This window comes from Paraburkholderia youngii, from assembly GCF_013366925.1.
Classification (GTDB): Bacteria; Pseudomonadota; Gammaproteobacteria; order Burkholderiales; family Burkholderiaceae; genus Paraburkholderia; species Paraburkholderia youngii.
Genome location: NZ_JAALDK010000004.1, coordinates 111,328 through 223,874 on the forward strand (window position 1 = coordinate 111,328; position 112,547 = coordinate 223,874).

The window sequence follows — 112,547 nt, forward strand, 5'->3', positions numbered from 1 at the left end:
AGGTCCTGGAACGCCGTGAGATGCACGCCCGCCTGCGCGCACCGCACGCACCAGCGCAGCGTCGGGGACGCGATGCGGTCATTCAGGCAGAACGGCATGACGAATGCGGCGGCGACGTCGGCGAGCGACAAACGCAACAGTTCCATCATGCGCGGCAGGTCAAAGCGGCGCGCATCGCGCAGGTCAAGGTCGCGGGGCGGCGTCCGGCGCCCTCCCCGGCTCGCGAAGGAGTCCGTCAGCGCTGCGCAGGAAAGCGCATTCAGACGCTGGAATTTCGCGAGCAGGGCGAATGCCGATTCGCCCTCGACGCGCCAGTCGTCACGCCAGCACCATGGGTCGTGTACCGGCAGCGCTTCGTCTGGCAGGACGATGTCGAAGCGACGGGTCATGGCGCGGCCGGGTCGTCCACAAAGATGATCCGCAACGCCTCGAGAGCGGCAACGAAGCTCGATTCCTCAACGGCCTCGTCCCAGCACGCGCGACTCGGTTCGAAGTGCGGCCGGTCATGCTCCATGTTGCGGCTCAATGCAATCTCGACTGCGCGAGCCATGTACTCCATTGGGATCTCCATCGCGAAGTCGAACCGCGCGAGGCGATGCGCCGTCTCGAAGGCCTCCCAGAGAAGCGGTTGCTGAGTCCCGAGCCTGAAGCCGGTGTCGAACGCGCGCTGCAGAAAGTAGCGCGTATAGGTCCATCCGCTTCCCTCTGGAAAGACGGAACTGTCGTACGCCATCAGCGGCATCTTGAGGTCGCCTGCAGAGCGCAGACCCGCAAACTGCAATTCGTCGATCATGAAGCGCGAGACAATCTGCGAAGTGTCGACGCTCTGCCTGAATGCACTCTTGCGGTTCAGGAGGCCCGGCTGGCCGACGAGAAACACAAACATGCGAATGCCCCGCCTGCCAAGTTCATCCTGCACATCACGCAGCCATTCGTAGTGCTCAATTTCCATCCGCTGCGCTTCGTCGACGAACATGACCAGCGTGTTGCCCGACGCCCGTGTCACCAGCTCCGCTAGCTTGTGATACAGCCGCAGGCGCCGCTGCAGCGCTGAACCGCTGTCCGGCCGGGCGTGCTGGGCGACATCGAGCAGCATGCCAAAGAACAAGGCCTCCGAACGCGACGGATTCTGTGGCATGCCCAGGGTAAGGACGGCAACGCGCGGCAGTTCATGCCGCAAAAGCCGCACGCAGTAGCGCGCTGCATACGTCTTGCCCCAGCGGGTATGCCCATAGATCACCGCACCGCTCACGCCGCGGCGAATACACCTCCGAACGCGCGCGTACATGGCAGCGATCGCTGGCGTGGGCACAATATATGACTGGCTGAGCAGCGGATGCTCTGTCGGCTCAACCGGGCGTTTAAGGGCGTCGAGCATTGGCTGCTCAGTATGTGATGATTTTTGTGAGCCACGGCACCGGCTCCTCGCGCGCTGGAACCGGGGTCGGCAGACGGACTACGTTCGGCGCAGATGGCGGCGCCTCCATGGCGCCTGCCGTCCCCTGCGCCGTGGTATGCGCCTTGGCCCGGTCGGTAAGCATTCTCGCAAGATCGTTCGCATCGCGCGCGTGCTGCCGGGCCTGCTCCTTCTTCCATGCGAACCAGGCGCCGACCGGGTCCTCTCCTTCGCGCCAGGCGAGCTTGCGCTGGCGAATCAGCGAAAAGATCTCCTGACGGATACGCAACGAATGCGGCGTGAAGCACCACGGGCGCGCAGCCGTGAGCACACCGAGTTCGGCACCGTTCATGAAGAAGGCATGCAGGTGGCGCAAATCCTTAACGTTGAAATAGACGCGCAGTTGCTGGCCGATCAGCCCGGTCATGCCCGACAGCAATCCATTGTCGTATCTCACGTACTCAAAGTTGACGTGCGGCCGCACACCACGGGCAACGTTGCCGCGAATGGTCACGATCCGGGCTTCCTGCAGCAGACAGAGTGCGCTGCGCCGCGCTTCGGGCAATGTGCGCAGCAGTCCCTCGCGCTGGGCGAGACGGAAGTGCACTGCCTCGAGCGGCGTCCGTCCGCCGAGCCCCGTATGTGGCTCACCGTTGTAGTTGGCGAGCACGACGTCGATGACGTCTTCGAGCTCGTCCAGCGTCATCATCAGCGACGTGTCGCCACCAACCTCGCTCAGTGCCCTTTCAACCGAGCGCGGATCGCGGCCGGTGGTAGCAGGCAGACGATGCGCAAAGTGCGATGCGAGCTGATCGAAGAAGCGCTCGACAAACGCGCGCTCGTTTTTCTCGCCAAGCGGACCGTTATCGGTTGCACACCCAACAATGGTTGTGAGGCGCTCAAGCGTCGCGTTCGCGAAGTGCGCCCTGGCGGCGTCGAAGCGCAGCGTGCTCCAGCATGCCCACGCCGTCTCCGGAATGATTTCCGACGGGAATCCTCCGCCCTGCCTGACACGGAGCGCCGGAATCATCGTTTCGCGGGAGCGGTGTGGCATCAGCGCGGACCGCAGTGCCTGGGCGACGTCGTCCCTGTTGTACTCGCGCCCAGGCGAAATTGCATAGCCAATCACTGCCCGACTCGCCACATCGAGCAGAAGCAGGATCCAGATGCGGTGCAGCACCAGCAGGGTCTCGAACCCGAACGGGTCATCGATTCGCAGTGTCAGCCGCACGTCGAGCTTGTGGCCATCGAATTCCACGACTTCGTATGGGTACGTCGCAGGTTTGCGAACGTTGGCGAGGTCAGCCTGACACGCATGGTCGATCTGCTGCGCCCCGGCGGCACGAGCCGCGGCGGCGAACCGTCGGCCAGCGAGCCTCTTTACGTGACGTGCCAACGATCGCTCACCGAGGTGTTTCTGGTTGAACGGGTATTCGTGCGCCGGGATACCCGCCTGCCGGCACTGGGCAAGAAAACCAGCGTGCAGTCGCCAGATCTGGCGGGGAACCTCTTCCAGAGTCGCGTGAGGCCGGCTACGCGCGGCGACCTTCCGCTCGATCCACTGTGCAATATCCGGATAGCGCTGAAGCAACTGCGCAAATGCACCACTTGCGCCGCCGGCGCCGGAAGCCTTTACCGTGGCACTGCGTTCGTAAGGTTGGGTGTGCAGCCAGGGAAGGAGTGCCCGGCAGCCGTAGATGCGCCCGTCCTCGTGACGGGTGATGCAACGCTCGAACAGCCGGTACAGGTCATTGATACGCAGTCCGGTTTCACGTCCTATCGCTCGCAGCGAAGTACTGCCATCCACGAAAAGCGTCATCGCCTGAATGCGCCTCGCGAGCAGCGACCGCGCATCTGCATCCAGCCCGCTGTCGTCGGCCGTTGGCCACTGGCCGATATCCGATAGTTCCGCGGGGATAGAGCGGCGATCGAAGCGCAGCGTGCCGGACACGATCGCTCTCATCGCGTCACCAGACAGCTATGCGGTCCGAGCACTCGCTCTGCGATGGTCGGGCAACAGAGGGAGCCATTCAGGACCAGTGAGAACGCAGCGGCGCGCACGACCATCGGATCGAACGCGATGAATCGCTGCTCGAGTTCGGCCAGCGTCTCGCCAGACTCGCACGCCATCAGGATCGCAGGCAGAATCTCGCTCCCACGGGGCACCGCGCCCGCTGCCAGGTAATGCAGCATCGTGAGTCTGTTCTGGCACAGCATCTCTGAATCGTCGAGCTCGTGCGGCGCGACAGCGCGCAGCGTCATCGAATGCGCCCGGCTCCACGCCTCGAGTGCCGGGTGCAGGCAATGCCCCCGGGCGGCCAGCGTCACCTCCGACGGCCGCAGCAGGATATACAACAGTTCTGCGTGGTCCGCGCAAACCCAGAAGTCCGCGGCTCGATCGCCCCTCTGCTCGCGGAAAGACAGCGGGCGTTCGCAATAGGTAACCACCTGTGGGTCGGATTCGAGTCGCAACCAGAACTGTAGCGCGCGATGTCCAAACAACGTCAGCCGACGCCCCACTTTGGGACCGTACACGTCGAACCGGTGCGTGCCATAAGGCCTTGCGTCGGTCGCCGCCTTCCGGAAAGGTGGTGAACGCATCGTGCGCTCCCCTGCGGGCAATGCTCACGTTTTAGTACACGCCCGACGAAAGACGAAGCTCTCAGTTGTGTGCGTTTTGTGCCGAATCGGCAAAACTACAAATAACGTATTGTTCAATACGCTCAACCCGATAACTGCATTGCGACGCCGATAGGCGCGGCTTTGATGTCACTCGGTGGGGTCCGAAATCGCGTCTCGACCCTGAGTCTCGTGAAACATTTCACGCCAAGTTCATAAACACTCAATCGGCGCAATGGTTTAGCGCCAACACAGTTGTTCGCAAAGTGTTTCACGGCGTGTGGGCCGAAACGCGTCCCGCCGGCCCGAGATTTCGATCATTTGCGTCTCTGCGGCGCGATTTCGAACTTTCCCTTCCGACAGCGAAGAAGGAAAGCTTGTATCACCGCATTGGCAACGCACCTCTCTTCAAGGATCCGTGCTGCAGGCCTGATACAAATTTTCCTTCATCGGACGCAGGTCGAACCCACAAGGTAGTGAACGACACAATTTCCGTAACATAAGAACAGGACACGCGCATGGGAACGCTGGGAGAGTTTGGGGACGTCGAAGATGTCGAGTTCCGCGAAGTGTCCGCGTCGTCGGGCCGACCGAAGGCAGCGCCGCGAAGCCTGGAAGCGCGCTCGAAGGCCAACCGGCGACGCGCCAAGCGTGAACAGGCAGACGGGCGCCGTATCGGCCTCCAGCACCTGGCGTTTTTTCGCGGCTATCTCGAAGGCCTCGATCTCTCCGGCATGGCCGAGCAGTATCTGGAATTCGGCCGGGATGCGCGGAAGGCCGCGTCGACACGTGACTGGCTGGTGACGGCGTTCGTCGCGGCCGCCCGCAAGCGGCAGGATTTTGCGACGGCCCGGCTACTCGCCATCCGTCCTTCGGCGTTGCGAGCTGACGTCGCGCCGGCAGCAGCCGCGGCGGTCCCGGCGCTACCTTCGCTGGAAGAGTTCGCGGCCAACCATGATCCGGACGGCTTCTATACCGAAAAGGAGTTGCTGGACCTTTTCACGGTTCACCATGCCGGTCAGCAGTCGGGAAAAAGCGCGGAGCACGTCGCGACGCTGCGCCGCCAGCAGCGCAATGCCCGCCTCCGCGTCCGGCAACTGGCGGCGCTCGATGCGCTGGCCCGGCTCGTGGTCGAGGATCCGAAGCCAGACCATCATGTTCTCGGGTGGTTTGATGCAGCGGTGGCGTTGCGCCTGGCCGACGTCGGACTGACAACGATCGGCAGGTTGGTCGACGCAATCAACGCGGCTGGCTATCGCTGGTATCGCAATGTTCCCCGGCTCGGCGAGGTCGGCGCGCGGAGGATCGTGACATGGCTGGAGAACTACCGGGACGTCGACGGCCTCCGTATCGGTTCCAGTTCGCTCGTCCCTCCATCTGAACGCGGCCCTGGAGCCAGCCGGCTCGAACGTTCGCCGGCGACTGGCATCGTGCCGCTTGAGTATTTCCTGATCCCACGCGAGCTGGACGGCGCGAACGGCGCAAACCGGAATCTGGTCAAGAACAATAGCGGCGCCAGCAATGACCTAGAGGCGATCCGGTTCTGGCTGGCCGACTACGAAAATCCGAACACACACGACAAATACCGCGCAGAGGCCGAGCGACTGCTGCTTTGGGCGATATTCGCGAAGGGGAAACCGCTTTCGAGCCTCGACATTGACGACGCGCGCCAATACATCAATCAGTTTCTCGTTGATCCCCAACCGGTCTCGCAGTGGGTCATGAACCGGGCCGTGCCGCGAGGCGAACCTGGATGGCGGCCCTTTCGTGGACCGCTGTCGGTCAAGAGCCGCCAGGACGCTTTGGCGGCACTGAAGAAGTTCTTCGGCGACCTCGTCAATGCTCAGTACCTTGACCACAATGCGTTTGCGAAGGTTAAGGTGTTTCTGGGCACTGAGCTTGATGAGGTCGGCAATGTCAGGCGCGTCGCGGCCAAGCCTCGCATTCAGGCCGAGCGCAGCCTCACGAAAGAAGCGTGGACGTTCGCCATGAAGGTGCTTGACTCCCTGCCCGACTCCGACTCGGCGACCCGTATGCGGTTCGTACTGACGTTCGCCTACTGCACCGGGCTGCGGCGCGCGGAGCTTTGCGGCGCTTTCACGGACGATGTCATCGTGCGCTACGCTGGAGCGGAGCTTGGCTCTATACATCTGTTGCGCGTCGTCGGGAAAGGCGCCAAAGAGCGCTTCATACCGCTCGTGCCGGCCGTGCTGCAGGCGCTCGGCGACTATCTGGAAACACGCGGCTTTCCGCGCGATCCCCTCGCCTGCCCCGTGGGCACTGCGCTGATCCCAGCCCTGCCGGACAAGCAGGACATCGGCCGTGTGCGCCGAGAAGCTGGCCAGCGTGGTGAGGACTGTCGCGTCGCGCTTGCGGCGCTAGCGCGGCAGGCAGGACCGATTCATCAGGACCTGCTTTACCGGGCGGTGAAGCGATTTTTCGCTGCGGCCACGGCTGCGGCACTTCGCGAGGACTCCCCGCATGCCCGCGCCTTTAGCGCCGTGAGCCCGCATTGGCTCCGACACACCTTCGTATCCCACGCGATCGCCAACGGAATGAGCTTGGAAAGCGCCCGGAATTTTGCCGGACACGACTCGCTGGACACTACGTCGATATATGCGACGGCCGAAATCGCGCGTCAATATAGGGAGGCCGAGGAGTTCCTGAGCCGTGTCAACGAATGATGGCTGCGCTACGCGCTAAACCGCGGCGTCGGTTCTATTTTTGAAGCAGTAACAAACCCACTGGATACGCCGCGGAGCCGCTGTTTTTGCAAGCCAGTCTAACTGCGCTCCGCCGACATCACTCCCCGGACGTTTCGCCAAATTCAGTATATGTATTTTTTTGACGGATCCCCTTCCAATCGATGCCTTGGAAAGGGTTCGCGATCAAATAATCCTGCGCGACGAGATCGTCGAAACAACCCCTGAGTGTTAAAAGCGTCCTTCGCCGGCTCTCGTCTGAAAGCGGTCCGCGAAAAGGACGCCAGCTAGGATCTTCCCGCGAGCGCTGCCCTTTGCCGACCCAGATGGAACGCGGTTGAGGATTCGCTGCAAACCGGTTTATGTACTCGTCCGCATCGTCAGCATCAATGCTCGACAGCGGTTTTCGCTTTGCAATGATGGCCCACAACAGCAGACGCTCGACTTCCCTTTGATATCTATCCCTAGTCGTTGCGTTCTCAAACTTGGACAGCCAATGCTCCAGAGCGGATCGGTCGTCGCAGATGCCAACTGAAAGCATGGCGGCGCTCCGGTTCGACCCCTCCGACCCTGAGAGGTGCGGTGGAAGTGAAAGACGAGAGAGGGGAACAGGTCTGTTAAGACGATGCTGCTGCTCGGCGAGATATTGTTGACGCCGATCTTGCTGTGGTACCGCCTTGCGCTGGCTCACTTGTGCTACCCGGCCAGCGGTCGCCGAACGGCGTGCAAACTCTACGTTTAAAAGGCCAACGAGCGTCTCGAGTCGCGACTCACTGTCTGGGTCCGACGCGTCGAGGTGCAGCTCCACGAAGAGCCCACCCGGTCGGCCGCGGCTTTGAGGAGCCCGCTTGACCTTCGCAAGGAATTGGGACGCTTCAATTCCCATAAGTCGCGCCAACAAGCGTTGCGGGCTAACCAGAGGGTCCAACCTCCGGGCGACCACAGCCTGTTTGCGAATTGCTTCGACCCCGCGGATAGCTACTAAGTCTGCAATCGCGCGGCCCACTTCAAAAGTGAGGCTGTCCGACGGCAGCACACTCGTTATCTCAAGAGGCAAATCGGCCACAGCCGATGCCGCGACCAGCCGTGAGTGCGCAATATCCATCCTCTCGGCAGCTTCTCGCATCGTCGCCCAGGTTCCTAGTCGTAGCCCTTCGAGGTAACGCGCATGCAGCGCCAGAGGGCTCTCGCTCTTGTACGTTGGACGAAAATCCGTTTGGCAACGGGAACCGCATAGGTGAGCCAAAATCTCGGTGCGCGACTTCCCTGCTGGATCAACTATCGCCGCGCGACTTACCAAGTCGGCCATACCTATACTGTTCTTCGCTCGAACAAGCTCGCGGACTGTCTGGTGAACTAGGCCAACGTCGCGAAACAACGACAAAACCTCTCGAGGGAACGCCGACACCGCTAACGCTTGTTGGATTTGGTTCCGATGGATCCGGAGACCCAAGCTCGTTAGACGCGCTGCGGCTTCCGTTTTATTGTGCCACTTGGTTCCCAACCCCGCCCGATAAAGCGCCGCTAATGAAAGCGGGTCATCGCCTATCTTTTTGGCCCCTGCGATCTTCATGTTGCCCATTCGTCGTTTGATCTTTTGGTTGTCAGCTGCTGTACGCCGCGCCAGTTTCTGGACAAAGGCCAAAACGCTCCCCGCTCCCCTAGCGCCTTTCGTCCGTCGGTTTCGCTCATCCTACCGAGGATATTGCGCTAATCAAGGAAATGTCGCTGGCGAGCAGCATCCTACCGAGGTCCAAAGCGGGCCACCCGAATAAGCAAAGGGCCCAAGTAAGTGTCTCAATTGGTGCGCGAAAGCTCCGAGCAGAATCAACCGAACATGATGAGCGAGGTGCCCACTTCTTCGACTCCACCACCCGCGGCGCGCTTTCTCACAATTCTGTCATCAGTCGCGCTTCAGAAAGCTTCAACCAAAAGTGACCAAGTGAGCTACCGCGAGGCCGATGTGATACCGCCGGCGTTCTTTGGACGCCCGGTTTCTACGTAGAAACCAAACTCCGTCGCATCACTCCCAGGCAATAGTTTCGCGTGGCGGGTGACGCCGAATCAGCTCGCGCCGAGCACAGCGGTGAGGCGGACAGGGTCCCTCGGCCCCCTGACAGAATCGAAGGATGGGCCCACGAACGGTCCCTGGGCAACGCTAGCCTCGGTGTGAGCGCGGGCGATCGAAATCGTCGCCCGCGAAACCTTGGCAATTTTCGAAACCACGCGGGGCACCAAGTTTCTACGTAGAAAAAGGGGGCGCCCCCCTCTGCTTGGGTTCGGCAACGTTCTTCCAACTCAAAAGATCCGAGAGAAGTTGAATCACCTTGAAACTTTGATTTTCGGCAACTAAGATTCTGCGGGGCTCACGTCGCCGGTTTCTACGTAGAAACACTTCGATTCATCCGGCGAGCACGCAATAACGAAAAGGGGCACGCATGGCTGCAAAAATAATTACCGTCTTTAACCAGAAGGGTGGGTCAGGAAAGACCACAACGTCATGTAACTTAGCGGGTGTCCTTGGTCTGCGAGGCCATAAGACACTCCTTGTCGACTTGGACGATCAAGGTACAGCGACTCTTTCGGTGGGCGCCGCGCCAGACGATCGACCGTTCCCCGCAGCGTTGTCGAATCTCTCGAAAAGCCCGCGTCCAGACAGAGAGATTGCCAAATTCGTTGCCGACTTTGACTTCATCGTCATTGATTGCCCCCCTGCAATCCGCTCCAGCGCTCCCTCGGTGGCTCTGTTGATTTCCGACTTGGGCTTGATTCCAATCGGCGCGTCAGGGGGGAATCTGTGGGCGGTCCAGGAAGCAAAAAAACTCGGCATGTCCGCTCAGGTGACGAACCCGGATCTGAAGCTGCGCTCGCTCGCGAACATGGATCAAAAAGTGACGATTGTTCAGCAAATTTTCCAAGCAGCCGAGCAGGACGAGGAAATTCCGATGCTTAAGACCCGACTCGGCTTCCGCACCGCCTATAAAGAGGCAGAAGTCTCGGGAAGTACTGTCTTGCAAATTAGGGGCGCCAAGGCAGCTCACAAAGAAATCAACGCTTTTGTTGACGAAGTCCTGAAAGTCGTGGAGGAGTGACGATGGCAAAGAAAAATTTCACAGCTGCGTTGAGTGCCGGCGTGCAGCGCGACCAGGCGCTGCGGGAAAACAGCGTTACGTCACGGTTTGAGCGCGTTGAGGCGGCACTCGATGGTCGAACGACACTTCTCGAAAGCCCCGTCGTTGGGCAGGCAGTCGAACCCGACAATACGCGCTCCTATATAGAAACGTTGGAACGCGAAGGCCGCATCACTGCGACCTACGCACCTTGGCCCATCGACAAGATCGAAGACAACCCGCTGAACAGTCGGACGATCTATCAGGAAGAAAAGATCTCGGCACGCGCAGCATCGATGGCTAAAGACGGGCAGCTGGTCCCCGCCCTGGCGGCGAGACATCCGAGCGATCCAGACCGCGCGATCCTCATTGACGGTCACTACCGAAAGCAGGGTGCTCTTCGAAACCGAGCCACCACGTTGGACCTCAAACTCCTAGATGGGCTGAAGCCGATCGACTTCTACCGGCTCGCCCGCGCTGCAAATAACGAGCGTGAACAAGAAACGATTCTCGACGTCGCCTTAGGCTACAAGAAGTTACTCGACGAAGGTTATGCAAAGACCAACGACGAACTCGCTCACCTAGTCGAAGAAAGTAAGTCAAAGGTCAGCAAAACGCTGACGATCCTTGAACTGCCGGCTTCGGCTCAAGAATTCCTCTCGCTTTATCCCGAGCAGTTTGGAATCAACATCGCGTACGAACTCGCCCTGTACTTCAAAGCGACCGATGAAACCAAAACCCGCGATTTCGCACAGCGGATTGTGAGTGAAGGATTGTCCTTCCAGAAAGTGAAGGCAATTCGAGAGGCACTAGCTCAGCAGCGCGCACCGAGAAAGACCTTCTCACGTCAGTACAAAGTCTCCGATCGTAACGGCGCACCCATCGGTGCGATCAAAGAATGGGGCAACGGAAATATCCAAGTTAGCCTTGCTTTGGATAATCCTGAACGAGCCGAAGCCTATATCGACGCCCTCAAGAAGCTCCTTGAAGACGACGGGCACAAGGCTCAGTGAGCGCGCGGCGCGAGAGCCCGCGTCGAACGGCGCTTTCCGACGCAACGGTCACGGGTCTCAGAACGTTGCGACGAAGCGAGCCATCAGCCCGTCAAAAGGTGACATTTTCCGGGCCGAAAGGTCTGTTGGCACAATGTTTTTCGTCGGGTTACAGCCAAACAGCTAGCGCAGCCACAGCGTTAGCCCGGAAAACGTCACTTTTCGTACGGCTTTCCCGGCCGCAACATTCGAAGATAGGAAAAACCGACTAGCTTTCGGCTGGCGGGTCGGAATATGTCATCTTTCAACTGGGGCCGCAGGGAATAGAGTCGTCACCATTAGTCTCTCTGGGGACGGCAGATAGCAAACGGCCCTCCGTTGATAACGCCTATCGTTCGCCGTTGTGCAGGACAGTGTTCGCCTTTAGTCGCATCTACGGGGCGGCCGGCGCCCGTGAGGTCGGAATACGTCACTGTTAAAACCGAAAGAAGCCCGGGAAACGTCATCTTTTGAGTGTCTGGCAGATAGTGAAGCACCTTGGGAGGTGGCCCAGGTGAATCCGACCCGGCGACTCTTCGGGCTCGAAGGAGACTGAAGACCGATGGTCCGACAGCCCCTCGTCAAACGGGCTTTGCGAGTCAGCGGTTACGGGTTTCTGAAGTTGGCGAGGAGATAGTCGGCGCCCTGAGGTCGGAATACGTCACTTTTCAAACAGAAAGAAGCCCGGAAAACGTCACCTTTCCGACCGGCCAGCCCGCAAAATCGTGCAGGGCGTTCGCACGTCGGCCGAAATGAATCCGATCCGGCGATTCTTTGGCAGCCCGGAAAACGTCACCTTCCTCCGCTGAACAGAAGGTCGGAATATGTCACCTTTGAGCGGATACCCGCTCTTTTTTTACAAGCGATTCCTAGGTGGGTGGGATTTCCTCGACATGCGACGTAGGCGCATGCCATTGCACCTAAAGCCGCTCAGTCTAGTCTACCGGACCGGTGCTTAGACACTGTTGGCGTAAGGTCGCAATCCTCTCCCATGTTGCACACGCCATCAAAGATGACGCATTCCGACCTGGTCGCAGTTCTACCCACAGGCCTGTACCGTTGCGAGGGTTGGTTTTTTGCCGGGTAAATTTCTAAGATGCCTCTTTGTAATACAAATAGTAAAACCGTTTGTAAACCGGTTTGTAAAACCTTTTGTAAACGTTCTGGAGAGGCTCGCAGATAACTGATTCCTAAGCGTTTTCTCGGGGCTGGTCGGCTTTTGAAGTGACGTGTTCCGACCCAACGACGACAGATTCCGACCCCACGGTGACGGATTCCGACCTTCAGTGGACTTGTTCCGGGCTACTGTTGACGGATTCCGACCGTTATCCACAACGGTGACTTGATTAGTAGCGATGTCACCTTATAATTGTGACATCCATGGCGAGGAGTCACTTTTGTGCCCCGACGAAAAAAGCAAACCGACGAACAACCGCAGGTAGAGATTGTAGAGGTCGAACCGGTAACGATCGATGGATCGGATGAGCCAGCGACGGACGGGGACGGCCGGATCAGGGGCACAGTAGCTATGAGCCGCGCACTAGTGAACGCCCAACAGGGTCTCTCGCTCAACGAGAAGCGCGTGATGATGGCGGCGCTCCGCTGCGTTGACAGCAAGAAGTCGCCGTTTTTGCACAAGCGGTCTAGCGGCTACGTCTCGGTTCGAGTCCGGGCTGATGAATTTGCTGCTTTGGCAGCGCTGGCTCCTCGAACAGGTGAGAAGCAGGCAACAGCCGCGTACGAAGGCCTACGGGATGGTTGCGCGAGCCTTCAAAAAAGGACACTGACCTACATGGATGGCCCCAGGAAGGTTTCGCTTAACTGGGTCTGGAAAGCGGTCTATCACGAGGGCGAGGGTTGGGCAGAGATTTCCTTCTCGCCAGACCTGACGCCGCACATTTTCATGCTGCAGCGGCGTTTCGTGTCCTACCAGCTGGAGTTCGCACGGGGACTTCAATCTCTCTATTCTTGGCGTCTCCTCGAACTGCTGATGCGCGAGCGGGACCGGGGTCGTTTGTTAATTACGCTGGAAGATTTTCGTAATGTGCTCGAGATACCCGACACCTATCGATTTGCAGATATAAAGCGGCGCGTGATTGAGATGGCTGTGAACGAGCTGAATTCGAAAGCGGATCTTGTGATTAGTTGGAAGCCCGTCAAGCTTGGACGCGCTGTGAATTCTCTCGACTTCCAGTTCATCCAACATCCTCAGAGCCGCCTCGATCTCGGCGATGCGGCGTAAGGTGTAAAAGTCTGGACTTGGTCGGCCAGACGATGTCAGATCGTCCGGCTCTATGCTATCTACGGACATGATTAGCAGTTACTGCGAACTCCAACAGTAATATACGACGGTTGCGCTGCGGCAGAGAATCGACAATGGCGAAGAACGATCAGGAAGAGAGTTTCGAAAAGCTCATGTCCGCAAATTTGGCTCGTGTGGTGGACTTCATCAAGTTTGCCGAGACGAAAAATGCGGCGTTACTCACGTTCTGTTCAGCCTGGATTCTGGCGAGCATGAATCTGCTCTCGTCGGGGAAACCGCTTCCTGAATTTGTCGTCAGCGGGCTCAAGCTGGCGTTGCCGTTCTTTGCCATTGCAGCTTGCATATCCATTACCTCATTTATTCCGAAGCTGTCGATACGGGAGGTACTGAGGGCAAAGGAGCTGGGAAATAACATGCTGTACTTCGGCGATGTCGCCCGGACTTCAATCGACGATTTTCGAGGAAGAACCGAAGCGCGTTATGTCCCGAAGGCCGACAGATCTGTTACCGACGAATACATGGATGATCTTTCGGTTCAGATCGTCGTCAACAGCCGCATTGCGGCGCGCAAGATGCGACTGTTCAGCTATAGCGCCTATGCGGTGCTGTTCGCACTCTTCATGATGGCAGCGCCGGTAATCGGGCAATTTCTCTAGCTAGAAAGCAATGACACTAAAAGACCTCGGTGCCGATATCGCTGCAGAAGTTGAGACGATTCTGTCTGGTGAATTCAGGATTACAGTTACCAATACGAACACTGTTCCGCACTCCGATGATGGCGCAATAACATTCCCCAATCTCGATTCGAAAGAACAGGCTTGCAAGGTTGTTGAGACTTGCGTTGTGTTCATCGATATCCGGCGCTCGACTGAACTCAACCTCGCGCACCGGCCGCAGACGGTTGCGAAGCTCTACTCGTCGTTCGTGCGGGCGATGGTTCGATGCGCTGAGCAATTTAACGGACACGTAAGAGGGATCATCGGCGATCGTGTGATGATCATGTTCGATCGGAACAACTGCTTCTCCAATGCCGTCCATACTGCTGCTGCGATGAATACTGTCTCAGAACACATCATCAATCGCCATTTCAAACACGGTGAAGTTGCATGTGGCATCGGCATAGACTTTGGCCGGATGCTTGCCACGAAGACCGGCTTTCGCCGCCACGGCGTGCAACGTCACAGCTATCGTTCGTTGGTGTGGCTGGGCAGACCAGCAAACGTGGCATCGAAGCTCACGGACATCGCGAACAAGCCCGCAGTAACGCAATGGGAGACAAAAGCCCGCGTTGCTTACGATTATGGCTTCGGCACAGGATGGCACTGGAGTGACGAGTCACTCGAACAATTTGTATCGAAACTCCAGGCGCAATATGCACCGAGTCGTGTCGTGCACACGAGTCCTTTCTACGGCTCGTTCTTTACCTCCCCCGAGCTGATTACCCTGCGTCCAGCGACGCCACCAATTCTGATGACGAAGACGGTCTATGACGGATATTGCGGCGTCTATCCAAACGCAACTATCGTCCGTCAGGGCACACTCAAGCAATATTCGGTTCAGGTTCCGGGATACGACGGACAAATATACGGCGGTAATCTCGTCTACGAGGACATGAAACAGTAGCCGCCAACCATCGTCTGCGTGGCGGTCGCGACGCGCTCGGTCTGGTCGAGCATTGTGCCGCTCGCATACTGACCGGCGAGCCTCGCGGTCACACCGTGATTGCGGAACGCAAAACCTGCCTGCTGGGCGATGTCATCGATAATGCTCGTAACGTACGGTGTACCGAGCCATGAAATCGGCGCGGCCGTTGCAAAGCGTGTCCACAACCCGTGCGCTTGAACTAACGACCTGCTCCGTTTTCGATGAGCAATAGCTTGCGGTCGCGGTTGCCTACCGCGCGGTAAGACTCATCGAGATCGTCGGCGGTGTCATTTTCCGACCCGTCAATCCGCTGATCGCCCACCTTCGACCAGGGGACGATCCAACCAACGAACTTACGCCACACGCCCATGCGCCGAGCCCGAGAGGCCTCAAAGGGAGATCAAAGCTGCTCCGAAGGGTAAGACAGTTCTCGGCTGTGTACACGTAAAACGCGTTTTTCGCCGTGTGGCGCTAAGCCCCTGATTCTGCAAGCAACCGAAGTGCAACGTTTATGGACCACCGCGGTAAACGTTGCATTGTGTGTACACCTCTAGCACAACTCACTTCCCACGGGATTCGGAAAGACAATCAAAATTAAGCGTCTTTCCGACGTTTGGTCCGTAACGCGTTAAACCCCGGCCGATCTGCCCGGATCATATGCGAAGGAGCGGACATAAAAGGCCGCTAAAACTCTGTGCCTTTTGCCCCAAATTGCTTGCGAGAAATTGTTTCAATGGTAGCCATTCATCAAGGGTTGCCATGCGCATTTTCAGGAACAAGCGGCAGGCCGCGCTATCCACGGCCCCCGGCATGTATGCCGAGGAAGAAGATCCATCGAAAGTCATCTTCGAGACGAGCACGCGGCTCAAGGTCGAGAGCAACCGCTGGATGCTCATCGCTTTCGCCTGCGCTGCGGTCGCGGCCGGAGCGGTCTGGACGCGTCAGCCACCGCCTTCCGTTACTCGCGTGGTCGGCGTCTCGGCCGACGTCAGTGGTCATCCGGTGGTGACTGAACTTGTTGCCTACAAGCCCGACTCGCAGGCCTTGCGCATGAGCATGCGTGATATGGCCGTCCGCTGGTTCACGATTGAGCCGGTCCTGACCGACAGCCTTCAGACGTCGCGTATGTCGCTGAACATCAACTCGGTGAAGGCACAGATGATTGGCGCGGCCACCGACCAGTTCAAAAGCTGGCTGCGCGACGACGCTCCTTTCCAGCAGATCTCGGCCAATCCCAAGCTGATCCGTGAAGTGAACGTGCGCAACATCGCGCTGCTGGAGGACCAGACGGTGCTCGTTGAATTTACAACGACGACCTCTCAGGCGGGCGCTTCCGGCAAGCCAGACGTCAAATCGTATGCGCTGACCCTGCGCTATCAGATCGTCGCGCCAACGGCCGACGCAGCGCTCACCGCCAATCCCTTCGGCATCTATATTCCGTTCTTCCGCCTCGAGCGGACCGGTGGAGCTTGAACTGCATGACTTCCAGACTTCAACGGCCAGCGCTCGGCCTCCTTGTCCTGCTCGCGGCAACGGCGTTGCCCATGACTGCGGCGAACGCCAAAAAGCCTACAGACAACGGTTCGTTCAACGCCGCGATGATTGCCGGTGACCCAATGAGTCCGGTTAATCCATTCAACAGTGGAACAGACCCGCTTACGATGCCAGGCGACGCTCGCATCGGCGTCTTCCCATATAGCCGCGACCAGATTTTTCGCGTGCTCACCGCGCCGCTCAAACTCACGACCATCGAGCTCGAGCCGGGCGAGAAGCTGATTGCCGATCCCGCGATGGGCGACAGCATCCAGTGGGAAGTTGACGACGACAAGATGAACCACGTGTTCATCAAGCCGCACAAGGCGGACATCGTCAACACTCTGCACTTGACGACAAACCGGCGCGAGTACGACTTCACGCTGATCGCGTCGCCAGCCGGCGGGTTCTTCTATCAGACCGTGCGCTTCCAGTATGCGCGCGCACCGATGGTTCGGACGAGCGTGCGCGACGAAGGAAACGGGGCAGGGCCGGGCGCAACAGGTAGCGAGCGCGGTGGTGATTCGGGCGCGATCAGCGTCGCGCCCGACAAGCTGAACTGGGATTACTCGGTCGACGGGAATGCTGAATTCAAGCCCGAGGTCGTCTTCGATGATGGTCACTCGATCTGGATGCGTATGCCTGCAAAAGCGCAAACGTGGCCAGTGCCGATGTACAAGGATCACGGCGACCGGGTCGTCGGAAATTTCATCCGCCGTGGTGATTTCCTTGTGTTCCAGCGCCTCGCCGACGAGATCGTTCTCGTCTCGGGCAAGGATGAAGTGACGGTGATGCGTGGGCGCCGACGCGTGTTCGGAGTGTTCTGATCGTGGCCAAAAAAACCGAACAGGCGACGCCCAACGCCGAGCAGGCCGCGATCGTCAAAGGCAAGACGCCCCGCAACGCCATCATGAGCATTGGCCTGCTGGCAGCATTGATCATCGGCGCGCTTGGTTTCTACTATGAGCTGAAAGCCAGCGATCAGGCGGCAGAAGAAGCCAGGCTGAAAAAAGCGTCGGCCCTGAAAAGCAGCACGGAAGTACCGGCTGCAGGCACCTCTGACATCGACAAGGTGATCAGGCAGCAACAGGAGGCCGCTGCGGCAGAGGCGGCCGCGCGTGCGGCGTCGGATGCGGCGGCAGCGCAGCGTCCGACGGTGAAGCCGATGCTGACGGGCAATGATTTCCAGCGGGAGGTAGGGTCGGGCGGTGGCGACACAGCGGCCCTCGCCGCCAGCAACAAGCAGGACGCGATCTATACCTCGTCGGTGTTCAAGCAGTCGGGCGCCTCGCGTAATTCAAACCAGCCTGCAACCGCCACGCCTGCGGGCGTTCCCACTCTGGACGATTTTCGTGCGGCGCGCGCCGCAGCGGCTTCCGCTGCGCAGAACCCGGCAGACGCGATGGCGCTCGCGCTGGGCAAACAGGGCCAGGCACCGGAAGACCGCGACAAGGCGTTCCTGAAAGAAACGGCAGGGCAGGGCGGCATCGAGCGGACGACATTCAACGGACAGGCCGGCGGCTGCACGCTGACTCCTCCACACAACATTCACGTCAAGACCGTCGAAGGCCTGAACTCCGACAAACCGGGGCGCGTCGCGCTGATGGTGGACGAAGATGTGTACGACAGCGTGCGCGGCGATTGTCTGATGATCCCGAAGGGTGCCTTCATCAACGGCGCGTACAGCGCGGACATCAAGGTTGGTCAGGAGCGGCTGCTTGTCGCGTCGACCAGCCTGCGCCTGCCGAATGGCAAGAGCGTACCGATGAACGGCATGCAGGGGGCTGACCAGAACGGTTACGCGGGCTTTTCAGGCGATGTCAACAACCACTTCCTGGCGATTTTTGGAGCAGGCTTCATCACCGCAGTTCTGCTGAAAAGCTTCGACAATGGATCAACGACCTCCACGACGGCAAGCCCGATCGGCATAACGACCACTGGGAGCACTGCAGGGCAGGTCGCGGCCACGACTGCCCAGGCCGTGCTTCAACGCAACCAGAACATCCCGCCGACGATCACGGTCAAGCCCGGCGAAAAGTTCCTGGTGCAGGTCACGCAGGACATCGTGATGGAGCCGTACCATGACTAGGCGCGCGGTTGCCGCGCTGGTTCTGACAGCCGCGTGCTCGTCATCCGGCGCGGCAGTCATCGACACGGTCATAAGTCCAACCCGGTTCGTCGTTGAGGCGAACGGCGAGCGCTCCATGCTTGAGCTTCCCGGCACGCCGGTCTACGCGTGTGGCCTGCAGCGCTTTCTCACGTGGGCGCAACCCCTGAAAGGACAGAGCATTACGCCGGGATCGCGCGGCTTTGCGTCCGTCCTCGTTGATGGCGCGCCTGAAAGGCTGGAGGTGCTGCTGGCGAGGAATGGATGGCTGCAGCCAGCAGTGCTGGACGATGACGCACAGGCTGCGATAACCGAGCGCCGCGGTGGTTGGGCCTGTACGTCAGCGCAGACGCCGTTCGATGTAATGCATACGAGCGTCGACGCGAAGATTCTAGCGGGCGTCGCGCTGAATGAGTCGGCCTACAACGGTCGTGCGTGGCCTTGGACGCTCAACGTCGCCGGACGTGGCTTCTTCTTCCGCACGCGCGATGACGCTTACAGGGCAATTCGCTTCCTCATCTCCGATGGTCGCTGCGATTTCGACGTTGGCCTGATGCAGGTGAACTGGTGCTACCACCGGCAGCGCTTTGCGTCGCCGTGGGATGCGCTTGCGCCGGCAACGAACATCCACGTGGCCGAAGACATCCTGAACGAGAACTATCGCAAGACGAATTCGGCCGTGAAAGCCGTGGCGTACTACCACAGCGCCAATCCGCAGCCAGGCCGCGAGTACCTCGCGCGCTTCATCCAGCATCTTTCCCAAATCGACCGCGGTCTATGAAGCAAACGCTAACCCTTATTGCGCTGGCAGTTCTTTCATTGCCTGCCTCGGCCGCGAGCACCGATCCGCTCGACTTTGATTATCAGGTCAACGGCAATATGACCGAACGGCCTGCGCTGATCTTCAACGACGGAAACGACACGTACCTGCAGCCCGCGGGCAGGGCAGACCCTGAAGGTTGAAGGGGGCCACGCTGAAGGGCCTTACATCGTCGTGCCAGGCACCCCGGAAGTAGTTTCGTATTCGGTCGGCGGCTCTAGCGCCACAGCGCGATGGAAAAAGGCCAACACTTTTACGGCAGAGGCGAGCAATCGAAGTGGCGACATGCCGGTCGGCTTCGCAGGCTTCTCGAATCGCCTTGCCCTCATCGGCCCGCGCGCGCGGCTGGAGACGTCGCGCCCGATGAGCGCGACGCTGCCACTCGCGCAGATGGTCAAGTCGCTCGTGCCGCAGGGCTGGACAGGCTCCGCGCAGAAGGACGTCGATCTGACCGGTGCACAAAGCTTCGCCACGCGTGACGGCGAGAACTGGATGCAGTCGCTCGACCGTCTACTCGGTGCAGTCGATCTGTATGCCGACGTCGACTTCAATGCGCATCACATCACGCTGCGCCGCGCGGCCGTCAAATCAACCGGTGTGAACTATGTCGCGAGCGCGGCGCCGGCGGAAGCAGCAATCACTACGGCAGGTCAGGAGCCAGCGAGAGCAGCGACCGACAATGACAAGCCGCAAGCGCAGGACGGGGGTCTTGCAGCGAAGTTTGGCGCGCTCGCTATCCGGGATGGCGATGACACGCATATCCAGATCCGCTTTTCACAAAGGCCCGCAAAAGAGCTCGTCTTTCGGGACATGGATGGGCATTCGCTCAAGCCAAAATGGGACGACTCAAGCAACGTCGTGACTTTCAACCGCGCAGAACGCTTTGTGGTTTCCAACGGCTCGGACAGCGTCGAAGTCGCGCGCGTCGCGGGGCTCGTTTACACGTTCGAGCCGAAGAACAGCGCAGGCCTCGAAGCCGTCTTCGACCAGGAAGGATCGACGTTCTTCAAGTTTGCGGACACGGTCGGCAACGTAAAGGTGTCTGACGTGGCCCACATGGGGTCGGGCGAGCAGAAGGGCCGGTACTTCAAGTTCAACGGCACGGCAGACCAGTTCATCGTGAACGCCGACGGCAACGTGGTGAACGTGACGCGCAAGCATGACGTTCGTTTTTTTGATCGACCGAAGTCATGAGAGCGGGAGTGGTCGCCGCGTTCAGTGCGGCATTACTAGGCGTGCAGCCCGCGTTCGCTGATTGTCTCGATGACGCCGCGCAGTTCCATCACGTCAACGTTGTGCTGGTGCGCGCGATCGCGCAGCAGGAGTCGGGGATGCGCGCCGATGCGGTGAACCGCAATGCCGATGGCTCTGAGGACATCGGCCTGATGCAGATCAATTCTTCGTGGCTCCCGAAGCTCAGGCGCTACGGCGTCACGCGGGAGTCGCTGTTTAACGCATGCGTCAACGGATACGTCGGCACATGGATTCTGGCGTCGAACATCAAACAGTTCGGCCCGACGTGGAAGGCGGTAGGTGCGTACAACGCCGTCTCGACGAGCAAGCAACTCGTGTACGCGAATCACATTTATCGGCGCGTCGTGCGCGCGGCCCACTGACTCTCATGAAGCCAATGATCATTATGCCCATCCGTCGTCGCGCGTCGCTCATTGCGAAGGTATTTGTCGTTCTCACGCTGACGGATATCACTAACGCTTCGTTCTCGCAGTCGCATCTGTCGCCGCCGGCAGGCGACGGCTGGCAGATGCTTGCAGCTGGCACACCCGCTGCGCCCGCGCCGGCGGTAGCGCCCGTCGCTTCCCTCGCAATGGTGGCACCGACTTCGTCCGCGTCATCGACGTCCCACACCCCGACGCCAGCGGCGTCGCCGGCCGTCGCCTCGACCGCCGTCACCCCGGTCATCCTGCTAGGCACTGGCGCGCCAGCAGGGGCCAGTTCATTGACGCTCGCGATCACGCCGCAGGACATCAACCTGCGTAATGCGCTTGACCGCTGGCTGCAGCAACAGGGCTGGCAACTGGCCTGGAAGATCGACGATGACCTGCCGCTCGAATTCAACGCGACCTTCAGCGGCGACTTCGACTCGGTGCTGACGCAGGTCATGCGTGCAACAAACCACATGCGCACACCCACGCGGAGCTGTGTGCACACCAACAACGTCATTCGCGTGATTGCCCGCGCGGCCAACTGCCAGGATTAAATCAACAATGCGTCTCAACCATTTCCAGGCTGCTGTTTCCCTCCTGGTCGCGACGGCCCTGACCGGCTGCTCGATCTCGCAGTCCGACATCAATGGCGCCTATGACGCGGCGACGCGTGACGCGACGCACGCGATGGCAAACACTGGCGACTCCATGCCGCTCGTTGAGCATGTGCCGACTGCATTTCTCGGTGACCGTCTGGTGCCCGTCGCGTATGAGGCCACGCTGCCAGCCGTGTTCCGTGAGAAGACCATCACGCTGCCTGCAAACCTTCCGATCACGAAGATCGCCACACTGGTATCGGATGCGTCGGGATATCCCGTGCACCTGAGCCCGGACGTGTTCATCTCGCGTGACTCGCTTATCGACACGACGTCGGGCGCGGCGGGTGGGCAGGCGAGGAGCCAGTTGGGGTCAGCAAGTGGCAACATTGAACCCGTCTATCGGCAGCCGGGAACCGCGCGTATCGGCCAGTACCTGCACAGTGTGACAGAAGATCTTGGTCTTGCGTGGAGCTTCGATGGAGCGACGATCAACATCTCGCGCTTCGTAACCCGCACCTTCCAGATCGCGGCCGTACCGGGCGCGGTAAGCATCAAGTCGACAATTTCGAAGGGCACCGACACCTCGACCGGGGCGCAGTCGAACGGCACGGGTACCACCAACGCGAGTACCGGCTCGTTTTCCGCAGTCACGTCGACCGGACGCGACGGCACTTTCGACCAGATCGCGTCGATCACAAAGGAACTGGAGAGCCTGAAAACCCCGCTGGGCAGAATCACCGTCAATCCACAGACCCGGCTTGTCACCGTGCGCGATACGAAGGAAGCGGTAGACCGGATGAGCGATGTGCTCAGGCTCGAAAACGCCGTGTTTACGCGCCAGGTCTCGATTCGTGTGCGCACGTTGCAGGTTGCCCTTAACGACGGATCGCAGGCTGGCGTGAGTGCAGACATCGTCTTCAACCGCATCTCTGACGGCCTGAAGCAGTACTCGATCAGCGTCGTGTCGCCGACGTCACTCGCAACCGCCGCCGGCCAGGTCGGCCTTTCGATCCTGAAGCCCAACGCGCCGCTGACGGGTACGAACGCCGTCATCAGTGCGGTGAACACCTATGGCAAGACGATCTCGGACAACACGCAGACGAAGATGACGCTCAACGGTCTTCCTGTGTCGATCGGCTCTTTCGAGACGAAGGGCTACCTTGCAGCGACCACGCCATCGGCTGGCTCGATCAGCGGCACGACGGGCGGAGTCCCGGGCCTGACGCCCGGTTCTGTGACGGTCGGCGACTTCGTGAATATCCTGCCATCGGTGAACGACCACAACCAGATCATCCTGTCGTACTGGAGCGACAGCTCAAAACTGAACGGTCCTTTCACGACGATCGGAACCGGCTCAGGCCAGTCGGCCCAGCAGATCCAGTTGCCAGACGTTGTGGGCAGCAAGAATGACCAGACCATCGCACTCGCCGACGGCCAGACGGTCGTCATGTATGGCGCGGTCACGAACAACTACGACGGTTCCAGCAACAACGGCATCCTCGGCGCGAGTGGCGCGTGGAACAAGGCGAAGACGTTCCAGGTGATTATGCTGACCGCGACGGTCGTACCGTCAATGTGAGCAGCGCGATGCATTTCGAGACCATTCCCAACGAGAAAAAAGCGCGGCTTGTCTTCGGACTGGACTGGAGGGCCTATGCGACCAAGGGCGCAGCGGGCGAGCGCCGGCGTTATGCCGACGAACTCTACGCGACGCACTACGTTGAAATCAAGGGCAAGGAAGAAACGGTCGCCGGTTTCTGTGCGCCTGAACCCGCCGAACGTAAAGGTCTGAAGCTGTATTCGGCGGCCGCGCGTGTAGCCGGTCTCGACCGTGTCCGCTCGAAGCCCGCCGTGCTGGTGCTCGTGCAGGACGGCCAGCGGGTGCACGTGATTCTCATCGTTCGCGGCGCGGTACGCGTCGACCAGACGGTCGCGCTGAATGCGCTCGAGGACCGTCGTGATGCGCTCGAGGATGAGTGCGCTAAAGACCGGGTACGTCTCGTCACAATCGGCCATGGGGCAGATCTGACCGATCTGGACGAGCCGTTCACGCCCACGGAACTGCTGAGAGTCAAGAACACTGGACTGATCAGAAAGCTGCCGGTCAAGGTGCCGAAGATCATTCCACTGGCGGTCATCGCTGTCGCGCTGGTGTACGTGGGCAGTGAGGCGCTGTCCTATATCGATCCACCGCCACCGCCGCCCGCACCGCCGCCGACCTACATGCAGGACTATCAGGCCGCTGTGGCGCGGACCTTCAACGGGGCGGTCCCGCTCGCTTCTGCACTTGCACCAGCACTGATCGACACGTTTGCGAAGCAGGAAACGAACGTCGCCGGGTGGCAGTTCCGAAATGCGTCGTGCGGGGCCACCGGCTTCTGCTCGATCACCTTCAAGCGTGAGGGCGGCACCTACAAGGAATTCGACGCACGCGCTCCGGCCGAAATGCGTCCGGTCGTATTTGATCCCAACGGTTTGCTGTTGCAGGTCAAAGGCCCTGCGGTCCCGCACGTGCAGAAGCTTGCGCTCGCCGGGCAAAAGCAGTGGCCAACCGCACAGTCGCTGATCAAACAGCTTCAGACCGATCCTCAGCGGCTTTCGACGAAGCCCGACCAGCTGATGAGCCACGGCTACGTTGTCACGCTGCGGCCGCCCCAACGTCTGCTAGCCCGCCAGCCGAATCCTGGCGAGATCAGCGGTCAGCTTTTGCACGCGGGAGACTGGACCATCGAAGGCTACATGTGGCAGAGCCGCCTGCTCGAAAAGCTGCCCCAAAACATGGCGCTCGACTCGCTGGATCTTGACCTAAAGGACGATGGCAGTGGCGTTCACTTCACCGCGAAGGGTAAATACTATGTTCTCCAATAAGTCTGGCCGCTTCGCGGCGGCATCGCTTGTCGTGTTTTGCGCCGCCGGGTTTGCACACGCCGATGAAAGGCACCTGACGCTCGATGACATCGACAGTCTGGCGCGACAGAACCTCGTCAACTCGATGCGCAAAGCGGACGGTGCCCAGCCGCCCGCGGGCGGACTTGCACTCGGTTCTCCGATCATCGCTGCACCTCTCGCTGGTGCCTCTCCCGCAGCGACTGCACCGGTCGTCGTCAAGCCGAAGCGCTCTGACGCGCCAGTGAAGCAGGCGATACCGGTGTCGTTCGTTGGCGCGTATAGCGATGCGTCAGGCGCGCACGTGCTTTACGAGTATCAGGGCGGCGTCTATACAGCAGGTCGCGGCGAGAAGCTGCTGAACGGCTGGGTCGTGACGCACGTCGATGGCTATCGGGTTACCGTGGCTGAAGGGAAGCGCTCCTGGTCGGATGTGATTGCAGTGCCTGCAGGTGTTGCTTCGTCTGGGGACAACCCCGCCATTCGGGCGATCACGGATCTCGGCGGTCCGCTGCCGGTCGCCACCAACGTCGGCATATTTCCGGGAGCACACTGAGCATGGGCATTTTTTCAGGTGTTGAATCGGATGACGTCCAGTCGAGCGGCGGTTTCCTGAAACGGTTCCGTGCTGTCAGGCCCACCGCGTTCGTCGAGCCAGGGCAGGCGGCAGGGAATGCGACGGGTCAATCCGGTCAGGAACCGACCTTCAGGGAGCCGACGCGCGCTGTTAACCCATCAGTATCTTTTCTTGGGCGAAAACTGTCCGGCGACGATGTCGAGGACGTTGAGTCGTTCACCGAGCTCGACGCGAGCGTAGCGCCCGGCCGTCAGGCGGTCGCGGCGCCAGCACCCTGCGTGCCGACACGGCCGACAGCGCCCGTAAGCACGCCAGAAATTGATGCGGTTAGCGCTAGTCCGGTATCTCCCGAGCGGGACGCATCTACAACGTCTGCTCGCGCTGACATGGCCAGCACGCTGGGCGATGCGTACGCGGAAGGCGAAAAGGCGCTGCTCGAACTCGACGCGCTAATCGCTGCACAACGCGGGACCGCTGAGCGCGTTTCGCCTTCGGCCGCAGACGCCTTCGCTCTCGAGCCGCAGTCTGGTGCGCAACCGCAACCGCAACCGCAATCGCAACCGCAACCTCAGGATCGCCCGGACGGTGAAGACACGACGGGGCAGGAGGCCGTTCCGTCAGCCGCTTTACCGGCCGAGTCCGCTCTGCGAATGCAGGCCTTACCGCGCGCGACGGCGCCGGCTGAGGCTGAAGGAGATGACGGTGATGAGCCGACAGGCGAGCAGAACGGCAGACCGGTGCTGGTATCCGCTGACGCACTGCCCGATTTCAAGCGGGTCGTCACAGGCACCGATAGCGACGCCACCCTCAGACTGTCGCCTGCTGCGCGTAAAGAATTCGTGGCCGTCGAGATCCAGCCGGGCATTGCTATCGTCGCCGCGACCGCGCGCTTTAGCGAGCGCGCGCAATTCACCACGTTCGTGAAGGACCTTGCCGCACGGGACCTGCTTGTGCAGGAAGAGATGATCGCAACCGAGGAAGTGATCGCGGCAATCTACGAAGGAAAGAAGCGCGAGGTATCGGGCAACGTCGAGCGCGAGGCGTCGCGAGCTATTGGCAACTTCCGCGACGTCATTGAAGCCGCGCATTCGTACGGTGCAAGCGACATCGCGATTGAGCCGAGAGACTTTCGCGGTGAGGTGGAAGTCCGTTTCCGGGTCAACGGCGACGTGTACACCTATCGCCGTCTGCCGAAGAACATCATCCGCCGCGCGCTGTCTGCCGCGTATTCCGACCTGGTGCAGAAGAACACCAACTCGGGCAACTCCTTCCAGCCAAGCGCGCCGCAGTCCGCGATGATCCCGCTGGTCGTGGGACGCGACACTATCAACCTGCGCTGGCAGTCTGCCCCGACCGTCGGCGGCTACGACGTCGCCCTCCGTCTTCTCGACGGGAATTTCAAGAATTACTCGGTGCTGATGCCGCACCAGATGGGCCTCGCACCGAGCCAGCTTGCGCTGATCGACACGCTCAACTATGTGAGCGGGGGCATCACTGTTCTGACCGGCGAGACGGGATCGGGCAAGACAACACTGCTCCGCGCGCTGTCGTACATGCTGCCCGATCGCGAACTGAAGAAGCAGTTTGCCGTCAGCGAGCCGTCCGAATATCCATTGCCGTGGCTATCCGAAATTTCGATCATCCGCCGACCGGACGAATCCGACGACGAGGCGAATCGTAAATACGCGGAAGTGATCCGGACACTTATGCGGATGGACCCGGACGATGTAACGATCTCTGAAGTGCGGGATCGCGTGGTCATGGGACTCGTGTCGGAACTCGCGCTGACTGGGCACCCAGTGCGGTTCTCGCTGCACGCAGGCGACATCATTTCTGCCTTCATGCGGATGGCAGGCGGCCGCCTCATGTTGCCGATCGATGAGCTCGCTGCGGAAGGGTTTGTGAATGCGGTCGGTAACCAGAAGCTGATACCGACGCTCTGCCCGAACTGCAAGCTACCGGCCGAAGACGTCATGCAGCAATCCGAGCTCGAACTGCTGCGCGGGAAGTTCGGACTCGACACCTCGCGCATGGCGTGCCGCAATCATGACGGTTGCCAGCACTGCCGCCTCGATGGTCTGTTCTCGCGTGACGGCAAGGTTGCTGGCGGCACGAAGCGGCCCACGCTCGTTGCCGAGTTATACCGGCCGACCGAGGAGTTTCGCGAACGAATTGCGGCTCGCGATTGGGCGGGCGCACGTCAGGTTTGGCGAGGCGAAAGGCAAAGCACGTTCGACAACGAGGACATGACCGGAAAGACGGTATATGAACACGCTCTTTTCAAGGCTTCGCGCGGCGAAATAGACCCACAATTCATCAACCGTTCCATGCAGTCGTTCGCTCAGTACCGGGTGTTTCCCGGCGCGGACGGGAAACTTTAAGGGGTTGATGAGTCATGTTCAGTTCGTTGGTTGCTCTGCTCCCTGAAGCGACGCAGATGCGAATCGCACGCTGGCGCTTCCAGGGCGTGCGGGAGACGTTCTACAAGGAAACGCGCCTCGACATTGAAAAGAAGGGACTGCGTGACGTGGAAACGCTGCGCGAGCGGCTCGAGACGTACGAGAGCCGCAATCGCAAGCGTGGTCGTATCGAATGGAAAGTGTTCGCAAAGGTTCGCGAGCGTCTGGTGAAGGGCGATTCGTTTTCGGCTGCAATCAAGCCGTTTATCCCGGGCGACGAGTTCACGCTCTTCGACATTGCTGACGAGTCGACGCGGAAAGACGCGGTCGTGCGCGGCTTTGAGCTTGCCGAGATGGCCGCTTTCGCCAAGCGCACCCTGTCGTCGCAGACGGCGATGCAGGTGGCCTATCCGACGTTCCTGCTCATCTATCTGTACGGCTTTTGCATGATGTTCGGCGGAATGATCTATCCGCAGGTGGTCGAGATCCGGCCGCTCGAGCAGTGGCCGGACGCGGGCCGGCTGCTGTACCACATCGATACCTTCGCATACGAATACTGGTGGGTGTCGACGTCGCTGATCCTCGGGGCCATTGTTGCATATTTCTATAGCCTCAAGCGTTGGGTCGGACGGGTGCGAGCCCGGTTCGACAACTTCCCGCTGATGTGGCGTAACCGGCGCGACATGCGCGCGGCTTTGCTGATTGTTTCGCTCGCAGGCCTGTTCGACTCAAATCTGACGCTGCGCGCGGCCATCAACCGCGTCGCGCATACCGCCGACCCGTGGCTGCGCTGGCATCTGATGACGATGAGCAAGCGCCTGACGCAGCACCCCGACCAGCCGATGCGCGCCCTGGACACGGGCATCTTCTCGGAAATGATCGTAGACACGATCACCGATGCGGCTGGACGCGACCAGTTCGAAGCGGCGATCAAGTCGCTCGGTCGCGAATCGCTGGCGCGCGTCGTGGAAGCAGTCAAACGCAACGCAAGACTGACCCATTACGTCCTGCTCGCCTTCGCCGTTGTGCTTTTTCTGACGATCGGCGTTGGCTCATACATTGTCACCGGTGCCGTGAATATGACGGGCGGGATTCCGGTCGCTGGCGCTCAGTAGTCGCTCAACGCATCTTTCATCTAGCTGCCCCCTTACAGGGGCGACCTTCGGGAGAACCATATGCAACAAACCAAAATGACGTCTGTTCGTCGTCTCAACCTTCTGCGCGCTGGGCGGCGCCGTAAGCAGTCCGGCGAGCTGTCGTTGATTGAAGCGGGCGCGTATATGGCGGGCGCAGCGCTGCTCGCGATCGCGGTCATCAAGGGCAGCACGTACGTCTACACGCTGATCAAGTCGCAGGAGTTCACGAGCGAAGCGCAGATGTTCCATACGGGCATCCTGAACGCGACGCAGAACGATGCGGACTTCTCTTCGGAGACGCTGACCACGCTGGCGACGAATCGCGCTTTCGACTCCGCCGGCGCTCGCCTGTCGAGCGACAAATCTTCGCTCAAGGGCATCTTTAACCAGCCTGTGACGGTGACTGTGGGTACGCTGAGCACCGCGAACGACTCGTTGATCCTCAACTACCAGGTGCCCGCTGCGGTGTGCGCGATGAGCATCTCTGCATTGACCAACACGTTCTCGCAGGTGGGTGCAAACAGCACGACACTCGCTGGGCCAACGACGACTTTCAGCAGCACTACCGCGGGTACCGCGTGTGCGTCGGCGGGCGCCTACGCGACTCTCCAGCTTTACACGTCGCGCACGTAACAGGGCGAGCGCAACATGGGCAGCTTGCTCGAAATGATGTTCGTGCTTCTGGGCTCGGCGATTCTGACCGGTCAAGGTATCAAGCTGGACATCGAAAATAAACGCGCGACGATGCTGGCACTGGAAGGGCAGAACGAGGCAACGCTCGTTACGGCTTTCCAGGGCTGGATCTCGGACAACTTCGGCACGATCCTGACGCAGTACACCGCGTCAGGCAACAACCCGTCGATCACGCCTCCGACCATCGCGCAACTCGTGAGCGCGGGCAACCTGAAGCAGGCGCACAAGAACGGCCCGTACTGGGGCGGCTCTTACGTTACGACGATGACTATGGTCCCGTCCGGCTGCACGCAGAGCGCAGGGAACTGCCGCGTCGCTTTCACGATGTACCCCACGGCACAGCTACTCAAGGGCGGCAAGGCGGACGTTGCTGGCGCCGCCCAAATAGCGCAGGCCGGTTCCAGGCTCGCGGGCACAAGCCAGTTCGGTTATTCCAACGCGCAGAATCCTGCACAGATCGTTGGGATTAATGGATCGTTCACGGCGGTTAATCCACTCGGGTCTAAAGCCGCTTCGATCATGGCGACCAACGGCCCCGACACCGACGGCAGTTCGATCTACATCCGGCGCGACGGTAGCCTGACGTGGACCGGCGATCAGAACGTGAACGGCGTATCGCTGCATAACGTGAATAGCATCGACGCGACGGGCGCGATCAAAACGGGCGGTCGCGTGGCGACAAACGGGCTCGACCCGTCCGATTTTCCGGCTGGCTATGCCGGTGGCGTGCGAACCTGGGACATCTATGCGGGCGGAACCGTTGGCGTTGGGCCTGGCGCCGCATCTGGTCCGGGAAACCAGACTTTCGCCGCCGGCATGACCAGCAACGGCGATATGTGGGCCAACGGCAAGATCGATGCGCAAGGGCGGATTACATCGGCGTCAACGATTCAGGCAGGGGCCATAGGCGTACCCCGTGCGGCGTGTAGCCCATTGGGTGCCCAGGCTTCGAACAGTGACGGGCGAGGGCAAGCGCTTTCCTGCCAGAACCTGAATGATGGAGCGGGGCCTATATGGATGCCTGTTGGCGGTCCCACGCAAGTCTACAACTTCTATCAGGTTTCGAACGGTACAGTGGTGCCTGCCCCGCCATGCTTCGCCGGGGGATACCCGAAAATCAGATTGGTGCCGCAGGTTTTCCGGGTCGATACGACAGCGGTGGTGAATTTCGATGGCCCGGGTACTGGACCGTGGACGATTTCAATAACAAACGGCTCGGGTTCAAGTACATCAAATGTGGACGGGCAAGCTATCGGCACAGGGGAAGTTGAGACTTACTGCGCCTACTAATATAAATAAAACGATGAGAAAAATTTTAAGATATTTGATCCTCTGTGGGGGCCTCGTCGTCTGGACTCACGCATGGGCACAGCGCGCCCATTGCGCGTATGGCTATCAGGACTCATCTTGCGGGACCAGGATCGCAACTGCGGCGCAGACGGCGCCGCAGTGCTCTATTGCGCCAGGGTGGACGACCGGTGCGGCTGCGCAATGGCAGGGCTCGCATTTCTCGTCGCCGCAGTGTAATTTCCAAGCGCCGCCGAGTTGTCCTGCCGGTTATTCCACGGTGTCCGGCGCGTCATGGAACGGTTCATCGTGGGTTGGCCTCGCATGTGCAATACCGCCGCCACCGGGAAATGTCTGTCCCTACGGCTACGCGAGCGGACCCTCGTGGACCGGCAGTATGTGGTCGTATAGCTGCAATGCGAACCCGCCGACGCCTACCATAGTGTCGATTACGGGATTTTGGGTATGGGGGGCTTGCGAGACCTTCACCAATGGGAACAAATCTGGCTCGATGCCAACAGCGGTCTATCAGAATAACTGGTCCGATGGATCAACCACGTATTTCCAGTATTGGTTCGGTAACCAATACCCGGTTTTGATGGACGGTCAAGGGCGGCCTTACGTGACGTCCATTGGCGACAATTGGGACACGTACGCTGACGGGAACACGTGGCCACTTGCGTCGTTATACGCGGTGGCGGCCGGCTATCCGGGCGCTTCGATTCCACCGCAGCCCGCATACGCTTGTTCGGGTTTTAACCACTAGGAAGAAAAAAGCCCGTCGATGACGGGCCATTTTTCCCACTGAACGGGGTGGTGCGTCTTGTGGCGGCGGAAACTACACGCGACCAAGACAGGTTGTAGCAGAAAAACGGGTGCGGTCTTTGCGGGCTGCACCCTTTCTTTTTGGCGCATGAAAAAAACGATTTTCGGAAATAAAAAAACCGCCAATTTGTGCTGGCGGTTTTCGATCAAGGGCCGCGCGAGCCCTTTGCGATGACGTTAGCCGACGATATTCCCGGTCGTGAACGTGAATGGCCTCGTGAAAGCAGTGCCGTTCACCGTGCCAGACACGTTCACCGTGTACGTGGTGTTCGGAGCCAGCGGCGTCGCCGGGAAAGCCACCGCCGAATATGGCTGCGTCAGCTTGTTCGGATCGTTGGCCGAATCGACCAGTTGCAGGTTGATGACGTTGCCGGACGGGTCCGTCATCGTGCCCGAAGTCAGCACAACCGTGTCGGTCGCGTTGCCCATGACGATAACCGGCGTTCCCCACGGACCCGATGTGTTCGGCGGCATCGGATTTTCCGAAACAGCCTTGTACGGAACGCCGGTCACGCCTTGGCACGGGAACGTAATCGGGCCGCTCGTCGTGAGTTGTTGCATCGATGTATTTATGAGGCTCATCGAGCCCCACACCGCCGGGAAGCCATTCAACGACGTTTCATACTCGCCAATACCAATCGTCGTAACCGGCGTCAGGATGGCTTGCGAGTGATACACGGTCGCAATCCATTCGTTGACCAGCGTCTGGCCGTACTGCGTTTCCGAAAGTGCGGATGTGGTCCAGTAATTCGCGCTCACACCCCAGCCCATTGCACCGGTAGACGGAAATCCGAAATGCACAGCACGATCAAGGTAGCTCACGCCGGTAAAGCCTTGCTGTCCAGCCGTTTCGTTGTCGGCCACCTGATTATTCAAGCCTTCCCACATCGCGTGCGCTTGCGCAGCCTGATCGAGAACGGTGTTTTCCTGAACTGCCGGGAAACCGCATTCCTGGCGATATGCGTTCACCTGATTGAACATGGCCAGCTGAGCGCTATTCGCAGCGTATTGCGGAGTCGGCTGCGTGCCGGTAACGGGCGAGCTGGCCGAACTCGGCGAGCTTGCTGAACTCGGTGCGCTTGCTGAACTCGGTGCGCTTGCTGAACTCGGTGCGCTTGCCGGCGTCGCGGCGCCGGTAGAGCTGCTGCCCCCGCCACCGCCGCCACCGCACGCCGCGAGGCCGAGAGCGGCTGCTGCAAATGAAAGCGCCATCAGTGCTGAAAATTTCTTCTTCATTCTCTTGAACCTTCGATCGTTATTGGCCGTGCCCCTTGCACGACCTTGAGTCCATGTTAGCGAGCGCCGCACAAAGTCAAGTCGCTGCTGCGGCACTTGCCACCTCGATTTCGCATAAATGCTCAATTCCAGCGTGTAGGTACTTTAGAGATAACGGAAATTGTTCGTAAGTCTTGAGCGGTGCAACGAAAAAGCCGTCCTGTCTGCGACAGCGGCGATCGAAGGTCGAGGGTCCACGATGGCGTGGGTACGGCGCGTGATGCACCGGGCACCGGTGACGGCGCTCTCCAGCGAGCTAGTGCGCTTCGACATGCAGGCGCTCGAGACTCCGGAAATCAGCGGCGTCGAATACCAGCAGGGCAGGCATTGTAACGAGCGGTACCGGTTGCGAGCGCGTCGTTGTGTGGATGCAACCGTCTGCTACCGTTTTCCCGAGCCGTTCTTTCGACGGTTTATGCGAATTGCAACAAAAAGAGCGGCGGGCAGTGTGCCGGCGATCGCCGGTTGCTGTTTGCCGACCGTTGTAAGCAGCAGTGATCAGCGATCCGTGCTACTGATACATGTATCCGTACAGGCTGAGGTCGTATCCGCCTGTTTTCGGATCTGCCTGAACAACCAGATCACCCACTGAAAAGCTTTGGGTTGCGGCGGAAGTGGAATTCGTATTGACGAGCGAAAAGAGCATAGTACCAACGGGCGTGACTCCAAATTGCGACGCCTTGAGGTCGAAATTGACCTGGTACGGCGGTCCGCCCCGTGACGGCGCAGCGGTACCCACGATGCTGTACGTTCCCGGCTGAAGTTGTGAGCAAGCGAGTTGCAGTATCGGCAGATAGCCACCGCTTGCCACAACGTAGGTCGAAGAAACCGGTGTGCCGTTGAACGTCACGGTGTAGTTGACGTTGTTGTTCCCTGATCCTGCGTAGAGGCTAACCGGATACGAAGCGTTGGGGTCGGCCGATTGAGCGGGGGCAGCGTCGCTTGCCGCGAGGCCAACCAGTCGCATGACTTCGCCTTCCATGGTCGGATTGATTGGAAGAGCCTCGTTCGTGCTTAATGCTGGGTTCAGGTAGACAGAGAGGAATCCGTGCCCAGATAGGTCCGCGGAAATTCCGGGATTAACGTTGGCTGGTGCGGGCGCCAACTGCTGGGTAATCCAGGCCAACAGCGTCGCCAGTTTGTCAATGACGATATCCGACTGACTGGTGATGTATTTTCCGGTGTCAGGCTTGGCCGCAGGCGTGGCGACGTTCACAACCTGAAACGCATTGCCGATCGCTATACCGTACGGGTTGTACTTGCTCGGTCCCGACGTCTTAGCGGCCGCGTACATCTGCTGCGCGAACATGTTGCCCTCAGAGTGTGCGATGACCACGACCTTGTTGCCCTGTAACGCGGTCGGGACGACCTTGCTCATCACACTGTCGAGCACCTGCGCGGCCAGCGGATCGCTGAGCACATCCTGTATGACAGTGGCAGCACCGGTAGACAGAGCGCTCTGGGCCGCGGATGCGTCAGATCCGCTCAGGTCATTTTGCTGACCGTTCGAGGCAAGGATGACGTTTTCCGCATAATCCAGAAGGCTCGCGGTTGATGATGTCTCCTGGGCTTTCTGAAGCAGTAGCTTGCGGAAGACGTCGAGCACGTGGCCTTCGGTGGGGTTAAAGATCGACGTGACATGACCAGCGTCTACCTGTCCCGCAGCCGTCATAGCCTGCTGGATCGCATCGGCGGATGCCTGTTCAACGTCCTGCGATGAGCCCCAGATACCATTGATGTAGTAGACGCATGGATTAATCGCGCACAGCTTGGTCTGGTAGGAAAGCTGTCGGGTCATTGCTGCCTGGGTGCCCGCCGGCACAGCGGCGAGTAATCCGGGCAACAGTCCAAAAAGGGTAAGTGCGGCACGAAGGCGGCGTGAACGCATATCAGTTGACTCCCGTTGCGGTCGCGCATTTCGTCGGGTCATACGATAGCAGGCCGACCGAGGTTGCCTTTGCCAGATAGGACTGGCGTGCGGCCATCCGGGCATCCATATTGAATGTGCGCGCATACACAGCTTGGATGGCTGCCACATAGAGGGCCTTCTGACTGAACGGGACCGTACTGGCAGCGCACCCCGTGAGTTGCGAGCTCGCAAGCACCACCGGACTCGTATCGGTCATCGCGAGCGTCGAAGCCTTGATGCTGGTCTGAAAATTCCGGGCCGATACTTCGACCGCAGCGTGCACCACGGGATTAGAGGAATACTTGTCGTCGATGAGTTGCTGGACATCGTCTCGGTAGCCGCGATTGGCCGAATCGATACCTTCGACGCTCCCAGCGTTGCCCGCTGGGCTGTACGTGGTAGCGACCGTCGTGGGGCCGCTTGCGGGGGTACTACTCGCTGGAACTGCGCCGCTGGAACTCGTCGACTGCGCGGAGGCTGACCCTCCACCGCAAGCACTCAAGGCCATAGCTGTTGCAAGAGTAATCGCGGTCAGAGCGGAGAATTTCTTATTTTGCATTTGTTGGATTTGTCCTTGGCCGCGCCACTTACGCGACCTTGATTCCACGATTTGGCGCTGCGCGAAGTCAAGTTTTTGTGCTGCCGCATGCATTTCGCGTACATGCTCATTTCCTGCGCGTCGGTATTTTGGAGATAACGGTAATTGTGCGTAAGTCTGTAAGCGCCCGGTCATCCCATCTTGAGTCACGGTGAAAGTCTTGGGAGCATCGTGTTCACTTAAATAGGTGGACACGTGAACACTATTGAAGAAGCAGCGGCACCTAGCCGTCGACGACGCCGGCGCTACAGCGTCGAGTTCAAGGCTCAGGTAGTGGCAGCTTGCCAGGGGCCCGGGGTATCGCTCGCGGCCATCGCATTGCACCACAAGCTGAACGCGAATCTGCTTCGACGTTGGGTCGAGCAGGCCGAAACGAACGATTGTGTGCTGGTGGCGCGTAGCGACATGGCAGCGCCACTGGTAGCGACGCCAGCACCGGAATTTGTACCGTTGCCTCTTGAGACGCGAAACACGCGCACAGCTGAGATTCGCGTCGAGGTGCGTCGCGCGGACCTGTCGATAACGGTTAGCTGGCCAACCTCAGAGGCAGCGCAGTGCGCCGCCTGGCTGCGCGAGTGGCTCGCATGATCCGCATTGATCAGGTGTGGCTGGCAGTTGACCCGCTGGATATGCGGGCCGGCTTCGATACGGCACTGGGTCGGGTGATCACCGTGTTCGGCGCTGCGCATCCGCACCATGCTTACCTGTTTGCCAACCGGCGAGCCAACCGCCTGAAGGTGCTGGTTCACGATGGGATTGGCATCTGGCTGGCAGCGCGACGGCTGAATCAGGGGCAGTTCGCATGGCCGCGCGCGGGTAGCGAACCAAAGCAGCATGCGCTCACGCAGGAACAACTTGCCGGTCTGGTGGTGGGTTTGCCATGGCAGCGCATCGGCGCGGACGGTGTGATCCGTGTCGTTTGAGGACGTTCGGTACGTATACGGTCGCGCTTTCGCGCTCTCCGGGGTTCTGGCAGACTCGTCTGCATGGATCTGCCCGCCGACCTCAACACTCTTAGCCCCGAACAACTGCGTGCGCTCGCCACGCAACTGATTGCACGCGTCGAAGACCGGGACCGGGAGATTGAAGGTATGCGGTCCACCAAGGACGCCCTTGTCTGAAAATCGCTGCACTCTGATGCTACGTGTCCACGTGGACACGTAGACACTTGCACCGATGACAGAGAAAAAAGACTTGAGAAGCCGTCTGGTGATTGGCCAGAAACGCGATGGCCGACGCGAATACGATAATGAGGCACGCGATGAGCTTGTCCGTCTATGCTTGATGCCAGGCGTATCGATAGCTCGCACGGCAATCGAATACGACATCAACCCGAATCTGCTGCGTACCTGGGTGACCCAATATCAGCAGAGGCACGCCGACACCAAACAGCCTTCACCGAGCCTGGAGGGCGTGCTGATTGATGTTCCAGCCGCTGGCAATGAAGTGCTGCCACATGTGGCGAATGCTGCCGCCTTCGTCCCGGTTGTCCATGCGGCGACGGCGCCACCGGCCTCAGCGTCAGCCGGGTCAATGACACTCGCAGTGCATGTGCGCCTGTCCAACGGTGTCGAGCTCCAGTTCGGAAAGGCCATCGCGACGATCGACGAGCTGACGACGCTGATTCAGATCCTGGGGAGGATGCCGTGTTCCGGTTCGACGAAAAACTGAGCGTATATTTACATCGCGATCCGGTTGACTTCCGGTACGGCATGAACAGCCTGTCGATTCTCGTTGAACAGGCGATGCACCTGAATCCAATGGACTCCTCGCTTTACATCTTCGGGAACCGGCGTCGAGACAGAATCAAGATTCTTTGCTGGGATGGTAGCGGCTTCTGGCTTATGACGAAACGCCTTGAGGCAAGCCATTTTATCTGGCCCGACAACAAGGCCGAGGTCGTGACGATGACGACCAGCGTGTTGCATGCCCTGCTCGACGGCGATGACATCACGACGGTCCGTCGACATCCGAGGCAGCAATATCGGCGTGTGAGCTGAACAACCCGCCGGCATACATGGTCTAATCCAGCATGCCGGTCAACGTCACGATCACCGCCGAGGAACTGATAGCGCTACTCGCCGAGCGCGATGCGGCTCGGGCATTGCGGGAGGAGCAGGAAGCGTTACGCGGTGCCCTACGACTCGTGACAGCGGAACGCGACCTTGCCGAAGAGCGCCTGCGGGCTTACCGTCAGGAGTTGTTCGGCGTAAAGAGCGAAGCCCGAGGTTCCGATCAGCTCGGCTTGTTCAATGAAGCAGAAGTGCTCGGTGCCGGGCGCATGCCCGCCCAGGAAGACTCGCCGGAGTCGACGGTCTCAGCACACACGCGCAAGAAACGCGGCCATCGCAAGCCGCTCGATCCCAACCTGCCGCGCGACGTTGTGCGGCACGAATTGCCCGAAGCCGAGCGCTTCTGCATGAACGACGGACATGCGCTCGTCGAGTTCGGCGTGGAGATCAGCGAACAGCTCGACGTCATTCCGGAGCAGCTTCGCGTGATCCAGCACCAGCGCGTCAAGTATGCCTGCCCGTGCTGCGATCTCGGTATCAAGGTCACGCCGGCGCCGGCACGCATCATCCCTCGTGGGCTGTTGGGCGAATCGGCGCTCGCGTGGATCGCCACCGGCAAGTATCAGTTCGGCATGCCTCTGTATCGCCAGGCTGGCTTGCTGCGTCGATTCGGCGGCGACATCTCGTCGAACACGATCGCGGCCAGCATGGTCCGCGTCGGTCTCGCGTCGCAGCCCGTGATCAACCTGCTGCGCGACGCGCTGCTTGACGCCGGGCTGATCTATTGCGACGAGACGACGCTGCAGGTGCTGAAAGAAGAAGGCCGCCGGCCAAAAACGACGAGCTACCTGTGGGCGCAAATGACGGGTTCGGGTGTGCCGATCCGTTGCTTCACTTATACACCCGGGCGCGGTACAAAACTGGCCGACAGGCTGTTCACTGGAATCCGGTCAGGCGCGGTCATGATGACCGACGGCTACGAACCCTACAACGATATCGCCAGGCGCTACGAGCTCGTGCACCTTGGGTGTTGGGTTCACGTGAGACGGTACTTCGTCAAGGCAGAAGACAGCGTGCCCAAGGCGGCACGAACCCACGACCTTCTTGCGACGCGCTTCATCAAATTGATCGGCAGGCTGTTTGCCGCCGAAGTGCGTAGCGAGACGTGGTCTGCACAGCGACGGCAGCGGTTGCGACGGCGATACAGCGCACGTGTGCTCGACGCGATCCACGCGCTGATGCTCGAGCAGTCGCACGGTGTCGTACCGAAAAGCCTTCTTGGCAAAGGACTGACTTACCTACGTGCGCAGTGGCCAAAGCTGATCCGTTACATCGAGAACGGCGATTGGCCCGTTAGCAACAATGCTTGTGAAAATGCGATTCGCCCATTCTGCGTGGGACGCCGCTCTTGGCTGTTCAGCGACACTGTTGATGGCGCGAACGCAAGTGCCAATCTTTATACCTTGGTCGAAACGGCAAAGGCCAACGGTATCGATCCCTACCGCTACCTCACGTGGCTGTTCCAGCGTCTGCCTCTAGCGAAGACGGCAGATGACTACGAAGCGTTGCTGCCTTGGCGCATGCCCGTCGATCTCCGCTGATCCGTACCAATTCCCAGTACCCCGCGCCGTCAACTGCATCACTCTGAGGGGCGTCGTTCACGGACCGCATACGATCAAATGAAGGCGACACGCACAGTCAGCGAATCCGGCGGGCTGCCGACCCGTCACATTGATGCATTTCTCGATCGTCTACGGGCGGCACACTATTCCGAGGTAACGCTTCGCAAGAAACGGCGGGTCCTGTGTGCGTTCTCTCGGTGGATGAAGAACAGGAACATCGACCTGGTTGACCTCAATGAGTCTGCCGCGACTCGTTTCATGAAGCGCCTGAGCGACGCCCCACGAGACCGAGTCCAGTGCGAGCGTGCCGCATTACAGTCGTTCCTTGCCTATCTGCGTGGCGAAGCCATCGTGCGCTCGCCTCCGTTGGGCGACCAATCCGCGATCACGCGCATCTATGACCGGTACCTGGACTATCTGAGGCGGGATCGCGGACTGGCGAACAACTCGGTGCTCGTCTACGGGCCCTTCATTCGAGACTTCCTCCACAGTCAGGACGCTGGCGACGGCTGCATACTGCCCAACGCATTTGACGCGATAACGATCCGAAACCACCTTGTTGCCCGCAGCAAAGGCCGATCGGCGGAGTACACGCGGCTGATGGCGGTGTCCCTTCGCTCGTTTTGCCACTTCCTCTTTCTGCATGGAAGCACGCCGCGTGACCTTTATGAGTCGGTGCCTTCGGTTCGCAAGTGGCAACAGTCAGCGGTGCCGACATTCCTCACGCCTGAGCAGGAGGAAGCCCTCATTGCCACTGCGGACCGGTCCACTCCACGTGGGTGCCGCGACTATGCCGTCCTGCTGTTGTTGGCTCGGTTGGGGTTGCGTTCCGGAGAGATCGTCGCACTTGAACTAGGCGATATCCACTGGCGCTCCGGTGAACTTGTCGTTCATGGCAAGGGGCAAATGGTGGAGCATGTCCCGCTAACTTCCGAGGTCGGAGACGCGATCGCAACCTACCTTCGCGACGCTCGTGGAGTGAGCGCATCGCGACGGGTATTCCTCCGCATGTGGGCACCGCGCGTTGGTCTGGCAGGACCGGCGGCGATTGGCCACATCGTTCGTCTGGCCTTCGCGCGTGCCGGGTTTCGCCCCGCGTGTCGCGGCGCGGCACATCTGTTTCGTCACAGTCTGGCGACAACGATGATTCGTCATGGTGCGTCGATGGCGGAAATCGCCGAGGTGTTGCGGCACCGCTCACAAGTCAGTACCGCGATCTACGCAAAGGTTGCGTTTGAGGACCTGCGCGGGGTAGCGCGCGCATGGCCCACGGCAGGAGGTGCAATATGACTGCGATCCGTGACTCCCTTACTCGGTACGTGGCGGTCCGCCGGGCTCTGGGGGCGTCATTCTATGAACCTGCATTGGCACTCGGTCATTTCGTTGATCTTCTGGAACACGAAGGTGCCGAGTTCATTACCATCGATCTGGCTCTGCGCTGGGCGACGACGCCCGTATCCGTCGAACGCGCGACCTGGGGGCGGCGCCTCTCAGCGGTGAGAGGATTTGCCAGGTGGATGAACACCGTCGACGGCCGAAACGAGATTCCTCCGGCAGGACTCCTGAGTGCCCGTCGACGGCGCAACGCGCCGCATATTTACACGGAACAGGAAATCAACCTGCTCATGATCCGGGCTGCGCAGCTACGCTCGCGCACTGGCATGCGAGCACTGACCTATTCGACGCTTATCGGGCTTCTCGTAGCGACCGGCCTTAGGCCCGGTGAAGCGCTTCGACTCGACCGGTCCGACGTTGACCTCGTTAGCGGGATACTCTCCATCCGAGAATCGAAGTTCGGCAAATCGCGCTTTGTACCCGTAGAAGAGTCGACCCGCGCCGCACTCGAACGTTATGCTCAGAGTCGAGACCGACTCTGCCCACAGCGGTTGAGTGAGGCGTTCCTGGTTGGTGAGCGCGGTGTGAGGTTGAAGGCCGGCACTGTCCGAAGCATGTTCGTCAGAATGTCGCGCGCCGTCGGCCTGCGGCCAGCGACAGAGGATGGTCGCGATGGTTACGGCCCGCGGCTCCAGGACTTTCGACATAGTTTCGCGACTGGAAGGATGGTCGAATGGTATCGCGCTGAATCGGACGTGAACCGGCAGTTACCGAAACTTGCCGCCTATCTCGGGCATGTCAACATTGGTCTTACGTATTGGTACATCGAAGCGGTTCCGGAATTGCTTGAGCTTGCGGCAGGCTATCTCGGCAGAAACCCTCCGGGAGACCAGTCATGAGCGCCGCCGGCCTTCCATCCCTCGTCCAGCGTTTCTTTACCCAGCGCTTGCTCGAGCAGCAAGGGCTGAGTTCGCACACGGTGGCGAGTTACCGCGACACGTTCCGGTTGCTGCTGGCGTTCGCCACGAAGCATGTGGGACGCGTGCCTTCGAAACTGCGGATCGAAGACTTCGACGTGTCGTTGATCGAGGAATTCCTTCAGCACCTTGAACAAGCCAGGGGCAATTCGGTGCGGACACGCAACACACGCCTCGCAGCTGTACATGCCTTCTTCCGGTTCGTTGCGGTTAGCGAGCCTGCGCTGTTCCTGCAGTGTCAGCGCATCCTTGCAATTCCATCCAAACGCTGTGAACATGGTCCCGTCGAGTTCCTGACAGAGAGCGAGGCCGCAGCGCTAGTAGCGGCACCTGATGTGCGAACATGGATCGGCAACCGCGACCGAGCGCTGCTTCTTGTAGCGGTTCAAACGGGTCTGCGGAATAGCGAATTGACCTCTCTCAGGCGTCAGGATGTGGTGCTCGGTACAGGCGCCCACGTCCGTTGCCTCGGCAAAGGCCGAAAGATGCGATGCACTCCGCTTCGGCCGGACGTCGTCGCGGTGATGAAAGCATGGCTACGCTATCAACCTGGCGAGCCCGATGATCCGGTATTCCCCAGTTCACGCGGTGGCCGTCTTAGCGCTGACGCACTTCAGCGGCTTGTGTCACGCAACGTCGCAATCGCCTGTCACTCGTGCCCCTCGCTGAAGGACAAATCAGTAACTCCCCACACGCTTCGGCACGGAGCCGCGATGAGCCTGTTACATCACGGCGTAGACCTGTCCGTGATCGCGCTCTGGCTCGGCCACGAATCATCGGAGACGACCCAGATTTACTTGCACGCCGACATGCGGCTTAAGGAGCGCGCAATGGCGCGCGCCAATGCGAGCGGAGTCGCGCCGACGCGTTACAGACCTCCCGACCCCTTGCTGGCCTTCCTGGAGGGTCTTTGATAATGCCGACAATCCGAGCGACGCGGAACAGGGATCCGCCCAACTGCTGGGCCCGTGGAACCATGACGCGGCATAATCGGGGAGTCGGCATAACTGGGTCGAAAATCAGATACGTCCTTGGGCTATCGGCAGGTCTTATGTGCACTTGCGGATTATGCTGAGCGAGAGTAGCGGCCCCCGAATCGTCGGGGAGTCCGCCACGCACGACTGGACATAATCAAAGCGCCTCCAGGAACTTCAGCAGCGTATCCGGTGGCCGGTAGCGGGAGCGATGGGTTTTCAGTGGAGCGATGGCTGCCAGGGCGCGCTCTTTCATTGCCAGATCCGCTTCGACGTATCCGTGTGTTGTTGATGGACTCTCATGTCCAAGCCAAAGTGCAATGACCGTGATGTCGACGCCAGACTGCAGCAGGTGCATTGCGGTCGTATGTCGAAGCGTATGCGGCGAAACCGATCGTCCGAGCAACGACGGACAGCCTGTCGCTGCTGCGTTTGCAGCGATGGCGATCCTTTCTGCAACGTTAGACCGCGTCATCGGCCTTCCCCAGCGATTGGGTAGCAACGCTTGATCGGTGCGCAGACCTGCAAAATCGATCCAGCGTCGAACCTCAACGGCCGTATCTCTCCATAGCGGTACGGTCCGTTGTTTCCGGCCTTTCCCGTGCAAGCTCACGCTCGGAGTGACGTCAAGCTCTACATCATCGACACGGATACCAATCAGTTCTGAAACTCGCGCCCCAGTGTTGTAAAGCACTTTGAGTAGCGCTCTGTCGCGTCTGCCAGACCAGGTCTCACTATCGGGGGCGTCCAACAGAGCCTTTGCTTCGCCACGGGAGAGAAACCCCAGCATCGGCTTGTCGGATCGCTTCATCGGAATGGCCAGAATACGCTGAGCGATAAACAGGGCTGGAGGGCACTGGGACGCCACGTATTGCGCAAACCCGCGTATTGCAGCGAGCCTCGCATTGCGGCTTCGTATGGTGTTGTGGCGCTCTTGCTCGAGATAGGTCAGAAATCCGACGATGAGATCCGCGTCGATGTCGTGCAACGTGAGCTGCGCAACTGATTTACGGTATTGATCTTCTGCATAGCCAAGTAGAAGGCGGAATGCATCGCGATAGGCGGCGACAGTTCTAGGACTTGCAGCTTGTTGCTGCAGCAGACGCTCGGTGAAGAAGCGCTGGATCAACGCGGCAAATTCAGAAGGTTGAGTCAGGGTATTCATGCCGGGACTCCTTCGGCGTAACGTTCGAAGCGATCGGCCGCGATGGCCATCAGCTCAGGGATGCCTGTAAAGTACCAGTACGTATCGACTACCTTGGCATGCCCCACATAGATCGACAGTGCCGACAGACATCGCTCTATGTCCGCTTCCTCCCTGTAGAAGCGTAATGCGCTATGCACGATGAAGGTGTGCCGAAGATCGTGCAGCCGATGATGACGATAGTCGCCTCGAGGTTTCCAGCCGAGCCGCCGCTCGCAGATCGCGCGCAACGCGTATAACGCCTGTCGTTGAGTCACCCGTTGACCGTCGTCGCGCAGAAAGAAACGATCTGAACGGCGGCTGGAAATGATTTGGTCCCGCAGGTCGATATATTCGAGTAGCTGTCTTGAGACCGTTGCATGCATGGCAACATAGCGACGCTGATGGAATTTGCTGTCGCGGATGTCGAGTACACCGGCTTGAAGATCGACATCAGCGTCGGTCAGGTGGAGTGCTTCGGAGATTCGCAACCCTGTTGTCGCTAGCAAACCGAACAGCACACAGCACGTTGGCGCGCGCAAACCACCGGCTGGCCCAAGAAGTTTGGCTTCGGACAGCAACATCCGGATCTCCAGTTCGGTAAAGATGTGTGGCACGAGTCGACGGTGTCCACGACCCAGCAGATTCCTCGGCGGTATGACCGTATCGGGATCTGTACGCATGTGAAACCTAGCGAAGCCGCGCAGTGTTTCGATGCGGCGAGCCCAACCTATCTCAGAGGCGCGCGTTGAATCGCGGGCCCAGTCCGCTGCAAGACTAGGTGTCAGATGCCTTGCACCACGCTGATCAGCGAAACGTGCGAAAGATTCGAGCTGCTTGCCATCGATTGCAAGTTCGAACCCAAAACTGCGTCGATACTCAAGATACGCCACCACACGGGAGCCCCAGTCGTCAGTGACGTTCATGATGTGCTCCCCGGCCAGGACAGGGCAACCTCCCGCAGGCGCTCAATATCCACACGGGCGTAGACGCGGGCCGTGTTCAAGCTCCGATGCCTCAGCAGATCAGCGATTTCCTTGATCGAAACGTTCGCCCTTTGCAAGCGGGTAGCGGTTGACCTCCGAAGCACGTGCGTGTTGCAGAATTGGTCATCCAGGTTGCAGCGTGCGAATGCCCGGTTCATTGCATTGCGAATCGCGGCGACACTTAACGGAACGCCGAACGGAGCGCGGTGACGCACGAAAACAGACCGGCTGTCCGTCTGCGGGCGTCCCTCGCGCAAGTACCTGGCTAGAGCAGCACCAGCCTGCTCTGGCAACGGCATGCGTTGCGCACGGTGGCTCTTGGTGTGCTGTAACGTCACGATGCCACGTCGCCAGTCTATGGAGTCCAGCGTCAGGTGTGTGGCCTCATCTCCGCGCAGGCCAAGATCGAGAATGCAGCGAGCTATGGCGTAATCGCGCATGCCGGATGCGGTATTTATGTCGAACGCTTGAAGGAAGCGTTCGATCTGAATATCTGACAGCACCTTCGGCGGGTTTCGATGCGGCCAGTTGGCGATCAGCGGCATCGTCGAAAGAGCAAGGCGGGTATCGTCACCATGCAATGCCCGGAATCTCAGATAGCTACGCAAGCTCGTACAGATGACTCCGAGCGAACTGGGTTTCCAGTGGCGTCGGGCGAGGCCAGTCAAGAAAGCCTCGACCGCCGGTATCGTCAGGATTAAGGATTCGGCGGACTCGTTCAGCGTGCAGCTTGCAAAAAATGCCTCAAGATGGCGGACACGATAGACGCACGTCGAACGCGCCAAGCCGCACGTATCGCGCAAAAACTCATGAAATTTGTGCAGTTCACGAGCTATGGGATCTGGCGCAGTCGTGGGGACGGCATCAGCGAAGAATGGCAGCGCCAGAAGATGATGCAGTGCTGCACGCATCTCGGATATAACTGATCGGCAAGGTTCTGGACAGCGGCAGACTGGCAGGTGATCCCGTATGAAGTGCTCGACGAGAGCCTCATCAACATCCGAAGCAGAAATGCGCTTACGTCTCATCCAATAACTGAAATGGGCGAGGCACCGAAGGTATGCTCCAACAGTACCTCGTGCGTAACGTAAGCGCTCCAGCTTACATATGTACGAATCGATGAGCTGGCTCAGGGGGCCGTGAAACAGCCAATCTCGCCGGGCGAGACGATTCAGGCATGAATCGGTAAACATGATGATCTCCGCACTCGGGTTCGCGGAACACCATCAGATCACGATTTATTATGCTGAATTAGAGCCAACCGAAGCTCGCCCCACACACGTTGGCGCTTCGGAACGGAGCCGCGAGACGGATCGCACACCGCATAATCCGCAAGTGCACATAACGCCTGCCGAGAACCAGCGGCCTGATCGCGCGCTCCGCCGTATTGTTGTCCACCTCGACGCGCCCGTCTTCGCAATAGCGTGTGAGCGCATGCCAGTGCCCCAGCGAGTACTTAATCGCCTTCGCCAGCCCCGACTTCGCCGATACCTGTGACAGCGTGTGTTCGTACCAGGCCTTCAGATCAGCGAGCAATGGGGCCGAGCGCAGCTGACGCGCAGACAGGCGCACGTCCGGCGTCTGGCCTCGAACCTCGCGTTCAACGGCATACAGCGCCCCAATTCGGCGCAGTGCTTCCTCGGCAATTGGTGAGCTGTCCAGCTTGTACAGGTCATAGAACTTGCGCCGCGCATGCGCCCAGCACCCGGCCTCGATGACCGTGCCGTCACGATACAGCGCGTCGTACCCGCTGAAGGCATCTGCCTGCAGGATTCCCGTGTAGCCCGCCAGATGTTCCCGAGGTCGCTCACCTTTGCGGTCGGGTGAGTACCTGTACCAGACGGCTGGTGGCGCGTGGCTTCCTGCCGGGCGGTCATCGCGCACATAGGTCCACAGGCGCGCCGTGCGTGTCTTGCCACGCCCCGGCTCCAGCACCGGCACGGGCGTGTCGTCGGTATGGATCTTGTCTGCGGCGCGCACGTAACCACCGAGTGCGTCGGACAGGGGTTGCAGCAGGGCAGCCGCTTCACGCACCCACGAAGCCAGTGTTGCCCGGTCCAGTTCGATGCCCGCACGGCGATAGATGCCGGCCTGCCGATATAGCGGCATATGGTCAGCGTACTTCGCGACGACGACCTGTGCGAGCAGCCCCGCACCCGCCATCGAGCGTGCTATCGGCCGCGAAGGTGCCGGCTCCTGTACTACTGCGGCACAGCGCGGGCAGCTCAGCTTCGGACGTACGTGACGCAGTACCTTGAAGTAGCCGGGCACATAGTCGAGCACCTCCGAGACGTCTTCGCCCAGCGCACGCATCTGTTTGCCGCATTCCGGGCATCCGCAGTTTGACGGCGCATGCACAACTGTTTCGCGAGGAAGATGGGCAGGGAAGTGCCGTGACTTGCGGCGCAGTGGGACAAGGTTCGTAGTGGCCGACGTATCCGCAGTCGCGTCGGCATCAGGCGCCTTCGCCGGTGCGGCCATATCTGGTTCATGAACAGGCAGCTCACCGAGCGCGAGCTGCAGCTGGTCCATCAGTTCTGTCATGCGCTCAGATGAGCGGCCATACTGCCATCGCTTCAGTCGCGAGATCTCGGCCAGCAACTGCGCGATGGTCTCGTCGCGCGAGGCAACGATGCGCTTCAGAGCGGCGATGTCATCGGGCAGATGGCTGGCTGGCATGCATGACAGTGTAAATGAAGGCCACGCGCCTGTGGGCTCCCGCACCCTGCCTTATGCCGCGTGCGTCGGCTGCCACGTCCGCTCGGGATGCCGCCAGTCAATCCCTTCGAGCAGCATCGACAGTTGGGCGACTGACAGATGGACTGTTCCCGAGTCCGCCTGCGGCCACACGAAGCGTCCACGCTCGAGTCGTTTCGCGTACAGGTTCATGCCGTCGCCGCTCCACCATAAAATCTTGATGAGGTCACCACGACGCCCGCGAAACAGGAAGATGTGCCCCGAGAACGGATCACGACCGAGTGCTGACTGCACCAGCGCGGCAAGTCCATCCATGCCACGGCGCATATCGGTAACGCCCGCTGCCAGCCATACGCGGGTACCGCCTGGCGGCGCAATCATGCTGGCATCAGGCAGCGCAGCACGAGGCGCAACTGCACGGGGTCGACCATGCCCGTGACGCGTACACGGGCACCGTTCAGTTCGATCTCGATGCCCGACGCCGCCGGTACGCTCTCGCGATGTGGCTCGACAGGCTCTAGAGCGAGCGACGCCGGTTCTGCGGTCTCGCCGGTCGGTGCATCGGGTAACGCTACGGGCAGCAACACCGCTGTGCTGGGCGCCACCCCTTCAAACAGGCCCGCCCGCAGTTGCCGGCGCCACTTGAACACCATATTCGGATTCAGTCCGTGCGCCTGCGCGAGCTTGGCCACCGAAATACCCGGCTCGCACGCCGCGACGGCAACTTGCCGTCGGTACTCTGGTGTGTAATTCGGTCGGCCCTTGCGGTTCGATGATCGCGCATTCCGTGTGTCCAAAGTAGTCCCCATCACTTGAAGTAACGGGCATCACTTTGGACACCGGCATCAGCTCTGTCCATGCGGCCACGGAATGACGCTTACGCAAAAGCGAAAGCCCACCTGTTTTCTGAAGCTTTTCCGCCGCCCGGTCGGCTGGAGATGCGTAAAGTCACTCCTATCCCCGCGTCTTGGACGCATCGACTCGAGTTGGTTGGCCCTGTGACGTAATGCGGCCGCGCTCTATCCCCTGTTCGCTTCCGCCGATAGCTGCTTTTGTCACGTCTTAACCGAGCCGTGAGGAAAGCGTCTCTCCGCGCGCCCGATTTCCCTGCTCAATAGAGCATCGAAACGGTCCAGTGCCTTCCAGCCTGGACATCCCCTAGTGCGCTAGTTTTTCTGGAGAGAAAAATGCCGAAGCAGTTCTTGATGAAGGCGACTCGTTCGCCCATGTCGTTTTTCGCTGTGTGCTTTGCGCTTTGGCTCGCGGCACATTCATTTTTCGCCGCACTCTTTGTCGGCTACCTCGCGATTAAATGGATCAGATCAGCGATTCGTGACGCGTTGAAAGACGAGAAAGAGACGAGCGATACAACACCGGCAACGCCGACGACTGCCAAGCCGCAAGGCGAAGCGGTCCCGACGGCGGCTGTAACACCTATCAAACGACAGTACGCGAAATCGCCTGTCGTTGTTCCTCTTAAGACCGGCACCGACGAATAGTCGAGTCGCCTCAACAGCAAAGACGCCCCTCCAGGGCGTCTTTGCAATTCACCCCAACGGGAACCCTTCCCGTTGCGGGGCATGGGTTTCCCGCTTCTCGGAGAAATCCCATGGAAACAGAAATCGCGGCATGGCAGCTCGACATGTTCGGCGGCGAATTGCCGGTCGTTGTTAGATCGCCCGTCAAGCCTGATCCGTTGCCCGATCCACAGTTTTGGAGCGAAGCGGTGCGCGAGAAGATGGTCGATGCACTGGTAAGCCTTGCGAGGGACAGCCGTCGGGGCGATAACATGCCCGAGTCATTGGCGGACTGCTGTGCGCTGATCAGCGAGCGAATTCGAAACTGTAAAAAGATCGACTTGGAGGACTATCGCGCAACCCTCGGCTGGGTGATGGAATTCTGGGACGGCGCTCTGCCGTACCGTCACATATGTGAGATCAGTGGTTATCCTGCCGATACGCTGCAGGACATCATCATGGAAAATCCGCTGCTCAGGCGGGACATGGAAGAGGTTCGTCGTAGCTGCTTCGGCTCCTTGCTGTAGGAGAGCCGGAGATGACAGCAACGACATTCGGCAAAGTCCTGAGCGGACTCTTTGGCCTTCGCGAGCCAGTATCAGCGCCGGCGGCGTCGGCACCGGTGGTGGTAGGGCAAGGAGGCCACAATGAGCGTCAGGTCGTTATCGCAGGCGAGGCGCGGCTGTTCCGCGACGAAGGCGATGTAGTGGTTCAGTTTCGCCCGGCCTTCGATTACCAGTTGCGCGACACGCCTGTCGGCATGAAGCTCGTACCCTCACTCGAACCTCACTGGGCCGTCGTTGACGAACATCCCGGACCGCTGAGGGACGCGATCGCTGCGGCGATCAAGGCAGCGGCCTCGCCGGTCGCCCGGCAGCGCGAGGCCGCAGACGCAGAGCGTCCTCGTGCACCTGTGCAAGTCAAGCCGGCTACCACGCCCGTCGTGATCGAGAATGCGGCGCCAGCGTTGGCGTCGCCCACGAAAGCGTCGGGGCCGCATCGCACCGAGCGTTCGCACTACGGCGTCGTAACGGAGTGGGGCGAGCGCGAGTTCCCCGATGGAAAGCGTCCCGGCAAGACCTACGAGTCGTTCTGCCTGACGCTGGAGAACCGTGGACAGACCCGCCTGTTGCAGGGCGAAGGCCTGCGTGACGCAATCGCCGAGACACACTGCCGCATTGGTGATCGGGTCGAAGTCCGGCGACTCGGCAAGACGAAGGTGCCCGCAGTCAATTCGCGCGGGGAGCCCATTCTTGACGGAACGGGCGCTCAGGTCCTGTGGGACAAGTGGCTGTGGTCTATCAAAAAGAAGTCGTGATGAACATCCAGCACTTCTGATCCCGAACTCTCTCACCTTTGTTCCTGTATCTGCTCACCTTCGCTGCCTTGACCATCCCTCACGGGTGGCTGGGCGCGAAGTGTGGGTTTTTCTTCCTCGCATTTTTCAGCAGTTCCAACCGGCAGCGCCCGTCCTTACTGAGAAAAGCCGTTCCGCGTGACGTACGCGTAACGGACGGCTTTTCTGAGCAACGGTTTCACCGCCTGTAAAGGCATCGACCTCAACCACACCACTACTGGAGTGACATATGAATGTTAAGGACCTGAAGCTGTCCCCGGAACAGTGGGTAGCGTTGCTCCAGAAGTACGGAGTGCCCGCAACCTCATTGACCGGAAAAGGCGCGCCTTGTCCGATCTGCGGCGGTAACGACCGCTTCACATATGACAACAAGCGCGGCCGCGGCGACTGGGTGTGCCGCAAATGCAATGAAGGAAGCATGAAGGCCGGCGACGGCTTCGAGCTAATCTGCAAAGCAGCGGGAATCACTTTTCGAGAGCTGATGCTTGAGCTCGACGGCGGTCCGCTGCCGGCGCGCGACACACCGCCATTTTCTGGTACTGCGCCATCGCCCGGTCGAAAGGCCGATCCGGCATGGGCCCGAAAGCGGCTCGAGTCGATGTGGGACAGCGCGGTGGCTCACGGCCGCGACGATCTTATATCGGAATATCTACGTGCGCGAGTGCCCGGTCTCGATCTGCCGTCGTCGCCGGCGCTCCGTCTGGCAATGCTCGAATGTCGGCACGAAAAAAAGGTCATTGGAAAGTGGCCCGGCATTCTCGCCAGATTCACGTTGCCTGATGGACGCCTCGGCACACTTCACCGGACGTTCCTTGATCGGTCTAAGCCCGCGAAGGCAACGATCATCACTCACGATGGCGAAGTCCTGCCTTCAAAGATGAATGACGTGACGCTGCACAAACTCAACGGCGGCGCAGTCCGGCTGATGGATCCGGTCAACGGCGAGATCGGCGTGGGTGAAGGGCTGGAATCCGTGCTCGGCGCGCACATGCTTTTCGGCGTGCCGGTGTGGTACTGCCTCAACCGTGTGCTGCTTTCCGACTTCGTTGTTCCTGATGGCTTTGGAATTCGCGTAGTGCACATCTTCGCGGATTTTGATGCGGTTGAACCGAAGACGCGAAAGTCTCCTGGGATGGCTGATGCGCTGGCGCTTGCGAAACGGCTTCGCGCCGACGGCTATACCGCGATCGTTCACCGCCCGAAGGTTCGCGGGACTGACTTCGCGGACGAATGGATGACGTCATGTAACAAGCCTCGCGGTCCAGCCGTCCCTGTGCGGCGCGGCAGCACGCGCGAGGCGCTGCACATCTGATTGACAGCGGCTTTGTCCGCTCAGTAGTTGTTCTTAACCGCCCGGTGGGGATTCGTCCCCGCCGGGGCCGCAATCCATCTGGGCCTTTCTCATGGATAGAAGCATGTTCAAGATGATTGTTGGCCGGTTTGAGATTGTCGCTACTTCGGGTGTTAAAAACGGTTCGGTGCGGGTCGGCAAGTCGCAGGCGCAGGCTTACGATGTAATCGACCGGCGTCAGGCAGTGAATACGAAACCTGAAAAGGTCGGCCTGGATTTGGATGACGCGTGGACCTATTGCGTTCGCCATCAGGGTCGAGCTCACGCTGTCGCCTTGTTGCATTGACTTAACCCCATAAAGACAAACCCGGCCGATGGCCGGGTTTTTTTCGCCTGTACGGACCGCTCGTCCTTCTATCGCCACCACCACGGCCGCGTCTTGACTCGGATAACCGTCCGCAGAAGGCAGTACATCATGATAAGGAATGGGCGAAGAATTCCGATTGCCCAAAGAAACGCGGTGCCGCAGATGAAAAAGGCCCACACCGTGACATCGCAGGTCGGAAACAAAAGGTCGATAAACATCAACCCCACAAGGACGACGGCGATAACCGCGCGCCGTGCGAGCGGATCGAGAGCCCAGAATCTCTCAAGCATGGTCGCGATCCTTTCGATGCCACGAAAGCACCGCGCTGCGAAGGTGATACGCCGATTCCCACAGGGCAACACCGACTGCGACGAGGAGCCAAAAGCGCGCGGCCCGTGTCCAGTCCGCGTTAGTGAGTACGTGCAGGAGATCCATCGTTGCTACTCCGTTAGTGAAGCCCTTTATTGCGGGCGATGACCTATCTTCGCAAATGCCGCGCGAAGTCAAGGACACCGGCCGCGACTAGAAGTCGGCGAACTGGTCGGCGATAGCGTCCGTGTTAAAACGCCGTGTGCCGCTGATCGCGGGCTCGGCAGCGCGCGACTCGAGCGGTTGTGACGCCGTGGCCGCGGCGGCATCGACAGAGAAGATCGGTGTGGGATCGCTCTCAACCATATCCGCTACTTCTGTTTTCGGCTGGGGCGTCGCCGGTTCGGTCATGCGCATGACCGGCTCCACGGAAACGCCGGAAGCAACACGTTTCGCGGCCTCCCCCCCGTTGAGCGCCGCTCGCGCGAGGGCCCTGAGTGCGCCCGCGCGCATGCGCTCGTTGTCGAACTTTTTGATGAAGGCGAAAAGATCAGGGTCCGTCGCTTCATTGAGCGTGACTTTGACCACGGCCTTTCCAATCATGCAGCGACTCCGACCGCTTTGCGTTCGCGAGCAAGCGTTGCCTCACCAACGATCAGGAAGCCCTTTGCGTTGGCATAGCAGGGCGCGTCGAGCACGTCGAGTTGGACGCGGGGGAACGCGGCGCGTATCGAGGCTTCGTACAGAGCTGCGCCACCACCGGTGAGGACGATCGAGCGCAAATCCGCTGTCCGGCCGACACGGTTTTGCATTTCCTTGACCGTTGCATTGATGATGGCCTGCGACTGTTCCAGATAGGGGATGAGGTCAACATCCTTCCCGTAGAACAGGAGCGGCTTTTTCTCGCGCAGGCATTTGTCGATACGTTCGATATCGTCGACCGGTTCCTTCTCGCTCTTTGCGATCAACGACGCAATGCTCTTGTAGACCTGAGACGCACCGCCCGGAGCGCCGCCGCTGCGGCGGTCATTCATCGTGAAGCCGTGAGCGACCACCCAGTCAGTCGTGAAGTAGCCCACATCAATCACCAGATGGGCGTTTTCGCGATCGAAGCGGCTACCGCCGTACTCGGAAAACGATACGAGCGATCCTAGCAGGCTGTTGAAAAGCGCCCCGTCATGACGACCGAAGCTATGTTCAGGAGACTTGCGCGTGCGATATTGCGCTGAATTAACGGTTCACCGCGCGATCTGCGCGGGGCAGGCGCACGCATGCGGCTCGTCTGGCGCGCAGTCTTCGCGCATTGGCGGCTCATCGCGTCGCTCCTCGCGGCACCATCCCTGGCATTCGGGCCATGCGGGTCAGATTGCTCGCAACCATCGTCAGCTTGAAGTGCTGGTCGACGCGCTTGAGGCCGCGATAGACCGTCTGCCGGATCCGCCCGATGGTTTTGCCCCAGCCGAAATGCTCTTCGATTCGTTTGCGGATGATCTGGCTAGTCCGGTAGCCCGCATGCCGCGAAGTGCGACCGTCGATGGCGCTGCCGCCCCAACGCTCATCGTTGCGCGCGACATGCGGTGTCACGTTGCGAGCGCGGCAATCGTTCACGAAGTCACGGGTGTCATACGCCTTGTCGGCGCCAACTGTCTTCGCATGAGTACCTGGCACGCAATCGAGCAATTGCAATGCGCTGGCCCGCTCGGCAAAACCATCTGCGTGACTAACCACGGCGCCGACCACCAGCCCCGAGCGATTCTCCATCAGGATGTGCCCGTGGTAGCACAGGATGGCCGGGCTCTTGTGGCTCTTCTTGAACAATCGCGCCTCCGGATCAGTAGTCGACTCGTGCGTGGCATTGCTACGTCGCTCGCCTTTCCAGTCGGTGTCGGCGTTGCGGCCACCGCCGGCTGGCGGACCATCGTCCGGGCCGTCCTTGCGGCGGAAGCTTTTGTGACTGGCCCACGCCTGAATCAGCGTGCCGTCCACCGAGAAATGCTCTCTCGACAGCAAGCCCCGCTTGTCCGCCAGGCTCATGACTTCGGTGAAGAACGCTTCCACGACTTCATGCTCCAGAAGCCGGTCGCGGTTCTTCGAGAACACCGAGTGGTCCCACACGGCGTCCTCAATCGCCAGCCCGACAAACCAGCGGAACAGCAGGTTGTAGCGCATCTGCTCCATCAGCATGCGCTCGCTGCGTACGGAGTAGAACACCTGCAACAGCAGCGCCCGCATCAGCTTCTCAGGCGCAATCGAGGCACGACCGGTGTCCGCGTAGATGACGCTGAACAGCCCGTTGAGCCGTTTCAACGCATCATTCACCAGCAACCGGATCGGTCGCAACGGGTGATCTGCCGGGACGAAGTCCTCGAGCTTGACCGTCGTGAACAGGGGTTCCTGCATCTCGTCCATTCCGCGCATCGCATCCGCTGCCAAAGATCATGAACACGATATCCATAACGCCCGTCCTTCAAACCCCGTTTACACGGGATCCAAATTCAACAGCCTGCTAGGGGTTGCGGCACTACCTTTACGGAGTGAACACGGATATTGCCATGGCCGAAGTTGAGCGTTCTGGTGAACGCGTCGCGCAGATGCGCTGAATATTTGTTGATGGTGTGAACAGGGAGCCCCAGCACCATGCGTTCGACTTCGGTGACGCCCGCAAATTGGAGAGATCCCCCGAGTAGCGCTGCGTAGTTCGACGTGAGGCAGAAGTCTTCCGATAGCGTTCGACCTGCATTTCCGTATGCGGAGGACAGTTCAACGCCTGGGCCAATCTCGTATGTCGCGCCGTCCACTTCAATCGGCAACACCTTGCGCGCGTGCAGCACGCCTTGGCCATAGCTCGAAACTGCCTCGCTCACCGCAATCGGCGTCACCGAGGGAAACATTTGGGTGGCAATGTCGGACCCCATACGGAATGCGCTTTTCGTATTGCCGTAACCGACGTCGACTGCAAATACCGATACCTTCATTGGGCTCTCTCCAGAGTTGTTTATCAATGTTCACTGCGCGTTCGGCCCCAGCAGGGGCCAAGTACGGGCCAAAAGATCGTTGTCGCAATGACGGTTTTTGCTCTTGGTCCCTGCTGGGGCCAACTACGGGCCGAAGGGTCGCTGTCGCAATGACGTCTTCTGCTCTTGGGGCCAAGTAGGGGCCAACGTTGGCCCCACAACCGCGAGTGTCGTTCCAACTCTATCGGCTGTAGATCAAAGTCAAGGAAGCTAAAGCTCGCAACATTTAAGGAGCTTTAGGAATTTCACGAGCGACGGGCGCAGCTATTCTCTTCGTTACCCACCGCGCGATCAGCGCATCGACCTCCGAGTTTCACCATTGAAGGGATCGCTTTGCCTGGCGAAAACCCTTCCTGTCACAGGCCGCATTCTGACGCGGCCTTTTTCTGAATCAAATCAAGTGCACCATGATCCACACTGAGGACCACGGACACGCGATATCCATTGGGTTTGCGGGCGGTTTTGCCTAGATTTGCGCGATGAGGCGTCGTGTACGGTTGACAGTGTTGACAGTTCGACACTGCGGCGCGACGACTCAGACACGCATGGACACACCCTTTCAGCACACGAAGCTGAGACCGTTGCATGAAGCCCGACACACAGCGGCGGATTGAACGGACTTGGGGGTGGGGGTATGTGGTCGCAGTGAAAGCGAGCACATCCCTGTACGGAAGACGAACGGCAGGCGCGGCCGGACAAGGAAACGCGCAAAAAGTATTGCCGGGCAGTTGGCCGCAGTCGTGCGAGTCGAGAGACAGGCGCACACGGGCACGCGAAGCGTGTCATAGGCCGGTACGGCAGCCAGAGTAGTCTGCGGAGTCGGGATCGCGGAGCGAAAGAGCGCTGCGGCCCGACCTGCGAGACAGTGGACCCGATCAACGACGATGGACTCTGCAAAGGCAGATCCGGTGCGGTGATGGCAGGGAAAGCAAATATCGCAGGCAGGCATCGCGCGCAAGCGCGGCGTCTCGCAGCAGGCAGCAGTTGGACAGTCGATGCACGTTTCTTCCACGTGCGGGGCTGATCGAATGGAATCGCTAAAGGACGGGAAGGCAGTACCCGGCGGGGAACGCAACGCGCAGCGCGGACAGGTTGATGCAGGGGATAGGCTCCCGGCGTCCCGCCCGCAGTGCGAACGACGACGACCGTGAGAAGCGGTCAGGTTGATAACGTATCCGGCGCCGCGGCGTGCGGACAGGTGGCTGTGCAACGATGGCTGCACAGCGCGATATGCAGGGGGACATCAGGGTGTCAGCGATATTGAACGTGCGCGCGGTGCTGCGCGACTACTGGTTGGCTGCCGACTTCAAGGCTGCATTGGAACAGCTGCTTCTGGATAACGTGAATCGCGTCCATAGCCGGACGAGAATCAGCGCGAAGCCGCTTTCGATAAAAACGCAGGAGCGCCGGACATTGGCGATCTGCAAGTCGTTTGAAGAGTTGCGCAGGAATGGCTTCGCGCTGCAATCCCCATACTCGCTGAAGCACAAGCATGTCGAGTTTCTCGTCAAGTTCTGGGTCGATGCGAAACAGACCGGGGGGACAATCGAGAACAAGCTGACCTATCTGCGGGCCCTCTGCGAGTGGATGAAGAAGCCGAATCTGATCGGCACGTTAGCCGATTATGTCGACCGCGAGCAGCACAACCTCGTGCGCTCGTACGTCGCGCTGCAAGACAAATCGTGGGAAGGAAATGGAATCGACGCTGAAGCCAAGATCAACGAGATCGCCGTCACTCACCCGAACGTGGCGGTGCAACTGAAACTCCAGGCGGCGTTTGGTCTGCGCGTTGAAGAGAGCTTCCTTCTTCGGCCCGAGGAAGCTGTGCGTGACGATAGTTTGCTCAATGTCACCCGCGGCACGAAAGGCGGCCGGGAGCGCGTCGTGCCGATAGAACTCAAACTCGCCGTGCTAGAGGAAGCGGCGACGGTTGCAAACCCTTATACCGGGTCAACAATCCCGCAGGGATACACGAAAAAACAATGGCGTGAACACTACTATCACGTGCTCAAAAAGCACGGCGTCACGCAGGCAGGTATAGGCGTAACGAGCCACGGTCTCCGCCATCAGTACCTACAGCAAATGTACGAGCGGATCACTGGCGTTCAGGCTCCGATCAAGCAACCCACGGAACGGGTAGACCGTGAGGCGCACAAAGCTGCGATGCAGCGCATTGTCCAGGCAGCCGGACACAGCCGCGCGACGAAGGCGAACGCCTACCTGTCAACGCATGCGGCGATGGACGCTCGAAAGAGACGTTCGATTACTCGGGAAATGGCAGAGGAAGCGGTGACCCGTGCCGGCGGAATAAAGTCTCACGCGGCCATTGCGCTCGGAGTGTCACGTCAGACGCTTTACAAGCTATTGAGCTCGTGACGGCGGAGCGCTGACGGGTCATGCGGACCCTCAGCCAGGTGCTTGCTGTGATCGTGGAAATATGCTGCAACCGCGAAGGCCGGTCGAGGATACGTGTACACGCAACACAACGTTTTGCACGGTGGTCTGTAATCGTTGCACTCTAAGAGCTTTACAAGTCAGTACTTAGGCGTTTCGGCTGAAAAACGCGTTTTACGTGTACACCTATAGACCGGCTCTTTACTCACTGAAAAAGCCAGTTCAGCATCGGGCTCGGCAGTGCGTGGTAAGTGAGGATGACGGCAATCGCGAGAAGTGTGAGCAACTGAGGCATCAACTTCTCACGGTGGCGGTACGCGGCGCGGATGTATTCGACAGGTGACGTATCTTTTCAGGGAGGTTGTTCGCTCACCGATGCGGTGAGAGTTGATTCCAGTATGACGCCGCTCGCGCGAAGTCAAGTCACCAGCGGTTGCGATCCGGGAGATCGTCGACGGCTGCCGAGACTCGTGTCTCGAACGAGCACTCCTCGTCACCGCCGGTCGCCGGAATGCGCGGAAACTGGACGGACGCCACACCATCGATGTAGACGAAGCGCGCCATCTGCTGCAGCGTGCGGTAGCGCGCGGCATCTTCAAGCACTGGGTCTATCGGCCAGAAGTCGCGCGTTGTGATTTTCCCGTCGACGATCTTCTGGGCGAGCATCGAAAGGATCGGGCCGCGCTTCTCCCAGTCCTCCGTTGTGCGAGCGAGTAGGTCGAGCACGTACGGCGCGTCGATCGGCGAGATTTCCTTACGGACAAGGTCAAGCAAATCGCCTTCGCTAGCGGCCGGTCGATTCAGTCTCCTGTTCCAGATTTTCCCGGCCTCATCGAGCGCTGCGTGCTTGTTGTCGGTGAAGGGGATCCACGGCGTCTGCATCCCGCAGTCTTCGCACACGATGCAGCACAGTTTCTCGGTTGGCGGTTCCGACAGCGATCGCGCCTCCATATCGTTCATCACCGGGGCGGTGCTGGAGTTGATTTGCAGAAAATCCGTGGAAGGCCTGATGCGGCCCCCAATCACTCGTTGGGACCAGCCGAACGCCCAGTTGCCGCCACAGTGTGCGCAGGGGAAAAGTTCATCAGTCATGGAGCTTCCGCAGGTCAGTGTATGTTGTGTGAATTGTAATGTTCACTGACCAGCGTTAATTGCATGAGATGAGACGAAAAAACACCGATTGCGGCCGATCAGGCGCGCGGGGCGTCGGCGGCCCGGTTGTACGCTTCGTGGGACAGTAGACGGAGCGGGCGCAACGACTCACAGTCGAACATCAGCCGGTAGGCGTATCCGACCGGGACAGAGAGCAGTTGCCCATTCGAGCACCGGATCGGCTTTCCCTTCAGGGCATAGGGGTGCGTGCCGTCCCGCACCTTCGCCAAGATCACTCGAGCCTCGTTCTGAACCGAGGGAAGGTGCGCGACGCAAGACAGATCGATCGGATCGGCTGCGGCCAACTCCGCCTTGGCGCGACGCTTATGCTGCCGCTCGCGCGCCTGAGCCTCCTTCGCTTTCGCGATGGTGGCGCAGGTATGACAGTACTTGCCTTTGCCCGAGTGGCCGCAGGGGAAGTTGCGCTTCATGGTGATGTCGTCCTTGGGATAGCTGATACACCATTCGACCATGAAGGGTCTTGCAGTCAAGGGAAGGTTGGAGAGTGTTTTGACGGCTCTTTTGCCTGTTTGCCATCGAGCTCGGCCGACAGATCGAGAATGCGCGCGTCCGCACCCGCATGCCTTCTCTCCAGCCGCTCTATGTGAGCAAGAGCGACGGCGTACTGGTCGGCCAGCATGGTAAGCGCCCAAAAAGGCGTGAGCGCGGCCGAGCAATCGCGGCAGGTGACGATTCCGCCGCGCGGGTCCAGGCGGATGTTGTGATGGTCGCACTCACCGCGCCGGTGGGTGCGTTCGTCGGTGGTGACGCGCAGGCGCGCGAACGGGATGACACTGCTCATGCACGTCCGGTTGGTGAGGGTAGTGGTTTATGGGGCGGTGGGCCGCGACTGTTCCGCGGAAGCAGCGTCCGGTGGAAAAAGGGTACGGGAGATAGCCTCGTCGCGGCGGTAATGCTGCTCGATGATGTCGAGGTAACGACGGAATCCGTCCGTGTCCAGAGGAGCGACGCGCCCGTTGCTCGCTGCAAACCGCACGTCGGTCGGTGCGTTGGCTTGGCGCTCGATGCTGCCAAGTGCCGCCACATCCGGTAACCACCAGCGATTCCAGCGCGTCGTGAAGTTCAACCAGCCGCGCGTGGCCGCATCCAGTTCTACCCAGGAGGCCTGAAAGTCGAGAATGGCACCGAGTGAGCTGAAGAAGGCCATCCGCACGCCATTGTCGTCCGCGGCCGCGACTACGATCTGTTTGCGCCGTTCGTCGACGGGGTCCGTCGAGCTTGCCATGCAGAGTGCTGGGTAACTGACGTGCCAGTCGGCACCACGCGCAACTGCGCGTTGAAGAAAGAAAGAGTTGGTTTCCACTGTGACGGGTCCTGTTTTGAGCTATGTCTGCTCACCCTATCGACATTGCCAGCAAGTCAAGTCGGCGACGGCAGCGCGACCGAGGAGAGCGGCGACGGCGGTATCCATTCAACGCATGGCTCATTGCGTGAAGCGTACAGCGCCTGCTTCTGCAACTTGCGCGCACGGTAGGCATCGTTTGATTCCATACCGTAGACCTCGATGGCGGTTGGGCGCACCGTGTCCGTCAGGCGGAAGTCGGGCAGCATGTCGTCCGACTGGTCGCGGCGTAGTGGCTTGTCGAACCGCCGGCGTTCTCCGACGAGACGATTCGCCATCTCGACCTCGTAGCTCGAGTCGCAGGCGATGAATGAGCGGCTGCAAAGCTGCAGCGCGAGATCGATCGCCCGCAGATTGCCGTCCTTCGTGCGCTCAACGACGAGCACAGCGACGATGCGCGCTTCCGGCTTGCCGATCATCGGCCACGCATGCCGGAAAGACTGCGCCGCGTTCTCGATCAATGTCTTAGATGCGTAGAACGTTTCAAACGTCTGGCGCAGACGAATGACGAAACCGTATTTCGATGGGTCAATCGCCTTTATCTCCGCGATGATCACGCCGCGATCCGAGGTTGTGGGCGTCGCTTGAATGCGGCCAAGGAAGGCGTCGAACTCGGCCTTGATAGTCGGGAGCTCACTCTCTTCGTATCGACGCATGACGTGAACGACGTCCTGAACAGGTTTCCCGTTCATCATCCCCTCGCCGAGCACGGCAAGGATCTGCGCGCTGCACGTTCCCCAGTTGCGCTGCGCTTCACCGGACCACTGGTTCAGGCGTGCTTCGTGCCAGACGCGCTGCAGGAATCCGAGAAGGGGCGCCGATCGGCGCGTCGCGGAATGTGCGCTGTCGCTTGCCGCACGCTCGCGTCTTACCGTTCCTACAGTGCGAACGGTGAGTGAGATGTCGAGCCTCGCATTGATACCCATTGGGGTGCTGCGTATCGCGTCGAGCTCAGGCCCAGACGACGGTCCCAATTCTGCAGGCTCGGCGAAGAAGGAGCAGGTGTCGCGGTCGTGATGAACCCCTTTCTCCGGCCAGCGCGCCAGATGGAACAGTGCGCCATACCTGCGAACGACGAGCCGTAATGGCTGTCCGCCGGCGGCGCACCGGCATAGGCACTCGGCGTAGCCCGGCGACCGCTTCGCCCGTTCGAGGCGTGTCGCGAAGCGCGCGGGATTGTCCTGCACGTCTTCGAGCGACGTCACCAGGCCATCGAATCGGACGTTTGTTATCGTCAGTTCCGGAGGAAATCTGTTATCGAGATGCCGTTGCCAGCGCGAAAGGCGCGCGTACCGAGCAGCTTACTTACCTGACGAACGCTACAGGCAAACTGGTTAAGGTGATGTTCGGTCGGGAAGCGCGCCACGACGCGCCGCAGTATGCCGGGCGCGATGTAGTCGCGCTCCTCGACATGTCCGTCGCCAATCAGGGCGTCCATCCAGCAGTCCGGTAGGCCTGGCGCCGTGGCACCGCCGCTCCCTTGTTCGCGCGTTGTATCGAGAAACTCAAAGACGATCGTGGTCAAGGTTGAACCTCTGCGGTCCTGAGAGCGTCGCCGTGCCGGGCCATCCGCCCGAGCGGGATGATGCGCTCGATGGTCGAAACGTCGATAACGTGGCGCGCGCCTGTCGCGTTCTGGAATTCAAGGAACGTCACGCCATCAACGACATGCTTCTGGATGAAGGTGCGCTCAAGCACGAGGCCGGGAAAGTAGCCGTTAGATAGGGTGAGCGCGCGCGTCTCGATGGAATAGCCCGTGGCGGGTTCCAACTGATCTGTCGCCAGTCGCATTCCGGTCAGGGCCGCGCAGGCTTGTGCTTCGCCCGATACGCGTCGAGGAGCGAAATAGCACCGACCGCAGTAGCGAATGTATTAAACAGGGCGAGGGCGATCAGCCACGCTGCGCGCCGGTCGTGCGCCGCAATCTCCTGAGCGCGCTCCCGCTCGGCTACCGCAAGATAGGCGCGCTGCGCGGTCAGTGACTGGCTCAGCGCCTCTTCAGAGCGCACTTCGTGACGGGCCAGAACGCCCGGGCGAAGGTCAGGCGGCATGTCCTTGATCGCATCCGAGACACCCGTGAGTTCCGAGACGATTGCGGTGTCGATTACGACGCCGACGGCTGCGCGTTGTGGTTGCAACTGGATCCCAGCAAGTCCGGTCGTGACCGTCGACGTGAGCACGGCGATGGCGAGGATGGACAGCGTGGCGCGTTGACTAAATTTCATGATGAACGGTGTTGTTGGTGCCGCAAGGGCAGCGCTGCTCCCTATTTTCGAGCGAACACCTATCTCATGGGCGGACAAAGGGACCGGAAAAACCGGAGCATTCACCCCTTTCGGTGGCGATAGTTCGAAAGCGCTATGTAAATGCGTCGCCGGAAAGAGGTGGCAAAACCGCCACCATTCCCGGGACAGGTCCGTAACGCGTTAATGGGCGGCGGACCTGTCACCGCAGGGCGGTTGCTCCGCAGCGTCAGAGGAGTCGGCTTTATTCGAGCCCCCGGGTCGCAGTTATCCACAAGTTTGTCCCCCGAAAGTGGGGATAACTCTGAGCGGGCCGCGGAAAGAGGCGAGGCGAAATCGCCGTCATTCGACCGCGCCGAAAAGCCTACGCGTCGTATCGTTCAGACATCAACCGCGCATACGCGCATCGACCACGGCTATCCACTGCCAATCTTTTCAATCCCGTAGGGGCACAAGCTCCTATGGGCGCGTGCTCGTCCTACCCTTGGACATCATATGAGCCGCAAGAGCGCAGAGCGCAAACATGAGCAAACCGGTGACGCGCATCAGAAAAACCTCGTCGCCCTGATTAAACGTTTCAGCTATGGCCACCATACGCACACGGTGTTTTCGGACTTCGTGGAGATGTGCGCTCTTAGCATCAGCAACAGCGTTGATCAGAAGCAGTTCGAGCCGCGCGAGAAGCGCTATCTCGAAATTATCGCGAAGTATTCCCCAACGGAGCAGGCGCTCTTTCCTCAGATGCTCGGCGAGCTCACGCTCTCTTTCGAGCATCGGGTTGAGATGATGCGGAAAGCCGGTGGGGCAGGTGTCGGCTTTCCCGGGCTGACCGATGTGCTTGGTGAAACGTACATGATGCTGGAGCTTGGCAACTCTCGGGCAGGCCAGTTCTTCACGCGTCAGTCGCATGATGGCGATGATGACCATCGGAGACGGCGGTCCGGCAGTTCGGGAGCACGGTTTCATACGTGTTCAGGAGCCGGCCTGCGGCGCTGGTGGCATGGTCATCGCAGTGGCGGAATCGCTTCACGACGCTGGCCACAATTATCAGCAGGCGATGCATGCCACGTGCGTGGATATCGACCCCTGCTGTGTGCACATGGCTTACGTGCAGTTGGCCTTGCTACACATTCCTGCAGTAATTGTGCACGGCAATGCCTTGACCCTCGATGTCTGGGGGACGTGGTACACGCCCGCACACATTCTGGGAGGATGGAGCTGGAAGCTGCGCCGCCGCGAAGCTGAAGCTGCTGCGGCCGAGACCTCGAGAGCGGTGCCCTTGGAAGCTCAGGCGCCTGCATCCACTGAACCATCAGACGCGGCGGAAGCGGTTGAGCCGGCGATCGATATGGAAGGTGACGTAGCCGTCGCTGAAGAAGTCGAAGCTGCTCACGCCGCTTTTGATTTCGATGTTGTGCAGCCGGAACCTTCGGCAAAGCTGTTTGCAAAGATTGACCAGCTGGCGCTGTTCTAATTTCTACAACTCTTCGGGACCCGATCCCGGAGGGGGCGGGTTCCCGGCAATGGAGAATCCGTTATGGCATGCGCCTACCTTGATGTCCGCGTAGCTTTTGCGCTCGCAAGAATTGCAAGCCTCACCGACCCGAACACCGGTCTTCTCGGGCTCGCACTGGCCGACGCTCAGGCGTTGGGCTATCGCGACGCAGAGTCCTCGTCGCTCAGTGATCCGCCGATCCCGACATTCTTTGCGGACGAGCCGAGCCTTGCGCAGGCATGGCGGGACGGCTTTACCCAGTGGGAGTCGGACGGAGAGTACGGGGACATGTGCTCCTTCTGTTTCGATGACCACAATGTTTTTCAATGCCCACGCATCTGAAACTTTCACTTGCTCCACAACCCGGCTTCGTGCCGGGTTTTTTGTTTACGCGAAAGGCACGGCGTTTACGCGAGCTTTGTGCGCCGTTGGGGCTTTGTGCGGCGGTATCTTTGCGTTATCACCGCGTCCCTGACGCATCGACTCACCGGCTTTGGCCGGTCTATTGTTGTTCAACCCTTCGGGAACTCACTCCCGACGGGGCTGGGTTCCCTCCCCGGAGACCCGCAATGCAACAACAACCTACTCTTTCCCTCAAGCAGATCACCGTCACCACCAACCCCCGCAGGTTTTTCGACGCGGCAAAGATGGAAGAACTGACGGCCTCGGTTCGCGAAACTGGCGTGATTCAGCCGGTAGTCGTTCGACCTCTCGCCGACGGCGGCTTCGCGCTCGTCGCTGGCGGTCGCAGATACAAGGCGGCGATGGCGGCGCATGGCGAGGACTACGAGATACCCGTAGTCGTCAAGGAGATCGATGAGGCGCAGGCCAAACAGCTCGCGATCATCGAGAACATTCAGCGCGCCGATATGTCACCCGCCGAAGAAGCAATTGCTGCAGCCGAGCAGGTGGGGCTGAGCAGGGGCGATCGCGATGAGGTGGCCCGCATTTTCGGGTGGTCGCGCACCACGCTCGACAAGCGGCTTGCACTGATGAACTGCAGTGCGAACGTGCTCGAAGCGCTCACCACGCAGCAGATCCTTCTCGGCCACGCGGAACTGCTGGCCGCGCTTCCGAAGGAGACGCAGGACAAGCTGCTGCCCGTGATCGTCCAGGAAGGCAAGCCCGTCGCCGAGTTGAAGAAGAAGATCGAACAGGTTGCCTGTTCGTTGTCTGCCGCAATCTTCGACAAGACCGACTGCGCAAACTGTGCCCACAACTCGTCCACGCAGGGCGAGATGTTTGGCGAATCCATCGCCACGGGCAACTGTACGAACCGTACCTGTTTCAACGAGAAAACGGAGAAACAGCTTGAGACGGTCGCCGCTAATCTTCGCGATGATTTCCCCGTCGTGCGCATCGTGCGCGCGGGCGACAACCACACCCGGATACAGCTTGCTGTGGAGGGTGCAAAGGGAGTCGGCGAAGAACAGGCGAAAGCCTGCCACGCGTGCCAGAACTACGGCGCGGCGGTGAGCGGCCTGCCTGACTCGATCGGCAAGGTCTACAAGGGCCAGTGCTTCGATACCGTCATGCAACATGAAGATGGTTGCGAAGCGCCTGCAGGCTGAAAAAGCTGCTGCCGAGCCGAAGCCTGAAGCGAAGGGCGGCGGAACCGGTGCAGCGAAGCCTGCTGCCAAGGCTTCCGGCACCGCCCAGTCGACGACGAGCAATCCGCCGGCGACAGTCGTTGCCGAATCGGACCGCATCAAGACGTATCGCGTGGCGCTGTGGCGTAAAGCCCTGCGTCGTGAGGTTGGCCAGAATCCTGGGCTGGCCCAGCGATACCTCGTCTCGATCGCTCTCGCCGGACAGGCCCGCTGCGTCGATGACTCGACGTTGAAGGGCATCTGGGAAAAGCTGACCGAAGAAAAGATCGCGGTGTCGGACGTGGCCAAAGCTGCGACGTCTGTGGCCGCCGCTGATGAGGCGAAGCTTGCGCTTGCTGTCACCGGCGTCACGGTCGCGGCGATTCAGGGTCTGGACGTTCATCATCTGACCAGCCTGTGCCGTCATCATCGGCTCGACCTCAACCAGCACTGGAAGCTCTGCAAGGAGTTTCTGGAACTGATCACGAAGTCGGAAATGATGGTGGTGGCCGACGCGCTTGGCATTCGTGCCGCGCTCGGCGACGAGTTCAAGAAGGTGTTCAGCAAATCGAAGGCGGAAGTCATCGATGCGCTGCTCAACGTCAAAGGCTTCGACTACACCGGCAAGGTTCCGAAGGTTCTGAAGTATTAACGCGCGCTCTCGCGCATCGATCGAAGCGGACAGGTCCTGCCCGCTTCATTCCTTTCATGGACTGCCTCGGGCGGTCCTTTTTTATTTGTGGAGTTTTTATGTTTGTTGAACTTGAAGCGCTGTTGAAGTCGTGCGGTGGGCTGAAGCTGGCTCTGAAGATGAAGGGTGATGCGATGGTTGTGGTCATCATGCCGGAAGGCGAGGCGAAAGACACGGCGTTGCGTCAACCGCTCGTCATGACCGCGACGGCGGCGGAACTGGATGCCGGCTTTGCCGAACATCTGGCGACGTACACCGGCGCTCATGCGTCGCTGGCTGAGCAGGTGGCTGCGACGACGGCGATCCTCGGTGAGGCGCAAAAAGCCCAAGTCACCAAAGCGACCAAAGCTCTCTCGGGCAAGGCTGGCAGAAGTACGCCAGCCGCGGCCAGGACGTCACCCGACGAGGATGCAGAGGATGACGACAGTGAATCGTCGGAATCGGATGCGCCGGCCGCCGGGAACGAAGGCAAAGCGGACGCTCCAGCGGCTGCTGAGCCTGTTTCGAGCGGCACCGACCTCGCTTCGCTGTTCTAAGGAGGGACGGTCATGTCGATTTCGATCACCGCGCTCGTTCGCCAGTTCTCTTACAACGGCGTTGCATTTGCCGATCCCGGCCCGGCGTTCTCGCCCGAAGACGTTCGCGATCTCTACTCGGCGCAGTACCCCGAGCTGACGACTGCGTCCGTCGATGGTCCCGAGATCTCGGGAGATGTCGCGACCTACAAGTTTGTCCGCGCGGCCGGCGCCAAGGGTTCGTATGCGTAAGCAGACGCTTCTCAAGGCTCTTGCCGACCCGGCCAACGGGTTCAATCAGGAACCGCCCGAGAGGGCGGTTTTTTTATATGACGACGAGGTTCGCCAATGCTGTTCGATCCTTCATTCACTGATAGAGCGGTCGATGCGGGCGTCGGTGCGTCCTGGCAACCGCCAGTCACTGCCGTTGCCCAGTATCGACCTGCCGATTGTGTTCTGACGCTGCCGGATGTGTGTGAGGAAGTGCCCGCGAGTGCGTCGGTCAAATGGCGCAACGATGAGTCACTTGATGCGATCGTGCTCGAGCAGTTCCGGCACGGTCCGCTTCGGGCGGAAGATGTGGAAGCGCCAGTCAGCCCGGTCGACGCTTTCCGGCAGGCATTCTTTGCGTGGGTGCGCCGGCAGTTGCCTGCGCCGCTTCGCTTCCTGTCCTTCGGACTGGAGCTTTGTGACACCAACGCCGTCATCGATGCCATCCAGCATCAGTATGAGCACGATGATTTCAAGCCTCGCACGTCGTTGCATCTGGGCGTGAAGTCAACCGACGAGTGGGTGCACGAGGTGGGAGCCTTTGCAGAACCGCTGCGCCGTGCCCATCCGCTTTTGCTACACACGATTTCCAATATCGTCGATCGCGTTTCCGGCAAGACGGTCCTCGTCCGTACCCCCGGCTGGTTCCTTTGCGAGGCCTCGTGCCTGCACTGGGAGGGTAACGAAAGTGCGACAGACGAAGACGTGCGAGCGTGGCTGAATGACGTGTACGGCGACGACGCCGAGGTGGTTGATCGCTATCTCCCGTCCGAGTTGCGGCCGCTGCTTTGTCCCGACGAGATCCGTGTGCCGGGGAAAGTTGAAGGGCGCCGCGTTCGCTCGTCCGTCCTTTCAGACAACGAATTGCGGCAGTTGCGCGCGGACTCACCGGGCATGGTTGCACGGGTTTGTGATCACCTGCTGGTCCTGAAGCAGCTGTTGAGCAAGGCTGGGAAGTCCGACTGCCTGGCTGACGGCTATGACGCACAGCCCATTTACTCCGGTTGCACGTTCGTCCTCTCGCAAAACGAGCGGATGGGCGAACTGCTCGACGACCACATGAACAACGCGTTCTCGGCAGGCGAATCGTCCGAGTACAGCCGTTTCATTTCCTTTTCCGACACACGACGGGGCATCCGCGCGCAGTACGCGCAATGGGGCCTCGGATTACGCATGCTTCATCACCTCGATCGCCTGATGGCGCTGGTGGTGGACCCTAACTAGGAGCTTTCCCATGAATGGTGTTTCGATTGGCCAGACGGGTCACGACGTGACGTTGTCATCGGCCCTTTTGCTCTACACAGGTCCGAACGGCTCGCACTATGCAACGGCGCATCCCGTCACTGCAGAGCGCAAGACCGGACGCCCGATCATCGGTGCAGGCCGGCCGCTGGATCGCAAGGCGCTCATCGATGCGCTCGTGCAGCTCGATCGCAATGCCGCACCCAAAGCTGATTTCCTCCAGGCCACAGTGCTTGGTGTGACGTCGGCTGCGGTGACGTGGTGGTGCGCGCCGGCTTTGCGACGCGTGTTTTTCAAGTGCGAGGAGCTTGGCGAGCGCAGTGCGGTGGTGCCGCATCCGGGGCAGGTGTTTCAGGCCAGCACGAACGGCTTTCGGGTCTTCGCGCTGAAAGGCGACAGCAGACCCGAACCATCGACGGCGCTTTTCGAGCCTCCGTACTTCAACACGTGGGACCGGGGCAAGATCTGCATTGGTTCGGCCAATGTCCCGCGGCGCATCGAGGTTTCGGCGATCGCCGGATGGGAGGAAGCTTTCTTCGCGTCCGCGTTCACGCACCCGAATCACGGCGGCAAGCGTGTCGAGTACAAGAACGGCTTCTACGCGTTCTGGAAAGACATGCTGGACGGCAGCTTCGAGGCTTTCCCGGTCGATGTGCTGGTGCCGATGAAAGACGCCACGGCGGGCAAGCTCGTCGCCGGAGAGATTGGAGGTCAGGAATGAATCCAGTCGATCAGGTGTTACAGGCCTCGTTCCCGTCCGTCATGGTGCCGACGCGTGAGCCGGTTGTCCCGATGTCCGCATCGGGGGAGCGGCTGCTGATTGCGTCCAACGGCGTGTTTCTCGAAATCGACCGTCCGTGGATACGGCTGGTGCGCCATCTGGGCTCGTTCAGCTGGCATACGCCTGTTCCGTATGGCGAGGCAGCTGACTCGACGGAAGTGCGCTGCGGCGCGGTGCCGGCCGATCTGGTGGCCGGTTTCGCGCGTATGGCTCGCGCAGCGTTGCCCAATGAGGTCGGCGCGTGGATCACATGGAATGCGTCGACAGGCGCGTTCCGGCTGGTGCCGCTCCCTTCGTTGTCGCATAGTCCGACGCACCTTCATTACGAGCGTCCGCAACTTGGCGATGACGAATGGCTGGTGGTCGACTGTCATTCGCATGGTCGCGGCAGGGCGTACTTCTCATCGACCGATGATCGCGACGATCAACACGATGTGAAGCTGTCGCTGGTGCTCGGTCACTGCCATCAGGTGCCGTCTGTCGCGCTGCGGTTGTGCGCGAAGGGCCGTTTCGAGGTCCAGCGCGCTGTACCGGAGCGCTGGACGGCAGCGTTGGCTGCGTCGGCTGCGGAGGTCGTATGACGCTTTTGCATACGACACCGCCGCACATGCTGAGCGGACCGTGGAAGGTGGTGGTTGTGGGCGCTGGCGGTACCGGCAGCGCCTTGCTTCCCTCTCTCGCGCGATTGCATCACGCAATGATCGAGCTCGGGCACCCGGGCGGAATCGAGTGCCTAGTCTACGACGACGACACGGTCAGCGAGTTCAACGTTGGCAGGCAGGGCTTCTATCCCAACGACGTCGGCCAGTACAAGGCGACGTTGCTGGTGAATCGCCTGAACCTGCTGATGGGCACGAACTGGAAGGCCGAGCCGCGACGCGTCGATTCGAAGCTGAATCTATACGGTGACATGGTGATCGGCTGCGTCGATTCGCGGCGTGCGCGTCACGCGATCGCGCAGGCTGCGAAGCGCGGCAACGTTCGCTATTACCTCGACTGCGGCAACGAGACGGATCGTGGCCAGGTCATTCTCGGCGAGTTCGGCAAGGCGCGGCATGACAGGTTGCCCCATGTGGGCGACCTGTTCCCCGACCTGCTGAATCCGAAGAATGACAAGGGCGACGATGCGCCGTCCTGCTCGATGGCCGATGCACTGCGCAAGCAGTCGCTCGTCATCAATCAGGCGATCTCGGTGCAGGCGTTCAATCTGTTGTGGTCGCTGTTTCGCAACGGTGGCCTCAATTTCTCGGGCGTATTCGTGAACCTCGCAACGGGGCGAACGAATCCGATTCCCATCGACCCGGCGGCATGGGCGCGCTTTGGCTATGACGCGCCAAAGCTGCCTGTGAAAAAGGCCCGCAAGCCTGCAAAGGCCAGGGTCTCCGACTGAACCGCACCCGTTCAAGGCGCGGCGCTATACCTCTCTGATGTCCCCGCTTCGGCGGGGCATCAAATTCCCCATCTCAAACTCTGAAGTTTACCCACAAATTGTCGGAGCAATTCATTCGTTTTGTCGAAAAATACGGTACATCTCGGTGATCTCATGCAAGGCAAGGAAGCCACGCCAGGTAACGGTTGGCCCTGGCGGGCGATCATTCGAACGATCGAGATAGCCCCCAAGCCTGGCGATCCATAACATGACTTGAGCCAGCGATGGGACGTGCTCAGGTAACGCCGTAGTGCTGTGGACGCGGCAATAAAGCGCGCGCCACTCGACAGGCTGCAATAGCACTTCGCACGGCAGCTCGCCATCCAATCGTGAGAGCAATGTCGCGTAGAGAATGCGCCAGCTGACTACCGCAAATAGCGCTGTGGCGCGTACAAATCGTTCGAGAGTACCGAATTGCCTTGCTTCGATCCGGCAACCACTTTTGAGAACGCGATGCCACGATTCAATTGTCCAGCGTCGTGCGTACCATGCAATCCGTTCAAGCACTTCGTCGAGAGTGTGCGTTGGCACTGAACACAGCAACATCCATTCAATTGGTTGAATACCCTCGGGAGGATGGGTCTCCAGCGCCTGAATCGCAAATACTTCCACCGTTGGTAGTGCACCTGGCCGATTCCGGGGCGGCTTCAGTTCCACGCACGTACAGCGCAATGTCAGCCGCGCAGTACGCGTCGTATGCGTGCGGCTAGCCGGTACCTGAAGTTCAGTCTCGCCGAGTGGAGGAGAAGCCGCAACAGTCTCCCACAGGTACTTCTCGGGGTGGGCGACGCGCCGATTCCATGCAGCGCGTACGAGCCAGTCGACGCCTCTCGGTCGCGGCGCCACGAAGGTGTCGTAGACATCGCCCTCGCGATCACACACTCCGACAATACGAGTCTGTGGACAATGTTGGTGCAGGGCGGCGAGGTGCTCGATGCCCTCCATCCATTTCGCACTTTCCTTCTCTCGTATTGATCGCTTCTTGCGCTGACTTGCCTTACCAGCTTGTTCTGGTGGTCTCGACCATGTCTTCATTCCCAATATACCCAACGGCAAACCGTCGGGGCTGACGGCCAACATGCTGTGCATCAGGAATCCGCGCTCGTTGCCACCGGTGCAATAGCCTAGACCCTGCGTCGCAGGCAAATGCGTCAGATTGAACTCGGTAGTGTCCTGCACAGCCAGCACCACCGATACCGTCCGCATACGCGCGAGTGTCTGCGCAATATGATTGCCGAGCAAGCCATCAGTATCGACTTGATCGTTGTCGAAAAAGCGATACGCTGCTTTAAGCTCTGGCCCTGCAAGCGCTTGCGGCAACGAACATTGAGGGCTGTGCGCAAGTCGTCGCGCAAGCTGAACAAGGCGCTGTGTTAGGCGAGCATCGCCTAACTCCGCCATGCCAAACTCTCCTCGCTTGCCCAGTCCTCAAGGTCGCCAATATCAGGCAATGTTGTTCAGCGCTTGTTTGATGGTAAGCGAACGTTAACATTGCCTGAACTCGTTTACAACAGGCAGTTGACCAAAGATGTGGGTAAATCTCAGATCTCAAACTGGAGGAGTCCAATGACCCCACAAAAACCGTCGACTCCGGTCGGCAAGATGTTCATTCGCTGTGCCCAGTCCGCGGTGGCTGGCGCCGCAGCTTCGTATGCGGCCGACCACTACGTGGTCGTGTCGGTGCTTCAGTCGCTCGCACGGGCTGTACTTCATCACGAAGAGCTGGTCGGCCCTGAAGTCGGGAAGCGGCTGCTCATGGTGCTTGCAGTCGCTGCGTTGCTGTTCGCGGCGTCAGTTGCGAGTGAGCGACGTCGCAATGCATTTCTCGATGCTGTCGCTTCGCGCGGCAGGCGTCTCGCAGGCTGGCTGATGGCCGGTGCTGCGGCGAAGGTCTGTTTCCTTTCCGGTGCGCTGGCGGGTTTCAGGGGTCAAGGCTGGCTCGCTGGCCTGATGACGCTCGCGATGTACGGCGTTGCTCTCCTCTGCGCTAAGCATCTCCAACCTCGATGGTCGATGACGAAGGGTAGCAAACAAGGACACACGTCTACCTCGCGAACCCGAAAGTCGCTAACGCGATTCGAGACTATCTTGATGAGCGTCGAATAGTCGATGGCGTTGTGTTCAATCACGATGCGCCACTATTCCGGTCGCAGAAAGGCGGACAGTTCACACCGAACACATTGCAACGGTTGTTCCATCGCGTGTTTTCGAAGGCCCGAATACAGGGCGCATCGAGCCATTCGGGACGGCGCGCATTTGCGACGACTTTGATCGAGAAGGGCGTCGACAGCAAATCCGTTTCGACGGTGATGGGTCACGCGTCGATTGCGATGACGGCTCGCGACGTAGAAGATAAGCCGGTTAGGCTGAAGCAGATCAGCGCAGATATATTTTGGGTGCGATACGGTGCTCACGTCTAGGGCATCGTATCAGCCCCGATAGCTACTTCCGCCGACGGCGCGGATCCGGACGAACTTTCGACGATGAGGTAAGGCGAATTAGTAGAATCGAAAAGAACGCTGCATTGTGCGTTGCTGCGACCATCGATTCAAAGCAGAAATACAATTTTGCCGCACGACCAATTGGAACGTAATCGCCAAATCCAACAGTCGTGAATACTGTGGTGGAGAAGTAGAGGGCTTCAACTAAATCTGCTGTCGCCGGATAGAAGCCATTTTTCGAGTTCGGAAGGCCAAAGCCGCCGCCGAATCCCCACGCGAATGCGAATTGGGTTGTGAGTAAGGCGGTGTATACGACGTAGAGAGCTATGGCTAAGACGAAATTTCTTCCAATCTGCTCATTTTTGAATTCAAGTTCTGTCACTAACGACGACAGAAAAAGTAGATATGAAACCGTTGTCGTCGCGGAACAGATGATGAATACTCTCGCCGGAGACAGTGAAGCGAAAATGCCGATTCCAGCTACTATTGAGAGTTACGTAATTCATGACATCACCAAAGCTCGGCTTGCTTCCAGCAGGCAACGATGATCGATTTGCGCTTCTGGCCGCTCTTGAGCTTGTTTCGAGCGGTGTGCTTCAGTTCGGCCAGGTTATCAGGGCAGAAGTTCGCCAATGCGTGCCGCTTGAGCCAGGCCCAAAGGTATTCGACTGGATTCAGGTCCGGGGCGTAGCCGGGCAGCAGCGCCATCTGGATTGCGCCATCCGTGCTGTCAAGGTACTCGCGCACGACGCGGCTCTTGTGCTGCGCTGCGCCGTCCCACACGATCATCAGCTTGCGCCTGAGTTGCGCGCGCAGCGCTTTGAGGAATTCGATGATTTGCGCGCTTCTGATCGCGCCGTCGTGCAGTCGGAACACGAAGTTGGTACGGGTAAGACCGGCGATGGCCGAAACGTGCTTCCAGTTGAAGTGGTACTGAATGATCGGCGTGCAGCCCTTGGGCGCCCAGGTGCGCACTCGTGTGGGGCGCTCCGAGAGGCCGGATTCGTCAATGAAGACGATCAGTCTTCCTTCGGCGGTACTCTTTTTTTGAGCGCGGGCCAGGTCTTGCGCTTCCAGGTCAGTACCGCGTCCTCGTTGCGCTCGATCGCCCGGCGCTCCGGCTTTTGCGAGCTGAACCCCAAGGCGCCCAGCAACCGCCACACATGTACCTCGCTGAAGGTAACGCCGTACAGTCGCTCGATGAGCACCCGTACGCGCTTGAGCGTCCACAGTTCGGTACCGAATCCGTGTGTCAACGGGCTCTGCAGCAGCGCTGCGCGCAGACCTTCGAGTTGGGCCGCATCCAGTTGCGCCGGCCGCCCCGTGGCCATCACGCGGAGCGCATCGATGCCACCTTCGTCGAGTCGGGCCTTCCATGTGTATGCAGTCTGCCGCGCCACTCCGACCATCTTTGCCGCTTCGGCGGGCGTCTTGCCCGCCAACATCAAGCGACCGGCACGCACCCGCTTGCGCGTAGCGTCGTCCATTTTGGCCATCAACCCCGTCTCCCTTCAACGTGATGACCGTATAACGCACCAGCAGAGAATCGGTTGTCGTGAATTTAGTAAATCTCAATAGTAGTGTTCCGAGGATGATAAGCCCGATTGAACAATAGAACTGTTTGTTGTTAGTCAGGCTGCGCAATATGGGATGTGGTGCGACGACGCTCTTCGTGAGTGAATTGTCTGTGCTCATGGTGGATATGTTGGTTTCAACGAACTGGATATCGTCATGTCTTCTGTGAACTTGAGACAGCGGTCACGAAGGAGGCTGCGATGAGGGGCAGGGCGAAGTCGTCCAGAAACCGCCAGGCTGCGAAAGCAATCACCGCCGAGAACAGGATCGGTACCGCCGCGGTGAACACCGATGAGAAGCTGGCTCCGAGACAACGCGAGATCCAGAACAGACCACCAAGGATGGCGAGAACAATCAGGACGATGAATGAAGCGATTGCGTCGTTGCGCATGAGAGGTTTCCTTGTGAAAGTTGAAACCCGAGGGCGCTGCTTTCGCCGCCTCGGAGTCCTTTAATCTTTGCAGGTAGGGCGTAAAGTCAAGGCATCGCCGTTGGTGGGCATGACTAAAGACGAATCGAGCCGTAATGACGTGCCTTTTCGGGGGATTGGCTCTGTGGCGCGTCGATACAATGAAATCTCTCTCAAGTTCGTAGTGACCACCCTCGGAAAAACGAACTTTATTCGCCAGCCTGCGGGCTGGCTTTTTTTTGTGCGTTGTTCTTGCTGCCGGTGAGAGAGGGGCTGAAAACCGAAGCATTGTGGGCATGACCGCGGCCCGGCGCGGATAAACTGCTTTCATTCCCTGCGCTACTGCGCATCGACCTCCAGACGATCCTCCAGAGGACCGTCCATTTTTTCTCTCCAGCCATTCACTCGCTGAATGGATCACTGAAAGGCTGACGTTCGCGTCAGCGTTTTCCTTTTTTGTCCCGATGGGAGCCTTCCCATCAGGGTTCGCGCTCCCGAATTTTTCAGGAGTTGCTCATGTCTTCGACCCTCAAGCACGCTTTCCGCAGCCTCGCCTGGTACGCCAGTCAGGACGCCGAAGCGTGGAAGATGTTGTCGTTTCTCACATCCGTCGTGCTTGTAGCCATCGGTGTCGCTTCATACAGCGGTGTCCCGCTGGCTCAATGACGGATCGCCATCGCCGGCCGCAAGCCGACAGTGCTTAACCCACGCGGGGAGACTTTCCCCACAGGGAAACTCCCCCGTTCTCCGGAGTTTTCCCATGTTCGAAGTTCTTCTTTCCGCCCTTGTCCTCTCGATCCTGACCGGTTGCGCAAGTGCTGATTTCGGCTCGCCGAACACGTATCAGCGATACGACGTCCAGCGCATCGGCCAGATGGAGCAGGCGACAATCATTCGGGTTCGTCAGATCACCATCGAATCGAGTTCCGATTCGTCCGGGCTGACCTCGTTCGTGAGTGCGGCAGCAAGCGCGTTTCTCGGCTCCCAGGTTATCGGGAACGGGCGCGGCCGTTATATCTCGGGCGCGCTGTCGGGCGCTGCTGGTGGATTCATCTCTCAGCACGTCAGCGCTGCGATGTCGCGTCACAGCGGCGTCGAAGTTTTCTTGCGCCGCGCCAACGGGCAGACCGTTGTGGTGACGCAGGTCGACGATCAGCAGTTCGCTCCCGGCGAACACGTCTATCTGATTTCCAGCGGGTCCGGTTACCGGATTACGCATTGAAGTCCGTATCTGTCAGTTCAATCCCCTTTTCTCTAAAACTCCGAGGAGTTGTTATGAATAGCTATGAATTGATTACGCACGATCGTACTTCGGGTTGGAACCCTCAGAGCGACGCCGTCAACGCTGTGAACCTCTACGGGATGCGTCCGGCGGAAGTTGCCGCACAGGCCGGCGATGTTCGCGAGTTCGCCGCTATCGTCGCGCATCCTGACTTTGATCCGTCCGGTGCCCGCCCGCTGTTTTTTGCGGAAGTGGGGCGTCTGAGTGATGGTTATGGCGATGCGAGATTCGCTCGCCTCAGGCCGGAGCTCGACGCATACAAGGCGCGTTTTCTCAGCAACTTAAGTTAGCCCGACGAGGTAGGTCGGACTTATTCGCGCGTCAGAGCTTGACGCGCTTCCCTTGCGGGGCAACTCCCCGCAAGGGGGTTGCCTCGTCTTTTCGAGGTACCACATGAAATTTCCCAAGCTGTTCTATGCGGATCGCCGATCCGCTGGCGCCGGCGCTGCCGCTGCTCTTCAGCAGCAGGCCACGCGCGTTCTTCGCCGCGTGGCGCAAGACCTGCGCCTTCGTTCCCATGAAATCGTCGTCGAGCCGTCGCGCCGGGATTTCCCGGGGCGTGTCTCCCTTCGCACGGAGACGCTATTTGTCGACGTGCTTGACCGGCCTTGCCAAACGGCGGTCGCCCTTAGCTTCCGCACACGCCGCGGCCGCTCGGACTTCACGGGTGGCGGCGAAAACTACGTGCCGCTCGAGCAGATCGAGACGACGCGTGGCTATCAGTCGTTCCTCAACGGGCTTCGACTTGCAGGCGGTATCGACACATCTTCGGGAGGTCGTCGATGAAACTTGCGAAGGTCAAAGTCGAGTATTCGTGCGGTACGACGAGTAACGATAGGGTGACTCTCGATGAAGAAACGGGACGCGTGCATTTGCCCCCGCGTCTTCAGGCGCTGCTGCATCTGATGGAGGAAACCGAATGCTCCCCGTCATTTGTGCTGGAATACAACGGTTCAACGTTGCCAGTGACAGTGGATGCCGGGGGACTGCGCAAGATCGGTGTCCCAGTCCAACCCAAGTCAGGCGTTGAACAACTCTTTAATCCGACGAAAGACCAGCGGCAGCAGAACGCGCGGTACCTGCATACGCTCTCGGCTGCGTCCGTGGGCGGCTTTATCGGATACCTTCATGCGGCGTCCACGCTGGATTTGACAACGGTGGTAGGCGCAGCGATCTTGGCCTCAGTTGCGATAATATTGTGGTATGTTGGTTTTATCGGAATGAAAGGAGAACGAAATGGTTGTGAACATTGTCACTCTCGTTGTGGGCGTGTCCATTGCAGCGTTTTTTCTCTGGACCAACAACAACGGTATCAAGCGCGATCGTGAGCGCGCGTGGGGCAAACATGACTGACGACACGGCGTGACGCCGCGTTGAATCTATAGGGCTGCACCCTTCGGGGGAGCGGCTTTTTTTTCGTCCCTTCCGACCATTGAACGCGCCTTCGGGCGCGTTTTCTTTTTGCGAGATCGAAATGAACCATGCATTCGTAAAGCCTGCGGGCTACCAGCAGTCGGTTGCCGTAGCCTCGGCGACCGGGAACGGAAGCGTCGTCGCCGCGATCGCCGGCGGACGCGCTGACGCGTCGCCATGCCATCAGCGGCTGGACGTCGAAGGCAAGACCGTCGGCGAAGTCTGCTCAATGCTCTGCAAAGTTGTGCGGGGTACGGAACTTGAGCCCGAATGGCTTGTAGCTGCAAACATGCTCGACGATCCAAACGAGGCTACCAGCGGCGCGCGCATGGACCGGGTCTGGCCCGCGGACAGCGTCTGGAACCGCGTCGCTGTCTCGGTTGACATTGGCAGATCCGAAGGCTGGATCGTCCACGTCGACTGGATAACGCGCACCGAAATACCGGATGTCGTTGGCCGCGGATATGCCGTGATGCCGCTTCTGCGTGCAAAGGTGTTCGTCGCAGATCAGGCATGGCAACTGGCGCGCTTTATCGCCAACGCGCTCGACGTCGCTTAACCCGTTCCCTCGCGTCGCAAGGCGCAACCATCATTTCAACCCTCCGCGGGCACTCGGCCCGACAAGGGAACGATTGCCCGCTTTTTCTTTTCCCGGAGCAATCGTGTATCAACTGTCCTTCGCAGGTCTTTCCCTCTCTATCGGCACGCTGCTTGAAGTCCTCGCTGTATTCAGGACCGACGCCCGCGTCTTGGCGCTTGAATCGTCGGAAATCGTGCTGGAGCATGGCGGTCAGCCCGTTCGGGTAATCCGGCACAACGGCGCGCTCACAGTGCGTCGACCGGGCACGGCCCAGGACGTTTTCCTTTCGCTTCTCGATGAGATCGACGGCGCCTACTTCCGGCCGAATGGCGTTCTGCAGACTGCGTGGCAGATCCGACGCTCGCACTGGAAGCTGTTGTACGACGCGTTCGACCTGACATCGACTCCCCGCCTGATTTTCTCGTCGGAGCAGGTAGAGGCAGCGGCTGATGCGCGAGGCCGTCTGGACCTGTTCGAACTGCTGCAGTCCGAGTGCGAGCGCCGGTTCGGGTTCCGCTATGCAGGGCCGGAATACGGTCGCACGCGGCATCGGAACGGGCGGCATGAGGTCCATGTCGCGTACGCACTCGCGGAAGGCTGGGCTGTTCCTGAGGCGGTGCTCGACGAGTATCGCCAGTTGCCCGACAGGTTCACGTTGGATGTGAGCTGGGGCCGGGCGCTGATCGACGTGCCAGAGCTGCGCGGCGCGATGTCGCCAGACAAGGTTCGTGTGCTCGCCAGCGTGATGCGGCGGGAGCAGGGCGGAATCAGTTCGGGCAACGCTGCGCTGCTCGCGATGGCGATGCGGCTGGCATCGAACGTTCCGAGCTATGAGGAGGTCGACGACCTGCTGTTTCGTCACGGGCTGGTGCAGGCGCACAACCTGCCTGACTGCTACACGACTCCCCAGCCGCTCGGAACTCCTGTGTCGAAGTTCGCCGAGGTGTACCGGCAGAACATGGCGGACAAGCGGCGCGATACAACGGTGGCACGGCTGCGCAAGGAACGCACGGCCGGGCAGATGTCTCAACGGACGTTCGATCTCCAGATGCAGATCGCGGTGCTGGAGCATGGGCGCGAGACTTTCGCGCTCGGAAATGAGATCTCGGAAGCGATCGACAGCGGCGACGTGCATTACCTGCTGAACATCATGGACTGTCCTGACGAGCGCAACCGCGTCGCGAAGCAGACGGCGCGGGAGGTGTTCGGCATCAAGCTTCTGGGTGTGCGTGCGGCCGCGCGCCGTCGCGGCATCTTTGCGCTCGCGGGCTATGACGAAGCCTGTCAGGCTGAGTGGGAATCCGCCGATTCTGCGCAGGCGCGCCAGCGTGTTATCGAAATACATCAGGCTACGCGTGTCGCCGGCAGCGTCCGTCCGGTGGTGTTCGCCAGGACGCAGGTGGCTCACCACGCCTGATCTGTTTCATGCAGTCTCTTTCAACCAACCCGGCCGCGCGCCGGTTTTTTTTTCGCTTGTTCCATGAGGCTGCAGGCGTAAGGCCATACGAAAAAGCGACGATTCGGGCATTGCGCGCGCCCGGCGCTCCCTAAACTGGGTGTCATCTCCCGCGTCATAGACGCATCGACCTCGCCGACTCGTCGGCATTCTTTTATCGCCCCACAGGGACCACGTCCCTACGGGCGTGGTCCTTTCGGGGCTTTCTCTTTTCAGGAAAGCCATCATGAAAGTTACGCCCGCACAACTGACCGAACTGCTCTCGCTGTACGTCCCGAAGCGTCTGCCGGTGCTCATCACCGGTCGGCCAGGCATCGGCAAGAGCGACATCGTCGAGCAGACCGCTCGCGACACCGATCACGATCTGCTCATCAGTCATCCCGTCGTTGAGGATCCGACCGACTCGAAAGGGTTGCCGTTTCCTGCTTCCGACGGCACGACTGCGAAGTTCCTGCCGTTTGGCGATCTGGAGCGCGCGATGAAGGCAAGACGCCCTCTCATCTGGTTCCTCGACGATCTGGGGCAGGCCTCGCCCGCGGTTCAGGCAGCGAAAATGCAACTGCTACTGGCGCGCCGCATCGGGGAAAACGCTCTTCCGCCGCACGTCACTTTCCTCGCGGCCACCAACCGCCGCACCGACAACGCCGGCGTGACGGGGATTCTCGATCCCGTCATCTCGCGCTTTGCGACGGTCGTTGAGCTCGAGCCGACGATCGACGACTGGTCGGCATGGGCGAATCGCTCAGGCGTTCCTATTGAACTGGTTGCCTTCCTGCGATTCCGTCAGGATCTGCTGTCCGTGCAGAAAACGTCGCGCGACATCGAAAACGTGCCGAGTCCCCGAAGCTGGGGGTTCGTCGCGAAGACGATGGGCGTGGTGCCGAAGCATCTGGAACACATCTCGTACGCGGGGTCGGTCGGCGAAGGCGCTGCAACGGAGCTTGTCAGCTTCCTGCAGATCTTCCGCGAACTGCCGAATCCGGACGAGATTCTCGCGACGCCGGACACGGCGCCGATTCCCGAGAAGACGTCCGCGCTTTACGCCGTGACCGCCGCACTTGCGGGCCGCGCGACCGAGGCGAATTTCGAGCGCGTGGTGACGTACACCGAGCGACTGATCGAAGCGGGACACCGCGAGTTCGCCGCGCTGCTCGTGCGCGATTCGCTGCAACGCTCGCCGGCCGTCGCCAACTCCTACGCCTTCATCCGGGCGCAGGGCGGTGAGATCGGCAAGATCATCAAAGGCGAATAAGCCACCTCTTTCCTCAGCAGTTCAACCCCTTGGCCCCGAGGCGTCAACCGACGCCCGGGGCTTTTTCTTTGCCTCATCCATAACCTTTCTCTACGGAGTTTTCTCATGAACATCTCTAACATCCAGTCGAAAGTCATGCTGTGCTCGGTCACGATCTCCACGTGGGTCGCCCGTCGATTCGACGGCAAGGCCACCGAAGAGGTCGAGAACCGTCACCACGCGAAAGGCATCGGCAGATTCAACAAGCGCCTGTTGCCCGAGCACGCCCCCAGCTACAAGGAGGTGCTGACGATCGCCAGCCGCATCCGCAGCTACTTCTACGATCACTCGCTGAAGTATGACCAGCTTGGGGTCCGCCTGCTTCCGACGATGGTGTACATGGAGTTCGCCGACAAGGTGCGATCGTTGAAAGACGAGTTCGATCTTGCGGTATCCGTGTTCCTCACCGACTACCTGAACCTGAAGGAGTTGGCTCGCGCGGAACTCAATGGGCTGTTCAACGAGGCGGATTACCCGACCCTCGCGGAACTGCACACAAAGTTTGGCGTGAAGATGGCCGTGCTGCCGTTCCCGGACGCGAGCCAGTTTGGCGTCGATCTGCCGGAAAACGTGTTGACGACGTTGAAAAGCGAACTCGACCAGCATGTGCTCGCATCGATCGCCACGGCGAACGAGGATCTGGTTCAGCGCCTGTACGAGGCGGTCTCGCAGATGGCTTCCCGCCTGTATGCGACCGGCAACGTGCGCCTCGATGTGGCCAACAACGTGCGGGATCTGTGCGCGTTGCTGCCGAAGCTGAACTTCGCCAACGATCCGAAGCTCAACCACATCCTTGAACAGGCGAAGACGCATCTTGCCGGTCACACGGGCGCGGAGCTGAAAGAGTCGCACGTTCTGCGTTCGCAGGTGGCCAGCAAGGCACAGGAGATCGAAGAGCTCATGGCGGCTTTCATGGGGATCGCGCCGGAAACGGAGATCGAGCGGACCGGGACGGGCGACCAGTTGCGCCTCGTCGCTTAAGGGGGCTGTATGGATCGCACTGTGACGTTACAGGGCAATGGCGCGGTCCATCCGCGCATTTCCAGACAGCGGACGGAGCTTGTCCTGTCGCAGCCTTTCTTTGGTGCGCTGGCGCTGCGCCTGCGGATGGTCGAAGACCGTTCGGCGAAGACATGCTGGGTGGACGGGGAGTCGTTCGGTTACAACCCCGACTACATTGACACGTTGACTGACCTCGAACTGCGCGGCGTACTGGCGCATGAGGTGCTACATGTGGCCAATGGTCACTGCTGGCGCCGCGGGGCGCGCGAGGATCGTCGCTGGAATGAGGCCTGCGACTACGCGATCAACCCGATCGTCCTGTCGTCTGGCTTCGTCCTGCCGAAAGATGTGCTTAACGCTGCGCGCTTTGCTGGAAAGTCCGCCGAGGAGATTTACGGCGTGCTGAACCAGGAGGCGAAGCAGAAGCAGCCGAAGCCTGATCCGCAGTCGCAACCGCAGCCGTCGCCGAAGCCACAATCTGATGGCCAGTCGTCGGGGCCAGCAGGAAAGGGCCGGGGTGACAGGCAAGGTGGAACGCCGGATGCGAAGCAAGGGCCGGGGCCGGGTGGCAAAGGAAGTGGCGCACAACCACCGTCACCACCAGGTGGCTCCGGCGATGCCGCAACAGAGCCTGGCTCGTCGTGCGGCGAAGTCCGCCAGTATCAGGGCTCGGACAAGCCTGTGAAGGAAGCCGAGTGGAAGGTAGCTGTCGTGCAGGCCGCAAAAGCGGCGCAGATGCGCGGCAAGCTGCCGGGCGACCTGCAGGCGGTGGCTGGCGAGGCAGTACGGCCCGTTGTTGACTGGCGCGCGGTGCTTCATCGCTTCGCGCAACAGTCATCGCCGACGGACTACAGCTTCGCCCAGCCGAATCGCCGATACCTGCATCTGGGGTTCTACCTGCCCTCGTTGAACACGCCGGCCGTTGGTGATGCGGTGTTCGTGCGGGACTCCAGCGGCTCGGTGTTTGACGAGACGCAGGCCCAGTTCGATGCGGAGATCCTGTCGGTGTTTCACACGCTCAAGCCCGCCCGGTTGATCGTGATGGACTGCGATACGCGGGTTACACAGGTGCAGGTTTTCGAGCGGGGCGACTCGCCGGAGATCAAGCCCGTGCGCGGTGGCGGCGGAACGGCGTTCACCGATCCGTTCAACCGTGTGGCGGCCGATGGCATCAATCCCGCATTTCTGGTCTATCTGACAGACATGGTCGGTTCGTTTCCGGCCACTGCGCCGCACTACCCGGTCCTGTGGGCGTCGACCACACCGCTCACGCGGGCACGGAAGGCGTCATTCGGCGAGACCGTCGAAGTCATCTGCTGACGTCTCCAGCTTCTTTAACCCAACCCGGCCTCGTGCCGGGTTTTTTTCGTCCGTGAGTCTTCCTGGAACCATCGAATACCGCGCCGGTGCGCCGGAAAGCTATACGTTTTTGGGGGTCTTTCCGGGTTTCCATCTGTAACGCGTTAAACGGCGACGTCCCGCATGGGCGTCTGGCGGGACAGGCCAGCGATGAAGATCATGGCCGACTTTCGCCACCGCACAACGGGAAAGCCGCGCGATTTCGTGCCCCTTTTGAAGCCTGCCCGGCAATGCCAACGAGAACAATAGTCGCATGTTAGATCGCCCACAAAGCCGCGCATGCACGACCTTGACGACAATCCTTTGCTGAAGCTTCAGCCGCTAAAAGCGGAGGCTGTCGCGATGTTCTTCGAGGCGCTCAACCCGCTCAAGGAACTGCTCGACGCACCCGACCTCGCGGAAATCATGGTCAACGACCATCGCAATGTGTGGATCGAGCACCGCGGCGTGATGTCTCGCGTGAATGTTGGCCTGCGCCCGGAGCACCTCGAGGGCGCGATCCATTCCCTCGCGTCATCGGTGGACAAGTCCGCACACGCTGGCAGTGACAGGGGAATCATCAACGCCGGTCACAAGAACCTGCGTATTGCTGCAGTCATGAGCCCAACCGCGATCGACGGTCACGCGCTCAGCATCCGCAAGCACCGCGAGTCGAAGATGACGCTCGACGACTACGTCCGCATGGGCGCGTTCTCGGCGGCAAACGCGCGCCCCGCGGAAGCGGAAGCCATTCATTTCGAGGAAGGCATCGAGAACGAAGCGCTCATGCGCGCGCTCAAGGCGCTCGTGCAGTCGCGGAAAAACATACTAGTCGCCGGCGGGACGTCAGCAGGCAAGACCACGTTTCTCAATGCAATGGTGGGCGTCATTCCTCAAGACCAGCGCGTGATCACCATCGAGGACACGATGGAACTGAAAGTTCAGGTTCCGAACCGCGTGCGCCTTTTATCCAACGCAGATATGAACGTCACAACGCAACTGCTTGTCGCGCTGTGTCTCCGGTTCAGGCCGGATCGGATCATCGTCGGTGAAGTCCGGGGCGGCGAAGCCTACGACACGTTGCAGGCACTGAACACTGGCCACGACGGCGGCCTCGCCTCAATTCACTCGAACAATGGCCGCACAGCACTGAGCCGGCTTGAAAGTCTGGCGATGCTCGGCATCCCTCCGGGATCGCGCTGGGAACTCGACGACATGCGGAAAAACATCGCCGACTGTTTCAACTACGTGGTGCATTTCAAACGCACGGGCGAGATGCGGCACGTCTCCGAAATCCTCGAAATCCGGGGCTTTCGAAACAACGACTATGACCTACGACGGGTTTTTTAACGGGAGCACCACATGAAGCAAAGGAAATTCTTCAGTACAGCCGCAGCAGTCGCCAGAAAGCTGCGCCCAGGCAAGCCGATGATTGTCGGGGCACTGCTGAGCGTTGCCTCTGCAGCGGCGATGGCCGCCGGCGACTACTCGTCGTTGACAGGCCTGACCGACATCATCTGCACAATCAGTAACCTTATCAGCGGTCCGTACCTGTACGGCATCGGCATCATCTTGATCGTGATTGGCGGCGTTGCCGTTGCAAATTCGGAAAGCAACATCGCCAAGACGTTCTCGGTCGTGCTGGTCGGTCTGGGTATTGCCTCGGTCGCGGTGCCGATCATGCGCGACCATTTCCACATGGCAGTCGCCTGCTGATATGCGCCAGCACAAGGTCAGCCGCGGGCTCTCGTTGCCGCGCCAGATGGGTGGGGCAGACCGGATGCTGGCGATCCTGAACGGCACGCTCACGGCGCTGCTTACCTACACGAGCTGGACGCCGTCGTTCCTGGTGCTGGGCGTCGTTGTGCACTTCTACCTTCGCTGGCGCAGTTCCAAAGATCCCTGGTGGCGGCTGGTCATGGTTATCTACAACCGCTACCCGGACGTCTACGCACCCGAGCCGCACGGCAAGTTCAGTGCACGTTTCAAGCGCCCCTACGGGTTCGATCAGGATCTTCCATGCTGAAAATGCCATTCGCGAAGCGCGCGGTGCAGGAAATTGCGCCGTGGATGACGCTCGTCACGCCCGAGCTCGTACTCGACAAGGATGGCTCCCTTGTCACCGTGTTCGAGTTCGACGGCATCGACGCCGATACGCCGAACCCGGGCGACATTACAGCCGCGCGTGACAACCTTGATCACGCATGCCGGAACTTCGATCACCGGGTCACCGCGTGGTGGCGAGTCTCGCACCGGCGCGTGAAGGGCGGTGTCGATGGCGACTTCGCCAGCGAGGCGGACGCGCGCATCGACGCCATCAACCAGGCAAACATCGGTAGCGGGAAGTATTTCCGCAACACCCATTCGCTCGCGCTCGCGTTCACGCCGGAGACCGGCCTGTCGCGCATCTTCGATAAGATCGGCTATCACATGACGGTCGGCGGCAAAAACATCTTCGTCGCGCTCTTTGAGGCCGCGAAGGACATGGTACTTGCCCGCAGCGCCTTCGTTTTCGATCTGACGAAACTTCAGAACGAGATCAAGCGGTTCGAGGCCGTCATCGACGGGTTCACCGGCGGCGTCACCCGGCTGAAGATGAAGCGGCTGCAACTTCAGAACGCGCTGTCGTTCCTGCATCAGCGTGCAAATCCGAGCACGCCCAAGCGCCGCGTGCGCTACCCAGTCACGATGCTCGACACGCATCTGACCGAAACACAGGTCACGATTGGCGCCGAGCAACTGATGTTTGAGTCGGCCCACGGCAAGGTGTACGCGCGAATCATTGGCGTGAAGGAGTGGATGGGCTTCCAGGAGGCGGCGCTCGATGTGCTCGCGCAGGTCGATGCCGAGCTGGACGTCTGCGTCATGTTCCGCTTTCTGGACACCTCGCGCGCGAGTGCCTATATCCGCAAGATCCGCGGCTTCTACAAGGCGGCCGCGTTTAACCCGGTTGCGATTCTCAAGCAGTGGGCGACGAAGGAAGAGCAGAAGAACGACGAAGGCCGCGAGCAGCTTGCGAAAGAGGCCAGCGAGGCGCTTGCGAAGCTGGAGGCCGAAGGCCAGCAGTACGGTTTTGCGAACATCTCGGTCATCGTCTACGGCAACACGCCCGAGGAATGCGAAGACGCCACACGGCAGGTGGTTGGCGTCATTGGCAATGCCGGATTCGGCGTCATCGTGGAAAAAGACAATCTGTTTGCTGCATGGTGTTCGACTCTGCCCGGGCGCTGGGATCAGCAGAAGCGCCTGCAATTCGTTGAGACCCCGGCCGTCTCCGACATCGCGCCGCTGTGCAGCGTCGGCGAGGGATCGACCGTCAACGAGTGGCTGACGCAGCAGTCCGGCAAAAAGACCGGCCCGCTTACCTGCCTGCCAACCCGCCATCGCACGCTGCAGAACGTCGATCTGCACCACCCGGGAGGCAAAGCGCACACCCTCGTTGTCGGCCCGATCGGCGCCGGCAAGTCGGTGATTCTCAACTACCTGATGTCGCAGACGGGGCGACATGGCGCGCGTCGTATCCGCTTTGACAAGGACCGATCGACGCGTATCCCGACGCTGCTGGGCGGCGGGAAGTTTATCGATGCAACCGGGCGCTTCGAGGCGGCGACGTCGGTCAACCCGTTGTCACTGATCGGCGACGAGAAGCACTGGCCTTATGTGGCCGAGTGGGTAAAGCTCGTCATTGAGGGCGAGGACTACACTTGCACTCCGCAGCAGGAATCGATCATCTTCGAGCGCATCCGTACGCTCGCAAAGGCCTATGGGCGCGACAAGTGGCGGTTGACTGGCTTGTTTACGCTGTTGCCCGATGACCTTCGCGAACGGCTGGCTGGATGGACAGAGGGACAGAAGAACGGCCGCTTCTTCGATCACGTCGAGGATGGTTTTTCGCTCTCCGATGACCTCTCGATCGAGATGGGCGACCTCTTCCAGAATTTTCCGGTGGCCGCCGCCCTGTTCATGGATTACGCGTTCTACCGGATCGCGCAGATTCTCGACGGCAAGCGCTACACCGTGATCGAAATCGAGGAGGCCGGGTTCTTTTTCACCTACCCGAAGTTCTACGCGCGGCTTGAAATCTGGGCAGTGACCATCCGGAAGCTGAATGCGACCCTGCTGATGGCGACGCAATCGCTTGGTCAGCTGGCCCGCGTGGCGAACTTCGAGATCATGAAGGAGAACATCCCGAACATCATCTATCTGCCCAACAGCGACGCTATCAACAACCAGGCGTTGTACCGGGACATTTTCGGCCTGACCGAACACCAGATCCGGATGATTTCGAACGCAGTGCCCAACCGCGACTACCTGTGGGTGACGTCGACACAGACTCGCATGCTGCAGGCGAGCTTCCCGAAGGAGTCGCTTGCGTACCTCCGTTCCGATGGGCGAGCACAGGCAATTCTCGACAAGCACGTGAAGTCCGGCGTCGATAACTGGCAGGACGAATACGTGCGCGACGTGCTCGCGAATGCATAACGTCAGTCTTACTCCTGGAAACTCTCACCATGACAAAAAAACTGCTCCGCTACGCGACGGCGACGGCCGCGCTAACCCTAGGCTTCGCCCAGCACAGTCATGCGACGTTGCCGGTTATTGACCCGACCAATCTGGTCCAGAACATGCTCACTGCCGTCGGCGCGGTCAAGGGCGAGGTCTACCAGGACACCAACCTGATTTATCAGTATCAGATGATGCTCAACCAGTTGAAGCAGGCGACCAACCTCGATCCGTCCGCGATGCTGGCTCAGGCGACCTCGATCACCAACGACATCACCAGCCTGACGAAGTACACCGATACGCTGAAGTCACTGTACGGTGGATTGCAGTCGAACGCGGAGTACGCGACGAAGGTTCAGGCACTGATCACGCAGTCCGGCAAGACGCCGGCGCAGTGGTTTTCCGACCAGAGCACGCTCATCAGCAATAACGACAAGACGGCCAAGCAACTGTTCCAGATGGGTAACGATGTGACCTCGCACGTGAGCGCGCTCGCCAAGCGCCGTCAGGAGATTCAGGACCAGCTGAACATGTCGCCGACTGCCGAAGCGACGGCTCAGCTCACCACGCACCTGCTGGACATCGTCGCGAGCCAGAACAGCGACATGCTGCAGATGATGGCCGCGAAACAGCAGAGCGACGCCGTCGCCAAATCGACCCAAACCGCAGACGATCAATCGCGCAATACCGCGAAGGCCGCGCTGCAGGTTCAGCTGGACAAGGAGCGGGCGGCCTATAACTCAACGCTGGGCACATCGAACGTACTGGGGCAATAAGTCGTGAGCCACTTCTCTCTCAGGCGTCTGAGTGGCATGTTGCTTTTGCTCTGCTTTCTGGTTGGCGTGGCAACGGTTACACCTGCTGCTTTTGCAGACGACAACATGACACTGCCCGATGGCTCAACGTTTGGCTCGGGTACCAGCACTTCGGGCACGTCTGGTTCGTCAACGACAGCGCCGCTCTCAGGCCAGGACGGTGACTGGGCCAAGGGTGCGGGCGATGCGCAGCGACAGATCTCGGGGCTGGTTGGAAACCTGATCCCGACCGCTGTCACGGTCAGCAACAGGATTCTCAACGAGGCCAACAAGTTCGCGTGGGGACTCGGCGTGATTACGCTCGTGCTGGCAGGCCTCCGTTTCTCCGGAACGCACAATCCCATCACGGCGTGGGTGAGTCTGTTCGAAGAAGTTGCGGTTCTAGGCATCTTCGTTGCGCTGTACCTCGGCTATACCACTTCCGCGCCCGGCTTCTGGACCTGGTTTCAGGACTTGGCGACGAGTATAGGAGGCGGGGCAAACAACAACATATCGACGCAACTATCGACGCTCGGCGGTAGTTTCCTTGATGCCGTAAAAGCGAAGGTCTTGAACATCAAGTTGCTGACCGATTTCAACGGTACATTAACGGACGTCGTCGCGCTCTTTCTTGCCTTTCTGGCGATGTGTGTGGCCTCGATCGTCTTCATGTATTACTCGGCAATCGGCCAGATTCACGCGGCGATCGGAATCGTGCTGGGCCCGATCGCAATGGCGGCTGGCTTTTCGAGCTACACCCGCAGCTACTTCCAGCGCTGGCTGGACTGGATGATCAATGCGAGCATGTATGTGGTTATGGTGGCAGTGCTGTATGCGCTGATGGGTGGCGCCATCTCGGGGGCGGTCGCCACTGCAATAGGGAACGGTACCGCGACCCAGCTGAGCGCCGGTTTCGCCTTCGACCTCGCGCTCTTTCTGTTGATGTTGTCGTTCGAGATTCCAAAACTCGCGGGGATGTTTGGCAGCGGTTCGGGGGCGACTGGCACGAGCGCACTGAAGACCGCGATGAGGTTTATCCCATGAGCGTCGTTCACCGTCCAATGAAGGCGAGTGACCTGCTGGCAACGCATGAGAAGCGCATCGAACTGGTGCGGCAGTGCGCGAACGAAAGCACCGAAGCGGAGTTTGAGCGCAAATGGCTGTCGGTGCTGCGCCGGTGCGCGACGTGGTTCTCGTCGATGCCGCTCACGCCTGAACTGCATGCCGAGCCGGGCGGCGCATTCCGCGCGACCATCGAATCGACGTTTTATGCGATGCGGCTCGCCGGCGGTCAGAAGTTTGCCGCCGATATGACGTCCGACAAGCGGAGGCGTCTGGAGCCGCAGTACATCTACGCTGTGTTTCTTGCCGCCGCCTGTTCGTCGCTTGACGAGCCCTGCAGGCACTTCGAGATCGTGCGGGTAGTCGATCAGCTGGCCTGGAGTCCGGCTGCACATGGAGCGTTCGGCAACTGGGTGGGCGAGGGTGACTATCGCGTACAGCGACGCGCGACGCCGCTCAAAACTGAACGGATGCGCACTGCGATGTTCGCGCAAACCGTCATCACGCCCGAACTGCTGTCAGGACTGGACAACGCAGTACTTGCCGATCTTTTTGGCGCGATCAACCCGGAGAAGAGTCCGCAGGGATTTGAGGCGCTCGTGCACAAGGTGGTGCGCCAGGCGATGGACGTTTCGGTGGAATTCGAGCGTAAGGCGCAGCGCGGTGTATTCGCGCCAGTGAAATTCGACGTGCCGTCCGCGGTGCATGTGGCGCTCGAACTGCAGCCGCAGGTCGTCGCGGCCACACCGGTTCCGCCCGCCCCAACGGAAGCAGTACCGCTCGCACCGTCCGCGGAGACCGCCAGTGAGGCGGCGGTGGCACCTTTGCCGTCCGGCAGCGCGGCCCAGCCGACCTCCGGTTCTGCCTCGGGTGGCCCACAGCTTTCCCAGTCGTTGCTCGATGCGTTGGAGCGCAGCGAAGCTCAGGCCGCCACGGCGGCCGCGACTGGCCCCGTTGACCTATCAGCCGTGCGGCCCACGCCGGCGGCCGCCGTCGATCCGTCGCAGATGACAGCGGGCGCACCCGCTCCAGCGCGGCCAACCGGTACCGGCCCAACGGACGAAGAACTAACCGAAGTTCTCGGCCCGGGCTCCGCGATGATGCGGGAATTCTTCCGGGCGCTCGCTGGCGATGTCGCAGCAGGGAAGGCAAAGGTGACGTGGGAAGAGAAGGGGCTGGCCGTGCAGAAGCGTCTGATCGGCGGTTACGGCATTACGAGCGATACGCTCGTTGAGCAACTCAGGAAGCGCAGCCTGCTGCTGCGCGCGGCTGGTAACGACATCTGCATCGTAGAGCGTGCCGGTCGTCTGATCATGGAGCGCCCGGCGGCATGAACTACATTAACCACTTTCGCCCCATCTACGAGTTCCGGCCGCTGCTCGTCTGGCCGGTCGTAATCGTAGGTATCTTCGCATCGGGCATGCCCTATGGTTGGGCGTTCGCGCTCGTAGGTGTCGCGTTGCTGGTCATCCGCGGAATTCAGGTATGGCGGGCGCTCAGCTTCCGTATGGCGATCTCGACCAAGTGGCTGAGCAAGATCCATATCGGCAAGCTGCTTGAGACGCAGCGCAAGATGCGTGAGCGCGAAGACTCGATGTATCTCGGCACCGGCTTTGAATGGACTCAGAAGCACACCCAGATCGCGCATGACATTCTCCGCATGCCCGTTACCGACATTCCGTCGCTGCCGAAGTGGCTGAACAAGACGGAGATGGGTCGCAAAACCGAAGCGCGCATTGAGCGGCTTTTCGCGCCTCGCGACAGCGTTCGGGACCGCATGCCGCAAGGCTCGTCGTGGATTCACGGCATGGAGCCAAAAAAGGTCCGCGTGCCGTTTCACTACAAGGCGATGGGCGGCCACACACTCGTTGGTGGTACGACCGGCGCGGGCAAGACCCGCACGTACGAGGTGATCTCGACGCAGGTCATCCATAACCCGAAAGACGTGCTGATCATCGTCGACCCCAAGAACGATGATGACTGGAAAAAGCGCGTGGAAAAGGAGTGCGCGCGCGCCGGCCGCAAATTCCTCTACTTCAATCAGGCGAAGCCGCACGAGTCGATCCGCCTCAATCCGCTAGAGAACTGGTCGCAGCCCTCCGAAATTCCGTCGCGGATCGCACAGTTAATGGAAGAAGGGCCATTCCGGGATTTCGCCTTCCTGTTCATCGATCGTGCTGTAAAGGGCGAACTGTACGTCGGCGACAAGCCGAACCTTCGCTCGATCCTGAAGTACGCGCAATCCGGTATTGGCACGTTGCTCGAGCGTGGCCTGCGGCGCTTCTTCCTCGAAAACGGGATGTCGAACTGGGAGGAGCTAACGGTCGCGCAGACCGTAAAGGATAGCGTTCGCAAAAACGATATTTCGCTCGTCGACGGGATGGCCAAGCTTTACATGGATCGTTTCGCTGCGCACGATCGTGGGCACGAAACGATCGACGGGCTTATCGCCACGCACACGCACGATCGCGAGCACTACATGCGAATCATCGCGTCGGCGCTGCCACTCCTGCAGATGCTGGCTACCGGCGAGACGGGCCTCATGCTCGCGCCGAAGGCCGACGACTTCGAGGACGAGCGCGAGATCTGGGACATCGACAAGATCATCAAACAGAAAGCCGTGCTGTACATGGGCCTTGATTCGCTGTCGAACAACATTGTGCAGAAGGCGATCGCGTCGATGGCGCTGTCGGACGTGGCGGCGGTCTGCGGCTCGATCTACAACTTCTACGCCGAAAAGCCCGACGTCGTTCTGATCATCGACGAGATCGCCGAGGCAATCAATGAGCAGGTTATCCAGATCCTTAACAAGGGCCGGGGCGCCGGCTTCAAGGCGTTCGTTGCTTTCCAGGCGCGCGCCGACCTCGAAGCGAAGCTTGGAAACGCCGCGAAAATGCTGCAGGTTTTGGGCAACCTCAACAACCAGGTGATCCTTAGACTGGAGGATAGCGATACCGCCAAGTGGTTCTCGGACAAGGTGGGGGAGACAGCGATTCGGGTGGTCAACATCTCGAATAGCACGAACACCACGACCGAAGCGCATGCGATGGAGTTCAGCGGATCACAGTCACGCACCCTTCAGCTTGAGAAGGTGCCACTGATTCCGATGCCTCTGATCCATCGGTTGCCGAACCTGCAGTACTTCATGCGCATCTCCGGCGGTGCCGTCTACCAGGGCCGAATCCCCATTATCGAAGGCTGAACCACACCCTATGTCCGCTGTTTTCAAAAACATCATTCGCGATCACAAGCTTTCGCACAAGCTGGTCCCCGTTTTCAACATTGCGCCGGATCTGGAACTCGCGTGCTCACGCGTTGCCGATTTCGTCGGCGAGCGCTTCGTTGGAGACAGGGGGCCGCTGGCCGCAGAGATGATCGAATCGGCGCTGGCGAGCTTCAAGCGAGCCAAGCGTACCGGCGACCAGCACGTCGCATTCATGCAGGGGCTGTTTGAGCCAGCGAAGTCCCTTTACGCGCGCCGCTATGTTGCGCGCCGGGGTGACAAGATCAGTGTCTGGTCGCCCATGCTGGAGCCGATTCCCGCTTTCGAGGAGCGGCATCAGAACAGCGAGCTGGAGATGGTCGACGAGCGTTGCCCGGAACACATTACCGAGCGCACCGCAGCTTTTCAACTGGCGTCGCGCGTCCTGCAAGGCGAAGCGTTCCGTCGTTACTTCGAGGAATACGATGTCGCTCACCGCTACGATAATAGCGAAGTTGTCCCGGGCTGATTACGACACGGCCCGGCGCGCGCTCGACACGGCGAGCGCTTTCGACGAACCGGACGCGACGCCGCCCGAAGGGTTCACATGGGGCGCGGGCGCGCGGGCCTACGCGCTGGCGTCGGTCGCCGTCAACCGACCTTTCCTGTTCTGGGGCGGATTGCTGGCGGTTGCCGCAATCCCTCTTCTCGTCGTGGTGAGGCTGATCCATGGCTAGCCGGTTTGGTTCGCATCTGAAGGTCTGGTTCCTCCTCGTTCCCGTCCTGTCGATTGCAGTCATGCCTGCGATTCCCGACCGCAAGCTTTTCGAGGTGCCAGACGCCGAAACCGAATCACTCGTTGCGTCGGTCGGGCAGGAAAGGGCGGACTCGGCCGTCCGCTCGGCGAACGAGCTGTTCAAGCGCTCATTTGTGGATAACGGACTTCTGCACCGGACGCTGGCAGCGTCGGGCAACCTCAACGGGTTCAATGACGGCGGCATATCGAGCTTCTCGGCTACGTGGACGGAAAATTTCTGGCTGCTCGCTTACCGGGCAATGTTCCGCGCGATGGTCATGAAAATGTGGATCGTGGGCACGCTGTGCTTCGCGCTCGGCATGTTTATCGACGGCACGGCGCGCAGAAAGATCAAGGCGGCCGCGGCCGGCTATGTCAGCCCGCTCTCCTTTCATCTCGCGGGCCACGGCCTGATGATCGTCACGGGCACGCTGTTTGGCGTGCTCGTCGCACCGGTGCCGGTGCTTGCTGCTTACTGGCTGGTTGTCGCCGTACTTCTTGGCGCGCTGCTATGGAAGGCCGCTGAGTCGTTCCAGTCGGCTCGGTAAGATCTATAAAAGCGGATCGGCTTTTTACGGTCCGCTTTCCCTCTGCTTCTCTCCCATTTCACTTCTCGTCCTGCCGGACTGCTGCTCCGCTGTCCGGCAGTGGCTTCTTTTTTCCCGGCCGCCGATGACGCGCAAGCGCGCCCTTTCGCCTTTAAAGACTTGTGAAATAACGCGTGTTTCGGGCGCTCTGCGCCCGGTGACGACGCAACAATTGCATTGGTGGGGACGCGTTGTGCGTGCCCGATTACCAACGATGAAACGACACAGGTCCACCAAGGAGAAACGGGCATGAGTACCACCACTGTGGCAGATACCGAACTGGAAAGCCCCGTGACGGCAGCCGTGAAGGCGTCCGCTGCATCTGCCGCTGCTGCTGCGGCCGATTTGAATACGCTGGACCAGACATCACACGCGGCTGGCGATGCCGGCGGTCACGACGGCACCGAAGAGGGCGCGCGTGAGATCGAGAGCGAGCTGACGCAGATGGAGGCCGACGCGGACCGCCTGCAGAGCGAAGGTGTCATCACACCCGATGACGCGAACATGAAGCGCGCCGAGGTTGAAAAGACCCGCAAGCTGTTCCGGGATCTTCCGGCCAGCGAGCGTATCGCCATCATCAAGCGCCGCCGTGAGCTTGGCCGACAGTTGATGGAGCGGCAGCTTTCCGGCGCGGCAGTCGTGCCCGCTAACGTCCGCCTGAACCACACGCGGCTGAAGCCTTTGTTCGAGCAATGGTGGCCGTACCTGAACCGCATGAGCGTGAACATGCAACGCTTCGGCGACTCGACATTCGGCGAGGGCGACAAGACCGCAGTGAACAGCTTTTTCGAGAAGCAGATCAAGTCGATCGAAGAATATGTGGATGAGGCGCTGCGCGTCGCAACGGGCTTCCGCGAGAAGAAGGAGGCGGAACTGCGCGAAGCGGGCGAGTTCGTGTTCGAGCCGTCGATCCCGATGCCCGCGCTGGACCTGACCGTCGAGGTGTATTCGCGGTTTTCGATGCGCGTGCTCGCGGCGATCATGAAATTCGACAAGGTGATGGATCAGTTTGACTTCATGGTCTGGAACGGCATTCGTGACCAGTCGGACGTCGATGACGAAACGGTGCACTTCCTGAAGAAGGTGAATCCGCTCGGCGTTCGTGGTTACATGACACACCTGCGCCTCATGACCACCGTCCGCGGCCTGTAAGGGGGCGTCATGCTGGACGAACTCAATCCGCAGCAGAGGGAAGTCGCCCAGTTGCGCCAGAATTGCGTGGCGATTGCCTGCCCTGGCGCGGGCAAGACGAAAACGATCGCCACCAAGGCCGCACTGCTGCTCCAGGACAGCGCGGCTGTCGTGGGCGCGGTGACGTTCTCGAAAGACGCTGCGATCGAGCTGCGTGAGCGCATCCTTCACGTGGCGGGCAAGGCGGTGAAAAAGCGCCTTGTCGCGGGCACGTTCCATTCGCTCGCCTACAAACAGCTTCAGCGTCCCGGTGGGCGGTCGCCTGACATTGCAAGCGACGGTGACCGCCTCGGGCTGCTTATCCGCGTCATGCAGGATCTCGGGCTCGAGGGAAAGGCCGAAGACGTCATCCCGACGATCGAAAAGATCAAAACGAATTTCGGCCGTTGCGACGTCAACAGCGCCGACGGGCAGTTGTACAGCGCGTATCAGGAGGCGCTGGCGCGCAACGGCAAGATAGATTTTCAGGACATGCTTCGGCTCGCCGTTGAGGGCATGCAGAACGGCACCATCCTGCCGTACCCGTTCACTTACCTGCTGGTCGACGAGTTTCAGGACACTGATCCGCTGCAGTACCGGTGGATCGAGCTTCACGCAAAAGCAGGCTCGGTCGTAACGGTGGTAGGCGACGACGATCAGAGCATCTACGCTTTCCGCGAGGCACTTGGCTATCGCGGCATGGAGTCCTTCATCAAGGAATTCGAGGCCAAACCAGTCGTGCTCGGGAGCAACTATCGGTGCCGCGCCGAAATCCTTGCGGCCGCCGATCGGGTGATCCGCAACAATCCTGACCGCATTCCGAAGGTACTGCGCGCGGAGAAAGGCGCCGGCGGCCGGGTCGAGGCATCCCGGCACGCCGACGAATACATGGAAGCCGAGGCTGCCATTGAGGCGCTGGCGCCCTTGCTGCGCAACGGCAAGACGTGCGCGGTCCTCGCCCGGACTAACCGCATCCTTGATCCGCTCGAGGCCGTCTGCCGTTCGTATGGCGTGAAGTATCACCGCGCGTCGGGGGCATCGGTTCTCAATCGTCCTGAGGGTGCGTTGCTCTGCAATCTGCTGGAGATCATTGAAGGCGTGAAGGCGACGGGGCTTGACGCCGTGCTGGCGCATTCGGGACTGCATGCCGACCATCTGCGTGCGCTGCACGCCAACATGGGCGCGGAGCTTGTTCAGAAGCCGCGGGCGGAGCTGGTTGAACTCGGCATGCCCGAAGACGTAGCGACGAACTATCGCGAATTCATGAAGCGGCTCGCCGAATGGCGGGGGCTCTGCGAGCGGAAGTTCTATTCGTTGGTTCTGTCAGGCGTCAACGAGTGGATGCTCAAGTACACGAAGAAGGAGAATGGCGTCCGCACCATCCAGGCGACGTATGACGTGCTGTCGCGTCTGTCCGGATCGTTCGCCGAGCGGCTGCTGTTCCTCCGGCAGGACAACAACGAGCCCGCTCCGGACGCGCTTGTCCTGACGACGATGCATAGTTCGAAAGGGCTCGAGTGGGATCACGTCTGGATCGCGCGATCCGAAGACACCATAGTCCCCGATGCCAAATCAACCGAGCCAGAAGAGCGGCGACTGTTTTACGTGGCGATGACGCGCGCGCGCGAAACGCTGATGATTTCCGGGACGTCGAAGAACTTCGCGTCGCGGTTCGTTGCTGAAGCCCAGATCGAGCAGCCTGCTCAAGCTGCCTAACTTCCGTGTTCTATTCGAGCGCTGGTTGCAATCGCGCCCCGCCCGAGTCCATATCAAATCTGACGACCGGAAACCTGCTGGGAGTCGTCAGAGCGAGCGAGGCCGGTGCGAGAAAAGACACACCAAACTTCGCGGTAACAAGGTGTTCGCCTTTCGGCAGGTACAGCGGGAGCGCTTCTCCTGTCGCCATCTCGGCTGTGGCTTTACCGTCCACACTGATCGTGAGGCCTGAGAGAGATCCAGATGCCGCGCCAGCGTTTCTGATGATCGTGATCCGCTGCGCGTCATCGTGCGGGGTCGTGTACGTCGTATCTACGATGCGAGTGGCCGGCACTTGAGCAGCCTGCTCCACTGGGACGATGTGCGTCGCGCAGCCGGCGAGAGTAGCGGATGCGAGCAAAAGGGAGATGCGGCGCATTTCAAACCTTTCGGAAGAGGAAAGGCTGCAAGTATGCCCGCATTAGCAATCTGGGAAGTGGTAGCCGTCCTCTTCTTGGCGGGACAGCCGGAAAAAATGGAGGCCCGTGGCTCCCTTTTACCGCTTCTGTCGCCGCGTAAGAGCGCTCCGCGGTGCAGGCTCAGCACAGGCCTGTACTGCGCGTGCACCTCGACCGTCTGGCCATCAACGAGTTCGACCGGAATGTCCGAGGCGGTATAGCCGTGGACATCGACTACTTCCGACGCAGATCAGTCGGTGACCGTCAGGTCCGCGAGGCATGCAGCGAGGGTGCTCAAGAACTCAGCCGGCGGATCGAAGCGGCATCGGCGCGGCGTGTCGGCAGGCATCGCCTGCCGGTTGATGAAACGGCCGTCGCTGAGCATGCAGAAACAGAGCCCATCGAAAGCGGCTTCCTGTGCTGCGGCTTCCCAATCGACGGCGTGGTAAGTCACGTCGGTTCTGAGGCGGTCAGTTACGCTGCGGCGGCGAAGCCGTCTGGGCGTTTGTGCGGCAGCACGTTAGCCAGGGTCACAGCGAGCCAGCTGGTGATCGCTACGCAAAAAAACCCAATTGCCGTGTTGCGCCAGACGCGGCGCGATGTGTTTTCCACGTCGGCACGCGTTTGCGCAAAGCTGGCTTGTGCGACCTCTATCTTCGTCTGAAGTGCTTCGGGTGAGTTCAGGCCGTGTCTGGCCAGAAGCGCCGATGCATCCGCTGGTGGGAGAATGCGTATGTCGCCGGCGAGCTGGGCGAGCCGCAAAACATCGTTTTGAACGAGTGCGGCTCGGGCCATAGCTGAGCCGTTATCGACATAGGCCGAGACCATGTTGACCACGGTCAAAGGCATTGCAATGGAAACGGCTACCGCGGCCCATTTGGTTACTTTCCTTATCTTCATCTTTTCGTACCCTGGCGATCTTCTGAACTTGTCGGTTGTGGCGACTGTGCTGGGAGTTGAGGCAGCGGCCGTCAGACAACTTTTGCCCTGATTGTCAGTGACAAGCCGTTATGCGAGATTGTCATTTCCTGACCACGAACCATGAAGAAATTGCTGGTGGTGCTGAAGTCATCGGCGTGAAGCGTTGTTGATACGTCGATCTTGCAGGCAGTCAGAATGGAGCCGTCGGCTCCGACTCGTGGCGTGAGAGCCAAAGTGACACTCGAGCGCAACTCGGCGGTCGAGCAACCAGTAGCGGCATCACAGGAAGCGAGATAGGGGGTGATTTCTTCGCTAGCAGCGGTTCCTTGTTTGCCGTTGTCCGTCAGAACGTTGTACGACTTTAGTAATTTCCCGTCCCGCGACAGGGTCACCTCATAGAGGACCTTGAACGGGACGGACGCCGTTGATGGCGCGATAGCACGATCCGGGTCGGACAGATGGACTTCCCAGCCGTTTTCCACTGCGAGCGATAAGGCGCGCGCGTCATGGATTGCTGGACATTGCGCGCCGTTGAATTGCGGATTGCCTTCAGCGATTGCGCTCGTGGCAAAAAGGGCTAGGACGATAACAAGGGTCTTTTTCATTCGATTAAACCGCCGTGGATGTTGGTGACGGGTTCGCTGGACTGGTAGCTGCCAGCAGTCGGTTTGATTTAGGCCTTGGCGCGCGATAACTCGGTCACGTTCGACTCGGTACGCTCCTGCGTGGCCGCAGCGGTGGACGTGGCTGCAAGCTCGGGAGCTACGCTCTCGCTGGTTGCCGGTTCGACCGTCAGCATGCGGGCCACGCGCTTAAGCGTGCCGTTAAGCGCGGCGCGCGGACCCAGGCGGATCGTGCCGCAGTACATGATGTCGCCCGAGACGTGCCCGTTGATTTCAAGAGTGCCGCGTGCATGGACGTTGCCGTCGACGCGACCGTCGATACGCACATGGTCGCCCTGGACGCTACCCTTGATTAGACCTCCGTCGCCGACGTGCAAGAGGCCTTGCGTCGAGATAAGGCCCCCGTCGAGCAGGCCGAAATAGCTGATGCCGTGATCAACGATCATGTCGCCGCTGATGGTACAGCCGGCGGAAACAAGCGTGATCGAAAGTTCGTTTTTCATGTCGGGGCTTCCTAGAACATCTTCACTTCGGCAGCCCCGGCACGGTTTTCGGGCGAGGGTCTGGCGTCTGTATTGGACTCTGCGCTCTGCTCCGCGCGAGGGCGCGAGATGTGATGGCGAGCGGGGCGCGCCGGTTTGGCTGCATCGGCGGGTTTCTGCGCCGGCTGCAACGCGGGTGCCGTCTGAGCAGCGACGGCTGGCGCTTCTGCCGTTGTGGTCACCGCCTGCGCTGGCTGCGTCGCGCTCTGCACGGGTGCGCCTGGCCTCCCGACCGCTACGGACTGGGCAGGTGCGGCCGGTGAAGGAGTCGGTTGCTGCGCGGCCGCAGTTGCCTCTCTGCTCGACCCCACATGATGGATCGGCGAGACGGCTGCGAGCTGTGCTTCGCTCGTCAGCGCGGGCGCGGTGCCTGCCGTGGCGGCCTGCGCGCTGTGCGCCGGTGCTTTCAGCGAATCGCGGAACTGGTCGGCTGTCAGGCCAAGGGAGCGTGCTGAGGCAAAGTCGCTCGCGCTCAATGCGGGCGCAGCTGTAACAGGGTGAGGGGGTGTCGCATCGACCTCGCGGTAAGCCGGGGCTTCCTGATTCGCCGGAGCCGCGTTCAGTGCATCGCCTTCTCGGCTGGCGGCCTCCGATGGCGTCGGAGCTGTCGTTGCCGTGCCGTGGCTCGCCTCCAGGTTTTTGTAGAGCGACGCTGCGCCCATGCCAGCCATCGCGACCATAGCGGCAATGGCCAGGGCGATCGTGGCCTGCCGTGCGCGCGGCGCGATCCCCGCAAGACGTTGGTGCAGTGCGCGGGACGACTCGGGTGCTGATACGTCGCCAGCGCCGGGCAAGGCGGCAATCTGGCGGGGAAGGTCGATGACCATCGAGTCCGGGGCGAACTGAGCGTGCAGTCGCTGGATTTCACGAATGTCCATGAAGATGCCTCTTCTCGTTGTCTGGAGTCTGGATTACAGCCTGCCCGACGCTGCGCAATGTCAAGGAAACCTGACCGGCAGTCCCGGAGCCAGCTGGTTCAGCGGCTGTCGTCGGAGTCGGGAAGCAGGACGCCTTCGGGGGCATACCGGTCGTTGTCCGGAATACACAACTGGGGAATCTGCTTGAGGCGTGCCGCGGCAGCGTCCAGCGCCGCCTTGCGGTCGTGAGCCATGATCGAGCGGCCAACGAGGGCTTCCATTGTCTTGAGGAAAAGCTGGTCGTAGATCGTGAGCAGACGCACGAGGCGCCCGGACATCGGGTGCTTGATTTCGAGCGTCACGCGCTCCGGCTCAAGGCCGGTACTGCGACCGTGCAGCCGCCTGGCCCAGGCGAGCGCCTTGCGCAAGAACGCTTCGGCGGTATGGAATTCCGCTTCCAGCGCGAGAAGCTTTCCGCCGCGGGCAACTGTCATCTTTGCTGCGCAGAAGTTGTAGTCGGAGCGGACGAACGTGCGGGCAAAGTCCGAGTAATAAAACAACTCGGTTTTTGCCAGCGTTTCGGGATGGATGCGCGCAAGGCGGTCATCGCTGGTGAGGCGCTTGATGGGGCGCAGTCCGCCCGCGACCGGCTCGGTCGCAGTGGAAGGGGGAATCAGCCGTTCAGGGTCAGCCAGCTCGGGCCTTTCCGTATCGAAGCCAGACATAACGTGTTCTCGGTGTATGTGTTCTCTCTCACATAAATTCTCACTGAACACTGAATAGTCAAGCGGGCAAAAGCTATATCAATTTCGCGAGCTTTCAGACGCCTACACCTGCCATTTGCCCGGATACTTCAATCCATTCCCCGCGTCTCTGACGCATCGACCTCGACTCCAAGCCCGGAGTCCATCTTCTTTCTCCAAGTCGTGCCTTTGGGCATGCTCCGACCGGATAGCTACCGGTGTGGACATCTTCTTGTGCTGAATCTGCCCGCTACAGATTCCCCTATTTCAGCTGTGATACTCGTACCCTGGCCTGCATTCATTTGCGCCGGTACATCGTTCGAGCCCAGGTTTTCGGGTGTTCTCTCTCCAGAGCCTGATCTGGGTAGAACGATCGAAGTAGGCTGATCCGTGATTCCTGCGGCGGAATGTATTTTCCGAAAATGGGCTGTTGCGCGGCGTGACCATGCTGCGCGAGGACGACTTTACGTCCTCTGACAGAGCGCTCCGGTTTTCCGGTGCCGCTCCCTGCACGCCACGTCCCCGGAAGGGACGTGGCGCGTAGGTCACATCTATCCCCGATTCACGAAGCTCGCTCCCTGACCGGAGCGGGCTTTTTTTTCGTCCGTCCATTCCGGATGGGCCTTTCTCAACTGGAGGTGTTTATGTTGTTGCCCGACCGCCTCAACGAGCGTATTGCCGAGGCTATCAAGCATCAGATCGATAACGAGCGTGCCGCTTCGGATACGTCCTCCGATGCCTGGCGCAGCCGCTGTGAAATTGCGCAGGTTGCGATGTACAGCGACGCCCAGCGCTCTGTCTGTATCCACCATGTCAGCGAACGACGCGGTAGCGCCGCAGCCCGGGAGATCGAATCCCAGGCCAGCACGCTACGCACGAACGCCATCTTTTTTCTCGCAAGGAAACCATCATGAATGCAGTCGTCCAGATGTTCGACAACGCGCCTCGTAGTCTGGTCGAAGAGCGCGCAATCCGCCCGCCGATCATTGGCAAGATCCGGCCCGGTATCAAGGTGCTCACACGCAACGCACAGGGCAATCCGGCTGCGGTCAAGATGTACAACGAGATGGTGGCCGCCGGCGATTCGTTCGAGACGATCGGAAAGGTGATCGAGACGAAGCTGAATCTGCGCAATGCACTTATTCCCAGAAACGTCCCGCATTTCACCTGCAGACGGTCGGACTTCTCGAATCCGGACACCGCCGATGAAATCCTGAAGCTCTACGGCGAGGATCGTGGCGACGGCATCAAGCTGCATCGCTTCCCGGTGATGTTCGCCTTCGATGACTGGCTGCGCAACGTGCCCAACCAGATGGCCGCTTACACGACCACGGGACGGCAGTATTTCTCAGAGTATGGCCGTGACGGCAAGCGCTACTGCAAGACGTATGCACCGGTCGAGCGCGATGAGCGTGCGAAGCGGGCGCGGCGGACTTTCGGTGGTCGCCTTATCATCCAGCGTCAGGATGACGACATTCCCGACGGAATCTGCGATCCGCACGTGTGTCCACAGTATCAGGAGCGCAAGTGCAACCTGAGCGCGAACTTCGTATTCGCAATTCCCGACGTGAAAGGCCTTGGGCTGATCGAACTTCCAACGAATTCGATTTATGTCCTGCAGAAAGCGTATTCCGCCATGCAGACTGTCTCGCTCGCGCGAGGCAGGCTGACCGGCACGCGCTTCTGGCTATCAAAGAAGGAATTTGACATCACGCGGATCGACGACAACGGGCAAGCGGTGCGTCAGAAGCAGATGCTCACAGTGCTCGATGCGGATATCGATCTTGGGGCATTGCTGGATGCGGGCGATGAACCGCAGCCGGCGCTGGAAGCCGCGAGCCGGGCAGTTGCCCTGATCGAGGCGGGTGGCAACGTCGAAGTGCTGCCGCAGGCATTGACAGATGCAGGCTCAGCAACCATTGCGCAGATGCAGGACGAAACTGTTGGCGGTAACGGTTCAGATGCCGACGGCGATGGCGAGCCCGAAGAGGGTGAGTCGCTCGAAGACAAGCGTCACCGCATGTCTGATCTGCTCAACCGGCTTGGACTTAACCAGCTGGATCGTCGGGAGGACTTTCGCAAGTTCGCGCACCTGAAGTTCGGGCGTGGCTGGGCGGAGAGACCGGCAGACGTCGATCAGATGAACGCACGCCTCACGGCAGCGCTCGACGATCGCGCTGCGCTCGACGACGAGATCATGCAGGCAAAGACCTACGTCTAACCTCAGACCGGCCCCTTCGGGGCTGGTCGCTCCTTTCTTCTCTTTTCGCGTACCGAGAACCCTTTAGCAAGCGGCACTTGCTCAAGCGTTTTCGACCGCGCATCCCTGCGCATCGAACCCTTCCGCCTGACGGCGGATCATTTCCCTGTCTTGATGGAGTATCAACGTTATGTCGAACGATCTGAGCGCCCTGACGGGTCTGCAGGAGATGCGTTGCGGTGGCTGTGGTGGTGACCTGTTCAAGGTCTTCACCGCGGATCGAACGCAGCGGATCGTTGTCCAATGTCAGCAGTGCATGAGCACGTCGTTTATCGAACCCGTACCTGCGAAGCTGCAGATCAACTGGGGAGAGGGTGACGGCTGCATCACAGTCTTCTAGGAGCATTCAGCGATGCGCAAGGTAGACAACTTCACGCTGTTTTTCGGCGCTGATGACGCGCTGAGCAACTGGCATCCGTGCCGGTTCAGTTATCACGGCGTGGACTTCACCTCGGTAGAACAGTTCATGATGTTTTCCAAAGCCAAGCTATTTGGCGATGAGAATGCAGCGGCAGCAATTCTCGCGGCGCGTCATCCCAAAGATCAGAAGGCGATCGGACGGGGCATGAAAGGTTTCGACCTTGCGACGTGGGAAGGCAAGCGCGAGTCGATCGTTTATGTCGGGTGCCGGGAGAAGTTTTCCCAGAACCCGGGATTGCGCTCGCTGCTTCTGGCGACGGCACCGACCGAACTCGTCGAAGCCAGTCCTTACGACCGTATCTGGGGCGTGGGACTGGGCGAGCGCGACCCGCCGATTCTCGACAAGGCGAACTGGCGTGGAACGAACCTGCTCGGCATCACGCTGATGAAGGTGCGCGACACCCTGTCCCGCTGACGTTTTCAACTGCGCCACCTGGCGCACCACCCATTGAGGCTGCCCACGGGCGGCCTTTTTCTTTTTCAGGAGGCGACATGAGAATCGCTCATATGTCTGACCTGCATTACTCACCGGAAAACCTCGATGAGGCCGACCGGTGCTTCTCGTACGCGGTCGATGATGCGCTCAATCGCTGCATGGATGTCGCAGTGATCTCCGGCGACTCGACAGACCACAGGCTCGATGCACATGCGCCGGCGCTAAACCGGCTGGCGACAAACATCAACCGTCTGTCGCTCGGTATGCCGGTTCTTATGCTGCAAGGCACGTTTTCGCATGAGCCGCCCGGCACGCTGCGTAACTTCGCGCTGATGGGAACCACTCACCCGGTTTTCATTGCGGAGCGCGTGCAGCAGGTCAGCCTGTTCGAGGGGCGTTTCTTCGAATCCGCAGGCCCTGTCTTCAACGACGAAGAGCTTGCGAGCGTGCTGAAGCTTGGCGCCGACGTTGTGTTCACCTGTTTGCCCTCCATCAACAAGGGGCAACTGGCGGCCGCGGTCGGCGCGAAGAATGCAGCAACCGGGCTTGAGGCGGTGCTGGGTGACTATCTGACAGCGGCTGGGCGCATCAATGCACGGCTTCGGGCAGCAGGCATTCGAACGGTCGGTGTATCGCACGGCACGGTCAACGGTTGCACGACTGAGCATGGCGTCACGATGGCGGGCTTCGATCACGAGTTTTCACTCGGTGCATTGTTCGAGGCCGAATGCGATGCCTTCATGCTGGGCCACATTCACAAGTCGCAGCAGTGGGAGCGCGGTGGCCGTGTTATTGCCTATGCGGGTTCCCCTGGCCGGTTTCACTACGGCGAAGAAGGTGACAAAGGCTATCTGGCGTGGGACGTTGAGACGGGGAACGCGAGAGCGTGGCTTGTTCCAACGCCGGCGCGGGAGACGGTCTGCGTTGACTTCGACGGCCCTCCGGACATGGAGCGACTCGCTGCCATTGCTGCTGAGGCAGGCGACAAGTTCGTTCGTGTTCGTTGGCAGGTGGACGAGGAGCATCGTCAATCGGTAGACCGGGACGCAATCGAAGCGCTGTTCGCTGGCGCGTCGGCTCTCAAGCTCGAGCCGCGCATCCTGCCGGTCGTTCGCTCGCGATCCCAGGGCATCAGTATCGAGCCGACGGTCGAACGCAAGATCGAACGGTGGGCCGAGCATGCGAACGTTGAAGCTGCGCCGATCGTTGAGCGGTTCCGGTTGCTCGATTCCGGGTATCCGGAGGCGATTGCTGCCGCGGTGCTGGCCGGCCTTACCGATGAAATGGTAGGCAATGCTGCCGATGGCGACGCTGCGGCAGCATTGCTGCCTGAGCCAGTCTCCTCGTCAGAAAGCGACACGGTGCCTGACGCGACGGTCGAGGTCGTGACCGCCGCGCAAAAGTCGTGGCTCGAAGATGATCTGTTTGCAGCGTAGTTTGCTGCCCGAATGCGGGAGAGGCCGGTATGGCTCTCCTGCAGTGGAACTGTAGCCCTGTTCCGATAGCTATCGCAGCTATCGAAACGAGGTTTCACCGCGTCTTACGACGCATCGATGTAGTCGTTGCTTCACCTTTCTCAGCAGTTTCATTTTCTTTTACCCTGGCGGGGAGCGATCCCTACCGGGCGCACTCCGCCTGACAACAATGGAGTGCAATCATGTTTGGTCTTTATCCTGCCGGTTCTGACTGGGTTCGCGTGTTCGCCCTGGACGATCAGGACGTGCGCGACATCCAGAAGTCACTCGTCGACCATGCTGGCTTTACGCCCGCAATTCTTCACCAACCCTTCGGTAAGGATCGCGGGGCGGTGCTGGTGCAGTCCGGCCCGATGCTCGTCCTGCGTGCAACGACGCCTGGTGCGAATCAGGTCGCTGTCACGGCTGCCGTTGAAATGCAGCACCTGCTCTGGTCGTATCACACGGGCATGGCGACGCAGTGGTCCCCGTTGGAGATTCGTACCCTGACCGGCTATGCCGGGTGGGACGAACTCCTCACGTGTGGCCGCCGCGAATTTGCCCGGGCCTGTGAAAAAGTCGAGGCAGCTATCGCAGGCAAGCTTCATGCGCCTGTGGCGGTTGCAGAGAGAGTCGACCCGATGGTCGAGCCTTTTCCCGACGATGACGATGTCGCCTTCTATTCGCGTATGGCAGCAATGTCCGAATCGATGGAGGTGTCGTCATGCGGCCTCTGAAACTGACGCTCGAAGGCTTTTACGGCGTTCGTGACGGGATGAGGCGCGAGAGCGTCACACTCGATCTGGAGTCGTTGCCGGAAGGCCTGATCGCGCTTGTCGGCCCTAACGGGGCGGGCAAGACAACGATCATGGATAACCTGCATCCGTATCCGATCATGCCTTCGCATGCCTCGATGCTTTCGGTCGATGCCTTTTCGTATTGGGACCACATCTGTGGCACCAGTGCGCTGAAGGAACTTGAGTGGGAGCACGACGGTATCCGTTACCGCTCGACGTTTTCGTTCAGGAAGCCCGGCAAGACAGGCAAGGCGGAGTATTACCTTGCATGGCGTGGATCGGACGGCGCGTGGCATCCCGTTACTTTGCCCGACGGCACAGTGTCGGACGGCAAGGCGGCGACGTATAACCGCTGTGTCGAAGCCATCAACGGCTCGCTTCAAAGCTTTTTCACCAGTGTCTTCTCCGCGCAGAACCGCCGGCCGCTCGCGTCGTATGGCGCGGGAGAGATCAAGACGCTGCTCGCGGAGATGCTCGGCATAGAACATCTGAAGGCGCTGTCGGCGAAAGTCGGCGACGTCGCGAAGATTCTTGGCCGTGCGCTCGATGAAATCCAGACGGACCTGACTGCACTTGCGGGCAAGCGGCAGCGTAAGGCGGATGTCGAACGCTCCGTGCTTGCACAGGGCGAACTTCTACGCGATACGCGTGCACAACGCGATCTGAAGCTTGAGGAAGCTGCGAAGCTGACTCAGGAGCGTGCGACGCTGGCCGCGAAGGCGGGCGAATCGGCAACTGCCGAAGCTCGTCTGCGCGAACTATCGGTCCGCGCGCAAGAACTGGTCAAGGGCGTGAAAACGCTCGATGGCGATGATCGGGCAGCAGCCGCTCGGAGCCAGCAGCGCGTGAATGTCCTGAAGCAGACGGTGACGACTCATCAGGCGACGCTTGCCCGCAGGGAAGCGATTCTGGGTGCGGCGGCGAAGCGCGATGCAGCGCAACTGCTGATCGGTCGCGAGGAGGCGAAGCTGGAGCCTCTGCAGCGTGTAATCGCCGATCTGGAAGCGAAGCAGGTCAGTCATGCGACGCTTCAGACCGCGCTTTCGGGCCTCATGACGCAGGGGCAGACGAAAGCCGCCCACTTCGAGACGTTGACGAAGCAGGCTGCAGTCGTAGACCAGGTGCCGTGCGTGGGGCATGCGATGCATGCCACGTGTCCGTTGCTGAGTCAGGCGCTGCAGGCTAGATCGCAGGCAGAAGAGCAACGTGTGTCGGTGGCCGAACTTCGCGCGCAGTATCGCGAAAAGAAAGCGCAGGCCGACCTGCTGGCTCCGGTTGTCGCGGAGCTTGCGGCAAAACGCGGCGAACTTGCTGTGTTGACCCGCACCCTGAGCGACGCTCGACGTGATCTGCAGGCGGCGACTGAACTCGCTGCCAGCAAGCCACTCCTTGATGCTGCTGCGACGGGCCTTGAATCTGCCAACGCGGAGCTTAGGGACGTCGCGGAAGAAGCGGCTGCGCGAGCTGCCCGATACGAGTCTGAAAAGGCACGTATGACGGCGGAGATGCTCAGAATCCAGCAGGAGTCTAAGCAGCTTGCAGCCGTCGATGTGACGGCCGCAATTGCAGAGACCGACCGGAAACTGGCCGAAAATCGCGAAGCAGTCGCCGCGCTCGAGGGCAGGATCGAAGGTGCGATCCGCGCCCAGACAGTGCTACAGGCTGAGGCAAACGGACTGGATGTAGACCTGAACGGGTTCTCTGCTACGCAACGGCGCGCCGACCGGCTCTCCGATGAAATTGCGCAGTGGAAGCTGCTTGCGAAAGGGCTCGGCAACGACGGCGTCATTGCGTTGACGATCGACGATGCCGGTCCCGCACTGGCTGACACCGTCAACAGGCTGCTGCTTGCCTGTTACGGCACACGCTTCACGGTCGAGATCCGCACGCAGCGCGCGCTGGCAAATGGCGAACTGCGGGAGGGTTTCGAGATCCTTGTGCATGACGCCGAAGCCGATAGCACCAAGTCGGTGTCGGTGATGTCCGGTGGCCAGAAGGTCTGGATCAACGAGTGTCTGACACGTGGCATTGCGCTTTATCAGGCGCAGAACACTGGTCAGCCCTACCAGACGCTTTTCAGTGACGAGTCCGATGGTCCGCTCGATCCGCAGCGCAAGCTGCAGTTCATGCGGATGAAGCGGGAGGTGCTGAGGCAGGGTGGGTATGAGCGGGAGTTTTTTATCTCGCAAACGCCCGACCTTGTCAGCGAAGCCGACGCCGTGATTGACGTCCAGGCGCTGGCCGCGTGACGCAACTTTCTTAACCCGGTGGGGAACGCCCCCCACAGGGCGTTTCTCGCTTTACCTTCCCCTTCTTCGAGAAACCACTATGGAAAATCTTTTGATGCTGCTTGTCGCGGCAGGCTCGTCGTCGCTTTGCGCCTGCACTGCGCAGCCACAGGCGCACGCCGTAAGCGCCGGTCCCCCTATCGTCGTCCAGGCCCCGCGAGGTGAGCCCGGCGACTTTCGCGTTTGCCCGGGGCAGGCTGATCACGTATCCGCGCAGTCATCCGAAGACCTGCACCTGAGCAGGAATTGCAACGCCCCGGCGCCCTCTCAGGGCCGGGGCTTTTTCCGGTAAACCACGGAGCTTCCCATGAAAAAACAGATTGTCATTGCGGCGGTGGCCGGCGCGCTGGTAGCGGGCGCTGGCCTGCTATGGACGCAACCTGCTTTCAGCGCGACAAATGATGTACAGGTCGCCTTTTCGCCGGACGGCGGTGCGGAGCAGCTTGTGCTGCAAACCATCCACAGCGCGCGGCAGTCGATACGAATGATGGCCTACTCGTTCACTGCGCCGCCAGTCGTTAGAGCATTGCTCGATGCGAAGCGGCGCGGTGTGGACGTGGCAGTCACTGTCGATTACCGCAGCAACGTCGACGAAGACCGTAGCGGAAAAGCTGCGGCCGCAATGGGCGCACTCGCATATGCAGGTGTGCCGGTCATTGTCGTTCGCGCATTCCCCATCCAGCACAGCAAGTTCCTGGTAGTGGACAACGCGACCGTCGAGACCGGTTCGTATAACTACAGCCAGGCGGCCGCGCGCGTGAATTCGGAAAACGTGCTGGTGCTGTCGAACCATCCTGAGATTGCAAAAGCATATCTGGATGACTGGAAGGCAGTGACGTCCCAGGGCGAGCCGTACCGGGCCCGCTAACGGCGACACAGCCTCGCTATTTTTCTATGACCTCGCGGGAAGCGATCCCGCCGGGGTCGCTCCGCATTCACTTGTGGAGTTTGTATGGTTGATGCAGCACTACCGTCCGCGGCGGCCGCTATACCTCGCTGGCTGGCGCCGTACGCAAGTGGCGAGAAGCAGGCTGGTCGCAAGCGGTAATGGCGTACGCCGATTACTACTGCGTCGATGGCAGCGCTGACGATGATCCCGAGGTTGAGGAGCGTTTGATCATGCACCGCCCACCGATGGTGGGCTATGCGAGTCGTACTGGCACGCGCCGCAACCTCGATGCGCTGGCGCTTGCCGGCTGGCGTCTCCTCGTTTCGGCGAAGGGCGAGCACCGTACCGAAGGGATGCGCTACGCGATTGACAACGGCGCGTGGACGGCTTACCAGCGAGGCGAGCCGTTTGACGAGTCCGCGTTTCTCGCGGTCGTCGACAAACTCGGCGAGCGCGCTGACTGGATCGTCCTTCCCGATGTCGTTCAGGGCGGCCTCGCGTCGCTCGACTTCTCATTGCGGTGGATGGAGCGTCTGCGAGGCATGCCCTCGCAACTGCTCATTGCCGTGCAAAACGAAATGCAACTGGAGGACGTCGCGCCATATCTCTCGCCCGTCGTTGGAATCTTCATCGGCGGATCAACCGAGTGGAAGGAATCGACAGCCGAAGCGTGGGGGCTACTCGCGCGTCGACGCAATTGCCATTTGCATGTCGGTCGGGTCAACTCGGCGCGCCGCATTCACATCTGTGCGGCCGCCGGTGCGGACAGCTTCGACGGTAGCGGGCCGAGCCGCTATTCCAACGCGTTGCCACGGCTAGACCGGGCGACTCGGCAGCCTGATCTTTTCGCAGCGGCCGACCAGTCGCTCGAAGAGGCACAGGCAGCAAGTCTGGGTCTGACCTTGTAACGAACACATGATTTTTTAACCCTTTCGGGAGCCGATCCCGAAAGGGCAGCTCCCATTTTTATCCTGGAGCGAACGATGGACCATGACATTCAAACTCTGATGGAAAACGCCATTGCATCGATGCAGTCGTATATCGAGCAGGGGTATTCGCTGGCCGCTGGTGTGAGCGGTGGCAAGGACAGTACGTGTGCGATGGTGTTGATGCTCGAAGCAGTGAGGCGCGCGAAGCACGTAGCGCCTGGCGTCAGGCATTACATCACGTCGTCAGATACAACGATCGAGAACCCGAGTACCGCGAACTTCCTGCACGCGATGCTCGATGAGGTCGCGATGTTTGTGGAAGACAGCGGACTGCCGGTCGAGATCCACGTCACACAGCCTTCGCTCGCCTCACAGTTCGTTGTCTCAACCATCGGGCGAGGCACGCTGGTCCGAACGCCTGAAAACGGTGTGCGAGACGGCAAACGGATGAGAGTATGCGCCGATTCGTGGAAGGTGCAGCCACAGGGCAGACTGCGCGCGCGTCTTGAAAAGCAGGCGTCATCTGCCCGCGTGAAGGAAATTATCAGCGTCGTTGGTACCAGGCTTGATGAGTCTGCTGTGCGCCGCGTCGCAATGACCGAGCGCAACGAGCAGGCTGACGTCGCGACACGGCAGGCTTCGGGGTCGCTGTCACTTTCTCCGCTCCGGGACTGGACCTCTGACAATGTCTGGTCGATGCTGGGATGCATGGCGAATTCTTCGCTCGGGTTCAGCAGCCCGCTGGAACCTGCAACCGTCGCACGCCTCTCGGATATCTACCGCGCTGGTAATGGCGGTGTTTGCGGTGTAGTAGCAGGCGAGAGTGGCGCACGTGCAGCTTGTGGTTCCAGGTTCGGCTGCAGTTTCTGCGCTGTCACAGGCGCTCGCGACAAGTCGATGGAGTTCATGATTCAGGAGCCGGAACACGCGCACCTGAAGCCGTTGAATGACTTCCGCAACTATCTTCTTGCTATCCAGTGGGACCTCTCACGCCGTGAACTGGTGGGCAGGACATTGAGCGATGCCGGGTACACGCGGATTCAGGCCGATACCTATCGATTCCTGGAACGCATGGCAATGTTGAGGATGCTCCTCTCAATCGATGCGAACGAGCGGGACAGGGCTGAACAGCATTCGGGGGATTTGGCGTCGGGCGTCATTGCCGACACGGAGCACAACCGGACGCTGTGTGATCCGCAGTTCGAGTTCGTTATGCCGCAGCAGCTTGTGGCAATCGATTTCTTCCTGTCGATGCATCACTACGCACCGCATGCCTTTCCCGCGATGGCAGCGTGGCATGACGTCAACGTGCTGGGTCGCAGATACCCGGTGCCTCACGTTGAGCCAAGGCCCAAGGCGGACATCGCATTGCACGGCTGGTACCCGGTAGGTAAGTACGACCGGGAGGCACCAACGGTCGGACTTCGTGATTTTGATGCGGAGCAGTGGAACCGCTATCGGCATTCAGGGCGTGCAGGCTGGTACGCGCGCACGTCAGCGGGGGAGCAAACTGTGTACTTCGAGGAGGCCTCGCAGTTTGAGGTGGATGCGGAAGCCGCTTGTGAGTTCGTGACTTGCACGTATGACACAGCTTTCATGCTGAAGACGCAGAATCACGAAGCAATGGATTCGGCGCGTTTCTGGCTGAACGAGGGCTTCGTGAAGCTTCCTGTTGGCATGGCGCAGCGGTATCAGGAAATGGCAAAGAGGGGGCAGTATTTCAACAGGCTTGCCCAGCGTCTGAACCTGACTCCTGACGAGTTGGACTTGCACCTGATTAAACACAGTGTGAGTGACGCGGCGCATACGGCGATGCTTAAGCCTGTTTCGCCGCAGTTTGACCTGTTTGCCGCCGCAGCATGAACGGCGTGCGGCAGTAAACTTTCGAAAACCCCGGGGCTAATACCTCGGGGTTTTTTTTCGCCAAGCGGAAAATCGGACGTATGCCCGCCTTGGTTGCAGGCGTGTGTCGAGGGCGGACTTCCTGTGTCAGCTGCGAGCGCCGAGAGCGCGTTCGATCTTCCTGTCGGATTTGTACTGGCTGATACCGTCCGCGTGAACTATAAAGACAGCTGACGCGCGGAGGCCGCCATGTGGATATGCACCGGCTGTCGGATGATGGTGACGCTGGAGGTCGCCTTGCCAGAGATGGACGAGGAGGGCGTTTATTTCATCTGTCCGGTCTGTCGCCGCCGCAATCCCTTGGCAGCCCTCCCTCGCAAGCATCCAGACGATCCCCTGGAACTCGAGCAGCCCCCGCCAGTACGGCGCTGAGCGCGCCTGATGTCAGCGCGGACGCCAGATACGCGGCGAGACGAGCGGCGTCACGCGCCAGAATTCGCCGTCTCGCGACGCGGTCGCATAGGGCGTGCGAAAAGCGCCGAGTTTGACGAGCGCGGAACCGCTCGTACTCGTGTAGTGGAAGCCCATTCGGATCAGGGCTTCAGTGCAATAAC

Annotated in this window: 120 protein-coding genes and 2 pseudogenes (2 of these 122 only partly in view); 81 read left to right on the forward strand and 41 right to left on the reverse strand. The window is 60.1% G+C overall.

Annotated elements, in window-relative coordinates; translation table 11 throughout:
* The 4 genes in view from G5S42_RS43050 to G5S42_RS43065 are tightly spaced (at most 8 nt apart) and all read right to left on the reverse strand, a layout consistent with a single transcriptional unit that may run on beyond the window.
* Positions 1-389 carry the start of a hypothetical protein gene (locus tag G5S42_RS43050; RefSeq protein ID WP_176112661.1) on the reverse strand. The gene continues 982 nt to the left of window position 1, outside the view, so 389 of the gene's 1,371 nt are visible here — the first part of the coding sequence; the start codon lies at positions 387-389; the stop codon falls past the left edge of the window.
* Positions 386-1,378 carry an AAA family ATPase gene (locus G5S42_RS43055; protein ID WP_176112662.1) on the reverse strand — a complete coding sequence of 331 codons (993 nt, stop codon included), beginning with the start codon at positions 1,376-1,378 and terminating at the stop codon, positions 386-388. The genes G5S42_RS43050 and G5S42_RS43055 overlap by 4 nt, the downstream gene beginning before the upstream one ends.
* 7 nt (positions 1,379-1,385) lie before the next feature.
* Positions 1,386-3,347, reverse strand: a complete 1,962-nt coding sequence (locus G5S42_RS43060) for a TnsB C-terminal domain-containing protein (RefSeq protein WP_312883746.1) — start codon at positions 3,345-3,347, stop codon at positions 1,386-1,388.
* Positions 3,348-3,355: 8 nt separating this feature from the next.
* A complete protein-coding gene (locus G5S42_RS43065) occupies positions 3,356-3,997 on the reverse strand; it encodes a hypothetical protein (RefSeq protein WP_176112664.1) in 642 nt (213 codons plus the stop codon).
* Between the two features lie 536 nt (positions 3,998-4,533).
* On the opposite strand from G5S42_RS43065, the gene G5S42_RS43070 reads away from it, so the two are divergent.
* The gene (locus tag G5S42_RS43070) at positions 4,534-6,699 is read left to right on the forward strand and encodes a site-specific integrase (RefSeq protein ID WP_176112665.1); all 2,166 of its coding nucleotides are present in this window, start codon (positions 4,534-4,536) and stop codon (positions 6,697-6,699) included.
* A 118-nt stretch (positions 6,700-6,817) separates the two neighbouring features.
* Here G5S42_RS43070 and G5S42_RS43075 read toward each other — a convergent pair whose 3' ends face one another.
* Positions 6,818-8,362: a site-specific integrase gene (locus G5S42_RS43075; RefSeq protein WP_217710387.1), complete on the reverse strand. Its 1,545-nt coding sequence runs from the start codon at positions 8,360-8,362 to the stop codon at positions 6,818-6,820.
* Between the two features lie 793 nt (positions 8,363-9,155).
* Here G5S42_RS43075 and G5S42_RS43080 point away from each other — a divergent pair.
* The 5 genes from G5S42_RS43080 to G5S42_RS43100 all read left to right on the forward strand — a co-directional run bounded on the left by G5S42_RS43080 (position 9,156) and on the right by G5S42_RS43100 (position 14,744).
* Positions 9,156-9,809: an AAA family ATPase gene (locus tag G5S42_RS43080; protein WP_176112667.1), complete on the forward strand. Its 654-nt coding sequence runs from the start codon at positions 9,156-9,158 to the stop codon at positions 9,807-9,809.
* A 2-nt stretch (positions 9,810-9,811) separates the two neighbouring features.
* A complete protein-coding gene (locus tag G5S42_RS43085) occupies positions 9,812-10,840 on the forward strand; it encodes a ParB/RepB/Spo0J family partition protein (RefSeq protein WP_176112668.1) in 1,029 nt (342 codons plus the stop codon).
* A 1,417-nt stretch (positions 10,841-12,257) separates the two neighbouring features.
* Positions 12,258-13,100 (forward strand): replication initiation protein, encoded by an 843-nt coding sequence (locus G5S42_RS43090; RefSeq protein WP_176112669.1) that lies wholly within the window; start codon positions 12,258-12,260, stop codon positions 13,098-13,100.
* A gap of 134 nt (positions 13,101-13,234) precedes the next feature.
* On the forward strand, positions 13,235-13,777 hold the full coding sequence (locus tag G5S42_RS43095; RefSeq protein WP_176112670.1) for a Pycsar system effector family protein: 543 nt from the start codon (positions 13,235-13,237) through the stop codon (positions 13,775-13,777).
* Between the two features lie 10 nt (positions 13,778-13,787).
* Positions 13,788-14,744, forward strand: a complete 957-nt coding sequence (locus tag G5S42_RS43100) for an adenylate/guanylate cyclase domain-containing protein (protein WP_176112671.1) — start codon at positions 13,788-13,790, stop codon at positions 14,742-14,744.
* On the opposite strand, the gene G5S42_RS43105 is transcribed toward G5S42_RS43100, so the two are convergent.
* Positions 14,723-14,950 (reverse strand): hypothetical protein, encoded by a 228-nt coding sequence (locus G5S42_RS43105; protein ID WP_176112672.1) that lies wholly within the window; start codon positions 14,948-14,950, stop codon positions 14,723-14,725. The genes G5S42_RS43100 and G5S42_RS43105 overlap by 22 nt on opposite strands.
* Positions 14,951-15,524: 574 nt before the next feature.
* Here G5S42_RS43105 and G5S42_RS43110 point away from each other — a divergent pair.
* The 14 genes and pseudogenes from G5S42_RS43110 to G5S42_RS43175 all read left to right on the forward strand — a co-directional run bounded on the left by G5S42_RS43110 (position 15,525) and on the right by G5S42_RS43175 (position 30,469).
* The gene (locus G5S42_RS43110) at positions 15,525-16,238 is read left to right on the forward strand and encodes a VirB8 family type IV secretion system protein (protein WP_176112673.1); all 714 of its coding nucleotides are present in this window, start codon (positions 15,525-15,527) and stop codon (positions 16,236-16,238) included.
* Between the two features lie 5 nt (positions 16,239-16,243).
* Complete coding sequence (locus G5S42_RS43115) at positions 16,244-17,125, forward strand: TrbG/VirB9 family P-type conjugative transfer protein (RefSeq protein WP_176112674.1); 882 nt, start codon at positions 16,244-16,246, stop codon at positions 17,123-17,125.
* A gap of 2 nt (positions 17,126-17,127) precedes the next feature.
* The gene (locus tag G5S42_RS43120; RefSeq protein WP_176112675.1) at positions 17,128-18,387 is read left to right on the forward strand and encodes a TraB/TrbI/VirB10 family type IV secretion system protein; all 1,260 of its coding nucleotides are present in this window, start codon (positions 17,128-17,130) and stop codon (positions 18,385-18,387) included.
* Entirely contained in the window at positions 18,380-19,186 is an 807-nt protein-coding gene (locus tag G5S42_RS43125) for a transglycosylase SLT domain-containing protein (RefSeq protein WP_176112676.1), read from the forward strand. Before G5S42_RS43120 ends, G5S42_RS43125 begins: the two co-directional genes overlap by 8 nt.
* Positions 19,183-20,419 (forward strand): annotated as a pseudogene (locus tag G5S42_RS43130) (TrbG/VirB9 family P-type conjugative transfer protein). The gene G5S42_RS43125 and the pseudogene G5S42_RS43130 overlap by 4 nt, the downstream one beginning before the upstream one ends.
* Entirely contained in the window at positions 20,416-20,841 is a 426-nt protein-coding gene (locus G5S42_RS43135) for a lytic transglycosylase domain-containing protein (protein WP_176112677.1), read from the forward strand. The pseudogene G5S42_RS43130 and the gene G5S42_RS43135 overlap by 4 nt, the downstream one beginning before the upstream one ends.
* Positions 20,842-20,855: 14 nt before the next feature.
* Positions 20,856-21,443, forward strand: a complete 588-nt coding sequence (locus tag G5S42_RS43140) for a toxin co-regulated pilus biosynthesis Q family protein (protein ID WP_376777341.1) — start codon at positions 20,856-20,858, stop codon at positions 21,441-21,443.
* Positions 21,444-21,450: 7 nt separating this feature from the next.
* Positions 21,451-23,067 carry a type II secretory pathway protein gene (locus G5S42_RS43145; protein ID WP_176112678.1) on the forward strand — a complete coding sequence of 539 codons (1,617 nt, stop codon included), beginning with the start codon at positions 21,451-21,453 and terminating at the stop codon, positions 23,065-23,067.
* Positions 23,004-24,356 carry a hypothetical protein gene (locus G5S42_RS43150; RefSeq protein WP_312883749.1) on the forward strand — a complete coding sequence of 451 codons (1,353 nt, stop codon included), beginning with the start codon at positions 23,004-23,006 and terminating at the stop codon, positions 24,354-24,356. Before G5S42_RS43145 ends, G5S42_RS43150 begins: the two co-directional genes overlap by 64 nt.
* Entirely contained in the window at positions 24,343-24,930 is a 588-nt protein-coding gene (locus G5S42_RS43155) for a hypothetical protein (protein ID WP_176112679.1), read from the forward strand. Before G5S42_RS43150 ends, G5S42_RS43155 begins: the two co-directional genes overlap by 14 nt.
* A gap of 407 nt (positions 24,931-25,337) precedes the next feature.
* Entirely contained in the window at positions 25,338-27,332 is a 1,995-nt protein-coding gene (locus tag G5S42_RS43160) for an ATPase, T2SS/T4P/T4SS family (protein WP_376777342.1), read from the forward strand.
* Positions 27,333-27,388: 56 nt separating this feature from the next.
* Entirely contained in the window at positions 27,389-28,465 is a 1,077-nt protein-coding gene (locus G5S42_RS43165; protein ID WP_376777343.1) for a type II secretion system F family protein, read from the forward strand.
* 60 nt (positions 28,466-28,525) lie between these two features.
* Positions 28,526-29,119, forward strand: coding sequence for a hypothetical protein (locus G5S42_RS43170; RefSeq protein WP_246392627.1), 594 nt, complete (start codon positions 28,526-28,528; stop codon positions 29,117-29,119).
* Positions 29,120-29,134: 15 nt separating this feature from the next.
* Positions 29,135-30,469, forward strand: a complete 1,335-nt coding sequence (locus G5S42_RS43175; protein WP_176112682.1) for a hypothetical protein — start codon at positions 29,135-29,137, stop codon at positions 30,467-30,469.
* A 999-nt stretch (positions 30,470-31,468) separates the two neighbouring features.
* Here the strand turns inward: G5S42_RS43175 and G5S42_RS43180 are convergent.
* Complete coding sequence (locus G5S42_RS43180; RefSeq protein WP_312883750.1) at positions 31,469-32,272, reverse strand: CAP domain-containing protein; 804 nt, start codon at positions 32,270-32,272, stop codon at positions 31,469-31,471.
* 43 nt (positions 32,273-32,315) lie between these two features.
* Between G5S42_RS43180 and G5S42_RS45635 the strand changes: the two genes are divergently transcribed.
* Positions 32,316-32,576: a hypothetical protein gene (locus G5S42_RS45635; RefSeq protein ID WP_312883751.1), complete on the forward strand. Its 261-nt coding sequence runs from the start codon at positions 32,316-32,318 to the stop codon at positions 32,574-32,576.
* Positions 32,577-32,765: 189 nt separating this feature from the next.
* Complete coding sequence (locus G5S42_RS45640; protein WP_176112684.1) at positions 32,766-33,158, forward strand: RRXRR domain-containing protein; 393 nt, start codon at positions 32,766-32,768, stop codon at positions 33,156-33,158.
* Here the strand turns inward: G5S42_RS45640 and G5S42_RS43190 are convergent.
* Complete coding sequence (locus tag G5S42_RS43190) at positions 33,078-34,454, reverse strand: hypothetical protein (protein WP_176112685.1); 1,377 nt, start codon at positions 34,452-34,454, stop codon at positions 33,078-33,080. The genes G5S42_RS45640 and G5S42_RS43190 overlap by 81 nt on opposite strands.
* 1 nt (position 34,455) lies before the next feature.
* Positions 34,456-35,268, reverse strand: coding sequence for a hypothetical protein (locus G5S42_RS43195; protein ID WP_176112686.1), 813 nt, complete (start codon positions 35,266-35,268; stop codon positions 34,456-34,458).
* On the opposite strand from G5S42_RS43195, the gene tnpA (G5S42_RS43200) reads away from it, so the two are divergent.
* The 9 genes from tnpA (G5S42_RS43200) to G5S42_RS43235 all read left to right on the forward strand — a co-directional run bounded on the left by tnpA (G5S42_RS43200) (position 35,269) and on the right by G5S42_RS43235 (position 41,933).
* Positions 35,269-35,661, forward strand: coding sequence for an IS66-like element accessory protein TnpA (tnpA, locus tag G5S42_RS43200; protein ID WP_312883753.1), 393 nt, complete (start codon positions 35,269-35,271; stop codon positions 35,659-35,661).
* Positions 35,658-35,996 (forward strand): IS66 family insertion sequence element accessory protein TnpB, encoded by a 339-nt coding sequence (tnpB, locus tag G5S42_RS43205; protein WP_176112030.1) that lies wholly within the window; start codon positions 35,658-35,660, stop codon positions 35,994-35,996. Before tnpA (G5S42_RS43200) ends, tnpB (G5S42_RS43205) begins: the two co-directional genes overlap by 4 nt.
* A 63-nt stretch (positions 35,997-36,059) precedes the next feature.
* The gene (locus G5S42_RS45395; RefSeq protein ID WP_281375215.1) at positions 36,060-36,194 is read left to right on the forward strand and encodes a hypothetical protein; all 135 of its coding nucleotides are present in this window, start codon (positions 36,060-36,062) and stop codon (positions 36,192-36,194) included.
* A gap of 55 nt (positions 36,195-36,249) precedes the next feature.
* Positions 36,250-36,744 (forward strand): transposase, encoded by a 495-nt coding sequence (locus G5S42_RS43210; RefSeq protein ID WP_176112314.1) that lies wholly within the window; start codon positions 36,250-36,252, stop codon positions 36,742-36,744.
* Positions 36,720-37,073, forward strand: coding sequence for an IS66 family insertion sequence element accessory protein TnpB (gene tnpB, locus G5S42_RS43215; RefSeq protein ID WP_176112313.1), 354 nt, complete (start codon positions 36,720-36,722; stop codon positions 37,071-37,073). Before G5S42_RS43210 ends, tnpB (G5S42_RS43215) begins: the two co-directional genes overlap by 25 nt.
* A 32-nt stretch (positions 37,074-37,105) precedes the next feature.
* Complete coding sequence (tnpC, locus tag G5S42_RS43220; protein ID WP_176112312.1) at positions 37,106-38,686, forward strand: IS66 family transposase; 1,581 nt, start codon at positions 37,106-37,108, stop codon at positions 38,684-38,686.
* Positions 38,687-38,764: 78 nt separating this feature from the next.
* Positions 38,765-39,997 carry a site-specific integrase gene (locus G5S42_RS43225; protein ID WP_176112687.1) on the forward strand — a complete coding sequence of 411 codons (1,233 nt, stop codon included), beginning with the start codon at positions 38,765-38,767 and terminating at the stop codon, positions 39,995-39,997.
* A complete protein-coding gene (locus G5S42_RS43230) occupies positions 39,994-40,941 on the forward strand; it encodes a tyrosine-type recombinase/integrase (protein ID WP_176112688.1) in 948 nt (315 codons plus the stop codon). Before G5S42_RS43225 ends, G5S42_RS43230 begins: the two co-directional genes overlap by 4 nt.
* Positions 40,938-41,933 (forward strand): tyrosine-type recombinase/integrase, encoded by a 996-nt coding sequence (locus G5S42_RS43235; RefSeq protein ID WP_176112689.1) that lies wholly within the window; start codon positions 40,938-40,940, stop codon positions 41,931-41,933. The genes G5S42_RS43230 and G5S42_RS43235 overlap by 4 nt, the downstream gene beginning before the upstream one ends.
* A gap of 217 nt (positions 41,934-42,150) precedes the next feature.
* Here G5S42_RS43235 and G5S42_RS43240 read toward each other — a convergent pair whose 3' ends face one another.
* The 6 genes from G5S42_RS43240 to tnpA (G5S42_RS43265) form a co-directional block, all read right to left on the reverse strand.
* A complete protein-coding gene (locus tag G5S42_RS43240) occupies positions 42,151-43,158 on the reverse strand; it encodes a tyrosine-type recombinase/integrase (RefSeq protein ID WP_176112690.1) in 1,008 nt (335 codons plus the stop codon).
* A complete protein-coding gene (locus tag G5S42_RS43245; RefSeq protein ID WP_176112691.1) occupies positions 43,155-44,102 on the reverse strand; it encodes a tyrosine-type recombinase/integrase in 948 nt (315 codons plus the stop codon). The genes G5S42_RS43240 and G5S42_RS43245 overlap by 4 nt, the downstream gene beginning before the upstream one ends.
* Positions 44,099-45,073, reverse strand: a complete 975-nt coding sequence (locus tag G5S42_RS43250; RefSeq protein WP_217710388.1) for a site-specific integrase — start codon at positions 45,071-45,073, stop codon at positions 44,099-44,101. Before G5S42_RS43250 ends, G5S42_RS43245 begins: the two co-directional genes overlap by 4 nt.
* Positions 45,074-45,413: 340 nt before the next feature.
* Positions 45,414-46,841, reverse strand: coding sequence for an IS66 family transposase (gene tnpC, locus G5S42_RS43255; protein WP_246392628.1), 1,428 nt, complete (start codon positions 46,839-46,841; stop codon positions 45,414-45,416).
* A 51-nt stretch (positions 46,842-46,892) separates the two neighbouring features.
* Entirely contained in the window at positions 46,893-47,240 is a 348-nt protein-coding gene (tnpB, locus tag G5S42_RS43260; RefSeq protein ID WP_176112693.1) for an IS66 family insertion sequence element accessory protein TnpB, read from the reverse strand.
* A complete protein-coding gene (tnpA, locus tag G5S42_RS43265) occupies positions 47,237-47,668 on the reverse strand; it encodes an IS66-like element accessory protein TnpA (protein ID WP_217709861.1) in 432 nt (143 codons plus the stop codon). The genes tnpB (G5S42_RS43260) and tnpA (G5S42_RS43265) overlap by 4 nt, the downstream gene beginning before the upstream one ends.
* Positions 47,669-48,046: 378 nt before the next feature.
* Between tnpA (G5S42_RS43265) and G5S42_RS43270 the strand changes: the two genes are divergently transcribed.
* From G5S42_RS43270 to G5S42_RS43290, 5 genes are all read left to right on the forward strand, one after another.
* Positions 48,047-48,358 carry a hypothetical protein gene (locus tag G5S42_RS43270; protein ID WP_176112694.1) on the forward strand — a complete coding sequence of 104 codons (312 nt, stop codon included), beginning with the start codon at positions 48,047-48,049 and terminating at the stop codon, positions 48,356-48,358.
* Positions 48,359-48,468: 110 nt separating this feature from the next.
* Positions 48,469-48,903 carry a hypothetical protein gene (locus G5S42_RS43275; RefSeq protein WP_176112695.1) on the forward strand — a complete coding sequence of 145 codons (435 nt, stop codon included), beginning with the start codon at positions 48,469-48,471 and terminating at the stop codon, positions 48,901-48,903.
* Between the two features lie 11 nt (positions 48,904-48,914).
* A complete protein-coding gene (locus G5S42_RS43280; protein ID WP_176112696.1) occupies positions 48,915-49,694 on the forward strand; it encodes a hypothetical protein in 780 nt (259 codons plus the stop codon).
* A 268-nt stretch (positions 49,695-49,962) separates the two neighbouring features.
* Entirely contained in the window at positions 49,963-51,045 is a 1,083-nt protein-coding gene (locus G5S42_RS43285; protein WP_176112697.1) for a primase-helicase zinc-binding domain-containing protein, read from the forward strand.
* A gap of 103 nt (positions 51,046-51,148) precedes the next feature.
* Positions 51,149-51,370 (forward strand): hypothetical protein, encoded by a 222-nt coding sequence (locus tag G5S42_RS43290; protein ID WP_176112698.1) that lies wholly within the window; start codon positions 51,149-51,151, stop codon positions 51,368-51,370.
* 68 nt (positions 51,371-51,438) lie between these two features.
* Here the strand turns inward: G5S42_RS43290 and G5S42_RS43295 are convergent, their stop codons facing one another.
* The 5 genes from G5S42_RS43295 to G5S42_RS43315 all read right to left on the reverse strand — a co-directional run bounded on the left by G5S42_RS43295 (position 51,439) and on the right by G5S42_RS43315 (position 54,675).
* Entirely contained in the window at positions 51,439-51,681 is a 243-nt protein-coding gene (locus tag G5S42_RS43295; protein ID WP_176112699.1) for a hypothetical protein, read from the reverse strand.
* A 232-nt stretch (positions 51,682-51,913) separates the two neighbouring features.
* Entirely contained in the window at positions 51,914-52,303 is a 390-nt protein-coding gene (locus G5S42_RS43300; RefSeq protein WP_176112700.1) for a hypothetical protein, read from the reverse strand.
* Positions 52,300-52,779 carry a hypothetical protein gene (locus G5S42_RS43305; protein ID WP_446686560.1) on the reverse strand — a complete coding sequence of 160 codons (480 nt, stop codon included), beginning with the start codon at positions 52,777-52,779 and terminating at the stop codon, positions 52,300-52,302. The genes G5S42_RS43300 and G5S42_RS43305 overlap by 4 nt, the downstream gene beginning before the upstream one ends.
* A 232-nt stretch (positions 52,780-53,011) precedes the next feature.
* Complete coding sequence (locus G5S42_RS43310) at positions 53,012-54,118, reverse strand: IS5 family transposase (protein ID WP_376776852.1); 1,107 nt, start codon at positions 54,116-54,118, stop codon at positions 53,012-53,014.
* Positions 54,119-54,195: 77 nt separating this feature from the next.
* Complete coding sequence (locus G5S42_RS43315) at positions 54,196-54,675, reverse strand: ParM/StbA family protein (RefSeq protein ID WP_246392630.1); 480 nt, start codon at positions 54,673-54,675, stop codon at positions 54,196-54,198.
* A 1,287-nt stretch (positions 54,676-55,962) separates the two neighbouring features.
* Here G5S42_RS43315 and G5S42_RS43320 point away from each other — a divergent pair.
* Positions 55,963-57,090, forward strand: a complete 1,128-nt coding sequence (locus G5S42_RS43320) for an integrase domain-containing protein (protein ID WP_176112782.1) — start codon at positions 55,963-55,965, stop codon at positions 57,088-57,090.
* Between the two features lie 441 nt (positions 57,091-57,531).
* On the opposite strand, the gene G5S42_RS43325 is transcribed toward G5S42_RS43320, so the two are convergent.
* The 9 genes from G5S42_RS43325 to G5S42_RS45065 form a co-directional block, all read right to left on the reverse strand.
* Positions 57,532-58,200 (reverse strand): Lar family restriction alleviation protein, encoded by a 669-nt coding sequence (locus tag G5S42_RS43325; protein WP_176112701.1) that lies wholly within the window; start codon positions 58,198-58,200, stop codon positions 57,532-57,534.
* A 98-nt stretch (positions 58,201-58,298) separates the two neighbouring features.
* Complete coding sequence (locus G5S42_RS43330; RefSeq protein WP_176112702.1) at positions 58,299-58,691, reverse strand: DUF7682 family zinc-binding protein; 393 nt, start codon at positions 58,689-58,691, stop codon at positions 58,299-58,301.
* Between the two features lie 56 nt (positions 58,692-58,747).
* Positions 58,748-59,062: a hypothetical protein gene (locus tag G5S42_RS43335; protein WP_246392634.1), complete on the reverse strand. Its 315-nt coding sequence runs from the start codon at positions 59,060-59,062 to the stop codon at positions 58,748-58,750.
* Between the two features lie 27 nt (positions 59,063-59,089).
* Positions 59,090-59,584 carry a hypothetical protein gene (locus tag G5S42_RS43340; protein WP_312883754.1) on the reverse strand — a complete coding sequence of 165 codons (495 nt, stop codon included), beginning with the start codon at positions 59,582-59,584 and terminating at the stop codon, positions 59,090-59,092.
* Positions 59,585-59,640: 56 nt separating this feature from the next.
* The gene (locus G5S42_RS43345) at positions 59,641-60,828 is read right to left on the reverse strand and encodes a DUF1173 family protein (protein WP_312883755.1); all 1,188 of its coding nucleotides are present in this window, start codon (positions 60,826-60,828) and stop codon (positions 59,641-59,643) included.
* Between the two features lie 29 nt (positions 60,829-60,857).
* Entirely contained in the window at positions 60,858-61,061 is a 204-nt protein-coding gene (locus tag G5S42_RS43350; RefSeq protein WP_176112703.1) for a glutathione S-transferase family protein, read from the reverse strand.
* 83 nt (positions 61,062-61,144) lie between these two features.
* Complete coding sequence (locus tag G5S42_RS43355; protein WP_176112704.1) at positions 61,145-61,393, reverse strand: hypothetical protein; 249 nt, start codon at positions 61,391-61,393, stop codon at positions 61,145-61,147.
* A gap of 26 nt (positions 61,394-61,419) precedes the next feature.
* On the reverse strand, positions 61,420-61,848 hold the full coding sequence (locus G5S42_RS43360; RefSeq protein WP_217710389.1) for a hypothetical protein: 429 nt from the start codon (positions 61,846-61,848) through the stop codon (positions 61,420-61,422).
* A gap of 477 nt (positions 61,849-62,325) precedes the next feature.
* Entirely contained in the window at positions 62,326-62,793 is a 468-nt protein-coding gene (locus G5S42_RS45065; protein WP_246392636.1) for a hypothetical protein, read from the reverse strand.
* Between G5S42_RS45065 and G5S42_RS45070 the strand changes: the two genes are divergently transcribed.
* The 9 genes and pseudogenes from G5S42_RS45070 (at position 62,774) to G5S42_RS43405 (ending at position 69,839) form a co-directional block, all read left to right on the forward strand.
* Positions 62,774-63,340: a DNA methyltransferase family protein gene (locus G5S42_RS45070; protein ID WP_246392638.1), complete on the forward strand. Its 567-nt coding sequence runs from the start codon at positions 62,774-62,776 to the stop codon at positions 63,338-63,340. The genes G5S42_RS45065 and G5S42_RS45070 overlap by 20 nt on opposite strands.
* Positions 63,341-63,403: 63 nt before the next feature.
* Positions 63,404-63,703 (forward strand): hypothetical protein, encoded by a 300-nt coding sequence (locus G5S42_RS43370; protein ID WP_176112706.1) that lies wholly within the window; start codon positions 63,404-63,406, stop codon positions 63,701-63,703.
* A gap of 227 nt (positions 63,704-63,930) precedes the next feature.
* Positions 63,931-65,602: pseudogene (locus G5S42_RS43375) on the forward strand (PRTRC system ParB family protein).
* 98 nt (positions 65,603-65,700) lie between these two features.
* Positions 65,701-66,177, forward strand: coding sequence for a PRTRC system protein E (locus tag G5S42_RS43380; protein WP_176112707.1), 477 nt, complete (start codon positions 65,701-65,703; stop codon positions 66,175-66,177).
* A gap of 12 nt (positions 66,178-66,189) precedes the next feature.
* Positions 66,190-66,408 carry a PRTRC system protein C gene (locus G5S42_RS43385; RefSeq protein ID WP_028366978.1) on the forward strand — a complete coding sequence of 73 codons (219 nt, stop codon included), beginning with the start codon at positions 66,190-66,192 and terminating at the stop codon, positions 66,406-66,408.
* 96 nt (positions 66,409-66,504) lie between these two features.
* A complete protein-coding gene (locus tag G5S42_RS43390; RefSeq protein ID WP_176112708.1) occupies positions 66,505-67,650 on the forward strand; it encodes a PRTRC system protein F in 1,146 nt (381 codons plus the stop codon).
* 10 nt (positions 67,651-67,660) lie between these two features.
* The gene (locus G5S42_RS43395) at positions 67,661-68,389 is read left to right on the forward strand and encodes a PRTRC system protein B (RefSeq protein WP_176112709.1); all 729 of its coding nucleotides are present in this window, start codon (positions 67,661-67,663) and stop codon (positions 68,387-68,389) included.
* Positions 68,386-69,030, forward strand: coding sequence for a PRTRC system protein A (locus G5S42_RS43400; protein WP_176112710.1), 645 nt, complete (start codon positions 68,386-68,388; stop codon positions 69,028-69,030). The genes G5S42_RS43395 and G5S42_RS43400 overlap by 4 nt, the downstream gene beginning before the upstream one ends.
* Positions 69,027-69,839 (forward strand): PRTRC system ThiF family protein, encoded by an 813-nt coding sequence (locus G5S42_RS43405; RefSeq protein ID WP_176112711.1) that lies wholly within the window; start codon positions 69,027-69,029, stop codon positions 69,837-69,839. The genes G5S42_RS43400 and G5S42_RS43405 overlap by 4 nt, the downstream gene beginning before the upstream one ends.
* A gap of 111 nt (positions 69,840-69,950) precedes the next feature.
* Here G5S42_RS43405 and G5S42_RS43410 read toward each other — a convergent pair whose 3' ends face one another.
* Complete coding sequence (locus G5S42_RS43410) at positions 69,951-71,279, reverse strand: IS4 family transposase (protein WP_176112712.1); 1,329 nt, start codon at positions 71,277-71,279, stop codon at positions 69,951-69,953.
* A 165-nt stretch (positions 71,280-71,444) separates the two neighbouring features.
* Here G5S42_RS43410 and G5S42_RS43415 point away from each other — a divergent pair, with 165 nt between their 5' ends.
* Together G5S42_RS43415 and G5S42_RS46030 are read left to right on the forward strand one after the other, a co-directional pair.
* On the forward strand, positions 71,445-71,984 hold the full coding sequence (locus G5S42_RS43415; protein ID WP_217710390.1) for a hypothetical protein: 540 nt from the start codon (positions 71,445-71,447) through the stop codon (positions 71,982-71,984).
* An 11-nt stretch (positions 71,985-71,995) separates the two neighbouring features.
* Positions 71,996-72,298, forward strand: coding sequence for a tyrosine-type recombinase/integrase (locus G5S42_RS46030; RefSeq protein ID WP_376777353.1), 303 nt, complete (start codon positions 71,996-71,998; stop codon positions 72,296-72,298).
* A 22-nt stretch (positions 72,299-72,320) separates the two neighbouring features.
* On the opposite strand, the gene G5S42_RS43425 is transcribed toward G5S42_RS46030, so the two are convergent.
* The 3 genes from G5S42_RS43425 to G5S42_RS43435 form a co-directional block, all read right to left on the reverse strand.
* The gene (locus G5S42_RS43425) at positions 72,321-72,701 is read right to left on the reverse strand and encodes a potassium channel family protein (RefSeq protein ID WP_176112714.1); all 381 of its coding nucleotides are present in this window, start codon (positions 72,699-72,701) and stop codon (positions 72,321-72,323) included.
* A gap of 128 nt (positions 72,702-72,829) precedes the next feature.
* A protein-coding gene (locus tag G5S42_RS43430) for an IS630 family transposase (RefSeq protein WP_176112611.1) occupies positions 72,830-73,815 on the reverse strand; the annotation gives its coding sequence in 2 pieces (ribosomal slippage) (positions 72,830-73,356 and positions 73,356-73,815; 987 coding nt in all).
* A 233-nt stretch (positions 73,816-74,048) separates the two neighbouring features.
* Positions 74,049-74,285, reverse strand: coding sequence for a hypothetical protein (locus G5S42_RS43435; RefSeq protein WP_176112715.1), 237 nt, complete (start codon positions 74,283-74,285; stop codon positions 74,049-74,051).
* Between the two features lie 534 nt (positions 74,286-74,819).
* Between G5S42_RS43435 and G5S42_RS43440 the strand changes: the two genes are divergently transcribed.
* The 23 genes from G5S42_RS43440 to G5S42_RS43550 all read left to right on the forward strand — a co-directional run bounded on the left by G5S42_RS43440 (position 74,820) and on the right by G5S42_RS43550 (position 96,495).
* Entirely contained in the window at positions 74,820-74,969 is a 150-nt protein-coding gene (locus G5S42_RS43440) for a hypothetical protein (RefSeq protein ID WP_176112716.1), read from the forward strand.
* A 94-nt stretch (positions 74,970-75,063) separates the two neighbouring features.
* Entirely contained in the window at positions 75,064-75,525 is a 462-nt protein-coding gene (locus tag G5S42_RS43445; RefSeq protein ID WP_176112717.1) for an outer membrane lipoprotein, read from the forward strand.
* A 53-nt stretch (positions 75,526-75,578) separates the two neighbouring features.
* The gene (locus G5S42_RS43450) at positions 75,579-75,875 is read left to right on the forward strand and encodes a hypothetical protein (RefSeq protein WP_176112718.1); all 297 of its coding nucleotides are present in this window, start codon (positions 75,579-75,581) and stop codon (positions 75,873-75,875) included.
* A gap of 103 nt (positions 75,876-75,978) precedes the next feature.
* The gene (locus G5S42_RS43455) at positions 75,979-76,371 is read left to right on the forward strand and encodes a hypothetical protein (RefSeq protein WP_176112719.1); all 393 of its coding nucleotides are present in this window, start codon (positions 75,979-75,981) and stop codon (positions 76,369-76,371) included.
* Positions 76,368-76,913 carry a hypothetical protein gene (locus G5S42_RS43460; RefSeq protein ID WP_176112720.1) on the forward strand — a complete coding sequence of 182 codons (546 nt, stop codon included), beginning with the start codon at positions 76,368-76,370 and terminating at the stop codon, positions 76,911-76,913. Before G5S42_RS43455 ends, G5S42_RS43460 begins: the two co-directional genes overlap by 4 nt.
* A gap of 146 nt (positions 76,914-77,059) precedes the next feature.
* Complete coding sequence (locus tag G5S42_RS43465) at positions 77,060-77,557, forward strand: hypothetical protein (RefSeq protein WP_246392639.1); 498 nt, start codon at positions 77,060-77,062, stop codon at positions 77,555-77,557.
* Positions 77,558-77,660: 103 nt separating this feature from the next.
* Positions 77,661-78,995, forward strand: coding sequence for a hypothetical protein (locus G5S42_RS43470; RefSeq protein WP_176112721.1), 1,335 nt, complete (start codon positions 77,661-77,663; stop codon positions 78,993-78,995).
* A 265-nt stretch (positions 78,996-79,260) separates the two neighbouring features.
* Entirely contained in the window at positions 79,261-80,286 is a 1,026-nt protein-coding gene (locus tag G5S42_RS43475) for an ATP-binding protein (protein WP_176112722.1), read from the forward strand.
* A gap of 105 nt (positions 80,287-80,391) precedes the next feature.
* Complete coding sequence (locus G5S42_RS43480; protein WP_176112723.1) at positions 80,392-81,306, forward strand: hypothetical protein; 915 nt, start codon at positions 80,392-80,394, stop codon at positions 81,304-81,306.
* A gap of 9 nt (positions 81,307-81,315) precedes the next feature.
* The gene (locus G5S42_RS43485; RefSeq protein ID WP_176112724.1) at positions 81,316-82,647 is read left to right on the forward strand and encodes a vWA domain-containing protein; all 1,332 of its coding nucleotides are present in this window, start codon (positions 81,316-81,318) and stop codon (positions 82,645-82,647) included.
* Positions 82,648-82,965: 318 nt separating this feature from the next.
* Entirely contained in the window at positions 82,966-84,015 is a 1,050-nt protein-coding gene (locus tag G5S42_RS43490) for a TadA family conjugal transfer-associated ATPase (RefSeq protein WP_176112725.1), read from the forward strand.
* Between the two features lie 12 nt (positions 84,016-84,027).
* Entirely contained in the window at positions 84,028-84,381 is a 354-nt protein-coding gene (locus G5S42_RS43495; protein ID WP_176112726.1) for a TrbC/VirB2 family protein, read from the forward strand.
* A 1-nt stretch (position 84,382) separates the two neighbouring features.
* On the forward strand, positions 84,383-84,691 hold the full coding sequence (locus G5S42_RS43500; protein WP_176112727.1) for a VirB3 family type IV secretion system protein: 309 nt from the start codon (positions 84,383-84,385) through the stop codon (positions 84,689-84,691).
* Positions 84,685-87,147 carry a VirB4 family type IV secretion system protein gene (locus G5S42_RS43505; protein WP_176112728.1) on the forward strand — a complete coding sequence of 821 codons (2,463 nt, stop codon included), beginning with the start codon at positions 84,685-84,687 and terminating at the stop codon, positions 87,145-87,147. Before G5S42_RS43500 ends, G5S42_RS43505 begins: the two co-directional genes overlap by 7 nt.
* A 29-nt stretch (positions 87,148-87,176) precedes the next feature.
* Positions 87,177-87,944, forward strand: a complete 768-nt coding sequence (locus tag G5S42_RS43510) for a TrbJ/VirB5 family protein (protein WP_176112729.1) — start codon at positions 87,177-87,179, stop codon at positions 87,942-87,944.
* 36 nt (positions 87,945-87,980) lie between these two features.
* The gene (locus tag G5S42_RS43515; RefSeq protein WP_176112730.1) at positions 87,981-89,006 is read left to right on the forward strand and encodes a type IV secretion system protein; all 1,026 of its coding nucleotides are present in this window, start codon (positions 87,981-87,983) and stop codon (positions 89,004-89,006) included.
* Positions 89,003-90,358, forward strand: coding sequence for a TraI domain-containing protein (locus tag G5S42_RS43520; RefSeq protein ID WP_176112731.1), 1,356 nt, complete (start codon positions 89,003-89,005; stop codon positions 90,356-90,358). The genes G5S42_RS43515 and G5S42_RS43520 overlap by 4 nt, the downstream gene beginning before the upstream one ends.
* On the forward strand, positions 90,355-92,226 hold the full coding sequence (gene traD / locus G5S42_RS43525) for a conjugative transfer system coupling protein TraD (RefSeq protein ID WP_176112732.1): 1,872 nt from the start codon (positions 90,355-90,357) through the stop codon (positions 92,224-92,226). Before G5S42_RS43520 ends, traD begins: the two co-directional genes overlap by 4 nt.
* A gap of 10 nt (positions 92,227-92,236) precedes the next feature.
* Positions 92,237-92,755, forward strand: coding sequence for a hypothetical protein (locus G5S42_RS43530; RefSeq protein ID WP_176112733.1), 519 nt, complete (start codon positions 92,237-92,239; stop codon positions 92,753-92,755).
* A complete protein-coding gene (locus tag G5S42_RS43535) occupies positions 92,742-92,963 on the forward strand; it encodes a hypothetical protein (protein ID WP_246392641.1) in 222 nt (73 codons plus the stop codon). Before G5S42_RS43530 ends, G5S42_RS43535 begins: the two co-directional genes overlap by 14 nt.
* Positions 92,956-93,570, forward strand: coding sequence for an IncC plasmid conjugative DNA transfer DtrJ family protein (locus G5S42_RS43540; RefSeq protein ID WP_176112735.1), 615 nt, complete (start codon positions 92,956-92,958; stop codon positions 93,568-93,570). The genes G5S42_RS43535 and G5S42_RS43540 overlap by 8 nt, the downstream gene beginning before the upstream one ends.
* 288 nt (positions 93,571-93,858) lie before the next feature.
* A complete protein-coding gene (locus G5S42_RS43545) occupies positions 93,859-94,761 on the forward strand; it encodes an ATPase (RefSeq protein WP_176112736.1) in 903 nt (300 codons plus the stop codon).
* Between the two features lie 9 nt (positions 94,762-94,770).
* A complete protein-coding gene (locus G5S42_RS43550) occupies positions 94,771-96,495 on the forward strand; it encodes an ATP-dependent helicase (RefSeq protein ID WP_176112737.1) in 1,725 nt (574 codons plus the stop codon).
* A 10-nt stretch (positions 96,496-96,505) separates the two neighbouring features.
* Here the strand turns inward: G5S42_RS43550 and G5S42_RS43555 are convergent, their stop codons facing one another.
* The 7 genes from G5S42_RS43555 to G5S42_RS43585 form a co-directional block, all read right to left on the reverse strand.
* Complete coding sequence (locus G5S42_RS43555; RefSeq protein WP_176112738.1) at positions 96,506-96,913, reverse strand: hypothetical protein; 408 nt, start codon at positions 96,911-96,913, stop codon at positions 96,506-96,508.
* Positions 96,914-97,182: 269 nt separating this feature from the next.
* Complete coding sequence (locus G5S42_RS43560) at positions 97,183-97,386, reverse strand: hypothetical protein (protein WP_176112739.1); 204 nt, start codon at positions 97,384-97,386, stop codon at positions 97,183-97,185.
* Between the two features lie 20 nt (positions 97,387-97,406).
* Entirely contained in the window at positions 97,407-97,832 is a 426-nt protein-coding gene (locus G5S42_RS43565) for a hypothetical protein (protein WP_176112740.1), read from the reverse strand.
* Positions 97,833-97,903: 71 nt separating this feature from the next.
* The gene (locus G5S42_RS43570; RefSeq protein ID WP_176112741.1) at positions 97,904-98,458 is read right to left on the reverse strand and encodes a hypothetical protein; all 555 of its coding nucleotides are present in this window, start codon (positions 98,456-98,458) and stop codon (positions 97,904-97,906) included.
* 68 nt (positions 98,459-98,526) lie between these two features.
* A complete protein-coding gene (locus G5S42_RS43575; protein ID WP_176112742.1) occupies positions 98,527-98,979 on the reverse strand; it encodes a bactofilin family protein in 453 nt (150 codons plus the stop codon).
* A gap of 11 nt (positions 98,980-98,990) precedes the next feature.
* The gene (locus G5S42_RS43580; protein WP_176112743.1) at positions 98,991-99,896 is read right to left on the reverse strand and encodes a hypothetical protein; all 906 of its coding nucleotides are present in this window, start codon (positions 99,894-99,896) and stop codon (positions 98,991-98,993) included.
* Between the two features lie 98 nt (positions 99,897-99,994).
* On the reverse strand, positions 99,995-100,600 hold the full coding sequence (locus G5S42_RS43585) for an AcaB family transcriptional regulator (RefSeq protein WP_176112744.1): 606 nt from the start codon (positions 100,598-100,600) through the stop codon (positions 99,995-99,997).
* 665 nt (positions 100,601-101,265) lie between these two features.
* Here G5S42_RS43585 and G5S42_RS43590 point away from each other — a divergent pair.
* From G5S42_RS43590 to G5S42_RS43635, 10 genes are all read left to right on the forward strand, one after another.
* Positions 101,266-101,532, forward strand: coding sequence for a DUF7696 family protein (locus G5S42_RS43590; RefSeq protein WP_176112788.1), 267 nt, complete (start codon positions 101,266-101,268; stop codon positions 101,530-101,532).
* A complete protein-coding gene (locus G5S42_RS43595) occupies positions 101,529-102,839 on the forward strand; it encodes a recombination directionality factor (protein WP_176112745.1) in 1,311 nt (436 codons plus the stop codon). Before G5S42_RS43590 ends, G5S42_RS43595 begins: the two co-directional genes overlap by 4 nt.
* Before the next feature lie 169 nt (positions 102,840-103,008).
* On the forward strand, positions 103,009-103,218 hold the full coding sequence (locus tag G5S42_RS43600; RefSeq protein WP_176112746.1) for a hypothetical protein: 210 nt from the start codon (positions 103,009-103,011) through the stop codon (positions 103,216-103,218).
* A gap of 12 nt (positions 103,219-103,230) precedes the next feature.
* Entirely contained in the window at positions 103,231-103,713 is a 483-nt protein-coding gene (ybiA, locus tag G5S42_RS43605; protein WP_176112747.1) for a riboflavin biosynthesis intermediates N-glycosidase, read from the forward strand.
* A 77-nt stretch (positions 103,714-103,790) separates the two neighbouring features.
* Entirely contained in the window at positions 103,791-105,170 is a 1,380-nt protein-coding gene (locus G5S42_RS43610; RefSeq protein WP_176112748.1) for a metallophosphoesterase family protein, read from the forward strand.
* A gap of 221 nt (positions 105,171-105,391) precedes the next feature.
* Positions 105,392-105,925: a hypothetical protein gene (locus G5S42_RS43615; protein WP_176112749.1), complete on the forward strand. Its 534-nt coding sequence runs from the start codon at positions 105,392-105,394 to the stop codon at positions 105,923-105,925.
* Positions 105,913-108,234, forward strand: coding sequence for an AAA family ATPase (locus tag G5S42_RS43620; RefSeq protein WP_176112750.1), 2,322 nt, complete (start codon positions 105,913-105,915; stop codon positions 108,232-108,234). The genes G5S42_RS43615 and G5S42_RS43620 overlap by 13 nt, the downstream gene beginning before the upstream one ends.
* A gap of 346 nt (positions 108,235-108,580) precedes the next feature.
* Entirely contained in the window at positions 108,581-109,141 is a 561-nt protein-coding gene (locus tag G5S42_RS43625; RefSeq protein ID WP_176112751.1) for a phospholipase D family nuclease, read from the forward strand.
* Between the two features lie 251 nt (positions 109,142-109,392).
* The gene (locus G5S42_RS43630; RefSeq protein WP_246392642.1) at positions 109,393-110,070 is read left to right on the forward strand and encodes a hypothetical protein; all 678 of its coding nucleotides are present in this window, start codon (positions 109,393-109,395) and stop codon (positions 110,068-110,070) included.
* A gap of 75 nt (positions 110,071-110,145) precedes the next feature.
* Positions 110,146-111,954 carry a phosphoadenosine phosphosulfate reductase domain-containing protein gene (locus G5S42_RS43635; RefSeq protein WP_176112752.1) on the forward strand — a complete coding sequence of 603 codons (1,809 nt, stop codon included), beginning with the start codon at positions 110,146-110,148 and terminating at the stop codon, positions 111,952-111,954.
* Positions 111,955-112,377: 423 nt separating this feature from the next.
* On the opposite strand, the gene G5S42_RS43640 is transcribed toward G5S42_RS43635, so the two are convergent.
* Positions 112,378-112,547: the 3' portion of a hypothetical protein gene (locus G5S42_RS43640; protein WP_176112753.1), read on the reverse strand. The gene runs 43 nt beyond the window's last position; the window shows 170 of its 213 coding nt (coding positions 44-213); its start codon lies off the right edge, out of view; the stop codon is at positions 112,378-112,380.

What these genes read in the sequence shown, in the direction of transcription:
- G5S42_RS43065 (WP_176112664.1), bottom strand. Translation starts at nt 3,997, where the DNA reads ATGCGTTCACCACCTTTCCGGAAGGCGGCGACCGACGCAAGGCCTTAT.
- G5S42_RS43435 (WP_176112715.1), bottom strand. Translation starts at nt 74,285, where the DNA reads ATGCGCAACGACGCAATCGCTTCATTCATCGTCCTGATTGTTCTCGCC.
- G5S42_RS43555 (WP_176112738.1), bottom strand. Translation starts at nt 96,913, where the DNA reads ATGCGCCGCATCTCCCTTTTGCTCGCATCCGCTACTCTCGCCGGCTGC.
- G5S42_RS43460 (WP_176112720.1), top strand. Translation starts at nt 76,368, where the DNA reads ATGAAACTTGCGAAGGTCAAAGTCGAGTATTCGTGCGGTACGACGAGT.
- G5S42_RS43495 (WP_176112726.1), top strand. Translation starts at nt 84,028, where the DNA reads ATGAAGCAAAGGAAATTCTTCAGTACAGCCGCAGCAGTCGCCAGAAAG.
- G5S42_RS43585 (WP_176112744.1), bottom strand. Translation starts at nt 100,600, where the DNA reads ATGTCTGGCTTCGATACGGAAAGGCCCGAGCTGGCTGACCCTGAACGG.
- G5S42_RS43415 (WP_217710390.1), top strand. Translation starts at nt 71,445, where the DNA reads ATGACCCCACAAAAACCGTCGACTCCGGTCGGCAAGATGTTCATTCGC.
- G5S42_RS45640 (WP_176112684.1), top strand. Translation starts at nt 32,766, where the DNA reads ATGGCGTGGGTACGGCGCGTGATGCACCGGGCACCGGTGACGGCGCTC.
- G5S42_RS43625 (WP_176112751.1), top strand. Translation starts at nt 108,581, where the DNA reads ATGAAAAAACAGATTGTCATTGCGGCGGTGGCCGGCGCGCTGGTAGCG.
- G5S42_RS43380 (WP_176112707.1), top strand. Translation starts at nt 65,701, where the DNA reads ATGTTTGTTGAACTTGAAGCGCTGTTGAAGTCGTGCGGTGGGCTGAAG.
- G5S42_RS43395 (WP_176112709.1), top strand. Translation starts at nt 67,661, where the DNA reads ATGAATGGTGTTTCGATTGGCCAGACGGGTCACGACGTGACGTTGTCA.
- G5S42_RS43280 (WP_176112696.1), top strand. Translation starts at nt 48,915, where the DNA reads ATGACAGCAACGACATTCGGCAAAGTCCTGAGCGGACTCTTTGGCCTT.
- G5S42_RS43485 (WP_176112724.1), top strand. Translation starts at nt 81,316, where the DNA reads ATGGATCGCACTGTGACGTTACAGGGCAATGGCGCGGTCCATCCGCGC.
- G5S42_RS43180 (WP_312883750.1), bottom strand. Translation starts at nt 32,272, where the DNA reads ATGTTCAATCAGGTGAACGCATATCGCCAGGAATGCGGTTTCCCGGCA.
- G5S42_RS43440 (WP_176112716.1), top strand. Translation starts at nt 74,820, where the DNA reads ATGTCTTCGACCCTCAAGCACGCTTTCCGCAGCCTCGCCTGGTACGCC.
- G5S42_RS43070 (WP_176112665.1), top strand. Translation starts at nt 4,534, where the DNA reads ATGGGAACGCTGGGAGAGTTTGGGGACGTCGAAGATGTCGAGTTCCGC.
- G5S42_RS43270 (WP_176112694.1), top strand. Translation starts at nt 48,047, where the DNA reads ATGCCGAAGCAGTTCTTGATGAAGGCGACTCGTTCGCCCATGTCGTTT.
- G5S42_RS43250 (WP_217710388.1), bottom strand. Translation starts at nt 45,073, where the DNA reads ATGCGTGCAGCACTGCATCATCTTCTGGCGCTGCCATTCTTCGCTGAT.
- G5S42_RS43595 (WP_176112745.1), top strand. Translation starts at nt 101,529, where the DNA reads ATGAATGCAGTCGTCCAGATGTTCGACAACGCGCCTCGTAGTCTGGTC.
- ybiA (WP_176112747.1), top strand. Translation starts at nt 103,231, where the DNA reads ATGCGCAAGGTAGACAACTTCACGCTGTTTTTCGGCGCTGATGACGCG.
- G5S42_RS43095 (WP_176112670.1), top strand. Translation starts at nt 13,235, where the DNA reads ATGGCGAAGAACGATCAGGAAGAGAGTTTCGAAAAGCTCATGTCCGCA.
- G5S42_RS43245 (WP_176112691.1), bottom strand. Translation starts at nt 44,102, where the DNA reads ATGAACGTCACTGACGACTGGGGCTCCCGTGTGGTGGCGTATCTTGAG.
- G5S42_RS43330 (WP_176112702.1), bottom strand. Translation starts at nt 58,691, where the DNA reads ATGAAGCGCAACTTCCCCTGCGGCCACTCGGGCAAAGGCAAGTACTGT.
- G5S42_RS43530 (WP_176112733.1), top strand. Translation starts at nt 92,237, where the DNA reads ATGTCCGCTGTTTTCAAAAACATCATTCGCGATCACAAGCTTTCGCAC.
- tnpC (WP_246392628.1), bottom strand. Translation starts at nt 46,841, where the DNA reads ATGCCAGCCAGCCATCTGCCCGATGACATCGCCGCTCTGAAGCGCATC.
- G5S42_RS43300 (WP_176112700.1), bottom strand. Translation starts at nt 52,303, where the DNA reads ATGATTGGAAAGGCCGTGGTCAAAGTCACGCTCAATGAAGCGACGGAC.
- G5S42_RS43315 (WP_246392630.1), bottom strand. Translation starts at nt 54,675, where the DNA reads ATGAAGGTATCGGTATTTGCAGTCGACGTCGGTTACGGCAATACGAAA.
- G5S42_RS43285 (WP_176112697.1), top strand. Translation starts at nt 49,963, where the DNA reads ATGAATGTTAAGGACCTGAAGCTGTCCCCGGAACAGTGGGTAGCGTTG.
- G5S42_RS43505 (WP_176112728.1), top strand. Translation starts at nt 84,685, where the DNA reads ATGCTGAAAATGCCATTCGCGAAGCGCGCGGTGCAGGAAATTGCGCCG.
- G5S42_RS43580 (WP_176112743.1), bottom strand. Translation starts at nt 99,896, where the DNA reads ATGGACATTCGTGAAATCCAGCGACTGCACGCTCAGTTCGCCCCGGAC.
- G5S42_RS43240 (WP_176112690.1), bottom strand. Translation starts at nt 43,158, where the DNA reads ATGAATACCCTGACTCAACCTTCTGAATTTGCCGCGTTGATCCAGCGC.
- G5S42_RS43100 (WP_176112671.1), top strand. Translation starts at nt 13,788, where the DNA reads ATGACACTAAAAGACCTCGGTGCCGATATCGCTGCAGAAGTTGAGACG.
- G5S42_RS45395 (WP_281375215.1), top strand. Translation starts at nt 36,060, where the DNA reads ATGGATCTGCCCGCCGACCTCAACACTCTTAGCCCCGAACAACTGCGT.
- G5S42_RS43135 (WP_176112677.1), top strand. Translation starts at nt 20,416, where the DNA reads ATGAGAGCGGGAGTGGTCGCCGCGTTCAGTGCGGCATTACTAGGCGTG.
- G5S42_RS43310 (WP_376776852.1), bottom strand. Translation starts at nt 54,118, where the DNA reads ATGCGCGGAATGGACGAGATGCAGGAACCCCTGTTCACGACGGTCAAG.
- G5S42_RS43275 (WP_176112695.1), top strand. Translation starts at nt 48,469, where the DNA reads ATGGAAACAGAAATCGCGGCATGGCAGCTCGACATGTTCGGCGGCGAA.
- G5S42_RS43445 (WP_176112717.1), top strand. Translation starts at nt 75,064, where the DNA reads ATGTTCGAAGTTCTTCTTTCCGCCCTTGTCCTCTCGATCCTGACCGGT.
- G5S42_RS43490 (WP_176112725.1), top strand. Translation starts at nt 82,966, where the DNA reads ATGCACGACCTTGACGACAATCCTTTGCTGAAGCTTCAGCCGCTAAAA.
- G5S42_RS43160 (WP_376777342.1), top strand. Translation starts at nt 25,338, where the DNA reads ATGGCCAGCACGCTGGGCGATGCGTACGCGGAAGGCGAAAAGGCGCTG.
- G5S42_RS43635 (WP_176112752.1), top strand. Translation starts at nt 110,146, where the DNA reads ATGGACCATGACATTCAAACTCTGATGGAAAACGCCATTGCATCGATG.
- G5S42_RS43360 (WP_217710389.1), bottom strand. Translation starts at nt 61,848, where the DNA reads ATGAAATTTAGTCAACGCGCCACGCTGTCCATCCTCGCCATCGCCGTG.
- G5S42_RS43230 (WP_176112688.1), top strand. Translation starts at nt 39,994, where the DNA reads ATGACTGCGATCCGTGACTCCCTTACTCGGTACGTGGCGGTCCGCCGG.
- G5S42_RS43545 (WP_176112736.1), top strand. Translation starts at nt 93,859, where the DNA reads ATGAGTACCACCACTGTGGCAGATACCGAACTGGAAAGCCCCGTGACG.
- G5S42_RS43465 (WP_246392639.1), top strand. Translation starts at nt 77,060, where the DNA reads ATGAACCATGCATTCGTAAAGCCTGCGGGCTACCAGCAGTCGGTTGCC.
- G5S42_RS43175 (WP_176112682.1), top strand. Translation starts at nt 29,135, where the DNA reads ATGGGCAGCTTGCTCGAAATGATGTTCGTGCTTCTGGGCTCGGCGATT.
- G5S42_RS43540 (WP_176112735.1), top strand. Translation starts at nt 92,956, where the DNA reads ATGGCTAGCCGGTTTGGTTCGCATCTGAAGGTCTGGTTCCTCCTCGTT.
- G5S42_RS43480 (WP_176112723.1), top strand. Translation starts at nt 80,392, where the DNA reads ATGAACATCTCTAACATCCAGTCGAAAGTCATGCTGTGCTCGGTCACG.
- G5S42_RS43500 (WP_176112727.1), top strand. Translation starts at nt 84,383, where the DNA reads ATGCGCCAGCACAAGGTCAGCCGCGGGCTCTCGTTGCCGCGCCAGATG.
- G5S42_RS43335 (WP_246392634.1), bottom strand. Translation starts at nt 59,062, where the DNA reads ATGAGCAGTGTCATCCCGTTCGCGCGCCTGCGCGTCACCACCGACGAA.
- G5S42_RS43405 (WP_176112711.1), top strand. Translation starts at nt 69,027, where the DNA reads ATGACGCTTTTGCATACGACACCGCCGCACATGCTGAGCGGACCGTGG.
- traD (WP_176112732.1), top strand. Translation starts at nt 90,355, where the DNA reads ATGAACTACATTAACCACTTTCGCCCCATCTACGAGTTCCGGCCGCTG.
- G5S42_RS45065 (WP_246392636.1), bottom strand. Translation starts at nt 62,793, where the DNA reads ATGGTCATCATCGCCATCATGCGACTGACGCGTGAAGAACTGGCCTGC.
- G5S42_RS43570 (WP_176112741.1), bottom strand. Translation starts at nt 98,458, where the DNA reads ATGAAAAAGACCCTTGTTATCGTCCTAGCCCTTTTTGCCACGAGCGCA.
- G5S42_RS43140 (WP_376777341.1), top strand. Translation starts at nt 20,856, where the DNA reads ATGATCATTATGCCCATCCGTCGTCGCGCGTCGCTCATTGCGAAGGTA.
- G5S42_RS43235 (WP_176112689.1), top strand. Translation starts at nt 40,938, where the DNA reads ATGAGCGCCGCCGGCCTTCCATCCCTCGTCCAGCGTTTCTTTACCCAG.
- tnpA (WP_217709861.1), bottom strand. Translation starts at nt 47,668, where the DNA reads ATGGGGACTACTTTGGACACACGGAATGCGCGATCATCGAACCGCAAG.
- G5S42_RS43400 (WP_176112710.1), top strand. Translation starts at nt 68,386, where the DNA reads ATGAATCCAGTCGATCAGGTGTTACAGGCCTCGTTCCCGTCCGTCATG.
- G5S42_RS43125 (WP_176112676.1), top strand. Translation starts at nt 18,380, where the DNA reads ATGACTAGGCGCGCGGTTGCCGCGCTGGTTCTGACAGCCGCGTGCTCG.
- G5S42_RS43475 (WP_176112722.1), top strand. Translation starts at nt 79,261, where the DNA reads ATGAAAGTTACGCCCGCACAACTGACCGAACTGCTCTCGCTGTACGTC.
- G5S42_RS43085 (WP_176112668.1), top strand. Translation starts at nt 9,812, where the DNA reads ATGGCAAAGAAAAATTTCACAGCTGCGTTGAGTGCCGGCGTGCAGCGC.
- G5S42_RS43575 (WP_176112742.1), bottom strand. Translation starts at nt 98,979, where the DNA reads ATGAAAAACGAACTTTCGATCACGCTTGTTTCCGCCGGCTGTACCATC.
- G5S42_RS43165 (WP_376777343.1), top strand. Translation starts at nt 27,389, where the DNA reads ATGCGAATCGCACGCTGGCGCTTCCAGGGCGTGCGGGAGACGTTCTAC.
- G5S42_RS43515 (WP_176112730.1), top strand. Translation starts at nt 87,981, where the DNA reads ATGTTGCTTTTGCTCTGCTTTCTGGTTGGCGTGGCAACGGTTACACCT.
- G5S42_RS43510 (WP_176112729.1), top strand. Translation starts at nt 87,177, where the DNA reads ATGACAAAAAAACTGCTCCGCTACGCGACGGCGACGGCCGCGCTAACC.
- G5S42_RS43630 (WP_246392642.1), top strand. Translation starts at nt 109,393, where the DNA reads ATGCACCGCCCACCGATGGTGGGCTATGCGAGTCGTACTGGCACGCGC.
- G5S42_RS43615 (WP_176112749.1), top strand. Translation starts at nt 105,392, where the DNA reads ATGTTTGGTCTTTATCCTGCCGGTTCTGACTGGGTTCGCGTGTTCGCC.
- G5S42_RS43080 (WP_176112667.1), top strand. Translation starts at nt 9,156, where the DNA reads ATGGCTGCAAAAATAATTACCGTCTTTAACCAGAAGGGTGGGTCAGGA.
- tnpC (WP_176112312.1), top strand. Translation starts at nt 37,106, where the DNA reads ATGCCGGTCAACGTCACGATCACCGCCGAGGAACTGATAGCGCTACTC.
- G5S42_RS43110 (WP_176112673.1), top strand. Translation starts at nt 15,525, where the DNA reads ATGCGCATTTTCAGGAACAAGCGGCAGGCCGCGCTATCCACGGCCCCC.
- G5S42_RS43190 (WP_176112685.1), bottom strand. Translation starts at nt 34,454, where the DNA reads ATGCGTTCACGCCGCCTTCGTGCCGCACTTACCCTTTTTGGACTGTTG.
- G5S42_RS43290 (WP_176112698.1), top strand. Translation starts at nt 51,149, where the DNA reads ATGTTCAAGATGATTGTTGGCCGGTTTGAGATTGTCGCTACTTCGGGT.
- G5S42_RS43170 (WP_246392627.1), top strand. Translation starts at nt 28,526, where the DNA reads ATGCAACAAACCAAAATGACGTCTGTTCGTCGTCTCAACCTTCTGCGC.
- G5S42_RS43385 (WP_028366978.1), top strand. Translation starts at nt 66,190, where the DNA reads ATGTCGATTTCGATCACCGCGCTCGTTCGCCAGTTCTCTTACAACGGC.
- G5S42_RS43410 (WP_176112712.1), bottom strand. Translation starts at nt 71,279, where the DNA reads ATGGCGGAGTTAGGCGATGCTCGCCTAACACAGCGCCTTGTTCAGCTT.
- G5S42_RS43210 (WP_176112314.1), top strand. Translation starts at nt 36,250, where the DNA reads ATGACAGAGAAAAAAGACTTGAGAAGCCGTCTGGTGATTGGCCAGAAA.
- G5S42_RS43390 (WP_176112708.1), top strand. Translation starts at nt 66,505, where the DNA reads ATGCTGTTCGATCCTTCATTCACTGATAGAGCGGTCGATGCGGGCGTC.
- G5S42_RS43600 (WP_176112746.1), top strand. Translation starts at nt 103,009, where the DNA reads ATGTCGAACGATCTGAGCGCCCTGACGGGTCTGCAGGAGATGCGTTGC.
- G5S42_RS43620 (WP_176112750.1), top strand. Translation starts at nt 105,913, where the DNA reads ATGCGGCCTCTGAAACTGACGCTCGAAGGCTTTTACGGCGTTCGTGAC.
- G5S42_RS43145 (WP_176112678.1), top strand. Translation starts at nt 21,451, where the DNA reads ATGCGTCTCAACCATTTCCAGGCTGCTGTTTCCCTCCTGGTCGCGACG.
- G5S42_RS43325 (WP_176112701.1), bottom strand. Translation starts at nt 58,200, where the DNA reads ATGACTGATGAACTTTTCCCCTGCGCACACTGTGGCGGCAACTGGGCG.
- tnpB (WP_176112030.1), top strand. Translation starts at nt 35,658, where the DNA reads ATGATCCGCATTGATCAGGTGTGGCTGGCAGTTGACCCGCTGGATATG.
- G5S42_RS43455 (WP_176112719.1), top strand. Translation starts at nt 75,979, where the DNA reads ATGAAATTTCCCAAGCTGTTCTATGCGGATCGCCGATCCGCTGGCGCC.
- tnpB (WP_176112693.1), bottom strand. Translation starts at nt 47,240, where the DNA reads ATGATTGCGCCGCCAGGCGGTACCCGCGTATGGCTGGCAGCGGGCGTT.
- G5S42_RS43225 (WP_176112687.1), top strand. Translation starts at nt 38,765, where the DNA reads ATGAAGGCGACACGCACAGTCAGCGAATCCGGCGGGCTGCCGACCCGT.
- G5S42_RS45070 (WP_246392638.1), top strand. Translation starts at nt 62,774, where the DNA reads ATGATGGCGATGATGACCATCGGAGACGGCGGTCCGGCAGTTCGGGAG.
- G5S42_RS43350 (WP_176112703.1), bottom strand. Translation starts at nt 61,061, where the DNA reads ATGGACGCCCTGATTGGCGACGGACATGTCGAGGAGCGCGACTACATC.
- G5S42_RS43550 (WP_176112737.1), top strand. Translation starts at nt 94,771, where the DNA reads ATGCTGGACGAACTCAATCCGCAGCAGAGGGAAGTCGCCCAGTTGCGC.
- G5S42_RS43295 (WP_176112699.1), bottom strand. Translation starts at nt 51,681, where the DNA reads ATGCTTGAGAGATTCTGGGCTCTCGATCCGCTCGCACGGCGCGCGGTT.
- G5S42_RS43610 (WP_176112748.1), top strand. Translation starts at nt 103,791, where the DNA reads ATGAGAATCGCTCATATGTCTGACCTGCATTACTCACCGGAAAACCTC.
- G5S42_RS43055 (WP_176112662.1), bottom strand. Translation starts at nt 1,378, where the DNA reads ATGCTCGACGCCCTTAAACGCCCGGTTGAGCCGACAGAGCATCCGCTG.
- G5S42_RS43450 (WP_176112718.1), top strand. Translation starts at nt 75,579, where the DNA reads ATGAATAGCTATGAATTGATTACGCACGATCGTACTTCGGGTTGGAAC.
- G5S42_RS43565 (WP_176112740.1), bottom strand. Translation starts at nt 97,832, where the DNA reads ATGAAGATAAGGAAAGTAACCAAATGGGCCGCGGTAGCCGTTTCCATT.
- G5S42_RS43155 (WP_176112679.1), top strand. Translation starts at nt 24,343, where the DNA reads ATGTTCTCCAATAAGTCTGGCCGCTTCGCGGCGGCATCGCTTGTCGTG.
- G5S42_RS43520 (WP_176112731.1), top strand. Translation starts at nt 89,003, where the DNA reads ATGAGCGTCGTTCACCGTCCAATGAAGGCGAGTGACCTGCTGGCAACG.
- G5S42_RS43370 (WP_176112706.1), top strand. Translation starts at nt 63,404, where the DNA reads ATGGCATGCGCCTACCTTGATGTCCGCGTAGCTTTTGCGCTCGCAAGA.
- G5S42_RS43115 (WP_176112674.1), top strand. Translation starts at nt 16,244, where the DNA reads ATGACTTCCAGACTTCAACGGCCAGCGCTCGGCCTCCTTGTCCTGCTC.